Origin of the sequence: Stenotrophomonas maltophilia, assembly GCF_047497515.2 — a bacterium.
Taxonomy (GTDB): domain Bacteria; phylum Pseudomonadota; class Gammaproteobacteria; order Xanthomonadales; family Xanthomonadaceae; genus Stenotrophomonas.
The window spans coordinates 8,461-121,727 of the sequence record NZ_JAXAXL020000010.1 but is presented as its reverse complement, the minus strand read 5'-3'; the positions used below and the strand labels follow the sequence as shown (position 1 = coordinate 121,727).

Here is a 113,267-nt window from a genome sequence, read left to right as displayed (position 1 = left end):
TTCGATCGCATCGAACAGGGGATGCGCGCCGTGCTGGCGCAGCCACTGGTCCAGTTGATGGCCGAATCCACAGAAGTGGCCATAGCTCCGATCGCCCAACGCGAGCACGCCGTAGTGCAGGTGCTGCATCGGCGGTGGCGTGGTCATCACCCCGCGCAGGAACGGCAACGCGTGGTCGGGCGGATCGCCCTCACCGGTGGTGCTGGCGATGAACAGCGCGCGCTGGCTGGCCGTCAGCAGTGCGGCGTCCACCTCATGCAGCCCGCGCACACGCACCGGCACGCCGGCAACCCGCAGGGCCTCGGCACTGCGCTCGGCCAGTTCGCGGGCGAAACCGGTCTGGCTGGCCCAGACCAGCAGGATCGGCGCGGTATCGCCCGATGGGGTGTCGTCACGCGGGCGGCCACGCCACCACAACGCGGCACAGGCCAGCGCATACAGCGCCGTGGCGATCAGCGCGATCTGCGATTGCCGCGCCGGCGGCGCGCCTTGCCACCAGGCTTCGCCCAGGTGCAGGCGCAGCAGCGCCCAGGCGATCAGCGCCAGCACGATCAGTACAAGCGCGTTGCCGATCAGCGCGCGCGTCGGTCGTGCGCTCATGCGTGCTGTTCGCCGAGCAGGCGCTGGAAAGCGCTGCTGAGGAATTCGCGCGGGCCTTCTGCTGCGCGTTGCAGGTAGCGTGCGGCCAGTCCTTCGCGTTCGGCCAGTGCCATGCCGCGCTCGCGGCCGAGCACGGTCAGCGCGGTGGCCCAGGCATCGGCATGCATCGCGTCGTCGGCGACCACGGTCACCGCCGCTGCAACCTGGCGCACCGGCATGCCGGTACGCGGGTCGAGGCTGTGGCTGTAGGCCTCGCCATCGGCCTGGTACTGGTGCCAGCGATCACCTGAAGTGGCCACCGCAAGCCCGTCCAGCGCGAGTACCCGTGGCGGGGTCTCGGTGTGCGCGTCTTCTTCCGGCGCCGATTCCACCAGCACGCGCCACGGCTGGCCGTCGGGCTTGCGGCCGTAGCCTGCCAGCTCGCCGCCGACTTCGATCAGTGCCGCCGCGATGCCTTGTGCGCGCAGCCAGGCGGCGACGTGATCGACGCCGAAGCCCTTGGCGATCGCAGAGAGATCCAGTTCCAGCCCGCCCGGCTGCAGCAGCGCATCGTCCTGCCACTGCAGGCGCTGCCAGCCGCATCGGTCGCGGGTGGCCTGCAGGGTGTTGGCATCGGGTTGCCGGCGTTCACCGGCATGCGCACCGAAACCCCACAGTGCAACCAACGGGCCAAGGGTGGGGTCGAAGGCGCCCTCGCTCGCGGCGGCGATGGCCTGTGCGCAGGCCAGCACCTGGCGCGCCTCGGCCGGCAGCGTGCACCACTGGCCGGCTTCGGCACGGTTGTAGCGGCTGAGGTCCGAGCCGGATTCCCAGGTGCTCATCTGCGCGACCACCTCATCCAGGCGTGCCTGGATGCCGGCGTGCAGCGGGTGCAGGTCGCGCTGGCGCGACGCGACCAGCGACACACTCCAGGTGGTGCCCATGGTGGCGCCACCGAGGCGGGCGATATCGAGCGGGGTATCGGTCATGGTGGTGCGCAGGCGCGATGCCGGGGCTGGCCCGGCATCGCGATCTGCATCATTACTGCGGCAGCACTTCCAGCGTGGCGACGTAGCTCAGGCGGCGCTTGGCGGCCTGCTTTACCGAGGTCTTCTTGTCTTCGGTGCCGGTTTCCAGCCAGTACATGCCGGCTTCCGGCCAAGTCACCTTGATCTCGCCCTTGGCGTCGCTGGTCAGCTTCAGCTCGTCCTGCGCGTTGCGGTAGCGGGTGGCGCCACGCACGATCTCGAACTCCAGGCCGGCGGTCGGCTTGCCATCGACCAGCACGCGGAAGGTGGCTTCCTCACCGGCGAACAGGTCGTTCGGGTGGCCGACGGCCACCAGTTCGATGCCGCGGTTGGTCGGCTTCAGCGCGGTGGCGTTCGGCGCACCGTTGGTGACGAAGGTTTCCACGCGGCCGACCGACTGGCTCACTTCCAGATTCTTCGCATCCTTGGGCAGTTCGCCGAAGGTGGCGGCAGTACCGCGCCAGCGCTTGCGCTCGCCGTTCTGCTCGTAGGTGGCGAACAGGCCATCATTGACCGAGGCGATGCGGTACGTGCCCGGCTGCTTCAGTTCCAGGTCGAACACGCTGCGGTACTTGCCGGTGGACGCGTTCTGCGGCTGCACGCTGCTGCCATCCGGGGCGGTGATCACCAGCGATTCCAGGCGCAGCGGCACGTGGTTGAAGTAGAACAGGTCGTTGGAGACGGCACCGTCGACGGTGATCCACGGCGCGTTGCCGGCGATCACGGTCTGCGAGGGCAGCAGCCAGGCCTTGTGGGCCAGGGCGGAGAAGGGAAGGGCAGCGGCCAGGGCGGCGGCGAGGACGAGCGTGCGCTTCATGCGGAAGACTCCAGAGGTGGTGGTGGGGTCAGAGCCCTTCCTGCGGAAGGGGGCTGACCCCGAGGGTGCGGCGATAGGGTCGGATCCCTTTCCAATGGAAAGGGCTCTGACCCCCGGGGCATGCAGTTACGGCTTGACAGCGAGGGTGACCTGGCCCAGTTCGGTGGCGCCCTGCGCCTTGCCGTTCTGCGCGGCGGTGGCCGGCCAGGTGAAGGGGATCTTCAGCAGTTCGCGGCCACCGACTTCGCGCACCGCTTCCACCACCAGGGTGTAGTTGCCGGGGGCCAGCTGCTTCAGCGCCGGCTGCTTGTCGGTGAACGACAGCGCGTGCTTGCCGGCCGGGCGGGTCGGGCCGGTCACGCCGTCCACCGGCACCTGCAGGGTGCGGCCGCTCTTGCGCCACCACTGGCGCAGGTCGGGCAGCCACTTGGTGCCATGGCCTTCGCTGTTGCTGGTCTGCTGGTACCAGACCGACAGGTTGGCCGCGACCTTCTGGTCGGCGCCTTCCAGCCACACCGCCACATACGGGCGGTGGTACTCGGCCACGTTGAGCTTGGGCACTTCGACGTTGATGTCGAGGGTAGCGGCATAGGCCGGCGAGGTGGCCAGCAGGCCGCTGAGGGCGATGGTCAGGGTGACGCGCATGGAGCGGCTCCGGGAACGAGGAAAAAGTCAGTGGATCAGCAGCAGGGCGATCAGCAGCGGGATCATCAGGCCCAGGCCGACCAGCGGCCAGGTCATGCGCCGCTGCCGCGCATGCAGGTGCAGCAGGAACAGGCCGGTGATGCAGAACACCAGGCAGGCCACGGCGAACAGGTCCAGGAACCAGCCCCACGCCGGGCCCGCGTTGCGGCCCTTGTGCAGGTCGTTGAGGTAGGACACCACGCCGCGCGAGGTCGATTCGTATTCCACCGCGCCGGTTGCGCGATCGATGCTCAGCCAGGCGTCACCGCCGGGGCGTGGCAGCGACAGGTAGATCTCTTCGGCCGACCACTCGGCGGGGCGGCCGCCGATGGCGATGCCCAGCTGGGTGTCCAGCCATTGCCGGGCCGGGCGCGGAATCGGCGAGTTGCCGTCCTCGCGCGTGCCCAGCTGGCCCAGCAGCTCGGCCGGCAGTTCCAGGTGCTGGTTCTGCACCTGGGGCTTGGCCTCGATCTTCGCCGCGTGGTTGAGGGTCAGGCCGGTCACCGCGAACAGCAGCATGCCGATCAGGCAGACCGCCGAGCTGATCCAGTGCCACTGGTGCAGCGTACGCAGCCAGAAGCCACGGCTCTGTTGCTGCTGCACGGTGGAAGAAGCAGGACGGCTCACGGCACGGTTCGGGGTGGATGGGGACTGCTCATTACATCATTGATGAGAATAGCTCGCAATTGCGTGTCGTTCTGTATCCCTGGAGGGGTAGTGCCGGCCGTTGGCCGGCAATCCTGCAGTTCCTGGAAACACCGCGTGTTGCCGGCCAGCGGCCGGCACTACCGCAGATCGGTAGATCCACGCCATGCGTGGATGAAGCGGTGCCGACCAAGGTTGGCACCCACCAAGGCAGGGCGGTGCCGACCAAGGTTGGCGCCCACCAGGGCAGGGCGGTGCCGACCAAGGTTGGCACCCACCAGGGCAGGGCGGTGCCGACCAAGGTTGGCACCCACCAAGGAGGTGCGCGGCGGTCAGAACTTCGCGTTGAGCGAGATCCAGTAGCTGCGGCGCTGGTCCTTGGTCGCGTAGTCGTCCACGCAGTTGAACTCGCTCGGGCTGATCAGCAGGCACGACTGCGACACGAAGTTCTTGTCGAACAGGTTGTTGACCCGTGCGTTCACCGTCAGCCATGGCGTGGCCTTCCAGCTGCCACCGAGGTGGAAGATGGTGTAGTCCTCGTAGTAACGGGTCTGGCTGACGCCGTTGGCGTCGAGCAGCGTGTCGCGGTAGCGGTCGTAGCGGCCCTCGCCGATCAGCGACAGGCTGATGGCCTCGTTGAGCTGCCAGTTGAGGCTGGCGTTGGCCATGTGCTTGGCCGGGGTGGTGCCGGTGATCGGCAGTCCCTTCTGCGGGCCGCTGGTCTGCTCACTCCTGGTCCAGGTGTAGTTGCCGCGCAGCTGCAGGGTGTCGAGCAGGTCGACGTGGCCGGCCAGCTCGGCACCGCGGGTTTCAGCCTTTTCGATGTTCACGCTCTGGGTGAAGGTGCTGTAGCCCAGCGCGGCCCAGCCCGGGCCGATGTCCACGCAGTAGCCGCTGCCGGCTGGTGCCACTTCGCAGTTCGGGAAGGTACCGCCACTGGCGATCTTGTCTTCGAACTTGTTGATGAAGCCGGTGACATTGAAGCCCCAGCGCTGGCCTTCGTAGTACGCGGCCAGCTCGTAGTTGGTGCTGGTTTCCGGCTTCAGGTTGGGCGAGCCCACCAGCGGCAGCACGCCCTGGCCACCGAAGCCGGTGATGCCCGGGAACAGCTGGTCCGGACGCGGGGTCTTGTAGCCGGTGCTGACGCCCCCCTTGAAGGTCCACGCATCGCTGGCATTCCACACCAGGTAACCGCGCGGGCTGAGGTGGCTGCCGAAGATGTTGTGGTCGTCGTAGCGCAGGCCGAAGGTGGCGGTCAGGGTGTCGGTCAGTGCCCAGTTGTCCTCGGCGAACAGTGCCCACATGCGGTGCTTCTGCTTGGTGTTGCTGCGGTAGCCGGCGCCGTCCATGCCGAACACGCCGTCGATCATGTCGGTATCGTTGTACTGGCCGCCGACGGTCAGCTTGTGCGCGCCGAAGTCCAGGTCCAGCATCGTGTCGAGCACGTAGCCTTCCAGTTCCATGGTGCGCAGCGGGCGCGGCAGGAACGCCTGCAGGCGTGCCATTTCGCTCGGGTTGAGGGCGGTCAGCGCATTGCCACGGCCGGCCGCGCAGTTGTTGGCGGCGCCGGTGCGGCGGCAGACGTCATTCCACAGCGTCTGCAGGTTGGCGCGTTCGTCCAGGGTCAGTGGCAGCGAGCGGCCGAGGTTGCTGCTCTTGCTGCGGGTCAGCGAGGTCTGCCAGGTGCCGAAGCTGTAACGGCCCTGGTGGGTCAGCGACAGCTGGTCGCGCTCGTAGCGCTGGTAGGCGGTGTAGCCCACGCGCGGCTGTACCACGCGGCGGGTGATCGTGCCGCTGCCATTCGGGTTGGGAATGACCGCGTTACCGACGCGCCACAGGCTGGCCAGGCTGTCCAGGGTGCCGGTCTGGCCTTCGCTGTTGTCGTACTTCTGCCGCGAGACGTCGTAGTCCAGCCACAGCTCATGGTCATCGTTGACGCGGAAGTCCAGGCGAACGCCGGTGTTCCAGTTGGTGTTGGCCACCGACTTGCCACCGCCACCGAAGCCGATGCTGCGCTCCCAGAGCGTGCCGTCGGGCAGGGTCAGTGCATCCCATTCGGGGTTCGATGCCTTGGCATCGTAGTAGCTGCCGCGTACCGCCAGGCTGAGGCGATCCTTCAGCAGCGGGCCGCTGAGGTACAGGTCGGTGGTGCGTGCGTCGCCGAACTGGTCGTCCTGCTGCACGGTGAAACCCTGGGTGAGCGCACCGTGCCAGCTGTCCTGGTTGCGGCGGGTGATGATGTTGATGACGCCGCCCATCGCATCCGAGCCGTACAGCGTGGACATCGGGCCGCGCACCACTTCGATGCGTTCGATCGCATCCAGTGGCGGCAGGTAGGCGAACTGGCCGCCGCCGAAGTTGTTCGGGTAGAGCTGGCCGACATTGCTCTGGCGGCGGCCGTCGATCAGCACCAGGGTGTACTCCGAGGGCAGGCCGCGCATCGAGATGGTGGCGCGGCCGTTCTTGTCGGTCGCCTCCAGGCCGACGTCGATGCCCTCAACGTCGCGCAGTGCATCGACCAGGTTGGTATACGGGCGCTTGCTCAGTTCCTCGCGGCTGACCACGCTGATGCTGGCCGGTGCCTCGACCACCTTCTGCTCAAAGCCGGAGGCGGTGACCACCACCTTGTCCAGCGTCTGCGGGGCACCGGCGGCGTCACCGTGGGCCAAGGCAGGGGCGGACAGGGCCACCAGCACGGCGCTGGTCAGCAGGGGGCGGGACAGGGACGAACGGACACGATGGCGCTGGGCCATGGCAGTTACCTCGAAGGATGCAGAGAGGTGCGATGCCGGGCGCGTACGGCGCGGCATGCAGGGAAGCCCGGTCAGGGGCGGCAGGGATGAAGCAGACGGAGATGAAGCAGGCAGCGGCGCGCGCAGGCGACCGCGCAGGCGGTCACCCCGGGCCGTGGATCAGGCGAGCGGCGGCGCCTGGCCGCGTTGCTGGCGGCGCCCGGGCGCATCGGCCCAAGGCGTGTCCGGAGCGGCCAGCGGCCAGTCCGGGCGCACGCCGGGCACGGCCGGCGTGGCAGGTACGAGGTCGAGTTCAGTGCGCAGCCACTGGCTGGCCAGCAACAGCGGCGGCGGTGCCTTCTCGGCCGCTTTCACCGGGGCAGCGGCACAACGGCGCAGCTTGGCCGGTGCTTCTTCCTGCAGCGGGCCTTCGCCGCCGCGTTCTTCCAGTGGCACCTGCACGCTCATCGCTGTCGCCGGGTGCGGCAGCAGCGGCAGGGTGCCCAGCAGCAACGCCAGCATCGCCACCCACGCCAACAGGCTGGCCAGCGCGGGACGCTGGCCGCGCATGGCGGTACCCATCTTGCGATGGATCAGTGGGCGAGGGCGGAGCGGGCGCAGCAAGCAGGAATCCCCGGACGTCTGCCGGCGGTGGCCGGCATCAACGGGGCGTGATTGTAATGAGAGCCGTTAGCCGTTGCAAATGAGAATGATTGCCAAAATGTCGCGGGATGGCTGGAACCGGCTCAGACCTCGCTCCAGCGCCGCAGCAGGTTGTGGTACACGCCGGTCAGCTGCAGCACCGCCTCGGCGTCGCCGCCGGTCTGGCGCAGGCGTTCGATCGAGCCGTCCATTTCCCACAGCAGGCGGCGCTGCACGTCGTCGCGGACCATGCTCTGCACCCAGAAGAACGAGGCCACGCGCGCACCGTCGGTGACCGGTCGTACCTGGTGCAGGCTGCTGGACGGATACACGATCAGGTCGCCGGCCGGCAGCTTTACCTCGTGCTCGCCGTAGGTATCGCTGATGATCAGCTCGCCGCCCTCGTACTCCTCGGGCGCGGACAGGAACAGGGTGCAGGAGATGTCCGAGCGCAGCTGCTCGCCGTTGCCCAGGTTCATCACCGCGCCATCGACGTGGAAGCCGTAGGTGCCACCACCGCTGTAGCGGTTGAAGCGCGGCGGCAGGTACTTCAACGGCAGCGCCGCGCTGAAGAACAGTGGGTGCCGGGCCAGTGCGACAAGGATGATTTCACCCAGTTCGCGGCGCAGCGGCGAGGCTTCCGGCAGTTGCTGGTTGTGCTTGGCCTGTGCGCCCAGATGCCCAACCGTCTCGCGGCCATCGGTCCAGTCGGCGGCATCGAGGCGGCGGCGGGCATCGGCCACCTGCTCGGCGCTGAGTATGTCGGGGATGTGCAGCAGCATGCGGAACTCCTCAGGGGGACGGCGGTGCGACCAGGGCGCGCACCTGCGGATGCGGGGACGCGGCCAGCTCCGGCACGATGTGCGCCATGAACGCCGGGCTGCCGTGGGCCAGCGCCTGTCTCAACCAGTGCACGGCCTGATCGATCTGGCCAGCCTGCAGCAGGATCGAGGCGTAGTTGGCCTGGCCGCGGAAATCGCCGGTCTCGGCTGCACGCCGGTACCAGCCCAACGCGGCCTGCGGATCGCGCTCGATCTCCAGGCCGTCTTCGAGGTGGCGGGCCAGCAGGTTCATCGACTTGGCATGGCCCAGGTGCGCGGCGCGGGTGTACAGCGCCAGTGCCTGCGCGCGGTCCTGCGCAACGCCGCGGCCAGTGGCCAGCAGGTTGGCCAGGTTGTACAGGCCCCAGTCCAGGCCGGTGTCGGCCGCGCGCCGGTACCAGACCGCGGCCAGCGTCGGGTCGGCGGCGGTGCCCTGGCCCAGCTCATGGCAGCGGCCAAGCATGTTCATCGCCATCGGCGCGCCGTTGTTGGCGGCGGTTTCGTACCAGAGCAGGGCGGCCGAGGCGTCCTGCGCGGTGCCTTTGCCTTCCATGTGCATCTGCGCGAGCAGCAGCTGTGCGTCGACCTGACCGGCCTGCGCGGCATCGCGCACGCGCTGGAATGCCGCCTGCGGATCGTGCTGCAGCAGTCCGGCCAGGGCGTCGCTGTCGATGGGGGTGCGGGTAGGCATGGGGTGAGTATCGCCGGAAACAAAAACGGCGGCAGGAGAGCCTGCCGCCGTGGTGGAGCGAAGTTACATCAGAACTTGACGTTCAGCGCCAGGGTGGCCGAGCGACCCGGGGCGATGCTCGCGTAGTGCGAGGCATAGGCCTTGGTGAAGTAGGTCTTGTCGGTCAGGTTCTGCACGTTCAGCTGCAGGCTGATGTTGTCCTGGATCGCGTAGCTGGCCATCGCGTCGAAGCGGGTGTAGCTGGGGATCCACTTGGTGTTGGCAACGTCACCGTACTGCTTGTCCGAGTAGAACGCACCGGCGCCGACGGTCAGGCCGATCGGGAAGCGGTAGGTGGTCCACAGGTTGGCGCTGTGCTTGGCGGTGTTGGGGAACACGTTGCCGTTGTTCGGCGACGGCACGTACACGTTGGACGGGCAGGTGCGGCCCACCGGTGCACCACAGACGAAGCCGTTGTCCTTCAGTTCCGAGTCCAGGTAGGTGTAGCCGCCGTACAGGCTCCAGGCATCGGTCAGCTGGCCGTTGAAGCCCAGCTCGAAGCCGTTGATCTCCTTCTTGCCCGCGTTCTGGTTGTTGCCGTTGTCCACGGCCACGCGCGCGTTGTTCAGCACGGTGTGGAAGATCGCAGCGGTCAGGTTCAGGCGGTTGTTGAGCAGGTCCCACTTGGTGCCCAGTTCGAGGTTCTTCGTATCCTGCGGCTTGAGGTTGGCGATGCCTTCGTTGAGGCCGTCCGCGCCATCGCCGCCATCCATGCCCGGCGGGGTGGAGGAGGTGCCGTACGACAGGTAAATGCTGCCGTTGGCCATCGGCTTGAAGACGATGCCGGCCTGATAGTTCAGGAAGTCGTTGTCATTGCGCGCGCGGGTCGGGGCCTTGCCCTGCACCGGCGTGGTCAGCGTTGCGGAGTAGTCGTCGTAGCGCAGGCCGACGTTGAAGCTCCACTGTGCATTGAGCTCGATGGTGTCGAACAGATAAGCGGACTTGGTCTTGGTGCGCTGCTCGACGTCCAGCGCCTTGTCGCTGCGGTACACCGAGTGCGTGGCCGCCCACGGATCGCGCGGGTTCGGGTTGGCGAAGTCAGTGCAGTTGTAGCCGGTGGCCGCGCCCGTGGTCGGGCACTTGCTGTTGCCGGTCAGCGGGTTGCTGGTGCCCGGGGCGATCAGGTAGCTGCCGCGGGTCATCTTCTCGTCGCTGTATTCCACGCCAGCGCTGTAGCTGTGCTTGAGCGCGCCGGTCTGGAAGGCGCCGGTCAGGCCCAGCTGGTCGGCGAAGCTCTTGACGTCGACGGCGCGGGTGTTGGTACGGCGCCACAAGGTGCCGTAGTTGTTCGGGTTGCCCTGGCTGTCGTCCGGCTGGGTCCACAGGTAATCATTGCTGGTGTTGCCCAGGCGCGCGATGTTGCGCAGCTTGTGGCCGCCGAAGTCGTAGCTCGCATCCAGGGTGCTGATGTCGGCGCGGGTGCGCTGGAAGTCGCGGTCGACCAGGCCGTAGTAGTTGTTGCGGTCCGGCACCATCGGGCGGCCGTCGACCCACTTCGAGGCCGGTGCACCGTTCGGGTTGCCATACGGGAAGCCACCCGCATCCGGCAGGTCATCGCTCTGCATGTGGTAGTAGCTGGCGATCAGCTGCGCCGGGCCGTTCAGGCCGAACGCGATCGACGGCGCGATGCCCCAGCGGCTGACGTTGGCCGCATCACGACCGGCGATGTCCGACTCGTGCTTCATCAGGTTCAGGCGGGCGGCGATGCCATCACCCAGCACATAGTTGGCGTCGACGGTGCCGCGCGCATAGCTGTCGGTACCGATGCCCATGCTGGCGCTGGTCTCGTTCTTCAGCTTCGGGGTCTTGCTCACCAGGTTCAGGCTGCCACCGCCGGAGTCACGACCGCCGTAGGCCGAACTCGGGCCCTTGACCACTTCCACCTGCTCCAGGTCGAAGATCTCGCGGGTCTGCGAACCGACGTCGCGCAGGCCGTCGACGAAGATGTTGCTCTGCGAATCGAAGCCGCGGATGAAGGGGCGGTCGCCGGTCGGGTTGCCGCCTTCGCCGGCACCGAAGGTGATGCCCGGGACCATGCGCAGGGCGTCCTGCAGGTTGGTCGCACCGGTTTCGGCAATCAGCTTCTCCGACACGATCGACACCGACTTCGGGGTGTCCAGCAGCTCGGCGGTGAACTTCGGCGAGGACGGATTGAACCAGCTGCCGCGCACCTGCACCTTGTCCAGGTCGGTGGCCTTGTTGTTGCCGGAGGCGGCGCTGTCGGCGGCCTGCGCGGCCAACGGTGCGAAGCCGGCGGCCAGGGTGGCCGAGGCGAGCAGGGAAACGCGCGGGGCGTACTTGCGGGTCTTGATGTGGGTCATGGCTGTGGCTGGTTGGCTCGGATCGGGAAAGGGCGTGGACCGGCGCGCAGACCGCGCGACGATACGTAAAGGGGTTGATAGAGCCGAGTCATGCTCGGCTGGCTGAAAACGCGATCAGGCGCACGGCAACGGCCGCAGGGCGCCTCAGCTGGCGTGCGGAACGGGCGGAGCGTGGCCGGGGTTCAAGCGCAGTGCCGGATCGTGCAGCTGCCAGCGCAGGGCGTCGGAACGCCACAGCGGGATGTGGGCGACCAGCGCGGCGCGCGCAGGTGCCAGGCCGGCGCAGGGCGTGCCGCCCTCGCCATCAAGCGGCGGCTCCGGTGCCGGTACCGCCTGCTGCGGGCATTCGTCGGCCGGCGGGGTCGGCACCGGCATGGCCTGGTGCAGTTCTTCAGCGTGCGCCTGCCAACCATAGGTGGCCGGTCCATCGCGCCCTTCGTGCAAGGCCGACCAACCCAGCACCAGCGTCAGCAGCGCGGCCACGAGCAGCGGCCACCCTTGGCGGGCGAGCTGGCACAGCGTGGCGGCGGGCGCGGGCGAAGCCATGGCGCGGGGCGGAGTCGTTACGAAGATGTTACGTAGAATAACATCAACGATAATGATTCGCATGTACGTGATGTGGCGGGCCGCCGGGGTGGCCCCGAAACGCCCTGGGAAGGTCCTCACGGCGTTTCTGTAGATCCACCCCACGGGTGGATGCCCACGCCTACGGCCGCGGCCTCAATCCCGGTCGTCGCGGGTCCAGATGGCGTCGTGTTCGCGCTTCACCGGGAACTTGGGCACCGGGGTATAGGCCGGCGCGCACAGGGCGCGGCCATCGCGCACGTCGAAGCGCGCGCCGTGCAGCACGCACTCCACGCTGCCCTCGGTGGTGTTGAACTCGCCCGAGGACAGCTCGAACTCTTCATGCGTGCACTGGTCCTCCAGTGCATACAGCTCGCCGTCGAGGTTGAACACCACGATCGGGGTGCCGGTCACTTCGTCGAACACGCTCTTCATTTCACCCGGCAGCAGTTCGGCGCCGGCACAGACGAAGGTCCAGGCCTCGCTCACGCGGTGGCTCCGGCCAGCGGCTTCTCCAGGATCTCGAAGCGCAGGTCATCGCGCTTGGGGATGCCGAAGCGTTCGTCGCCATACGGGAACGGCTTCTTGATGCCGGTGCGCTGGTAGCCACGACGCTCGTAGAAGGCGATCAGCTCGTCGCGAACGTCGATCACCGTCATCTGCATCACCGGCACGTTCCATTCGCGCGCGGCGTGCGCTTCGGCCGCATCCATCAGCTGCTTGCCGACGCCGCCGCCCTGCTGGGCCGGGTCGACCGAGAACATGCCGAAGTAGCCCTTGCCGTCGACATCGGCGACGTGGGCGCAGGCCACCAGCCGGCCCTCGCGTTCGGCCAGCAGGATGGTGGAGCGGGGGCGGTCGAGGTCGGCCTGGATGCCTTCGGCGTCGATGCGGGCGCCGTCCAGCAGGTCGGCTTCGGTGGTCCAGCCGGCACGGCTGGCGTCACCCCGGTAGGCCGAGGTGACGAGGGCGATCAGGGCGGGGATGTCGGCCGGCGTGGCGGCGCGGAAGGTGAGGGTGCTCATGGGGACATTCTAGGTGGGGCGTGGGCGGGCGCAAATGGGGCCCCGGCAGTTCCGGCAACGGTATGCTCGCGCTTCATCAATTGTCATACGGGGCCGTGGCGTGGACGTGTCGAGGGGAATCACGCTGGCGTTGACCGCGGGGATGATGATTGCTCTGGTACGTCTGCCGGCGCATGTGGACGGCGGCGGCATTGCGCCCAACGGCCTGGGCTGCCCGGATTTCAGTCCGTCCCGTGCGTTGCCGGTCACGCTGGAGGCGTTGCGCGCCGATCCGATGCGCTATCACGGGCGATTGGTACGCGTGCGGGGTGTCTACGTTGATGGTTTTGAAATGTCTGCGCTGCACCCCGGGCCGCCGGTACAGGACCCATGGGCGGCTGCGGGCGTGTGGGTGAATGGAATTCCCATCCTGGTGCTTCCGCCGGAGCAGGCGGTTGAAGTCACCGGAATCGTAGCGGCGGGCCGGCCCGATTTCCCTTTCGGCAAGGGGCATCTTGGGCAATGGCCTGCGGAGCTCTGCGTGTCTTCGATCCTGCCATTGGCGCCGCCATGAAAAACGCCGCGGTTTCCAGCGGCGTTCTCGGCTCCCGGCTGGCCTGGGAATCTCACCCCAACAGCTTGCGTACCTTGGTCAGGGCGGTCATGAAGCGCTCGATCTCGGCGTGCGTGTTGTAGAACGCCAGCGAGGCACGGCAGGTGGCGGCGACGCCAAAGTACTGCAGCAGCGGATGCGCGCAGTGTTGGCCCGAGCGCACGGCCACGCCTTCCAGGTCGAGCAGGGTGGCCAGATCGTGGGCATGCGCGCCGTCGATCAGGAACGAGACCACCGCAGCCTTCTCCGGCGCTTCGCCGATGATGCGCAGGCCGTCAACGCGGCGAAGCTCTTCAGTGAAGTGCGCCAGCAGTTCGGCTTCGCGTGCTTCCACGTTGTCCTGGCCCAGCTGCTGCAGGTAGTCGGCAGCCACGCCCAGGCCGATGAAGCCGGCGATGTTCGGGGTGCCGGCTTCGAACTTGTGCGGGGCATCGTTGAAGACGGTGCCGTCGAAGCTGACTTCCTTGATCATCTCGCCGCCGCCGAGGAACGGCGGCATTGCATCCAGATGCTCGCGCCGCGCCCACAGCGCGCCGGTGCCGGTCGGGCCACACATCTTGTGGCCGGTGATGGCGTAGAAGTCGCAACCGATCGCGGCCACGTCCACCTTGCGGTGCGGCACCGCCTGCGAACCATCGACCACGGTGACGATGCCGCGCTTGCGCGCCTCACGGCAGATATCGCGCACCGGATTGACCGTGCCCAGCACGTTGGAGACGTGGGTAACCGCCAGCAGTTTGACCTCGGGGGTCATCGCTGCGCGCAGGGCGTCCAGGTCGAGCGCGCCGTCGGGGGTGATCTCGGCCACGCGGATCGTGGCGCCGGTACGCTGGGCGACCAGCTGCCACGGCACGATGTTGGCATGGTGCTCCATGCGCGACACCAGGATCACGTCACCGGCCTTCAGCCGCGGCAGCGCCCACGAATAGGCCACCAGGTTGATGGCGAAGGTGGTGCCGCTGCACAGCACCAGGTCGCTGGGGCGCACGTTGAGGAAGCGCGCCAGTTTGTTGCGCGCACCTTCGTAGGCGTCGGTGGCTTCGCTGCCCAGTGCATGCACGGCGCGGCTGACGTTGGCGTTGTAGCGGCGGTAGAACTCGTCCACCGCGCCGATCACCTGCACCGGCTTTTGGCCGGTGTTGGCATTGTCGAAATAGACCAGCGGCTTGCCGTGGACTTCGCGCATCAGCAGCGGGAAGTCGAGGCGGACGCGATCCCAGTCGGGAGCGCCGGTAGCGGTTTCGAGCGGGCGCGGCGTGGACAGGTTCATGCCACGCCCGCCTCGACCAGGGCCTTGTCCAGGCGGCGCGCCAGCTGCTCGCGCAGCGCATCGGGCAGGACCTTGAGCGGTTCGTGGCAGAACGCGGCGCTCAGCAGTGCCTGCGCCTGGGCCTGCGGCAGGCCGCGCGAGCGCAGGTAGAACAGCGCGTTGGCGTCGAGCTGGCCGACGGTCGCGCCATGCGCGGCCTTCACTTCATCGGCGTCGATCACCAGCGTCGGCTGGGTGTCGATCTCGGCGTCGGCCGACAGCAGCAGGTTCTTGTTGGACAGGTTCGCGTCGGTGCCATCGGCGCCTTCGCGGATCTGGATGCCACCGTGGAACACCACGCGGCTGCGGTTGGCCGCAACGCCGCGCCACAGCAGTTCGCAGCTTGTATCGCGTGCGATGTGGTCGATGCCCAGGCGGGTTTCGACATGGCGGCGGCCGTTGCCGAGCAGCACGCCGTTGGCGGTCAGCTGGGCGTTGTCGCCTTCCAGGCGCACGTTCAGTTCATGGCGGCTGAGTGCGGCACCCAGTTCCAGATCAACGCGGTGGTACTGCGCGTCGCGGGCCAGCACCGCATCGGTGCGCAGGAAGCTGGTCTGGCGCGCGCTGCCGGCCTGCACGCGGGCGTGCTTGAGCACGGCATCGCGGGCGACGTGGGCGTGCAGCACGGTGTTGTCGAGGTGGGCGGAGTCACCCACGCTGAAGCGGTGCTCGACCACGCCGAGGCTGGCACCGGTGCGCAGTTCGATCAGGTGGCGGTGGTGCCAGGCCAGGTCGGTATCGCCGGCCACGCTGGCGAACACCAGCTGCAACGGTACGTCGACCTGCACGCCTTCGTCCACGCGCAGCACCACGCCTTCATCGGCCAGCGCGGCGTTGAGGCGGGCGAAGATCTCTTCGCTGCGCTCGTAGCGGCGGCCGAGGAAACGCACGGCATCCTCACCGTCGGCCAGTGCGGCCGACAGCGGCTGCAGCTGCACGCCCGCCGGCAGCGCCTGCACGTCGCTCAGCGCGGCATCGAGGCGACCGTTGACGAACACCAGGCGCGGCGCCGGAATGTCGTCCAGCTGCGCGGCGTCCAGCGCCGGGCCCTGCAGCGGTGCCGCGGCGAACGCACGGCGCTCCAGCTGGCGCAGCGAGGTGTACTTCCAGGCTTCATTGCGCGCGGCGGGCAGGCCGTCGCGCAGGGCCGCATCCAGCACTTCGCGGCGCGCATCGCTGCCGCAGAAAGCCTGGGCCATCGAGTCGAGCAGCGCGCTCATCAGACGGCCGCCTCGCGCACCACGCGATCCTTCAGGAAGTCATAGCCGTGCGCTTCCAGTTCCAGCGCCAGTTCCGGGCCACCGCTCTTGACGATGCGGCCATCGGCCAGCACGTGCACCACGTCCGGCTTGATGTAGTCCAGCAGGCGCTGGTAGTGGGTGATGACCAGGAACGAACGATCAGCGGCGCGCAGCGCGTTGACGCCGTCGGCCACGCTCTTCAGCGCGTCGATGTCCAGGCCCGAGTCGGTTTCGTCCAGGATCGCCAGCTTCGGCTCCAGCACGGCCAGCTGGAAGATCTCGTTGCGCTTCTTCTCGCCACCGGAGAAACCTTCGTTGACGCCACGGTGCAGCAGCTCGTCCTTCAGGTGCAGCACGGCCAGCTTCTGGCGCACCAGCTTGAGGAACTGCATCGAATCGAGTTCTTCCTCGCCACGCGCCTTGCGCTGGGCGTTCAGGGCGGCGCGCAGGAAGTAGGTGTTGTTCACGCCCGGGATTTCCACCGGGTACTGGAAGGCCAGGAACAGGCCGGCGGCGGCGCGCGCTTCCGGGTCCTGATCCAGCAGGTCGGTGCCTTCAAACTGCACGCTGCCTTCAGTCACTTCGTAGCCGTCGCGGCCGGCCAGGACATTGCCCAGGGTGGACTTGCCGGCGCCGTTGGGGCCCATGATGGCGTGCACCTGGCCGGGCTTCACGTCCAGCGACAGGCCCTTGAGGATTTCCTTGTCGCCGATGCGCGCGTGGAGGTTTTCGATCTTCAGCATGGTGGGGTTTCCGTGGGGCGGGCCGCAGCCCGCCGGTAAAGAGAATGCGTTTGCGAGGAGCGGGGCGGGCGGTCAGCCCACCGAGCCTTCCAGCGAGACTTCCAGCAGCTTCTTGGCTTCCACTGCGAATTCCATCGGCAGTTCGCGGAACACCTGCTTGCAGAAGCCGTCGACGATCATCGACACCGCGTCTTCCTGGCTGATGCCACGGGCGCGGCAGTAGAACAGCTGGTCGTCGGAGATCTTGGAAGTAGTGGCTTCGTGCTCGACGGTGGCGCCCGGGTTCTTCACCTCGATGTAGGGGAAGGTGTGGGCACCGCACTGCTTGCCGATCAGCAGCGAATCGCACTGGGTGTAGTTGCGCGCGCCATCGGCGTTGCGGTCGACCTTGACCAGGCCACGGTAGGTGTTCTGGCCGCGGCCGGCGCTGATGCCCTTGCTGACGATCTTGCTCTTGGTGCGCTTGCCGACGTGGATCATCTTGGTGCCGGTGTCGGCCTGCTGGCGGTGGTGGGTCAGGGCCACCGAGTGGAACTCGCCCACCGAGTCGTCGCCCAGCAGCACGCAGGACGGGTACTTCCAGGTGATCGCCGAGCCGGTCTCGACCTGGGTCCAGGTGACCTTGCTGCGCGCGCCACGGCATTCGGCACGCTTGGTGACGAAGTTGTAGATGCCGCCGACGCCATTCTCGTCGCCCGGGTACCAGTTCTGCACCGTGGAGTACTTGATCTCCGCGTCTTCCAGCGCCACCAGCTCGACCACCGCGGCGTGCAGCTGGTTCTCATCGCGCATCGGTGCGGTGCAGCCTTCCAGGTAGGACACGTAGGCCTTGTCCTCGCACACGATCAGGGTGCGCTCGAACTGGCCGGTGTGGCCGGCGTTGATGCGGAAGTAGGTGCTCAGTTCCATCGGGCAGCGCACGCCCTTGGGAATGAACACGAAGCTGCCATCGGAGAACACCGCCGAGTTGAGCGCGGCGAAGTAGTTGTCGCCCACCGGCACCACGGTACCCAGGTACTGGCGCACCAGTTCCGGGTGCTCCTTGATGGCCTCGGACATCGAGCAGAAGATCACGCCCTTCTCGGCCAGTTCCTTGCGGAAGGTGGTACCGACGGACACCGAGTCGAACACCGCGTCCACCGCCACGCCGGCCAGCTTGGCGCGCTCGTGCAGCGGCACGCCGAGCTTGTCGTAGGTGTCGAGCAGTTCCTTGGGCACGTCATCCAGCGAGGCGTACTTCGGGCCCTTCGGCGCGGAGTAATAGCTGAGCGCCTGCAGGTCGATCGGGGCGATCTCCAGCTTGGCCCAGTCCGGCATCGGCATGGTCAGGAAATGGCGGTAGGCGTCCAGGCGCCACTGCGTCATCCACTCCGGCTCTTCCTTCTTGGCCGACAGGGCACGGATGGTGCCCTCGTCCAGGCCCGGCGGCAGCGAATCCGACTCGATCTCGGTGATGAAGCCGGCCGAATACTTGCGGCCGAGCTGCTCGTGGATCTCGCGGTTGGGGGTGTCGTCGTGGGCGACGTTTTCGATGGTTTCGGTGGCCATGGGGGGCTGCCTACGGATCAGGAGACGACGTCGACAGCGATGGTGCGGCGCTGTTCGTCATCGGCAAGGGGGAGAGGGGGCAGGATCTGCGCAAGGGTGACGTCGCGCAGGGCCTCGGAGACCACGTCGTTGATCAGCCGCCAGCTGCTGCGCGCACCGCACTTGGGCGCCATGCCGCACTGGTGGTGGTCGTGGCTGCATTCGGTCAGGGCCAGCGGCCCTTCCATTGCCTCGACCACTTCGAACAGCGAGATCTCGATGGCCGGGCGGGTCAGGCGGTAGCCACCGCGGACACCGCGCAGGCCCTCGACCAGGCCGGCCTGGGCCAGCGGCTTGAGCACCTTGCTGACGGTGGGCGGCTCCAGACCGGTGAATTCGGCCAGCTCGGTGGCACTGAGCACCTCGCCCGGGCGGGCGGCAAGCACGGTCAGCACGACGGTGGCGTAATCGGTGAGTTTGGTGACGCGCAACATGGGGATGCGAGTGGTTCTTAAAGCGGACTGAAATTGTACGCTTTTATTCGCCGCCATCCAACCCGGGCATTCAGCCGGCGCTGGGGCCAGGCCGGGAGGGACGCACCGGGGCCATTGCCAGGGCGCAATGCTGCGCCAATGGGGTGATTTTCGCAATCACCCGGAATGGGCGAGAATCCCCGTTCCATTCGCTGCAAACAGCCCGTGCCGATGCCGAAGAAGATCCAAGCCCGCAAGTCCGCCATCCATGGCAACGGCGTGTTCGCCGTGGCCCCGATCAAGCAGGGCGAGCGCGTGATCCAGTACAAGGGCCTGCTGCGCAGCCACGGCGACGTCGATGCCGATGACAGCGGCGACGTCGAAAGCGGCCATACCTTCCTGTTCACCCTCAACGATGACTGGGTGATCGATGCCAACTACAAGGGCAATGACGCGCGCTGGATCAATCACAGCTGCGACCCGAACTGCGAGGCGGTGATCGAGGAAGACGAGGACGGCGACAGCCGTGGCGACAAGGTGTTCATCGAGGCCCTGCGCGATATCAAGGCCGGCGAGGAACTGACCTACAACTACGGCATCACCCTGGCCGAGCGCCACACCGCGAAGCTGAAGAAGATCTGGGAGTGCCGCTGCGGTTCGCCCAAGTGCACCGGCACCATGCTGCAGCCCAAGCGCTGACCGCTGCGGGTAGTGCCGGCCGCTGGCCGGCACTGATGTGATGATTGTGCCGGCCAGCGGCCGGCACTACCGCATGCGTCTCCACCTGCCGTACACGGTTGGGTCACCACCGTTCAATGGCGCCCCGCGCACGCTGTCCGCTCCTTCCGATGGAGCATCCGACATGGCTCAGCGTCTCAGCGGCAAGCAGATTGCCATCCTTGCCACGCACGGCTTCGAACAGTCCGAACTGACCGAACCCAAGCGCCTGCTGGAGGCGGAGGGCGCACGGGTCAGCGTGGTGTCGCCTGCGAAGGAGGCGACCATCAAGGGCTGGAAAGACAAGGACTGGGGTGGCGTGGTGGCGGTAGACCTGCCACTGGACGAGGCTGATGCTGGTCGCTTTGATGCCCTGGTGCTGCCCGGTGGTGTCATCAACCCGGACACGCTGCGCACCGACGAGGCGGCGCTGCGTTTCATCCGCAGCGTCGCCGAGGCCGGCAAGCCCGTTGCCGCCATCTGCCACGGTCCGTGGCTGTTGATCAACAGCGGCCTGGCCGATGGACGCGAGCTGACGTCGTGGCCCTCCCTGCAGCAGGACCTCGCCAATGCCGGCGCCAAGTGGCGCAACGCCGAGGTCGTGGTGGATGGCAATGTCATCACCAGCCGCAAGCCGGATGACATTCCGGCGTTCAGCGAGGCAGTGGTGAAAGCACTGGTGGCGTGATGATTGACGAGGGTGCCGGCCAGCGGCCGGCACTACCCTTATTTGCTATTTGCCGAGGATGCCCGCCGGCACCAGGTTGCCCAGGTTCTGGTTGAAGGTGACCACCAGCTTGCCGTTCTTCACCTGCGCCGACTGCACCTGCAGCGCGCCGAGCACACCGGCCACGGCCGGGTCCAGCTTGTAGATCGGCTCGCGCTGGGCATAGTCGCTCAGCCAGGCATTGAGCAGGCCACGGGTGCGCGAATCGAGGCGCCCGCCCTGGTTGGCCGGGGTGAAGTCATCCACGCTCGGCTGCTGCAGGTGGAAGCCCTGGGTCTGCGCGTCATAGCGCAGGCCGCTGCTGAGCTTCACCGTGCCCAGTTTGGCCGGGTTGCCGCCGGCGGTGGCCAGCGCCACGTCCATACCCAGGTTCAAGCGTTCGCCGGCCGGCAGGCTCAGCTGCGGATGGCTCATGGTCAACGCGATCAGGCCACCCAAGGCACCCTGGGTGCGCGGGAAGCTGCCGTCGAGATACTGCTGCACATCGCTGGCGCCGACCGACAGTTCGCGGCCGGAGATGGAGGGGGCGGCCTGCGCACCGATCGCAGCAGCGATCAGCACGGTGGAGGCGGCGAGGCGGGTCATCAAGGAACGCAGGCGCATGGCGGTGACCGGTGGCGATGAAGTGGATGGTGGAAAGAGTAGCCGTGCCGGCTGAATCGTGCGTGCATGCCGCTGCAACGGTTCAGTCCAGCGTTGGCCGCAGTTGCGCCGACTGGATCTGCCAGGAGCGGCCATCGGCGCTGGGCTGCACGCGGTACCAGCCGCTGAAGCGGAAGGTGCCTTGCGTGGTGGCTGCGCGGATCCGCACCGGCACTTCCAGCAACCGGGGCGGCTGCTGGCCGTCGCGTGCCAGTGGAACTTCGCTCTCCAGGCGTAGCGTGCGCAGGTCCTGCAACTGGCGTATCGCTGCATCGTCCGCGTGGCGTGGATCGGCGGGTGGGAAGGTCCAGGCCGCATCGCTGGCGCTGCGGTCGCGGTTGAGCAGCGCGATCAGGTAGCGGTTGAGCATCATCGATGGCGGTTGGGCATCGGCCGTGACCGCTGCAAACAGCGGATCGATCGTCGGCGACGACAGGGCCACCGCACTGGTGCCGGTGTCCGCGAGGGGCCGTGCCGCCGCCTCCGTGCGGGCGGCCGCGGGCGCTGGGTCAGGCTGTGCAGCGGGCCTGGAACAGCCCAGCAGCATCACGGGGGCGATCAGAAAAAGAGTCCTGCGCATGCCTCCTCCCCGAGGCGACGTGGAGGAGGAAGTGTATCGGCTGCGATGCGATCAGCGGGAGGAGGGCAGTTGTTCCAGCGCGTCCAGTGCCGGCAGCACCTGTGCCGCGACGGCGGCCAGTGCGTGGCCGTCGGTCTCGGCGTGGCGCTGCACGATGTCACGCAGCAGCTGGGTGGCGATCACCAGGGTCGCGCGTTCGTCGCCGCTCAGGCCGGCGGTACGCGGCGCCGCTTCCAGCAGGCGCATCAGATCGCGGCTGGCGCGGTGTTCCAGTTCGATGGTGCAGCGGCCGGTGCACTGCACCCCGTCCTTTTCGATGGGGGTCACCGAGATCCGGTAGCGGGTGGAAGGGCTGGCCATGAGAGGGTGCTCGCCGTAGCTGTGGAGGATGTGCCCACCATAGGCAAGGCCACGGCCGGCGGCGACGGCCGGCGCTGCACGCAGTGTTCCACCCGGTACGTTCCGGGGCCGCTGCAGGCCGCGCCGGGCCAATGGCGGCGGGGCTGGGCGGGCATTGCCAGGGCGGCGGCAACGCTGTGTTGCGGATTGCCTTTGGCAAGGGGCGCACCCCACGCCCGGCCTGGATCCGTTGCCGGGTACCGCCGCCCCAAAAAAAACGGGACGGCCAGAGCCGTCCCGTCGCGATCCACTTTGGGGCGCGCGCTTACAGCGCAGCGTCCTTCAGCTTCTTCAGCGGACGCACCTTCAGCTTGGTGGTGGCCGGCTTGGCGGCGAACCACTGCTCTTCCTTGGTGAACGGGTTGATGCCCTTGCGCTTCGGCTTGGCCGGCACATTGACGGTGGAGATCTTCAGCAGGCCCGGCAGGGTGAAGGAGCCAGCGCCCTTCTTGTGCACCGACGAGGCAACTGCGCTTTCCAGCGAGGCCAGCACAGCGCGGACGTCCTTGGCGACGACGCCGGAGGCTTCAGCGATGTGTGCAACCAGGCCGGACTTGGTCAGCACTTCCTTGATCGGCTTCGGAGCGGCCGGCTTTGCGGCTGCCTTCGTCGCGACTTTCTTCACTGCCTTCTTCGGGGCAGCCTTCTTAGCGGTCTTTGCCATGGTTTCCTGTTCCGTGAACGGTTGGTTGTTTGGTCGGCGCCGAACCCCGTCGGCAAGCGCAATGTAGGGCAACTCTCGGGCGCCGCCAATAGCCCAAAGCGCGGAAAGTGCATGTTTTTTCATATCCAGGCCGATTCAGTACATGGCCGGCGACGGGGGACGGGGGCGTCGGGACCGGCTGGAGTGGCGTCGCCTGCTCATTTCTGGAATGCGCGAAACTACTGAAAACAAGGGGAAAATTCATCATTTCATGGCGAGGAAATGTCCACCGTAGCGGTTCGGGCGGGACGCACGGCGTGCGGCGGAGCGACGCAGGCCTAACGCGCGCCGTGCGAGGGTGACCGTTCATCACCGCCACGCAGGAGCACGAAATGGGAATCTCGCGACACGCCACCGCGCATTGGGAAGGCGATCTGAAGTCGGGCAAGGGCCAGTTGAGCACGCCGCAGAGTGGGCTGCTGGACAAGACCCGCTACGGCTTCAACAGCCGCTTCGGTGACGAGAAGGGCACCAATCCAGAAGAATTGATCGCCGCCGCGCACGCTGGCTGTTTCACCATGGCGCTGTCGGCCAAGCTCGGCGAAGCCGGCTTTACCCCGACTTCGCTGGACACCGAGGCCAAGGTCGATCTGTCGCTGGAAGGTGGGCCGCAGCTGTCGCAGATCCGGCTGAAAGTGAAGGCGGTGGTACCGGGCATCGACGCTGCACAGTTCCGTGCCATTGCCGATGACGCCAAGCAGAACTGCCCGGTGTCCAAGGCACTGAGCGCGGTACCGATCAGCCTGGAGGCCGAGCTGGGCTGATGGTCAGGTAGTGCCGGCCGCTGGCCGGCAATCGCGATATCCAGATCAGGTAGCAGCCGGCCAGCGGCCGGCTCTACCCATCATTGCGCCGGCATCACCGTCTGCACCTGGCCACATTCGGATCAGGTGGCAGCCGGCCAGCGGCCGGCTCTACCAATCAATCGTGCCGGTGATCACCGTCTGCACCTGGCCACCCGACCAGACTTCACCGTCTTCATCGACCCGCAGCGTCAGGCGCGCATCGTGGCCGACTTCGCGGCCCTGGCTGACTTCGAACGGTGCGCGGCCACGCGGCAGCGCATCGCGCAGGTCCAGCCATGCCGCCAGCACCGCGTTGGCAGCGCCCGAGGCCGCATCCTCGAAGCGACGGCCGTTGCCGACGAAGGCGCGCACCGCCAGATCGAATCCCTCGTTGCCATCGGCGAACGCATAGGTGAACACGCCCATGCTGTCGGTGGATTCGGCCAGCGCGGCCACCGCATCCCAATCCGGATGCAGGGCGCGCAGCGCGGCTTCATCGGCCACTTGCACCACCCACCAGCTGCGCCCGCCCTGCATGCGGGCCGGCGGCAGCGCGCCCTGCGGCCAGCCCTTCAGCGCGGCCTGCAGGCGCGGATCGCTGGCCTCGGTGGTCTCGGCCAGCTGTGCCCGCGGGGTACGGATGGCGATGCGCTGCTGCGCGCCTTCGCCGCTGACGCGCAGCGGCAGGGCGCCAGCGATGCCGTCCTGCACCAGCACGCCGTCGACCGGCACTGCCAGGCCTGCCTGCAGCACCGCATGCGCGGTGCCGACGCTGGGATGGCCGGCGAACGGCACTTCCTTCTGCGGGCTGAACATGCGCAGCCGGTAGCTGGTGCCTGCCGCCTGCGCCGGGAACACGAAGGTGGTCTCGGGCAGGCGCGTCCAGCGTGCGATGGCCTGCATGCTGGCATCGTCCAGGCCTTCGGCATCGAGCACCACGGCCAACGGATTGCCGGCGCCGGCACGCGGGGAGAACACATCCAGCTGCAGGAAACGTCGTGCGGACATCAGGCAGGAACTCCAGTAAACAGGCGGCATAGGGTAGCGCGGCGCACAAAAAAGGGGACGGAGGGAATCACGTCGCTTGTGCCACGAACGACGTGATTCCTTCCGTCCGCTTTTTTCGGCGTTACCAGCTGATCTGGCCGTCGATCACCGGCTGCACCTGGCCGCCGATCCACACCGTGCCGTCGGCATCCACGCGTACGTGGACGCGGCCGTCGCGGCCGACTTCGCGGCCCTGGCTGGCGACATAGCCGCCGCTGCCACCGGGCAGCACGCCGCGCTCGCGCAACCAGGCACCGATCAGCGCATTGGCGCTGCCGGTGACCGGGTCCTCGGGCACGTTCACCGCATCGCCGGGGCAGAACGCGCGCACGACGCGGGCATGGTCCGTGGCGGCTTCGTCGGCAAATACCGCTACGCCGGTTGCGCCGGTGGCATTGGTCCAGTCGCGCAGGGCGGCCATGTCCGGGGCCAGCCCGCGCACGGCGACAGCGTCGCGCAGCGGCAGCAGCCACCAGCGTGGGCCGTTGTCCCACAGTTCGGGCGCATGCCCGGCGGCGGCCAGCGCCAACAGCGCTCCGGGCACCTGGCCCGGTTCGGTCGGCAGGTGCTGTGCCGGCGGGCTGGCCAGTTCGATGGTTGGAGAAGCGGCGGCACCGCTCACCCGCACCGGCAGCAGGCCGGCGGCGCATTGCTGGACCAGCGCGCCGCCGTCGCGCGGGGTTGCCAGGCCGCAGGTGACTGCAGCCCAGGCCGCGCCCACGCTGGGGTGGCCGGCAAATGGCAGTTCGCTGTTCGGGGTGAAGATGCGGATGTGGTAGTCGGCGCCGGGGGCGCTGGGCGGCAGGAAGAACACCGTCTCGGACAGGTTCAGCCACGCGGCAAGGGCCTGCATGCGGGCACTGGAGAGCCCATCGGCGCCCAGCACCACGCCCAGCGGATTGCCGCTGCCGGGGTGGGGGGCGAAGACATCGAGCTGCAGGTAACGGAAGGCGGCCATCGGCGGGTCCATTGGGCTTAGAATCGAAGGTTCCGCCCCCTCGGGCGGCTCCCCCACCTTACACATAGCCTATCCATGTCAGCTTCCCCCCTTGTCGATCGTTGGATCGTACTGAAGTTCGGCGGCACCTCGGTGTCGCGTCGCCACCGCTGGGACACGATCGGGAAGCTGGCGAAAAAACGTGCGGAAGAGACCGGCTCGCGCGTGCTGGTGGTGGTCTCGGCGCTGTCCGGGGTCACCAACGAACTGACCGCGATCGCCGACGGTGCGCCGGACAGCCGCGATCGCGTGGCGGCGCTGGTTGAGCGCCACGAGGGTTTCCTGGTCGAGCTGGGCCTCGGGCGCGAGGTGCTGGCCGAGCGCCTGGCCGCGCTGCAGGGCCTGCTGGATGACGCGCGTGCGGCCACCCGCCCGCTGGACTGGCAGGCCGACGTGCTGGGCCAGGGCGAACTGCTGTCCTCGACGCTGGGTGCGGCCTACCTGCATGCCTCGGGCCTGGACATGGGCTGGATGGATGCCCGCCAGTGGCTGGACGCGATGCCGCCGCAGCCGAACCAGAGCGACTGGTCGCAGCGCCTGTCGGTGAACTGCCAGTGGCGCGCCGACGCGGAGTGGATGCAGCGTTTCCGCGCGCAGCCGACCCGCCTGCTGATCACCCAGGGCTTCATTTCCCGCCACGCCGATGGCGGTACCGCCATCCTCGGCCGCGGCGGTTCGGATACCTCGGCGGCGTACTTCGGTGCGCTGCTCGGCGCCAGCCGCGTGGAGATCTGGACCGACGTGCCGGGCATGTTCAGCGCCAATCCAAAGGACGTGCCGGACGCGCGCCTGCTGACCCGCCTGGACTACTACGAAGCACAGGAAATCGCCACGACTGGCGCCAAGGTGCTGCACCCGCGCTCGATCAAGCCGTGCCGCGATGCCGGCGTGCCGATGGCCATCCTCGATACCGAGCGCCCGGAACTGCCGGGCACCAGCATCGATGGCAGCGCTGCGCCTGTCCCGGGCGTGAAGGCGATCAGCCGCCGCAACGGCATCGTGCTGGTGTCGATGGAAGGCATCGGCATGTGGCAGCAGGTCGGCTTCCTGGCCGATGTGTTCAACCTGTTCAAGAAGCACGGGCTGTCGGTGGACCTGATCGGTTCGGCGGAGACCAACGTCACCGTGTCGCTGGACCCGTCCGAGAACCTGGTCAACACCGATGTGCTGGCCGCGCTGTCGGCCGACCTGTCGCAGATCTGCAAGGTGAAGGTGATCGTGCCGTGCGCGGCGATCACCCTGGTCGGCCGTGGCATGCGTTCGCTGCTGCACAAGCTGTCGGACGTATGGGCCACCTTCGGCCGCGAGCGCGTGCACATGATCTCGCAGTCGTCCAACGACCTGAACCTGACCTTCGTCATCGACGAAGCCGATGCCGATGGCCTGCTGCCGATCCTGCATGCCGAGCTGATCGACAGCGGCGCGATGCCGGTGGAAGAGACCGAAGTGTTCGGCCCGCGCTGGCGCGAGATCGCCGGCACCGTGCGCCCGCGTGGCACGCCGTGGTGGCGCGGCCAGCGTGCGCACCTGCTGCAGCTGGCCGATGCCGGTACGCCGCGCTACGTCTACCACCTGCCGACCGTGCGCGCCCGCGCCCGCGCGCTGGCCGCGATCAAGCCGATCGACCAGCGTTACTACGCAATCAAGGCCAACAGCCATCCGGCCATCCTGCAGCTGCTGGAAGCGGAGGGGTTCGGCCTGGAGTGCGTGTCGCATGGTGAGTTGAAGCATGTGTTTCAGCACCTGCCGGAGCTGTCGCCCAAGCGCGTGCTGTTCACCCCCAGCTTCTGCCCGCGCAGCGATTACGAAGCCGCGTTCGCGCTGGGCGTGACCGTCACCGTCGACAACGTTGAAGCGCTGCAGCGCTGGCCGGACCTGTTCCGCAACCGTGAGCTGTGGCTGCGCGTCGACCTTGGCCGTGGCGAGGGCCACCATGCCAAGGTGCGTACCGGCGGCAAGGACTCCAAGTTCGGCCTGCCGATCGCCCGCGTCGACGAATTCGTGCGCGCGGCCACCGACCTGGGCAGCCGCGTGGTCGGCCTGCACGCCCATCTGGGCAGTGGCGTGGAGACTGCGCAGCACTGGCGCCTGATGTGCGATGAGCTGGCCGGCTTTGCCCGCCGCATCGGCAGCGTGCACACCATCGACATCGGCGGCGGCCTGCCGATTCCGTATTCGGCCGAAGACGAACCGTTCGACCTGGACGCCTGGGCCGAAGGCCTGGCCGAAGTGAAAGCGTTGCACCCGGCGTTCCGCCTGGCGATCGAGCCGGGCCGCTATTTGGTGGCCGAATCGGGCGTGCTGCTGAGCCATGCCACCCAGGTCGTGGAAAAGGACGGCGTGCGCCGTGTCGGCCTGGATGCCGGCATGAACACCCTGATGCGCCCGGCGCTGTACGACGCCTGGCATGACATCGAGAACCTCAGCCGCCAGGGCGGCTATGCCGAGGCAGCCTTCGATGTGGTCGGCCCGATCTGCGAATCCAGCGATGTGTTCGGCAAGCGCCGCAAGCTGCCGGTATCGACCGCACCGGACGATGTGATGCTGATCGCCGATGCTGGTGCCTACGGCTATGTGATGTCCAACACCTACAACCAGCGGGCGATGCCGCGCGAAGACGTGATCGAATGATCGCCACCCGCGCACTGCACCCGCCCACCGACACGCCCCGCGCCATCGCGCGGGCACGTGCCTGACCGGATACACCATGACTGCTTTCGACAAACACCAGGTTTCCCGCTTCCGCTTCGTCCGCTGCGAATTCGCCGCGGATACCGGCGTGGCCAGGCTGGTCTACGCCTTCGATGACGGCCCGGAGATGGTGGAAACCATCACCGTGCCCGGCGCGCCCTTCGTGCTGGACCAGGCGCGTGCCGCTGCCGTGCAGCGTGCCCTGCAGCTGCTGCACCTGATTGCCGGTGTCAGCTACTACAAGGCGGGCGTGCCGGAGACGGTCAGCATCGACAGCTACGCCATCGATGCCGATACCGCGGCGCTGGTGGAAACGGTCTACCTGAACGGCCTGGGCGAATTCGCCTACCGCAACGGCCTGAACCTGCGCGGGCGCTTCCGCCTGCCGGTACAGGGCGAAGCGGTGCAGGCGCCGGCACTGGGCCTGCAGTCGCACGCGCTGGTGGCGATCGGTGGCGGCAAGGATTCGCTGGTCAGCATCGAAGCGCTGCGCCGTGCCGGCGTGGATGAGACGGTGACCTGGATCGGAGGCTCGCAGCTGATCCGTGCCTGCGCCGAGCGTACTGGCCTGCCGACCTTGAACCTGGGCCGCGCGCTGGCGCCGGAACTGTTCGAGCTCAACCGCCAGGGCGCCTGGAACGGCCATATCCCGGTCACCGCGGTGAACTCGGCGATCATGGTGCTGGCTGCGCTGCTGCAGGGGGTAGACCAAGTGGTGTTCTCCAACGAACGCTCGGCCAGCTACGGCAGCCAGATTCCGGGCACCGGCGAAGTGAACCACCAGTGGTCCAAGGGCTGGGCATTCGAGCAGGCATTCGGCAGCCACGTGCAGGCGCACGTCGCCGCGGACCTGCACTACTACTCGCTGCTGCGGCCGATGTCGGAGCTGGCGGTGGCCCGCCAGTTCGCCAAGACCGATTTCTACGACGCGCACTTTTCCAGCTGCAACCGCAACTTCCACATCCTCGGCGAGCGCCCGGTGAACCGCTGGTGCGGCGTCTGCCCGAAGTGCCACTTCGTGTTCCTGGCGCTGGCCCCGTTCATGCCCAAGACGCGCCTGGTGCGCATCTTCGGCCGCAACCTGCTGGACGATGCCGAGCAGGCCGGGGGCTTCGATGCGCTGCTGGAATTCCAGGACCACAAGCCGTTCGAATGCGTGGGCGAAGGCCGCGAATCGCGTGCGGCGATGGCGACGCTGGCGCAGCGCCCGGAATGGAAGGAAGACGTGCTGGTGAAGCGCTTCTGCAACGAGATCCAGCCGCAGCTGGACGCCGCTGAACTGGAACTGGCGCCGCTGCTGCAGCTGCAAGGCGAGCATCGTGTCCCGGCTGCGCTGTGGGAACGGGTGCGTGAAGATTTCGAAGCTTGAGGGAAAGCGCGTTGCGCTGTGGGGCTGGGGCCGTGAGGGCCGTGCGGCGTTCGCGGTGCTGCGTGAGCGGCTGCCGTCGCTGCCGCTGAGCCTGTTCTGCCCGGCTGCTGAAGCCGAGGCCGCGCGGACGGAAACGCAGGGCGCGCTGGACGTGCGTGGTGAGCCCTCGGCCGAAGCGCTGGCGGCGTTCGACGTGGTAATCAAGTCGCCCGGCATCAGCCCTTACCAGCCGATTGCGCTGGCGGCGGCGGAGCAGGGCACGTCTTTCATCGGCGGTACTGCGCTGTGGTTTGCCGAACACGCGGCCGACGACGGCATCGTGCACGACACGGTGTGCGTGACCGGCACCAAGGGCAAGAGCACCACCACCGCGCTGGTCGCGCACCTGTTGCGTGCGGCCGGGCACCGCACCGGCCTGGTCGGCAACATCGGCCTGCCGCTGCTGGAAGTGCTGGACCCGCAGCCGGCGCCCGAGTATTGGGCGGTCGAGCTGTCCAGCTACCAGACCGGCGAAGTGGCGCGCAGTGGCGCCCACCCGCAGGTGGCGGTGGTGCTGAATCTGTTCCCAGAACACCTGGACTGGCACGGCAGCGAGCAGCGCTACATCGAAGACAAGCTGCGGCTGGTCACCGAAGCCGCGCCGCGCATTGCCGTGCTCAATGCCGCCGATCCGCACCTGGCCGCGCTCTCTTTGCCGGACAGTGAAGTGGTCTGGTTCAACCAGCCGCAGGGCTGGCACATGCGGGATGACGTCGTGCATCGCGGCGAGCAGCCCGTGTTCGATACCCGCAACACGCCACTGCCGGGCCGCCACAACCGCGGCAACCTGTGCGCGGTGCTGGCCGCGCTGGAAGCGCTGGGCCTGGATGCCGTCGCGCTGGCACCGGCGGTGCAGGATTTCCGCCCGCTGCCGAACCGCCTGCAGCGCATCGGTGTGGCCGATGGCCTGACCTACGTCAACGATTCGATCAGCACCACGCCGCATGCCAGCCTGGCCGCGTTGGAGTGCTTCGCCGGCCAGCGCATCGCGCTGCTGGTGGGCGGCCATGACCGTGGCCTGGACTGGACCGATTTCATGCAGCACATGGCGCACGACGTACCGCCGGTGGAGATCGTGACCATGGGCAGCAACGGCCCGCGCATCCACGCGATGCTGCAGCCACTGGCCGATGCCGGTCGCTTCGGCCTGCATGCGGCCGGTGATCTGCCGCAGGCGATGGCCTTGGCGCGTACCGCGTTGGGTGCGCAGGGCGGGGTGGTGCTGCTGTCGCCAGGCGCGCCGAGCTTTGGTGCCTACCGCGATTACGTGGCGCGTGGCCGCCATTTCGCCGAACTGGCCGGCTTCGATCCGGACACCATCAGCGCGATTCCGGGGTTGGGCATCGCTTGAAGGTAGTGCCGGCCGCTGGCCGGCAACCTCCGCTGAAATTCATCCACGCATGGCGTGGATCTACTGTTCGTCTTCGATGAACGCGTAGTCGCGGTCGATAAGCTGCTGCAGATAGGCATCGAAGCTGGGCGCGATCACGGCGTAGCTGTCCGGGTCGTGCAGATAGCGCACCACCTGGCCCACGCTGCCGCCCGGCGCAGGATTAAAATCCAGGTACAGCATCGAGGTGCCGCCGTTGTTCATGCAGTGCGAGAAGCACAGGCGGCGACTCATCGGAAGGTCGGCATCGATGCCGTCGCCGAGGATTTCCGGCTCGTCGTCCAGCCATTCCTCGTAGATCGAGCGGATACTGTCGTCCCACTGCTGCTGGTCTTCGAAGATCTGTGCGACCGACCGCAGGTAGTACGGATAGCCACCGTCCTCCACGTCCGAGCCGAGCATAAGCAGGCATACCTCGCCACCGGGGTAGGCGCGGAAGTGAGTGCCATCCACGCGCGACAACAGCGCGACGAGGCTGTCCGGCACCTGCGGCCACTGCGAGCGCAGGCGCTGCAGGTCGTCGGCGTTGGCGCCATGGACATGGGCCCACTGGGGGGCGGCATCGGCGGGCAGGCGTGGGATCAGTCCGGACAGAAAGCGATCAACAAGGTTCATGCAAAAAGGGGACGGAGGGGGCTAAGTCGTATCCAACCACACCTGCGTCACGCCGCCAATGCAGAATGCCACGCGGGAGGGATGAGTACGACTTGATCCCCTCCGTCCCCTTTTTCTGGAGCAGGCGCATGAACAGGTGGCGATGCGGCGTGGCGATGGTGCTTGGGCTGGCGGCAATGCCAGCGTGGGCAGCGATGAAGACGCAGCCGGTGGAGTGGAAACACCAGGGCACGACCTTCAGTGGCGTGCTGGTCTATGACGACGGCGACAACGATAAGCGCCCCGGGCTGGTGATGGTGCCGAACTGGAAGGGTGTGAACGAATCGGCCATCGAGAAGGCCAAACAGTTGGCCGGCGATGACTATGTGGTGCTGGTGGCCGATGTCTACGGCAAGGGCGTGCGGCCGAAGACCGATGCCGAGGCAGGGCCGGTGGCGACCAAGCTGCGCAACGACCGGCCGTTGCTGCGTGCCCGCGCGCTGGAGGCAGTGAACGTGCTCAAGGCGCAGGCCGGCAAGGTGCCGCTGGATGCCAGCCGGATAGGCGCGGTCGGCTTCTGCTTCGGCGGCACCACGGTGCTGGAGCTGGCCCGTGCCGGGGCGCCGCTGGCCGGTGTGGTCAGCCTGCATGGCGGGCTGGGATCGCCGCTGCCGGCGCAGGCCGGTGGCAGCCATCCCTCGGTGCTGGTGCTCAACGGTGCCGACGACAAGAGCGTGACCGCCGAGGACATCGCCGGCTTCCAGAAGGAGATGAACGCGGCCAAGGTCGATTGGGAGTTCACCAACTACAGCGGTGCGGTGCACTGCTTCGCCGAGCGCGATGCCAACAGCCCGCCGGGCTGCCAATACAACGAGCGGGCGGCAAAGCGGGCCTGGAAGGCGCTGGATGAGTTCTTCGAGGAGCGTTTCATGTAGTGCCGACCAACGGTCGGCACCTACCCGCTCTGGTGGGTGCCGACCGTTGGTCGGCACGCCTTCACCGGTCAATGCGAGCGCTGCACCGCGTAGCGGGCCAGGCCGCGCAGGGCGGCAACCGCATCGTTGTCGGCCAGGCCATCGAGCGCGCGCTCGGCGGCGTCGGCGTATTCCTCGGCGCGGCGGCGGCTGTATTCCAGGCCGCCGGTGGCACGGATCGCGGCCAGTACTTCCGGCATCGCCGAGGCGTCGCCGTCCTGCACGATGGTGCGCAGGCGTTCGCGGGTGGCGTCGTCGGAGTGGGCCATGGCGTGGATCAGCGGCAACGTCGCCTTGCCTTCGGCCAGGTCATCACCGAGGTTCTTGCCCAGCTCGTCGGCGTTGGCCGAGTAGTCCAGCACGTCGTCGGCGATCTGGAACGCATAGCCCAGGTGCATGCCGTAGTCGAACAGGGCCTGCTGGGTGGCGTCGTCCACGCCGCTGGCCAGCGCGCCCAGGCGGGTGCCGGCGGCGAACAGCACGGCGGTCTTGCGCTCGATCACGCGCAGGTAGGCGGCTTCGTCGGTGTCCGGGTTATGCACGTGCAGCAGCTGCAGCACTTCACCCTCGGCGATGCGGTTGGTGGCATCGGCCAGGATCTGCATCACCGACATGCGCTCCAGCTCGACCATCAGCTGGAAGCTGCGCGAGTACAGGAAGTCGCCGACCAGCACGCTCGGCGCATTGCCCCACAGCGCATTGGCGGTGCTGCGGCCACGGCGCAGGCTGGATTCGTCCACCACGTCGTCGTGCAGCAGGGTGGAGGTATGGATGAACTCGATGATCGCGGCCAGCTGGTGGTGGTCCGGGCCGACGGTGCCGACCGCGCGGCCGGCCAGCATCACCAGCATCGGGCGCAGGCGTTTGCCACCGGCGGAAATGATGTGGTCGGCGATCTGGTTGATCAGCACGACGTCCGAGGACAGGCGGCGCCGGATCAGGGCGTCGACGGCGGCCATGTCGGCCGCGGCAAGCGACTGGATCTGGGGCAGGCCCAGGGCGGGACGGGTGTCTTCGGTGATGGTCATGCGATCAGGCTTTCAGGCTCACCGCCGATTATAGGCGCTGCCCGTGAATTCGGGCGCAAACCGCGACGGGCGGCACCTTCGCCCGGGTCCGGCCGGCTGCCTGCGTGAATACGTATGCAGGCTGCGCCATGCCCGCAAGGCCACCGCTAAGCTTGCCGGAACAGGATTTCGGCCCGCTTCCGGCGGGTCACGCATGCCCGGAGGGGGGCTGTCGATGTCGCACTATCCATGGTGGCGCGGAGCCGTCATCTACCAGATCTACCCGCGCAGCTACCTCGACGCCAACGGCGATGGGGTCGGCGACCTGCCGGGCATCATCGAGCGCCTGGACCACATCGCCACGCTGGGCGTGGACGCGATCTGGATCTCGCCGTTCTTCAAGTCGCCGATGGCCGATTTCGGCTATGACATCGCCGACTACCGCGACGTCGATCCGCTGTTCGGCCGCCTGGACGACTTCGATCGCCTGCTGGCCAAGGCCCATGGCCTGGGCTTGAAGGTGATGATCGACCAGGTGCTGAGCCACACCTCGATCGAGCACGCCTGGTTCCGCGAGAGCCGCCAGGACCGCAGCAACCCGAAGGCGGACTGGTACGTCTGGGCCGACCCGCGCGAGGACGGCACGCCGCCCAACAACTGGCTGTCGCTGTTCGGCGGCGGCGCCTGGCAGTGGGAGCCGCGCCGTGAGCAGTACTACCTGCACAACTTCCTGGTCGACCAGCCGGACCTGAACTTCCATCACCCGGAAGTGCAGCAGGCCACCCTGGACAACGTGCGCTTCTGGCTGGATCGCGGCGTGGATGGCTTCCGCCTGGATGCGATCAACTTCTGCTTCCACGATGCGCAGCTGCGCGACAACCCGCCCAAGCCCGCCGACAAGCGGGTGGGCCGCGGCTTCAGCCCGGACAACCCGTACGCCTACCAATACCACTACTACAACAATACCCAGCCGGAGAACCTGCCGTTCCTGGAGCGCCTGCGCGCGCTGCTGGATCAGTATCCGGGGGCGGTCAGCCTCGGCGAGATATCCTCGGAAGATTCGCTGGCGACCACTGCCGAGTACACCCGCGAGGGTCGCCTGCACATGGGCTACAGCTTCGAGCTGCTGGTGGACGACTACAGCGCGGCCTACATCCGCGACACGGTCTCGCGGCTGGAAGCGGTGATGACCGAAGGCTGGCCGTGCTGGGCGGTTTCGAATCACGACGTGGAACGGGCGGTCAGCCGCTGGGGCGGCCACCCGGCCGACCCACGCCTTGCGCGGATGCTGGTGGCGATGCTGTGCTCGCTGCGTGGCTCGGTCTGCCTGTACCAGGGCGAGGAGCTGGGCCTGGCCGAGGCCGAGGTCGCCTTCGAGGACCTGCAGGACCCCTACGGCATCACCTTCTGGCCCAACTTCAAGGGCCGTGATGGCTGCCGTACCCCGCTGCCGTGGACCGACGCCCCGCTGGCCGGCTTCACTTCCGGCAAGCCCTGGCTGCCGATCCCGGCCGAGCACCGGGCCGCGGCGGTAGCGGTGCAGGAGCGTGATCCGCACTCGGTGCTGGCGGCGTTCCGGGCCTTCCTGGCCTGGCGGCGTACCCAGCCGGCCCTTCTGCACGGCAGCATCCGATTCATCGAAAGCGCCGAGCCAGTGCTGCTGTTCGAGCGTATGCTTGCAGATGAAACCCTCCTGCTGGCCTTCAACCTGTCGGCCGAGGCGGTGAGCCATCCGCTGCCGCCGGGCCACTGGCAGCAGGTGGCGGTGCCGGGCCCGGATGCGGGCACGGTGCAGGGCAATGAACTCCAGCTGCCGCCGCGTGCGGTGTATTGCGCCCGACGCAGCTGACCGTTTTCTCCGGTGGCGGTACTTGCGGGGACGGGGCCGAAGCGCCCCGTCCCTTTTTTGTGGGTAGGCATTGGCGCCCACTTTCCCACTTATGGAATGGTGCCGGGCAGGGCGTGCGGAAACACTGATGGCCCTCCCAGCACTGCGGAACTCCGATGCGTATCTTCACTTCCCTGTTGCGCCTGTTGGCGCTGGCTGTGGCGCTGTCTGTCGCCCACCCTGTCTGCGCCACGCCCATCCTGACCGTGGGCCCTGCGCTGGAGGATGCCTTTGAGGGCTCTGATGTGGTGCCTGGCCTGAAGCAGTTGCTCGGACCGGAATACGGCGCGTTCCGGCGCAATTTCGATGAGTCGGCGGTACCGGTGCCGCTGAAAGAGGGAGGGTTGCTGCTTGATGGGTGGCGGTTGGGGTTCCCCGGGCATCATGCTGCGGCGGTCGTGGTCTACCCCGATGGCACCCTGCACGCGGCGTACTACAACGCTGAAGACCGAGCGGTGCGGTACTTCTCGACCTCCGGTGAACTTCAACAGCGCGTGCTGCTGATCTGGGCGAAGCGATTTGAGCTGCCTCCTGGTCATTCGCGTTCCAGCGACAGTCCGTTGGAAGAGCGCGCCCCTGCATCGGTCCTGGCATTGCCGGGCGTGGAAGAGCAGGCCGCCATGCGGTCGGTGGCAGCCGCGATCTGGTCTGCCCAACTGGCATCAGGTTGGAACATGAACACCGAGGTGGGGCACGTTCTCGGTGAGGCAGCCAAACACATCATGGACTGCTCTGCTGCTTTCAGCCTCGTGCCGAAGCCGCTGGGCTGGGTGCCTGGCTGGTCCTATGTCGCCCAGATGTCAGTCCAGATCGTTGCTTATGTCACGGGTGTCTCCGGGCATCGGGTCTATCGCTCCTGCGTCATCACCGCCGCCAGTCGCCAGCGTTCGTTCATCGAATTGGCATCGGGTGAGTTCTGAGCAGGGACCGGTTCTGCCATGTGGGAACTGCTGGGCCAGATCATTTCCGTTGTGCTCAATCACGTCGGTCATGCTCTTGGCCGATTCAGTGGGCGCATCCTGTTGTTGCTGATGATGGTCATCGCGATCAGCTGCGCGCTTCTGATCTCATCATCTCCCGGCAAGTGAATCCACGCATGGCGTGGATCTACCGACTCGATGATCCCGTACCGTGCGAAGGCCGAGACGCCTCTTCGGTAGATCCACGCCATGCGTGGATGGGCCTTGCAGACCCCTCGCTGGCATCGGCGCAAAAAGAGAACCCGCTGCCTGCGCAGCGGGTTTCCGGTCCTGCTCCCCTTGTGTTGCCGGCCAGCGGCCGGCACTACTTTGGCCAGGTCAGAACTTGTAGTTCACGCCCAGCATGTAGGTGCGGCCCCACTCGATGTACTCCAGCGGGCGGTCCTTGCTGCCGGCGTAGGTGCGGTACGGCTCGTTGGTCAGGTTGCTTCCTTGCAGCAGCAGGGTCAGGCCACGCAGGGCGCTGCTGTCGCTGAAGGTATAGCTCACCTGCGCATCGGTCACGTTCTCGCCCACCACGTAGCGCAGGGTGCGGTTGCCGTTGAAGTTGCCGATCTCACCGATGAAGTCCGAACGGCGGCGCTGGCTGACGCGTGCTTCAAAGCCGCTGCGCTCGTAGTAGGCGGTGAAGTTGTACACGCGCTTGGACAGGCCCGGCAGGCTGATCGGATCGGTGCCCACGCTGGACGCACTCTCCGGATCCAGAATGGTGATGTCGCTCTTGTTGAACGTCGCGCTGGCCTGCACGCCGAAACCGCGCAGGCTGTCGGTCAGCATGTCCAGCGGGAACGACGCGGTCAGTTCCAGGCCCTTCAACGTACCGCCCTTGCCGTTCTGCGGGGTCGAGAATGTACCGACGGTCTGTACCGGCGCGGTCATGCCCGGTGGCGGCACGTAGTTGCCCAGCAACCCACTGAAGTCGTAGTTATCCACCGACTGGGTGTAGACGTAGCTCTTCAGGTCCTTGTAGAAGATCGCCGCGGCCACGTAGGCCTTCTCGCCGAAATACTTCTCATAGGACAGGTCCAGCGCGGTAGCACGCCACGGGTCCAGCAGCGGATTACCGCCGCTGCCACCGGGTCGGCCGTTGTTGGTATCCACACCGAACTCCAGGCCGGCACGCATCTGGTCCACGCGCGGGCGCGCAACCTGCTTGGCGGCGGCGAAGCGCAGCGTCTGCTGGTGCGGGAACATGAACACCAGGTTCAAGCTCGGCAGCCAATCCTTGTAGGTCTTGCCGGCAGAGAAGGGCTGGATGTTGCTGCCCGCCCGCTGCGAGCTGTCCCAGTAGCGCGAATCCGAACTCTGGTCAGTGTGCTGCATCTGCACGCCAATGTTGCCACGCACGCCGACCACGCCGATGTCGGTGTTGATGTTCAGGCGTGCCCAGGCAGTGGTGATCTTCTCCTGCACCGTCCACGACTTGGGAATCAGGTAGTCCAGGTTGTCGACCGGGTTGAAGGTCATGTAGCGACCCACGGCTGCCGGCACGTTCCACGACGGGATATAGCCGAGGCCGGCGAAGCTCAGGTCCACCGGACGGTACTGCAGGTCCGGGGCGATGGTGGATTCGCCTTGAGCGCCAAGCAGGATGTTGCCTTCGGCCTGGGCCTTCTGCTTGCGACGGTCGGCATAGTTCACGCCCACGTCCACATCGGAGAACCAGCTGGACATGGCCTCGGGAACCGGTAGCGTCGCTGCCAGCTTGGCGCCCTTCAAGCGATCTTCCACCTCCGGCACCTTGCCGTAGCCGGAACCATAGATCGTGTTGGTCAGGAACAGGCTGTCCGGATTGGAGTAGTCGCGCCCCGGCGTGATCTGCGAGAAGCTGTTGTTGTTCACTACCAGGCCGATCGTGTCGAACTGCGGGCGCGGCACCAGCTGCAGGTTGTTTTCCAGGTTGATCTCACGGCGGGTCGCCTTGGAGTAGTTCAGGTCGGCGACGAGCTTCACGCCACCGACGTTGAACTCGTTGTTCCAGCCGAACGCATCGATCTTGTCCTTGCGCTTGTTGTACATGCCGCGCACCAGCGGGTACGCATTGCTGATCGTGCCGCCGGTGAAGCTGCCATCGGCATTGCGGCCGACATTGCTGAACACCGGGAGGATCGCGTTGGGATTGTTGCCGTCTTCGCCGTTGCCGCTGAGGCTCAGCTCGAACTGATTGGCAGTGTCGATCTGCTCGGCTTCGGTGTGGAACGCATCAAAGGTGCTGGTCCAGCTGTTGTTCGGGCGGAACTGGATCGTCGCCATCACACCGTCACGCTTGTTGTTGCCGGTACGGCGCAGCGCCTTGATGCCATCGGTGAAGTAGGTGCCTGGCGCGATTCCGCGACGCTCGCCCTTGTCGGTGTGCTCGGTGGTCCACGGCTCGTACAGGCCGACCTGGTTTTCCTGGATCGGCATGTCGCTGTGCGCGTAGCCGATGGCGATGCCGAGGGTCTTGTCCAGGAACTGATCGATATAGCTGGCGCTGAAGCGGTTGCCGTACGGATCGACATTGGCGGCGCGGCCCAGCGAGCTCTTCTGGTAGCGGCCGCTGACCGCGATCACGCGCTCGCCGAAGCTGAGCGGGCGCGCGGTCTGCATGTCGATGGTACCCGACAGCCCCTGGCCGACCAGTGCGGCATCCGGGGTCTTGTACACGGTCACGCCGTTGACCAGTTCGGACGGGTACTGGTCGAACTCGACGCCGCGGTTGTCGCCGGTGCTGACCACTTCACGGCCATTGAGCAGGGTGGTGGCGAAGTCCGGCGACAGGCCGCGCACGCTGATCACCTGCGCACGGCCGGCCACGCGCTGGGCGGCCAGGCCGGGCAGGCGTGAGATGGATTCGGCAATGCTGACGTCGGGAAGCTTGCCGATGTCTTCGGCGGAGATCGCTTCGACCACCGAGGTGGCGTCCTGCTTGACCGCGATCGCGTTCTCGATGCCGCGGCGGATGCCGGTGACCTGCACCGTGTCCAGGTTGGTGGCGGCGGTGCTGGCCGGCGTGGTGGTGCTCTGCGTGGACTGTGCCGACGCCAGCGTCGGCGCCAGCACAACGGCCAGCGCGAGACTCAGCGCACTGCGCTTGTGGTTCAACATTTTCCCCTCCCAGGCAATGTTGCAGATCGATTCGAGGACGTCCCGGCGTGACCGTGGACGTGCGACGCGGTGGCCGCTGTCGTCGCCGCTATGGTAGGCAGCGTGTTCTTCGCGGGAATCACCCTGCATACGTATTCAATGGTGTTTGCAGGGGTGTAATCGGTTTCAGATCCTGCTTGCGGTAGTGCTGGCCGCTGGCCGGCAATCATGTTCATCGGGTTGCCGGCCAGCGGCCGGCACTACCGGGGCATTCAAAGCGGCGTGAAGCGGATGGCCTGGCCACCGCCCGGTGCCAGTACCAGTGTCAGCGCATCGGCGCTGGTGACCGCGCGGGTTTCGCGCGCGAACGCGAACGGATTGCTGCGGAAGTCAGCGCCGTCGCCATCGCGGTAGATCTCGGCGCGATAGCGTACGCCCGGTTCCAGGAAGCCCAGCGACACCGGCAGCACGCGGCCGTGTTCATCGGTGATGCTACCGAGGAACCAGTCGCGGCTGTTGCGGTCGCGGCGCACGATCGTCACGTAGTCGCCCACTTCGCCATCGAGCACACGGCTCTGTTCCCAGTCCACCGCCACGTCCTCGATGAAACGGAACGCCTCGCGGTGCTGCAGGTAGTGCTCGGGCAGGTCGGCGGCCATCTGGATCGGGCTGTACAGCACCACGTACAGCGCCAGCTGGCGCGCCAGCGTGCTGGGAATGGCCTGGCCGTGGCGGCCCTTCAGGCTGAGGATGCCGGGGGTGTAGTCCATCGGCCCAGCCAGCATGCGGGTGAACACCAGGTTGACCTCGTGCTCGGGCGGGTTCGGCGGCTGGCCCCAGGCGTTGTACTCCATGCCACGCGCGCCTTCGCGCGAGATCCAGTTGGGGTAGGTGCGGCGCAGCCCGGTGTCCTTGATCGGCTCATGCGGGTTCACCGACAGCTGCCTGCGCGCCGCCTCCTGCACCACCTTCAGGTGATGGCGGGCCATGAACTGGCCGTCGTGCCACTCGCGCCAGAGTGGGCCGCCGGCCGGATTGCGGCGGTCGACCTGGCCGTCGTCGCAGACATAGCCGGTCTTGAACTGGTCCACGCCCAGTCGCGCATACAGGTCCAGTGCGGCGTCCAGCTGATCCTCGTAGTGTTCGATGGCGCAGCCGGTTTCATGGTGGCCGATCAGGTGCACGCCCTTCTTCAGGCCATATGCCGACAGGGCCTCGATATCGAAATCGGGCGTGGCACGGGTGAAATCGAAGTCGTAACCGTTGCCCACCCACATGCCGTCCCAGCCGGGATTCCAGCCTTCCACCAGTACGCCCCGGAAGCCATGCGCAGCGGCGAAGTCGATCACCTTCTTCGTCTTGGCGGTGATGGCCGCGTGCTTCGGGCCGGTCGCCCAGCTCTCGTTGTCCAGGTGCATCGACCACCACACGCCGAGGTACTTGGCCGGCTTCACCCAACTGACATCACCCAGCGCATTGGGTTCGTTGAGGTTGAGGATCAGGTCCGATTCGACCAGCCCGCCTGCACGGTCGGCGATCTGCAGCGTGCGCCACGGCGTGGCAAAGGGCAGGGCACGGCGTACCTTCCAGCCTTCGGCCGACGGCGAAAGCTGCGCGCGCAGGCGCCGGCCTTCGGTGCGACGCAGCCACATGCCGGCGTAGTCCACCAGCGCAGCCTCATGGATCGCCACGTGCAGGCCATCGCGGCTGCGCAGGGTCATCGGCGTATGCACCAGCGGCACCTGATTCAGTGGCGTGCGCTGGTACAGGTATTCGTAGTGGATCGGTTCGCCAGCGGGAATCCACCAGGCAGTCGATTCCGGCGCAATGGCGAACTCGGTCAGTTCATCATCGATGATCGCCTCGCGCAGGCTCGGCTGTTCGGGGAACACGTAGCGGAAGCCCAGGCCATCGTCGTAGACACGGAACACCACATCCAGCCGGCGCTTGCTGCCGGTGGTCTCGGCCAGCTGCACGGTCAGCTCGTTGAAGTGGTTGCGGGTGAGCCGGCGTTCGCCCCACGGCTGTTCCCAGCTGTCATCGACGCTGCGCCGCTGCTGGCCGAGCACGGTGAAATCACGGTCCAGGCGGCCGTCGCGCAGGGCGAAACCGAGTTTGGAATCCTCCACCACGGTCTCACCGAAACGTTCGACGCGGTAGCGGGCAGTTCCGCCGTCCAGCACCAGGCTGGCCTTGAGCACCTTGCCGGGCGATTCGACACTGACGACCTGCGGTGCGGCCTGCGCCAGCGCGGCCATTCCCAGCAACGCCAGGCCGAACACGAGCGCGAACACCGCGCGTACAGCAGTGGGTGACATCGGCATTTCCCCTCCCAAGGCGCCGTTGGCAGACCCGGACCATAAGCCAGTGCGACGGGTGCGCTATCGTGCAACGCCATGAATACGTATGCAGCTGGGCGCAGCCGACAGCCCCGCGTCTACCATGGGGCCAGGGCTCCTTGAGGGAGGGGCCGCGCCCGCCCGCCGGCAACTGCGGTGCGGACCTACAACGCGTGCAGAGAGGGAGGGAGGCCGACGGGCGCAAGCCGGTCCGCCGCTTCGATGCTGAAGATCATTTGCCTGACCGCTGCCCTGGGGGCAGCGCTGGGATCGACCGCGCAGGCGGCCGACCTGCAATTCGACGGCCGCCACGCGCGCGCCGAAGCCGCAGCCGACGGCCGCTTCGTGCTGCATGCGCCGACGGGGAAAGTACAGATCGCATCCCCGCCAATGCGCAGCCAGACCGGCAGCGTGATGTTCGATGCACTGTTCGCACTGGCCCAGCAGGAGATGGACCAGGATCGCGTGGATGCGATCCGCGATCCCGCATTCGACGAGGGCCGGCCGGTGCCGTGTGAGTGCTTCCAGACCGGTGCGCGCTGGCCGTACGTGTGGACCCGTGATGTCAGCTTCGCCGCCGACCTGGCGCTGGCGCGGCTGGACCCGCAGCGCACCCGGCAGTCGCTGCAGTTCAAGCTGTCGGCGGCGCGCGATGGGCATACGCCGGGGCTGTTCGTCGCCCAGGACACCGGTTCGGGTGGCAGCTGGCCGATCAGCAGCGACCGCGTGGTGTGGTTCCTGGCCGCGCGCCACCTGCTGGATGATCCGGCGTTCGCCGATCAGGTCTGGCAGGCGCTGCAGGGCACGCTGGCGCAGGACCGTGCGATGGTGTTCGACGCGCAGATGGGCCTGTACCGCGGCGAGACCTCGTTCCTCGATTGGCGCGAGCAGACCTATCCGGACTGGACGCGCGAGGACGTGCGCTTCATCGGTGATTCGTACGCACTGTCCACCAACGTGCTGCACTACCAGGCGCTGCGCCTGGCAGAGCAGTTGGCCGGCCAGCGCGGCGATGCGCGTGCGTCCGACTACAGGGCGTGGGCCGATGCGCTGGCAAAGCAGATCGATGCCCGCTTCTGGCGCGAGGATATCGGCCAGTACATGAGCTTCATCGGCGAAGCCGCGCACCCGGTGCCGTATGCCAAGGTAGACCTGCTCGGCCTGTCGCTCGGCATCCTCGCCGACGTACTGCCGGCCGAGCGCGCGCGCCGTGCGCTGGCGGCGTACCCGATGGGGCCGGCCGGCAGCCCGGTGGTGTGGCCGCAGGAAGCGCAGCAGCCGATCTACCACAACCGCGCGATCTGGCCGTTCGTCAGTGCCTACTCGCTGCGTGCCGCGCGCCAGCTGGACGATGCACCGCGCATCGCCGCCGAGATCCGTTCGCTGATGCAGGGCGCGGCGCTGGCCGGTTCCAACATGGAGAACTACGAGCTGGTCAGCCAGGCGGTGTATGTCGAGGAAGGTGCTCTCAGTGGGCCGGTGGTCAACTCCGAGCGCCAGCTGTGGTCGGTGGCGGGGTACCTGTCGATGGTGATCGAGGGCGTATTCGGCGTGCAGGACGATGGCCGCGTGCAGCCCAAGCTGCCGGCGGTGCTGGTGCCGGAGCTGTTCGGCACGCAGCGCAGCATCAGCCTGGAAGCCGCTGGCAGGCGTTATGTGCTGGAGCGTCCGCAGAGCGTCGGTGACGGCCTGCTGGTGGCCGGCAGAACCACCACGCGCGGCACTACCACGACGGTGCAGCTGATCGACGCACCGGCAGCGACCTGTTTTGAGACCACGACGGTGGACGCCAACGCGCGCGCGCCGGCCACACCGGTGGCGCCGCAGGCCCTGCGCAAGGGCGTGGGCTGGGACGTGCAGGTCGCCGCGCATCACGTGCTGTGGCAGGACGGCAAGCCGATCACCGCCAGCAACGGCGTGGCGCGCATCAGCGATGATGGCCTGCAGCATTGCCTCAGTCTGACCCGGCGCGAGGGCGCATTGGAATCACTGCACGGCCCGACGGTCTGCATCGGTCCGCAGCAGCTGTTGCAGGGCGAGCAGCGCTGGCAGTTCACCGCCGCCAACGCTGGGCAGGTACGTGTGCGCCTGCAGTACACCAATCCGAACGGGCCGATCAACACCGGCGTCACCGCCGCGGTGAAGCAGCTGGCGCTGCAGTGCCCGGGCATTCCCGAACAGCGGTATACGGTCGCGCTGCCGCACAGCGTGGCCGTACAGGATTCCACCGCGGCGACCTTCACGGTGCCCAAGGGCCGGTGCACGGTCACGCTTGAAGAGGGCTTCAACATGAGCGCGCTGCAGCACTTCGCGCACTACACCGGGGGCAAAGGGGGGCGCGAGGGCGTGCTCAACCAGGCCCAGGTGCAGGCGCTGAAGGTGGCCCAGGTCGCAACGGAAGAGGACGCCCGATGAATCGTCCTGCCAAGCCGCAGCTGTCGTTCTGGCAGATCTGGAACATGTGTTTCGGCTTCCTCGGCATCCAGTTCGGGTTTGCGCTGCAGAATGCCAATGCCAGCCGCATCTTCGAGACCCTGGGCGCGGACATGGACGCGGTACCGGGGCTGTGGATCGCCGCGCCGCTGACCGGCCTGCTGGTGCAGCCGGTGATCGGCTACCTGTCCGACCGTACCTGGACGCGCTGGGGTCGCCGCCGTCCGTTCTTCATGATCGGTGCGGTACTGACTACGCTGGCGCTGCTGGTGATGCCGAATTCTCCAACGCTGTGGATTGCCGCCGGCACGTTGTGGGTGCTGGATGCCTCGATCAATGTGTCGATGGAACCGTTCCGTGCCTTTGTCGGTGACCAGCTTGCGCCACGCCAGCGCCCCACCGGCTATGCGATGCAGAGCTTCTTCATCGGCGTGGGCGCGATCGTCGCCAGCTTCCTACCGTTCATCCTGGCCCACTTCGGCGTAGCCAACACTGCTGCCGCTGGCGAGGTGCCGGATACGGTGCGTTATGCGTTCTACTTCGGCGCGGTGGTGCTGCTGGCGGCGATCACCTGGACAGTGGTCAGCACCCGAGAATATTCGCCGGCGGAACTGGCCGGCTTCGAGGATGCCGAGCCACCGGCGCACCATGCCGGCACCACAGTCACCGGGCCCGCACCGTGGGGACAGGTGGCCTTTTGGCTGGGAACAGGCGTGCTGCTGGCGTTGCTGATCGGCTGGCGCCAGGGCGACAAGATGCTGTACGTGCTGGCTGGCCTGTGCGCCGGCTACGGCCTGCTGCTGGCACTGGCGCGCGCATTGCCGGGCACGCACATGCTGGCGGCCATCGTCGGCGACCTGCGCGCGATGCCGGTCACCATGCGTCGCCTGGCGTGGGTGCAGTTCTTCTCGTGGTTCGCGCTGTTTGCGATGTGGATCTATACCACCGCCGCAGTGGCCGGCACCCACTTCGGTTCGACCGATCCGCAGTCGGCGGCGTACAACGACGGTGCCAACTGGGTGGGCGTGCTGTTCGGTGCCTACAACGGCTTCGCCGCATTGGCTGCGGTACTGATCCCGCCGATGGTGCGGATGATCGGCCTGCGCTGGAGCCACCTGGTCAATCTGTGGCTGGGCGGTGCCGGGCTGGTCTCGCTGATGTTCATCCGCGATCCGCACTGGCTGCTGCTGTCGATGGTCGGCGTCGGCTTTGCTTGGGCATCGATCCTGTCGCTGCCGTATGCGCTGCTGTCCGACAGCGTGCCGGCCTCGAAGATGGGCGTGTACATGGGCATCTTCAATTTCTTCATCGTGATCCCGCAGCTGGTGGCGGCCAGCGCGCTCGGCTTTGCCCTGCGCGCCTGGCTGGGTGGCCAGCCGATGCACGTGCTGGTACTGGGCGGCTGCAGCCTGTTCGTCGCCGGCCTGTGCGTGCTGCGGGTTCCATCCCGTCCGGAGGTAGTGTGATGCGTGGTGCGCTGTCTGTTGCTGTTCCCCTGCTGTTGCTGGCCGGTCATGCGGCGGCCTCGCCGCGTCCGGATTACGTGGGTACCACCGAGCCGTTTGCCAGCGATGCGGTGTACTTCGTGGTCACCGACCGCTTCGTCAACGGCGACCCATCCAACGATCATCGCGACCAGGGCGGCACGCACCGCACCTTCGATATCCCGGTGCCATGCCCGGACAAGGTGGACGGCAACATCGGCTACCTCGGCGGTGATTTCCGCGGCGTGCTCGACAATGCGCAGTACATCCGCAATCTTGGTTTCGGCGCGGTGTGGATCACGCCGATCGTCGACAACCCGGATGAGGCGTTTACCGGCAGCAAGCCGATCAGCTGCACCAGTACGCTGACCGACCGCGGCAAGACCGGCTACCACGGCTACTGGGGCATCAACTTCTACAAGCTCGATGAGCACCTCCCCAGCAAGGACCTGGACTTCGCAGGGTTGACCAAAGGACTGCACGGCGCAGGCTTGAAGGTGGTGCTGGATATCGTCGGCAACCACGGCTCGCCGGCCTGGACCATGCCGACGCGGCAGCCGCAGTTCGGCCAGATCTTCGACAAGGATGGAAAGCTGATTGCCGACCACCAGAACCTGCCGCCGCAGAAGCTGGATCCGAAGCACAACCCGCTGCACGCGTTCTACAACAACATCGGTCCGGTCGACAGCAAGGATGGTTCGATCTTCGATGGCAACCTCGCCGAGCTGTCCGATTTCAACCAGGACAATCCGGCGGTAATGGACTACCTGGTCGGCGCCTACCTGCAGTGGACCGCGCAGGGCGTGGACGCGCTGCGCATCGACACCATCGGCTGGCTGCCGCATCCGTGGTGGCATGCGTTCGTCAAGCGCATCCGCGCCGAGCATCCTGGCATGTTCATGTTTGGCGAAGCCTTCGACTACAACGCGGGCAGCATCGCCGAGCACACCTGGCCAGCCAACGCGAACGTAAGCGTGCTCGATTTCCCGTTGCGTGGCGCGCTGGAGCAGACCTTCGGCACCGCCGGCAAGGGCTTTGAAACGTTGGCCGAACCGCTGCACCTGAGCGGCGGGCCCTACGCCAATCCGTATGAGCTGATGACCTTCTACGACAACCACGACATGCCGCGCCTGCAGGCCAGCGACAACGGCTTCATCGACGCGCACAACTGGCTGTTCACCGCGCGTGGCATTCCGGTGGTCTATTACGGCTCGGAAACCGGCTTCATGCGTGGCCGCGCCGAGCACGCCGGCAACCGCGCCTATTTCGGCCAGTCGCGCGTGGATGCTGCGCCACAGAGTCCGATCTTCGCGCCGCTGCAGCGCATCGCCAGGCTGCGTGAGGCCACCCCGGCACTGCAGCGCGGCCTGCAGGTGAACGAGCGGTTGCTGGGTGACGAGGCGGTGTTCTTCCGCGTGCTGCAGCACGGTGACGTGGCACAGACCGCGCTGGTGCTGCTGAACAAGGGTGACCGGGCCAAGGCCCTCAGCGTGACGCGCTTCGTTCAGGCCGGCCGCTGGCGCGATGCGCTGGATGGCGGCGAGCTGAAGGTAGATGGCGCGCTGACGGCGGAAGTGCCGGCGCACGGGGTGAAGGTCTATGTGCTGGAGGCCGCCGTGCAGCAGCCGGCGTTGCAGGCCGAGCTGGACAAGGCGATGGCCGACCAGAAGGCGCGGGACCAGCGACTGGGACGGTAGTGCCGGCCGCTGGCCGGCAACCCCGGATTCCTGGCGCCTGCCTACCGCTCTGGTGGGTGCCAACCTTGGTTGGCGCGCCTTTCGAGCAGTCGAGCAAGCTCGACTCTACAATAGCCACCCCTCACGCCCTGCCGTACCGCCATGACCGACCTCGCCCCGCAGACCCCGATTGAAACCCTGCTGAAGGCGGCCATGGACGGGGCCGTGCCGATCCGCGCCTTCATGGAAGCCTTCGTCGCCTCCGAGGTGGTGCTGCTGACCGGCAGCCTGGTCACCCCCGACGGCAGCGGCTTCGACCCGCTGCTGTTCGACAAGCAGGGCACCCTGCACGTGGCCGTGTTCACCGATCCGTCGCGGGTGGGCATCTACAGCCAGCAGGTTCCGCACCAGATCCGCTGGCTGATGCTGGACGTGCTGCGTCGCGTGCCGGGCGGCTACGGCGTGGTGATCAACCCGGGCACCGCGCTGGGCTTCGAGATCTCACCCAGCGGCGTCGGCGAGATCCTGAAGGACTTCGCGCAGGGCTGAGTGTCCTTTCGGACGAATGTGTCCGATGCATGCACTTGCGGGGGTCGGGGCGTTTGCTAGAGTCCGCGGACCGACAGGACGCAAGGAGCAGCGCCATGGCAGCAGCGCAGGATAAGCCCGTACGTGTCGTCGATCTGCACACCCATCTGTTCAATGCGCGGCATCTGCCGCTGGAAAGCATCATCGCCGGCGCGATGGGTGCGTGGTCAAGTCCCTTGGCCCGACCTCTGGCGAAGCTGTTGTACCTGCTGACGGAAACAACGGGCGAGCAGGCGGAGTTCTCTCGGCTACAGCAGTTGCACCTGCATAGTCTTCATGACCATGGCGGGCACGAACAGATCGACTACATTGCGTCGATCTGCAACGTCGCCAGCCATGAGTTCCAGGTGGGCATTGCGGCGGGGCTGCCGGATGCCGATGGTCTGGCCGCGCTGACCGCCGACTCACCGCAAGCAGACGCCATGCGGGGCTCCGACCTGATGGCGATTCTCCGTGAGCTGGAGCAGGCCATTTCTGCAACGGGTGGGCCCGACACCGCCGCCGCGCCGTCCACCGATTCTCTCGTGCAGGAATTGATGGCGCCGGCAGGTCTGGTCGACTGGGCGCGCAGCACCGTGAAGCGCGCGCTGGAACGTTTCATGGCACTGGTGGTGCGTGATCCGACGAGTACGATCGGCAACTACGCCGAGTTCTTCTTCACTCTGCTGGGTTCAGAGGAAACGATTTTCCAGCGCTTGCAGGTGGCGTACGGTGAGTCCTTGCCCTCCATGGAGTACGCCCATCTGATGATGGACATGGAGCTGGCGTACCCGGGCGGGCCAATGGCCAACTATCACCTGCCCAAGCGCACCGGGAACATGGTGAAACTGCAGAAGAAGTTCCCGGAGCTGCATGGGTTTTTTGCATTCGATCCGCGCCGCGATGATCCGAATCCGCGCGGCTGGAAAGGGTTGCTTGAATCCGCACTCAAGGATGGATTCATTGGTTTCAAGTTCTATCCGGCGATGGGTTACAAGCCCCATGGGGACGCGGTCCATGCCCGGCGGATCAACGAGTTCTACGACTTCTGCCTGGAGCATGACACGCCGATCTTCGCGCATTGCACCCCGGTGGGGTTTCAGACCCCGCGCAAGGAGGGAGCGTTCGCGAACCCGGAATACTGGGCCGATGTGCTGAGCAGCCGCAAAGAACTGCGATTGTGCCTGGGACACGCCGGCGGGCAGCGCGCTCCCAGGGAAAGGCCGGTTTCGGCTGGCTGGGATGCCGAAGAGGTCGAGTGGAAGAAGGGCAACTATGCATGGCAGGTGGTTGACCTGTGTGTCCGATACCCCAACGTGTACTGCGAGATAGGGCATCTGGAAGGCCTGCTTGGCGGGGACATGTCGGACTTCGAGCGGAACCTGAGACGCGCCCGGGATACGCAGATGGATTACGGGTTCATGAGCAAGGTCGCTTATGGTTCCGACTGGCACATGCAGGCAATGGTCAACTCGGCCCGTAGCTACCTTGATCTGTTCCTGAAGCTGTTTGAAAAGGAGGAGTGGCGGGAGCACCGAGAGCGCTTCTTCTGGCAGAACGCCCATGCGTACATGCGGCTGCCACGATGACGGTGGTTGGTGGGGCTGATCCGGGCATGGTCGTAACGCATGGGGATGGGACTGGCAGCGGAGTGGAACAGCGGGCAATGGTGGAATTCAGAGAGCTGACAGTGGACGCACCGGAACGCCTGCAACTGGCGCAGTGGTATCACGCGCAATGGGGCCAGGACGCGGGCCTGTCGCTGGAACAGGAGCTGCAACGGCTCAATCGGGCGCAGGACGCCGAGGGTTTTCCGCACCTGATCGCCGCGTTCGATGACGGTCAGGTGGTCGGCGCAGTCCAGCTCAAGCGCCGGGAAATGCAGGCGTTCCCACAGTACGAACATTGGCTGGGCAGCGTGTTCGTGGCCGATAGTCATCGCGGGCGTGGGCTGGCTGGCACGCTGGTGGAACAGGCGGCGGCGCAGGCGGCGCGAATGGAGGTTTCCGACCTGTACCTGCAGACCGAAGCGCTGGATGGTGGCCTTTACGCCCGGCTGGGCTGGAAGCCGCTGCAGGAAGCCGACAACCGCAGTCATCGCGTACTGGTGATGGTGCGCAGGATTTCCGCATGAACACGCTCGCACCCCGCCATTCCCGCTCCGCGCTGATCTTCCTGATCGCGGCCATCGTCGTCGCGCTGGTGTCCATGCCCGTGCTGCGTGCGGTAGGCATGGTGCTGTGGCCGGTGTTCGCCATTGCCTGGCTGATCAACCTGGGTGCGGCCTGGCATCTGGGCCAGTGGGCGCGCCAGCAGGGCCGTCCGGCGTGGGCATTCGGGTTGCCGGCGGTGCTTGGTACCGTCGCATCGATCGTGGTCTATGTGCTGCTGGCGTTGCTGGCGTTGCTGGCGTTGCTGGCGTTGCTGGGGCCGAAGGCCAGGCCTCAGCCGGAAATCACCGGCTGAGTGCTTCGTTCCACTCGTTCCACAGAACACCGTCCACGGTGGTGAGCAACGTCTGCTGGACCTCGATCAGCGTGTTCATCTCAGCCAGCGCCGCATCCAGGTCGCTGATTGAGATCTCGAATCTGGCCGTGCACTGGCTCATGGCATGTACGTGTTCGGTGCCATGCGCCAGCTCGATGGCTTCCTGGAGGACATGGGGCGCGCCGTTGAGAGAGAGCCCCAGACGAACGTCTTCATCGCCCGTAATGAGAATACTGTTCTCACCCAGCTCCAATTCGAGCTCAAGGCCACAGTCGGCCAATACCTGGGCTGCCCAGTTCAGTGATGCGGAAATTCCGTGTGCGTCGAAGTAGATATGGCTGGATGTCATCGCGGCTTCTCGAAGGTTCACGGAGAGTATCGCTTGCCTTCAAATGGATCCTTTTGGAGCCCCCGCATCTCTGGTCAATCAGGTCCTCAGATGACGCAATTGGTCGCGGCATGTCGTTTCTGTCTGCAGCAGTGATGCCAGCCATTTGACCGGCACCACCGCTCACCTCACATCGTCACCTTGCGCCGGTTGTCATCGCTCACCCGGTCGATCAGCTTGTTGTAGGGGTCGAAGCCCGCCTCATCCGGCTTCTCGTCCACGGTCACCGTGATTTTCGGCGTGGCGTCGGTGATGTGGTGGCGCTGCAGGTACAGCACTTTCTGGTCGCGTTCCTTGCCCGAAGGCCCGTTGGCGAACACGCCTATCTCGATCCAGTCATCCATCGCGCCGTCGCTCTCCTGGCCCTTGCCGTCGGCATAGTGCTTGGCGGCGTGCAGGTCCAGGGTCACGTCGTAGCGACCGTCATCGCGCTTGCGCGCGTTGGCGGCCATCACCCGGTTGTCATAGAAGCTGATCTTCTCGAACAGGTCGGTGACCAGCTGTTGGCGGTCGGACGGAGTCTCCGCGCGTATGTAGCCCAGCAACTCGCGTGAGGTGGTGTACGGAGGCTGCTGGAAACCCTTGTCCTGCAGGAATCGCTTCAGGGCACGGTTCAGGGCCTGCTCGCCGATTTCCTCGCGCAGCCGGTAGAACACCAGCGAGCCCTTCTGGTAGTGGATGTACTGCTGGTTTTCCACGCGTTCCAGCGGCTGTTCCTCGATGGCCTCGCCACCGCGGCCGGACAGGTAGCCGTCCAGCTCGCGCTTGAGGAACTGGCGCATGTGCTGACGGCCGTATTCTTGTTCCATCACCATCAGCGCCGAGTACTGCGACAACGATTCGGAGAGCACTGTTGCGCCCTGCACATTGGCGCCGATCACCTGGTGCGCCCACCACTGGTGCGCGATCTCGTGCGCGGTCACGTAGAACACGTAGTCCACCTTGTCCGGATCACGCAGGTCGGCGATGAAGCCGATGGCCTCGGAGTAGGGAATGGTGTTGGCGAACGACTGCGCGAAGCGCGCGTAGCCCGGGAACTCGATGATGCGTACCTGGCGGTGCTGGTAAGGCGTGAAATTGGCTTCGTAGTAGGCCAGCGATTTCTGCACCGCCTCGATCATCCGGTCCACGTTGTAGCCGTGCGCCGGGTCGAAGTAGACCTCGATCGGGATGTCCTTGTACGTCGCCCTGCGCACCTCCCAGCGTGCCGACAGGTAGGCGTAGAAGTTCAGCATTGGCCGGTCCATGGCGTAACTGAAGCAGCGCCGGCCATTCACCGTGGTCTCATGCTTCAGATAGCCCGGCGCCAGTGCGACCTGGTCCGGCGCGGTACAGACCGTGGTGCGGAAATCCAGCCAGTCGGCATCGTTGGAGATGTAGGTGTTGGCGCGCGCTGCTTCGTCTTCCAGCTTGGGCATGCGCCGCGGCTCGCCCAGATCGCGCTTGCGCCGCTCGTTGCGGTCGGTGATCTCCGCGCCTTCGTTGTAGCCGAATGACGGCAGCACGCGGCTGTTGAAGAACGTGCCGTTGTCGACGATGTTGCTCGGCGCCTGGCCGGCGGTGATGCCGTTGGGTTTCTGCTCCACCCGGAAATGGACGCTGCGGGTTTCGCCCGGTTGCAGCGGCTTGTCGAGCCGGTAGATGCGGTAACCGAGCTCCTTGTCGTGGAAGGTCAACTTCTGTCCGCCAAGATCGGCCGCCCGCAGCTGCTTGTCGTCGCCCATCGAGACATGCAGTTCCTGGATGGGGTGCGGGTGCAGGTTGCGGATCGTCCAGTTCGCGTCGATCACCATCGACTGCGATTCCGGGAACAGGTCCACGCGGTTGTCCACTGCCACGATGCGCGGCTGCGGCAGGCTGCGGTACTTCGACAGCTCACGCTCATAGCGGGCCTGAAGATCGAGCTGCTGGTCAGGCGAGATGAACTCGTTGCGGATGTTGGTGCTCCAGTACAGCCAGCCGCCCACGGCGACGAACGCCAGCGCCGCCAGCGCGGCGAAGGCGCCGGTGGGTCCACGCAGGCGTCGGCCGGCCAGGGCCAGGCGCTGGCGCAGCCCCTGGCTGACACCCCGCACCCAGAAGGCGGAGGCCACGCACATCAGCGCGAGCAGGAACAGCGCCCAGTAGCCCTGGAACGCCAACTGTCCGGCGAGGAAGTGGCCGTAGCCATTCATGTCCGAATAGGGGGCGATCGGCCAGCTGCCGAAGTTGTAGATGTTCTGCGTGTAGTCGAGCATGCCCAGCACGCCCTGGCCGATCATCACCACGATCAGCAGTGCATAGCCGACGAACTTGTTGTTGGTCAGCACCTGCAGCACCAGCGCCATGCCGCCCATCAGCACGTACACCACTGAATCCAGGGCCAGGCTGCGCAGGTACAGCAGCGGCTCCAGATGCGTGTAGCCCTTGGCCAGCTGCACGCCCATCGCAGCCAGCGCGCCCGCCGCCTGGAAGCAGATGATCACCGCCAGCAGCGCGGTGAACTTGGCCAGCAGCGGTACCCAGTTCGGCACCGGCATGGCGTCGGTCACTTCGTTGATGCGCGCGCCGCGTTCCTTCCAGACCAGCTCACCAGCGAAGAACAGCACGATGATCACCAGCAGCCAGCTGAAAGCACCCTGCAGGCCCATGATCATCTGCGAGGTTACGGGCCAGATCGACGTGCCGTACAGCGTCTGCCGGAACAGCGCGCTGGGCAGGAAGTTGGCCAGGCCCAGCACCAGCAGCACGATGAATGGCACGCTGCGCAGCACGCCGCGGGTATCGAAGCGGACCTGGCGCAGGAACTGGTGCCACGCCGTGGTCGCGTTGAACGCCGGTGCTACGCGCGGCAGTACCGCGTGAGCAGGGCGGACGCCGCCGGCATCGGCCGCTGGCTGCACCTGCTTGCGGCCCCATCGACGGCGGCTGCTGCCACTGCGTTCGGTGCGGAACAGGGCAAACGTGGCCGCGAACAGTGCCGCAGCCACGCCCAGCCACAGGGCGCGGTTGGCCAGCAGGTAGCCGGCCAGTTCGGGAATGCCGCTGTTGCGCTCAGCGGTGGACCAGTAGCGGATGGTGCGGCTCAGCGCACGCATGCCCAGCGGCTCGCTCAGCACCGCGATCCACGTATTGTCGATGTCGCGCAGCAGGGCGGCGCTGGCACCGTACAGCACCAGGTAGGCGACCAGGCCGATGTACACCCACAGGATCGAGCGGGTCAGCGCCGCCAGCAGTGACAACAGTGCCGTGGTGAACAGCAGGTTGGGAATGACGATGACCGCGAACGTCCAGGCATAGCCCTGCCAGCTGATCGGGCCCATGCGCTCGGGGTCGACCCAGGGCATGAACGGTGCCAGCCACAGGCCGAACGCGATCACCACATAGACCAGCAGCCCGGCCGCCAGTGCTGCGGCGATGCGCCCGGCCAGATAGTCGCGACGCTTCACCGGGCTGGCAAAGATCAGTTCGGCGGTGCCCAGTTCGAAGTCACGCAGCAACGCGTTGCTGACGAACAGCGCGGTGACCAGCATGCCGAGCAGGGTGAAGATGCCCAGCATCTGCGCGATCACCGTCGGCGCATTGCTGTGCACGTTGCCGGTGCCTCCGCCAATCTGCACCGCATCGCTGGACGCGGCGGCGAAGGCGAGCAGGGCGAACAACCCGGCCAGCAGCCACAGCAGCGGAGAACGCAGCTGCTCGCGCAGCTCGAATCGGAAGAAGTTGAAGATCATGGCGTGCTCCGCTCAGGCTGCCGCGCGGGCACGGGCCTGCAGGCGCAGGCGCTGGAAGTACACATCCTCGAGGTCGGGAGCCACGGCCGCGAAGCCGTCGCCGGGATCGTTGGCGCTGTGCACGTGGATCACCGGGCGGCCACCCACCAGCCGCGTGGACAGCACCACGTAGCGCGCCTCATGGTCGGCCAGCTCCGACGGCTCCACCTGCTTGCGCCAGACCTGGTGCTGCAGCGCGTCGATTGCCTCGGTCGGGCGCCCGGTCAGCAGCACCTGGCCCTTGTTCATGATCGCCATGGTCGGGCACAGGTCGGTGACGTCCTCGACGATGTGGGTGGACAGGATCACTGCCACGTTCTCGCCAATGGCCGCCAGCAGGTTGAGGAAGCGGTTGCGCTCCTCCGGGTCAAGGCCGGCGGTGGGTTCATCGACGATCACCAGCCGCGGGTCGCCCAGCAGTGCCTGGGCGATGCCGAAGCGCTGGCGCATGCCGCCGGAATAGGTGCCGAGCTTGCGCTTGCGTGCATCCCACAGGTTCACCTGTTGCAGCAGCCCATCGACCACTTCGCGGCGTTGCGCGCGCTGGGTCAGGCCCTTCAGTACGGCGAAATGTTCCAGCAGGTCCAGCGCGCTGACCTTGGGGTACACACCGAAATCCTGCGGCAGATAGCCCAGCCGGCGCCGCACTGCATCCTTGTCGTGCAGCACGTCGATCGGCGCTTCGCCGGGGATGCTGAGCGTGGCCGTGCCACTGTCGGCCTCCTGCAGGGTGGACAGCGTGCGCATCAGCGAGGACTTGCCGGCGCCGTTCGGGCCGAGCAGGCCGAACATGCCGCGCGGAATGTCCAGGCTGACGTTGTTGAGTGCGTGCACGCCGTTGGCGTACGTCTTGGACAGCGAATCGATCTTCAGCATGCGACGTACACCTTTCCTTGGACATGTCTGCGCGTTATCCGCGCATCTACGCCCGTCCGCATCAGCCGTTGGTCATGGGGGGAGAATCCGGCGATCGCGCGTTGGCAGGGGCGGTGGCCCTCCGCTGCCTACCCGCGTAGCGACGACTCCCGCACCACCAGCTTCACCGGGATGCTCTGGCTGTCCACTGGCTGCCGGCCGATCAGCGCCAGCAGGCGCTCCACCAGCAGCTGGCCGGCCTGTTTGGTGTCCTGCTGCACGGTGGTCAGCGCCGGCGACACCGAGGCCGCCAGCGGAATGTCGTCGAAGCCGGTGACCGCCACGTCCTGCGGCACCCGCAGCCCCGCCTCGCGCAGGGCGCGCATCGCACCGATGGCGATCAGGTCGCTGGCCGCGCAGATACCATCGATCGGTTCGCCGCGCGCCAGCAGCGCCTGGCAGGCCTGCTGGCCGGAGGCCTCGGTGGTGATGGCGTCGTGCTGCAGCGCCGGCTCGGCGGTCAGGCTACGCTCCTGCAGTGCCGCCACATGGCCGCGGTAGCGCTCCTGGAACTCGGGGTAATGGCTGGAGGCATGGCCGAGGAAGGCGATGCGGCGGCAACCCTGCTGCAGCAGGTGGGTGGTGATGTCATGCCCGCCCTGGAAGTTGTCGCTGCCGATCGACACGCCAGGCTGGCCGGGCAGCGCGGCGCCCCAGCGCACGAAGTGCGTGCCCTGTTCGACCAGCCGCTGCAGGCGGTCGCGCGACTCGTGGTAGTCGCCGTAGCCGAGCAGGATGATGCCGTCGGCCTTGTTGCTGTCCTCGTAGTCGGCCTGCCAGTCGGTGGACAGCTGCTGGAACGAGACCAGCAGGTCCTGCCCGTGCAGCGCGCAGGCGCGGGTGATCGAGCCCAGCATCGAGTGAAAGAACGGGTTGATCAGCGAATCGTCGTTGGTCGGGTCTTCGAAGAACAGCAGGGCCAGGGTGCCGGCGTTGCGCAGGCGCAGGCTGGAGGCGTTCTTGTCGACCTTGTAGTTCAGCTCGCGGGCGATGCGCAGGATGCGCTCGCGGGTCTCGGCGTTGACCATTGGGCTGCCACGCAGGGCACGCGACACCGTGGGCTGGGAAACCCCGGCCAGGTGGGCGATGTCCAGGGACGTGGCTTTGCCTTTGATGGTCATGGGCGGTGCGGAAGGGGATAGATAGAAGGTGTCCGGCCATGATGCCATGGGCCGGAGCTGCCCTGGCCGGCGCATAGCAAGGTGATCCCCTCAACAAGTCAGGGACTCCATCTCAGTTCCAATGCTGGCTAGTGGCGCCCAATTTGGTGGGCGCACGGCTCGACGCGCGGTTCCATTTCAGGATCTACTCATGAATTAGGAAAGCGCCCTGGCGTCACGCCTGGGATCTAACAGTCTTGTGTGTCGTAATTTCCCTGTTCAAAGGACGGTATGCCTAACTCCAACGTTGAGCGGGAAGGACTGGCGATTAATGGTGGGGTGGCAAGCGGTTGGTAACAAGATCAACAGATTACGGGCTCCTTAGCAGCTAGAAACTAGCCTGCAGCGTCTGATCCAAATTGCTCTCACCTTCCGTAGTCCGTCGTCTTCCTTGACGCGCTCCTGGTCCGAATTTACAAGTTTCCAAACGGACGGCTGTGGGGCTTGAGTGATGGATCGCGAAATCGTTGGAAGTCCGCAGGAGCTTCTCGCGGAGAGCTGGGGCAGGTGCTTTACATCGTTGCGCAACTGCCTCCGACCTGACTGTTGAAGAGTTCAAGCTCGCGGCTGGTGGTTCGATTTCCACGGGAAACGGAATGGATTGCGAGCCCGCCACAACGGAAAGCATGTGCCTCGGGGATGAACATGTCCCCTGCGGCGTCGACTGTCTTGTCTATGACTGAGCTGTCTTCCTGAAGAAGCTTTGGGGAGGTCGGATTTCCGACCTCCCAGTCGATTGGCTGCGCTCGTCATACAGGACGCACTACTGAATATGCGGGATGACTGGATGAATGCAAAATTTCTACTGCTCTTTGTCATGCTGCTTGCTTCCTTGCCGGCGGGAGCTTCAACGGACAAATCCAAGGATTCGCAGTGCACGTCGATTCGAGGGGCTGAGATGTTGACAGCGTCCAGGGTGGTGGTAGTCGGCGATCTGAATGGAACGAATGAATCTCCTGCTGTTTTTCACGACCTCGCCTGCGCCTTCGCCAGTGGCCAGGGAAAAGAAAGTCGATTCATCGGGCTTGAACTGCCAGAGACGTTCGACGCGTATTTCGAGAAGCCTTCGGAATCGCTCGAGGCGATGCTTGAAGATGAGTTCTGGAGCAAGATGGGGGATGGCCGGCACAGTGCGGCCATGAGGGCGATGGTCGCTCGGTTCATGAAGATGCGGCTGGTTCTTTCGGGGCAGGTGAAGTTAATTGCGCTGGAGCGCAGGCCCATCGATGCAGCGGGTGCACAGAAGCTTGTTGATCTTATGTCAGAAGCCGGCGATAGCCGTGCGCTGGTGCTCATCGGAAATGCGCACGCGCGTAAGACGCGGATGCGTCAGCAGCGCGTTGATCCGTTCGCGCTCGTGCTACAGAAAGCCGGTATGGAAGTGCTTACGCTGGACGCACTTGCCGGTAGCGGCTCATGGTGGACATGCTTGTCGGGTTGTGCGGCGCGACCGGTCTTTCCGCAGCCTCGAGGCACTGAGGTCAAGATTGTTGTTGATCGGTGTTCATCGCCTGACTGTGCGTATGACGGTTACTACTATGTCCCTCGCCTGACGGTTTCCAACGCATGGAAGGAAGATTGAACGTCCAGAATCGTAACGGTGAAGGCGTGATGCCTCTGTTTCGGCCAGAGGCAGCAGGCGACTCGAAACGGTGGTCGGGTGAACTGAACCTCGCGCACCCTGTGCCGGTGCTGCGCATTATGTAGCCTTGCACAGGGAGACGCGGGGGGCTCGAGCCTGCCGCGCAGGGCACGCGACACTGTGGGCTGGGAGACCCCGGCCAGGTGGGCGATGTCCAGGGACGTGACTTTGCCTTTGATGGTCATGTCGAAAGAATGCGGGCAGACCCGGCGATGATGCCATGGGCGTGCTGTAGCGTGCGGGGCGGGGGCGCTACCATCACCGTTGTCTTCTGCCGAGCCCACGCATGCAGCCTGCCTACCTGACCGCCGAACACCCCTCGGACCTGCTGGACTGGCATGAGGCCGTGGACGCGCTGCGCGAGGGCCACCGCCAGGGCCAGCCGCGCAGTGCCGACATCCACCTGCACGGCGAGCACGGCGATCTGTTCTCGTGTGCCAGCGGTATCGAAGGCGTGGGCTACGGTCTGAAGGCGGAGTCCTTGTTCGGCGGCAATCCTGCCCGTGGCCTGCCCACCTCGCAGGGCGTGATGCTGGTGTTCGCGCCGGACAACGGCCGCTTGCGGGCGATGGTCGACAGCCGGGTCATCACCGCGCTGAAGACCGCCTCCGATTCGGTGCTGGCCGCCGGCTATCTGGCCGCGCCGGGCAGCACCCACCTGCTGGTGGTGGGTGCCGGTGTGATGGCCGGCCATCTGGCGCGTGCCTACAGCGCCCTGTTCCCCGGCCTGCAGCGCATTTCGGTGTGGTCGCGGGGCCCACAGGCCGCGCAGGCGCTGACCGCCTCGCTGGCCGGGCTGCCGGCCGAGGTAGTGGCGGTGCAGGATCTGGAGGCGACGGCAGGGCAGGCCGACATCCTCTGCACGGCGACGATGTCGACCGCGCCGCTGGTCCACGGGGCGTGGCTGAAGGCGGGGGGCGCATGTCGATCTGGTTGGCGGTTTCACCCCGGCCATGCGCGAATCGGATGATGCCTGGTGGCCCGGGCGGCTGTCTACGTGGATTGCCGCGCATCAGCGCTGCAGGCCGGCGATCTGGCCCAGCCGCTGGCGGCCGGGCGCATCGGCCCGGACCACGTACGCGGTGACCTGTATGACCTGGTGGCGGCCCCGGGCAGACCCGATGCCAGCATCACCCTGTTCAAAAATGCCGGTAGCGCGCACCTGGACCTGATGGTCGCGGCCCGACTGCTGCAAAGGCACGGCCTGTAAGGGCTGCGGGCCCTTGGGAGGCGCGGGCGGAGGCAATCCCCGAGGTGTCTTGGGGGCAGTTTCCGACAGGGCTGGAGGAGCTGGGGATGGTAGACTGGACCGTTCTGGCATTCCCCAAATTCAACGGGGTGGCCCTGTCCTGCAGCCCGTCCACGGCTGTGATAGAACGGGGGCTGCCCTGTACAACGGACGAACACATCTATGGCGCGTGGCATCAACAAAGTCATCCTGGTCGGCAACCTCGGCAACGACCCGGACGTGAAGTACACCCAGGGCGGCATGGCGATCACCCGTATCAGCCTGGCCACCACCAGCGTCCGCAAGGACAAGGATGGCAACCAGCAGGAGCGCACCGAATGGCACCGCGTGGTGTTCTTCGGCAAGCTTGGCGAGATCGCTGGCGAGTACCTGCGCAAGGGCAGCTCGGTCTACGTCGAAGGCAGCCTGCGCTACGACAAGTACACCGGCCAGGACGGCGTGGAGAAGTACTCCACCGATATCATCGCCGATGAAATGCAGATGCTGGGCGGCCGCGGTGAAGGCGGTGGCGGTGGCGGTGGCGGTGGCAACTACGGCGGTGATCGCCCGCAGCGTCAGCAGGCGCCGCGCCAGGAGTACGGCGGCGGCGGTGGTGGCCAGCGTGGTGGCCAGGGCGGCGGCTATGGCAACCAGGGCGGCAACCAGGGCGGTGGCTATGGCAACCAGGGTGGCAACCAGCGCCCGCAGCCGCAGCAGTCGGCGCCGCCGATGGACGATTTCGCTGACGACGATATTCCGTTCTGATCGAAAGCCCGTCAGACGCAGAAAAGAAAGCCCCGCCATGCGGGGCTTTTCTTTTGCCGCGCGTTCTTCGGTGTTGTGCCGCGCAGCATCGATTTTCGTGCGCCGCAACTTGCAAACAGACAATTTCCTCCCCTATGGTGCAATCGATTGCATTGCAGTGAATCGTTGCGTTTGACACCGGTTGGGAGGCCGGAAGGTGGATGTCCATCCATTCGATCAGACCGGCCCCGGCGCGGGGGCTCACCCGGCGCGATGCGCTGCGTATTGCAGTTGCCGGAAGCGTGGCCTTGGCTACCACGGCGGGGGCATTGCCCGCATTCGCATCCACAGCGCCACTCAAAGGCCACCTGAAACACTCCGTCGCGCGCTGGACCTTCCCGCAGCTGTCGGTCGCCCAGCTCTGCGCGACGGTGAAGGACATCGGCTTCGCCGCCATCGATCTGGTCGGGCCGGAGGACTGGCCCACGTTGAAGGCCCATGACGTATACAGCTCGATGTGCAACGGCGCGGAGCTGGGCCTGACCAAGGGCTTCGCCGGCCGTGAGTTCCACGATGAACTGGTGGCACGCTACACGCGGCAGATCGACCTGGTCGCCGACGCCGGCTACCGCAATCTCATCTGCTTCTCCGGCAACCGCAACGGCATGGACCCGCAGCAAGGCATGGCCAACGCCGAAGCCGGGCTCAAGCGCATCCTCGGCCATGCCGAGAAGCGTGGCGTGGTGCTGGTGATGGAGCTGCTGAACTCCAGGGTGGACCATCGCGACTACCTGTGCGACCACTCTGCGTGGGGCGTGGAGCTGTGCCAGCGGCTGGGCTCGGATAACTTCGGCCTGCTGTACGACATCTACCACATGCAGATCATGGAGGGCGACATCATCGCCACCATTGGAAAACACCACGCCTGCTTCAAGCATTACCACACCGCAGGCGTGCCCGGCCGGAACGAGATCGGAGACCAGCAGGAGCTGCACTATCCGGCCATCTGTCGCGCGATCCGCGATACCGGCTTCAAGGGCTATCTGGCACAGGAATTCACACCTGTGGCGCCGGATCCCATCAACTCTCTGCGCGAGGCGATCCGCCTCTGCGACGTCTGAAACGATATCCACCCAGGTGAGAAACCCATGGCAGATAATCACTACGACGCCATCGTTGTTGGCTCGGGAATCAGTGGCGGTTGGGCGGCAAAGGAACTGACCGAAAAGGGCCTGAAGGTCCTGATGCTGGAACGTGGCCGCAACATCGAGCACGTCAAGGACTACGTCAACGCGATGAAGGAGGCGTGGGATTTTCCGCACCGCAACCGGCCAACGCAGGCGATGAAGGCCGATTTCCCGGTGCTGATGCGCGACTACGGCCTGGCCGAGAACCTGGAAGGAATGTGGGCCAACGAACAGGAGTCGCCCTACATCGAGACCAAGCGCTTCGACTGGTTCCGCGGCTACCACGTCGGCGGTCGCTCGCTGATGTGGGGGCGGCAGAGCTATCGCTTCTCCGACCTGGACTTCGAGGCGAACCTGAAGGACGGGATCGCCACCGACTGGCCGATCCGCTATGCCGACATCGCGCCGTGGTACGACCATGTGGAGAAGTTCGCCGGCATCGCCGGCACGCGCGAAGGCCTGGACGTGTTGCCGGATGGCGAGTTCCTGCCGCCGATTCCGTTGAACATCGTCGAGAAGGATGTGGCCGCGCGGATCAAGAAAGCCTTCGGCGGTACCCGCCACATGATCCATTCGCGCACCGCCAACATCACCCAGCCGATGCCTGAGCAGGGGCGCGTCAACTGCCAATACCGCAACAAATGCATCCTCGGCTGTCCGTTCGGCGCCTATTTCTCCACCCAGGCGGCGACGCTGCCGGCGGCGATGAAGACCGGCAACCTGACGTTGCGGCCGTTCTCGATCGTCAAGGAAGTGCTCTACGACAAGGACCGCAAGCGTGCGCGCGGTGTGGAGGTCATTGATGCCGAGACCGGCCAGACCTACCAGTACACGGCCAGAGTGATTTTCCTCAACGCGTCGTCGTTCAACTCGACGTGGCTGCTGATGAACTCGGCCACCGATGTATGGGACGGCGGGCTGGGCTCGTCTTCGGGCGAGCTGGGGCATAACGTGATGGACCACCACTTCGGCGCGGGTGCTTCCGGCCGCGTCGAGGGCTACGAAGACAAGTACTACTTCGGCCGTCGCCCCTGCGGTTTCTACATCCCGCGGTTCCGTAACGTTGCCGCCGACAAGCGCGGCTACCTGCGCGGATTCGGCTACCAGGGCGGTGCCAGCCGCACGGGCTGGTCGCGCGAGATCGCCGAGCTGAACATTGGTGCCGATCTGAAGGAGGCGCTGACCGTGCCGGGGGACTGGCGCATCGGCATGACCGGGTTCGGTGAGATGCTGCCGCACCACGACAATACGATCCGCCTGGACCGCGACCGCAAGGACAAGTGGGGGCTGCCGGTGCTGGCGATGGATGTCGCGATGCGCGACAACGAACTGGCGATGCGCAAGGACATGGCCGCCGATGCGGCCGAGATGCTGGAGGCGGCCGGGGTCAAGGACGTGAAGATGCATGACAACGACTACGCGCCGGGCAAGGGCATCCACGAAATGGGAACCGCACGCATGGGCCGTGATCGGAAAAGCTCGGTATTGAACCAGCACAACCAGGTGTGGGATGCACCCAACGTCTATGTCACCGACGGTGCCTGCATGACCTCCAGCGCCTGCGTGAATCCGTCGCTGACCTACATGGCGCTGACCGCCCGCGCCGCCGACCATGCGGTGCGCGAACTGAAAGCGGGGAACCTGTGATGGATCGCCGCGAACTGTTGAAGATGATCGTCGCTGCAACGGGTGCGGCCATGGTCGGCCTGCCGGCGTTGGTGCAGGGCAAGGCGCCGGCTGCCGGGGCGATGCCGGCGTTCTCCGACGCCGACATCGCCTTGCTGGACGAGATCGCCGAGACCATCCTGCCACGGACGAAAACACCGGGGGCGAAGGATGCCGCCACCGGAGCATTCATGGCGACCTTCGTGACCGACTGCTACACCGCCCGGCAGCAGGCGGCGTTCCGCACCGGCCTGGTGGCTGTCGAGAAGCGTGCCGGTGGTCGCTTCGCATCGCTCACGCCGCAGGCCCGCACCGAACTGCTGCGCGCGCTGGATGCGGAGGCAAAGGCTCACACGGTCGATGTGACCGAGACCGGTACTGCCGAGGAAGCCGAAGCGATGCCGCACTATTTCACGATGCTCAAGCAGTTGGCCATCTTCGGATTCTTCACCTCGAAGGTGGGCGCGACCGAAGTGCTGCACTACGTTGCCGTGCCAGGGCGCTACGACGGCGACCTGGCCTACACGCCCGGCACACCTGCGTGGGGGACCAGCTGATGGAGCGCTGCATGATGATCAAGCCGCTGCTGATTGCGGCCGGTGTGCTGGCCGCCGGTTCCGCGTGCGCACAGGAGGGCGCCGATCCTGCGCGCGATCCGAAGAAGACCGAAGTGTGGACGCCGGTACCTGCAACCGTGGCCACGCCGCCGGGCAAGGCACCGTCTGATGCGATCGTGCTGTTCGACGGCAAGGATGTCTCCGCCTGGGAGTCGGAGCAGGGTGGGCGCGTGCCCTGGACTGTCGCCGATGGCGCCATGACTGTCGTGCCGGGCAGCAAGGGCATTCGCACAAAGCAGCGCTTCTGCGATGTCCAGCTGCACGTGGAATGGCGCACCCCTGTCGAAACCAAGGGCTTCGACGGCCAGAACCGCGGCAACAGCGGTATCTTCCTGCAGGAGCTGTATGAGCTGCAGGTGCTGGACAGCTACAACAATCCGACCTATGCCAACGGCCAGGCCGGCTCGATCTACAAGCAGGCCATGCCGCTGGTGAATGCCTCGCGCGCGCCGGGCGAGTGGCAGGCCTACGACATCCTCTGGAAGGCGCCGCGCTTCTCGGCAGGCGGTGGGCTGGTGTCGCCCGCGCGCATCACGGTGCTGCACAACGGCGTGCTGGTGCAGGACGACACCTTGCTGGCAGGAAAGACCGAGTACATCGGCGCACCGTCGTACGCGCCGCATGCGTGTGCGCCGATCTACTTGCAGGAACACGATTCGAAGGTCAGCTACCGCAACATCTGGGTGCGCGAGCTGTAGTGGCATGCGGCCGGCGTAGTCGCCGGCCGCTTACTTCGCCAGGTAACTGGCGATGTCATCGATCTCCTGCTGCGACAGCTGGGAGAAGGGCGGCATCAATCCGCCGCCCTTGCTGATCTTTTCCTTGATCTGCGCCGGTGCCATGCGCTTGCCGATGTCGGTGAGTGCCGGGAAAGCGCCCGGCATGCCCGCACGATCGGCGCCGTGGCAGGCCACGCAGTTGGCGGTGTAGAGCTTTGCACCCGCAGCCGGGTCGTCCTTGCACCATGCGGTCGTCGCAAGCGTTGCGCCGCACGCCATCACCGCCAGTTTCAGCATCGTCTTCAAGCAGGGCTCCTTCGCCGGCTAGCGCTGTGCGCTGGCGGGCAGGTTGACGGTCAGGTGTTCACGCAGATAGTCCGCACCGGTCTGGATGACCTTGGCCGGATCGCGCGGTTGGTCGTGTTCGACGATGTACCAGTGCACGCCAGCGGCCGCTGCGGCCGGCAGGATCGCGTTCCAGTCCAGCACGCCCTGGCCGACCGCGGCGAATCCGCCCTCGTCTTCGGCCTGGCCCTTGGGGGCATTGTCCTTGGCGTGAACCGCGAAGACATGGCCGCGGAACTTGCCCAGCATCACCGCCGGGTCCAGGCCTGCACGTGCCACCCAGGCCAGGTCCAGCTCGGTCTGCAGGTCGGGACCGGCGGCGGCGAACATCAGTTCCAGTCCCGTCCTGCCGTTGAAGTCGACCAGCTCGAAGTCATGGTTGTGGTAGGCCAGGCGCATGCCCTTGGCCCGCACCTGTTTGGCGATGCGGCCCAGCTCCTTGCCCAGTGCAGTCCAGCCTGCGGCATCGGCCGGCCGATCCTTCTGGTCCAGGTAGGGCACCACCAGCGTGCTATTGCCGATCGCGCGGTTGAAGGTCACCACGCCATCCAGGTTGCTGCGCAGCTCGGCCAATGGCACGTGCGACGAAATCGCCCTGATCGAATAGCGGTCCAGCAGCTGCTTGAGTTCGGCCGCGCTGCTGTTCTGCGTGCCGACCGTTTCCACCGCATGCGCGCCCGCATCGTGGACGATCTTCAACTGCTGCTCGAGCGAGCCGGCGTTGCGCAGGGTGTACATCTGCACCGCAATCGGCTTCTGCGTGCCTGCGGCTTCGCCTGCGAAGGCGGGCAGGGCAGCGAGCAGCAGCAGGACGAGGCTTGCGGTTCTACGGACAGGGGTTTTCATCAAGAGATCCTCCCGGGTTTCAACCGATGGCGGTCCAGGCGCGCGTCCTGGCCGATGTAATGACGCTCTCGACGATCCGTGCCGAGCGCACGCCATCGTCGAAGGCAGGCAGCCCCTCGGGCCGTTCGCCGTCGATGGCGCGATAGGTGTCGGCGACAAAGGCCTCGAAGCACTGGGCGTAACCCTGTGCGTGCCCGGCCGGCAACACCGACAACCGGCGCTGTTCGGCACTGCCGGCGCCCGGCCCACGCACGAAGGTTTCTTCGCGCTGGTCGGGCCTCCCGATCCACAGCCGCTCGGCATCTTCCTGGTTGAACGCCACGCTGGCGCGGGCGCCATCGATCTCGAACCAGAGGCGATTGCGGCGTCCGGCAGAGACCTGGCTGACCGTCAGTGATGCCAGCGTGCCGTTGCCGGTGCGGAACATCGCCGCCGCCACGTCCTCGCTGCTGACCGCCTGCATCGCGCCACCGGCTTCCGGGGTGCTGAAACTCTGCGCGCCGGAGGCGCTGCGCTCGGCGATCACCGTGTCAAACGCCGCGCTGACCTCGGCGAAGCGTTCGCCACTGACCCATTCCACCAGGTCGCACCAGTGCGAGCCGATGTCGGCGAACACGCGCGAGGTGCCGCCCAGCGCCGGGTCCACGCGCCAGTTGTTGCTGGCCGGGTCCAGCAGCCAGTCCTGCAGGTAACTGCCATGGATGAGGTGCAGGGGCCCGATGTCGCCTGCGGCGATACGCGCGCGCGCCTCGCGCACCACCGGGTGGTAGCGGTAGACGAAGGGAACCGTGGCGACCAGCCCGCTCGAGCGGGCCAATGCGGCCAGTGCCTGCGCGTCGTCCAGCGTGGTTGCCAGCGGCTTCTCGCAGACCACATGCTTGCCGGCCCGCAGCACAGCTTCGGCCATGGGCCGGTGCAGGTGGTTGGGCGTGCAGACGTGCACGACCTGCACCTGCGGGTCGGCCACCACCTCCTCGATATCGCGATAGCCGCGCGGGACACCCCACGCCTGCGCTACATCGGCGGCGCGCTGCGCGGAAGACGCAGCCACGCCACGGATTTCGGCGCCGGCCAGCAGGGCGGCGCGACGGTGCACGGCCGCGATCATGCCGCTACCGATGATGGCGATTCCAGGTCTGGGCATCGGCTGCAGTCCTCAGGGCGTGGAAGGTGCGGCCGCAACCACCGGCCGGTCGCGGAACAGCAGCAGGAAGGCGATCAGCACGATGAGCGCGACGCCGGCCGGGAACAGCCAGATCTGCTGCCAGTCCGGCCCTGCGGCGGTGGTGTAGTGCTCCACCACCGCGCCGGACAGGAAGGTGCCGATCAGCATGCCCACGCCATAGGTGGCCAGGGTAATGAAGCCCTGCGCACTGCTGCGCGCGTCGGGGCCGGCATGGGCATCGGTATAGATCTGGCCGGTGACAAAGAAGAAGTCGTAGCAGATGCCATGCAGCACGATGCCGATCACCAGCAGCGAGAAGCCACTGCCGGCATCGCCAAAGGCGAACATGCCATAGCGCACCACCCAGGCCGCCATGCCCACCGCCAGCATCGTCTTGACCCCCAGCCGCACGAACAGGAACGGCATGGCCAGCATCAGCAGCACTTCCGAAACCTGGCCCAGCGACTGCAGGCCCGCAGCGCCGCGCACGCCCAGATCGTTGAGATAGGGGTTGGTGAAGTTGTAGTAGAACGAGAGCGGGATGCAGATGGCGATCGAGGCCAGGAAGAACACCAGGTAGGAGCGCGACTTCAGCAGCCGCAGCGAATCCAGCCCGAGGATCTGCCCCAGCCCGGCATCGCGCTGCCGGGCCAGCGGTGGCGTGTGCGGCAGGGTGAAGGCATACAGGCCGAGCAGCAGCGATGCCAGCGCGGCCATCTGGAAGGTCAGTTCGAGCCGGTGCGCCTGTTCCCAGCCCAGCCAGCCGATCAGCACGCCGGCCACGATCCAGCCAACGCTGCCGGCCACGCGAACCAAAGGAAACTGCTTTTCAGGCGACTGCATGTGCCGCATCGCCACGCTGTTGGCCAGCGCCAGCGTCGGCATGAACAGCAGCATGTAGCCCATCACGCAGGCGGAGAATGTGGTGAAGTCCGTCGCGGTGGACGCCAGCCACAGCAGCACTGCGCCGGCCAGGTGCAGGACCGCGAGGATGCGCTGCGCCGCGAAGTAGCGGTCGGCGATCAGGCCGACCAGGAAGGGCGCGACGATGGCACCGATCGACTGGCTGAGGAAAGCCGTCGCGACCTGGCTCGCGCTGGCCTGCAACGGACCCTGTACCAAGTACGTGCCCAGGGTGACGAACCACGCTCCCCAGATGAAGAACTGCAGAAACATCATCGCGCCCAAGCGCGACATGGCGTGCGTCATGGCTTGCCCTCCCGGGGCGGTAATGGCTCAGATTCCCAGCATGCGGTGCAGTGAAGTGGCGTCGGTGCCGCTGTCGGCGAAATCATCGAAGGCGCGTTCGGTCACGCGGATGATGTGATCGCGGATGAAGGCCGCGCCTTCGCGTGCGCCATCCTCGGGGTGTTTCAGGCAGCACTCCCACTCCAGCACCGCCCAGCCCGGGAAATCGTACTGGGCGAACTTCGAGAAGATCGACTTGAAGTCGATCTGGCCGTCGCCGAGCGAACGGAACCGCCCCGGACGATCGATCCAGTCCTGGTAGCCGCCATACACGCCACTGCGGGCGCTGGCGCGGTACTCGGCATCCTTGACGTGGAAGATGCCGATACGGTCGTGATAGCGGTCGATGAAGCCCAGGTAGTCCATCTGCTGCAGCAGCAGGTGGCTGGGGTCGTACAGGATCTTCGCGCGCCGGTGGTGGTCGACCACATCGAGGAAGCGCTCGAAAGTGGCGCCGTCGTGCAGGTCCTCGCCGGGGTGGATCTCGAAGCACAGGTCCACGCCGCAGGCGTCGAATGCATCCAGGATCGGGCGCCAGCGACGGCCGAGTTCGGCGAAGGCTTCTTCCACCAGGCCGGGCGGGCGCTGCGGCCAGGGATAGAAGTACGGCCAGGCCAGCGCGCCGGAGAAGGTGGCATGTGCGGTCAGCCCGAGGTGCTGGCTGGCCTTGGCGGCCAGCATCAGCTGATCGACGGCCCAGGCCTGGCGGGCGGCGGGGTTGCCGCGCACAGCAGGCGGTGCAAAACCGTCAAAGAGGCTGTCATAGGCAGGGTGGACGGCGACCAGCTGCCCCTGCAGATGCGTGGACAGTTCGGTGATCTGCACGCCATGCCCGGCCAGCATGCCGGCGATGTCATCGCAGTACGCCTGGCTGCGTGCGGCCTGGGCCAGGTCGAACAGGTAGGGCGCGGTGGTGGGTACTTGTACGCCAGAATAGCCCAGACCCGCGGCCCATCCGGCCAGCGTGTCCAGCCGATCAAAAGGAGCTGTGTCGCCGATGAACTGCGCCAGGAACAGCGCCGGACCCTTGAGCGTCTTCAACGTGATTCGCCCTCGATGCAATCGATTGCATTATCCTAGCAGGGGCTCACGCAGGACCTGTTGTGCACTGCACAGCGGACAGGAGAACTAACGCCATGGCCACCATCTACGACATTGCAAAGCATGTGGGCGTTTCCGCCGGCACGGTGTCGCGCGCGCTTTCGCGGCCAGACAAGGTGCTGCCGGCCACCCGTACGCGCATCGAACAGGCCGCCGCCGCGCTGGGCTACGTCCCCAATACGGTCGCGCGGACGTTGAAGACCCAGCGCAGCGGCAAGATCCTGGTGACCGTGCCGGATATCGCCAACCCGTTCTTCGCGCAGATCCTGCAGGGCGCCGAGGATGCCGCGCAGGCGGTCGGCTATGCGGTGCTGCTGGGTGATACCCAGGACCAACCCGATCGCGAGGAGCGCTACGCGCAGATGCTCCGGCGCAACGAGGCCGACGGCATGATCGTGCTTGGCCATCGCCTGCCACCGACCGCGCGCGACATTGTCCAGCAGAGGGGCGCGGCCGCGCCGGTGGTCAACGGATGCGAATTCGACCCCGCGCTGGGCCTGCCCAGCGTGCACATCGACAATGCCGCCGCTGCGCGCGCGGTCATGGAGCACCTGTACGCCCTGGGCCATGAACGGATCGCGGTAGTCGGCGGGCCACCCGACAATCCCCTGCACCAGCAGCGTCTGGAAGGGGTGCGGGCCGCCGGCAAGGCGCGCGGCCGCCTGCGCCAGCTGAGCGTGGTGCCGGGTGATTTTTCCGTTGAATCCGGGCATGCGGCGGCGGCAGCGCTGCTGGCCGCCGAGCCGGCACCGACTGCGATCTTCTGTTTCAGTGACCAGATGGCGCTGGGCACCCTGGCCGCCTGCAGGGAGCTGGGCGTCAGCGTGCCGGACCAACTGTCCGTCGTCGGCTTCGACGATCTGGCGTCCTCCCGTTACCTCACGCCGCCGTTGACGACCATCCGCCAGCCGATGCGGGAGATTGGTGAGCGTGCAGTCAACCTGCTGCTCGCCATTATCGAGCAGGTCGATGTGCCGCGTCAGCAGACGCTGGAGTTCAGCTTGATGGTGCGGGGGTCGACCGCTGCACCCCGGTGCGGATGAACGCAGGACAGGGCAGTGGGACCGGGGCAGCCGGCCCGCACGATGTGCCGCAGCCTTGATCCCGAATTGACGCAAAGCTGTCAGACTCATCGCAGACAGCGCGGCAAGGGCCGAGGTGGAGTGCCGAGGTGGAGTGCTGAAGTGGAACGTGCGATCGCGCAAGGGGGTCGGCAATGCCGTTCTTGACTGACTCGACCGAGGTCGCGGTCGAAGGCATCGGCGCGGCACGGCGCATCGGCTGGATGCGCTTCGTGGGCAATGGCCTGGGTGCGGTGCCGATCGCCTCGATCATTCTCGAGCGCCAGGACGGTGCGCTGGCCTGGACCCTGTTGCTGCTCAATGCGCTGGCCTGGCCCACGCTCGCGCTGCTGCTGACCCATCGCTCCCGGCAGCCTGCGGTCGTCCAGTTCCGCTGCATGGTGGTCGATTCGTTCTTCGGCGGTGGCTGGATCGCCTTCATGGCGCTGAGCGCCGTGCCCAGTGCACTGTTCGCGGCGTTGCTGGTGGCCGACAAGATCGCTGCCGGTGGCGTGCGCCTGGCGATGCGCGCCTCGCTGGCGCTGCTGCTGGGCTTCGCGCTCAGCTGGTGGGCGCTCGGTTTCCCTTACCAGCCGGTGAGTTCGCAGCGCACGATCGTGCTGAGTGTCCCGTTCCTGTTCGTCTACGGTATCGGTCTGAGCATCCTCAGCTGGCAGCTGGCGCGCCGGGTCAAGTCGCAGAACCGCCAACTGCAGCGGTTGAGCCGGATGGATCCACTGGTCGAGCTCGCCAACCGCGGCTTCCTGATCCTGCGTGCGCAGCAGGCGCTGGACAAGGCGCAGGGGCAGGGCGGTTTTGCCTGCTTGCTGATGCTGGACGTAGATGATTTCAAGCACATCAATGACTCGCATGGCCATCGCGCCGGCGACGAAGTCCTGCGGCACATCGCCTCGACCCTGCGCGCGTTTGCCCGGCCCGGTGATACCCCGGCCCGCCTCGGCGGCGACGAGTTCGTGGTGCTGCTGCACGACTGCGCGCCGGTGGATGCGATGCATGTGGCCGAGCGGGTGCGCCTGCACCTGCTCGAGGCTGCCCGCCAGGCCACCCCGGGCGTGGAGTTCAGCGTCAGCATCGGCATTGCCGCGACGCCGCGCGGCGGCAGCGTGGAAGACTGGCTGGCGCAGGCCGACCGGGCGCTGTACCACGCCAAGCGGCAGGGCAAGAACAACGCCAGTTACGGCGAACACGACGCTGACCAATGACGGCGTAACGGCCGTTCATCCGGCACGCGGAATCGTCGCCACCAATCCTCTACCATGGGCCACCCCGCCCGGACGTGCCCCCATGCAAGACGCCCTTGTTGTCCAGTCCAAACCCCCCGTTCCGAGGATCGCGGCCTGGTTGATGATGCTGCTGGGCATGTGGCTGGCGCTCAAGCTGGGCCTGGTGGTGACCCTGCTGTCGGGCCTGCTGGTGTTCCAGCTGACCCACGTGCTGGCCTCCACCGTGGAAGGCAGGCTGCCGCCCGGACGGGCACGGGCCATCGCGGTGATCCTGCTGTCGGCGGTGATCATCAGTGCGCTGGTGATGGCTGGCATCGGCGTGGCCTCGTTCTTCCGCACCGAGACCGGTGGGCCGGATGCACTGCTGGGGCACCTGATGGACATCCTCAACAGCTCACGCCATCAGGTGCCGGCACTGTTGCAGCCGTATATCCCCGAGGACATGCCGGCGTTGCGCACGGCGCTGAACGACTGGGTTGCCGAGCACCAGCGACAGCTGGGCGTGGCCGGTACCTCGGCGGTGCAGGTGGGGGTACGGGTGCTGATCGGCATGGTGCTGGGCGCGATGATCGCGCTGTATGACGAATTGCCGCTGCCGAAGATGGGGCCGCTGGCGCAGGAGCTGATCGGCCGCACCAGCCGACTCGCCACTGCGTTCCGCCAGGTAGTGTTCGCGCAGGTGAAGATCTCGCTGCTCAACACCGTGTTCACCGCGATCTTCCTGCTCGGCGTGCTGCCGCTGTTCGGTGTGCACCTGCCACTGTCGAAGACGCTGGTGCTGATCACCTTCATCGCCGGCCTGCTGCCGGTGGTGGGCAACATCATTTCCAACACCATCATCACCATCGTCGCGCTGTCGGTCTCGTTCTACGTGGCGGTGGCGGCGCTGCTGTACCTGATCGTCATCCACAAGCTGGAATACTTCCTCAACGCGCGCATCGTCGGCGGCGAGATCCAGGCCCGTGCCTGGGAGCTGCTGCTGGCCATGCTGGTGATGGAGGCGGCGTTCGGCCTGCCCGGCCTGGTGGCAGCGCCGGTTTTCTATGCCTACGTGAAGCGCGAACTGGTGGACCAGCGCTGGATCTGATCGGCATGCAGGGACGGGCATGGCGATCTTGTCGGCGCGTTCGCGGCCGCTCCGCTATACCCGCGGTAACGGTGGGTGCCGTGCGGGCGTGGCGCGGCGGGAGCCTGCTTTTACTGTGATCCGCACGTCAGGGGAAATGTGCATGGCCGGCAACGTTTCGCCCATCGGGTTGCGGACCTGGGTCTGGATCCTGACCGGGCTGTTCGTGGTCTGCACCTTGCCCTTGATGGCCATCGCCCTGGTGCAGGGCACGCAGCGCTACACCGCTGCCGAGGCCAACCTGTCCAGCCTGCGCCAGATGCGGCAGTCCTTCGAGCTGGCCAACCTGGTCTCGGCCGAGCGCGGCCCCGCCAACAGCCTGCTGGGCGCAGACCCGCGCGATGACGCCGAACATGCACGGCTGACCGCGCAGCTGGCGGTGGCACGCACGCGGGTGGATACCGCGATGCTGAAGCTGGAGACGACGTTCAGGACCGATCCTGGCATGTCAGCCGAGCAGGGTCTGCTGGCCGATGCGCAGCGCCGCCTGCAGTCGGCGCGTGCTGCGGTCGACCGGGTCGCGGCGCAGCCACGCGGCACGCGCCAGGTGCAGGAGGTCGAGCGCGCGATCAACAGCATGTTCGCCGTGGTCGATCGGCTGCACCTGCTGACCTCGGCGCAGATCAATAGGCTGGTCAGTGCCGACCGAGAAGCGGCCATCCCGGCCATGCAGGGCCAGGTGCTGATCGACCTGCGCGAGCATGGGGGCCGCCTGGCCTCGAACGTGATGGGGCCGGTGGCGGTTCCCGGCGCGTGGCGCGATGAGCAGGTGCGTGCGGCGCTGCAGACCGAAGGCCGCCTGCTGGAATTGTGGCGATTGGCTGGCAGCCATGAATCGGTGTTCCGCAGCGACCCAGCACTCTCCTGGCATTGGGACATGGCGCGACGGCAGTTCTTCGGTGAATCGTTGCCGATGATCGAGCAGCTGATCGACGGCGGGCGGCGCGGCACACCGCCGCCCTGGACCGCCGCGGAGTTCACCGAGCGCTACGTGCCGACACTGCAGTCGCTGGAGGCGTTGCGCGATGGTTACCTGAGCGTGTCCATCGCCCGTTTTGAAGGCACCCGCAACCGCGAGGCGACGCGGCTGGTGGTGCTGGTGGCGACGGCGCTGGGCACGCTGCTGGTGCTGGGCGTGGTGCTGCGCATCGCCCACCTGCAGATCCTGCGGCCGTTGATGCAGGCGCAGAAGCAGGTGATCCAGATCGCTTCGGAGGCGCCCGGGCCGGAGCAGCACGTCTCCCATCCGCTGGCCGAGATGCAGCGCCTGTTCGATGCGATCGAAGTGCTGCGCGAGAAGTCGCGCGAGCGCTCGGCGTTGACCAGCGAGCTGCGCCAGCTGGCCGGCACGGATGAACTGACCGGGCTGTTGAACCGCCGCGCACTGGAAGAAAGGGTGCAGCAGCGGCATGCCGAAGGGGGCGACGGTGCCGTGGTGATCCTGCTGGACGTGGACCGCTTCAAGGCGATCAATGATGGTCATGGCCACGATGCCGGTGACGCGGTGCTGGTGCAGGTGGCGCGCCTGCTGCAGCGCCACCTGCGGCGCAGTGACAGCATCGCCCGTTACGGTGGCGAGGAATTCCTGGTGCTGTTGGCCGACGGCGATCTGGCCGGTGGCCGCCAGCTGGCCGAGTCACTGCGGCTGGCGCTGCAGCAGCTGGATATCGTGGTGGCCGGTGGTACCGTGCTGCGGGTGACTGCAAGCTTCGGCGTGGCCGCAGGCGGCACCGACGCACTGGGCTGGCGCACGCTGCTGCGTGCCGCCGATGCGGCGATGTACCAGGCCAAGGCGCAGGGCCGCGACCGTGTGCGGGTGGCCGGTGCGGGGCGAACCACGCGTTGACCGGCATCGTTCATCGCCGGCGCACGTGGCGCGCCCTACACTGGCGGCCCGATCGCTGCTGGAGCCCGACATGACCGTGCGTCCCCTCGCCATCGCCGCGTTGCTGGCGGGCCTGCTGGCCGGCTGTACCACTCCCGCATCGAAGACCACGGCCGATGAATCGCGCCCTCCCGCGATCGCGGCCGGCATGAGCCCGGTGCCGGCGTTCACTGGGGGCGGGGCAGGCTGGCGCATCGAGATCGCTTCGACCGGCAAGGGCAACCACGATGCCAGCCTCAGCGCCGACGGCCGTACCCACACCGGCACGCTGCGCTACCTTGGGCAGCCGGCCGATGCACCCAGTACGCTGATCGTGCTCAATGGTGAACTGGGCAAACAGCCGGCTGTTGTCGAGATCAAGCGCGAGTCCTGCCGCAATGCCGAAGGCGTCGATACCCTGGCCAGCGTGCAGGTGACGATGGAAGGGCAGCCGCAGCGACGCGGCTGCGGCCACCTGGCAGTGTATTGAGCCGACCCGCAGCATGCTCGATATCCCCACCCTGCATACCGCGCGCCTGCGCCTGCGCCCGCAACGGCTGGATGATTTCGCTGTCTATGCCGAATTCCTGGCGTCGCCGCGTGCGCGCGGGATGGGCGGCCCGTTCGGCGAGGTGGCCGCGTGGGGCCAGTTCTGCCACGACCTCGCCAGCTGGCACCTGTTCGGCCACGGTGCGCTGATGATCGAGCGCAGCGATACCGGCATGTGCATCGGCCAGGTCGGCATCAACCATGGCCCATTGTTCCCGGAAAAGGAGCTGGGCTGGCTGCTGTATGACGGGCATGAAGGGCAGGGCTTCGCCAGCGAAGCGGCCGGGGCACTGCGTGACTGGGCCTTCGTGGTGGCACAGCTGTCGACCCTGGTCAGCTACATGGCACCGGACAACCTGGCCTCGCAGGCGGTTGCGCAGCGCCTTGGCGGCGTGCTGGATGAGCACGCCGTGCGCAGCGATGCGGAGGATCTGGTGTACCGCTACACCCGCTGACCATCGCTGTTGCCGCGCCGACGATGGCGCCTCTTCCGCTTGCCGCGATGCTCCCGATCCCTGCGTCCGTTCCTTGACAGCAAGGCATACCCCGCGCCCGCAGCGTTGATCCCGCCTGCGATTCATCCTTTCACACCGGATGTGATATATCGTTTATCGATAAATTCACCCCGGGGCGGCGAAGCCACCCCAATGCCGGAGGCCGCTTGACCGCTCGTCCCGCCCGCGCCACTCCTGCGCGAGGCCTGTTTACCCTGGCCCTGGCTGCCGTACAGGCCGTCCGGGCGATGTGCTGGCTGGGCATCCTGGCCGCACTGCTGGCCGTTCCCCTGGTTGCCCACGACCGCCGCTGGCTGTTGGACAGCGTCCACGATGCCGCTGCGGCCGCCGCGCATGGCAACGATCTGTTCCTGCATTTCTGCCTGGGGCTGGGCGCCATTGTCGTGCTGCTGGTGCTGTGCCTGGTGTTCCTGCGCCATCTGCTGCGGCTGCTGCAATCGGCGGCGCGCGAGCGGCCGTTCACCCACGCCAACGCACAGCGCCTGCAGCGCATGGCGTGGCTGATGCTGGCGATGGAGCTGCTGTCGATCCTGATCGGTGCCTATGCGGCCTGGATGGGCCCGGACTTCACCTGGATGGAAGTTGGCGGTGGCATGTCGATCACCGGCCTGGTCGCGGTGCTGATGCTGTTCGTGCTGGCGCGCGTGTTTGCGGTGGGCGCGGCGATGCGCGATGACCTGGACGGTGTGATCTGATGGGCGTGCACTGATGGCGATCGTCATCACCCTCGACCGCATCCTGCAGGAGCGCGGCATGACTCTGTCCGAGCTGGCCGGGCGCATCGACATCACCCTGGCCAACCTGTCGATCCTGAAGACCGGCAAGGCACGCGCCATCCGCTTTTCCACCCTCGATGCGATCTGCCGCGAGCTGCAGTGCACGCCCGGTGACCTGCTCGGGCATGACCCGGCGCAAGCGCAGGACGCGGATTGAGTGGCTGCTTTCTTCCCTTACCTACTGACGAGACGGAACTGAAATGGAATGGTTGGCTGACCCCTCGATATGGATGGGCCTTGCAACCCTGGTCGTGCTGGAGATCGTGCTCGGCATCGACAACCTGGTGTTCATCGCGATCCTGGCCGACAAACTGCCGCCACACCAGCGCGACCGCGCGCGGGTGATTGGCCTGGCACTGGCCCTGCTGATGCGGCTGGTGCTGCTGGCGGCGCTGGCCTGGATCATGAAACTGACCGAGCCGCTGGTCACCTTGTTCGACCACAGCTTCTCCGGCCGTGACCTGATCCTGCTGGGCGGCGGCCTGTTCCTGCTGTTCAAGGGCACGATGGAGCTGCACGAGCGGCTGGAGGGCCGTGAACATCACGAGGACGGCAAGAAGGTCTATGCCAGCTTCGCGATGGTGGTGGCGCAGATCGTGGTGCTCGACGCGGTGTTCTCGCTGGACTCGGTGATCACCGCGGTCGGCATGGTGGACAACCTGGGCGTGATGTATGCCGCGGTGACCATCGCGATGGCGCTGATGCTGGTGGCCAGCAAGCCGCTGACCCGTTTCGTCAACAAGCATCCCACGGTGGTGGTGCTGTGCCTGGGCTTCCTGCTGATGATCGGTTTCAGCCTCGTGGCTGAGGGCCTGGGCTACAAGATCCCGAAGGGCTATCTGTACGCTGCCATTGCGTTCTCGATCCTGGTCGAAGCGTTCAACCAGTGGGTGCGCTTCAACCGCGAGCGCAACGAGCGACGCCAGCCGTTCCGCCAGCGCACCGCCGACGCCGTGCTGCGCATGCTGGGGGCGCGTCCGGCCAACGGACACGACGACGAAAGCGAGGACGCACACGCCGATGCCGAAGAACGGCTGCAGCCGGCCGAGCACGAAATGATCCGCAGCGTGCTGGGGCTGGCCGATCGCCCGGTGTCGAGCGTGATGACCGTGCGTGCCGACGTGCAGTGGATCGACCTGGCTCGCGGGCAGGATGATGTCGTGGCGCGCCTGGTGGCATCGCCGCACACACGCCTGCTGGTCGGCGACGGCGATCTGGACAGCCTGCGCGGCGTGGTGCAGAGCCGCGACCTGCTGGCCGACCTGCTGCAGGGCAAGCCGCTGCAGCTGGAAGGCAACCTGCGCGAGCCGCAGTACGTGCTGTCCAGTGCCAGTGCGTTGCAGGCGCTGGAACTGATCCGCCAGCACCCGGTGCCGCTGGCGGTGGCGGTGGACGAGTACGGCAGCGTGGAAGGCCTGGTGACGGCCAACGACCTGCTGGCGGCGATCGCCGGCGACCTGGTCGATACCCAGGACGAACGCTATGGCGTGATCGCCCAGGGCGAAGACCAGTGGGAAGCCGATGGCGCGCTCACCCTGGATGACCTGCAGCGCCTGGCCGGTGTATCGCTGCCGCGCAGTGCCGACTACATGACCATCTCCGGCCTGGTGCTGGAGCAGCTGGGGCGCCTGCCGGACGTCGGTGACGCAGTGGAGATTGCCGGCGTGCGTGTCACCGTGCTGGCAATGGAGAAGCGCCGTATCGCCCGCTTGCGGGTGGAGCGCCTGCCCGGGGCGTGATGCTGCCTCTACCCAATGGCACGCGGGCCGGTCACCATGGCGGGCCCGCTTTTCTTCCTGGATGGTTGCAGTGCTGAGTACGATCGGTTTGTTGATGGGCCTGTACGTGGCCTGGCGCCTGTTCTGGCCGCTGCGCCTGCCCACCGCATTGAAGGTCGTGCTGTCGCTGCTGCTGGTGGCTGTGGCGGTGCAGCTGCGCATCGTCGCCACGTTCTGGGGCACGATGGCCTCGCCGGAAATCCCGAAGCTGGCCATCGCCACGCTGGCCACCGGCTCCACGGCGGTGCTGCTGCTTGCGCTGGTGATGCTGGTGCTGGATGCAGGACTGCTGCTGTCGCGCCTGCTCCGCCGGCCGCGCGCGGTATCTGCATTGCGCGCCCCCAGGCTGCGTCCTGTGGCCGCTCTGCTGGCCGTGCTGGTCAGCGGCTATGGCGTCAGCCAGGGCATGGCGGTGCCCAAGCCCCGGCAGATCGACGTGGCGATCAAGGATCTGCCGGCCGCCTTCGACGGCTATCGCGTACTGCAGCTGACCGACATCCACGCCAGCCGCCTGCTGACCGGCGACTGGGTGCGCAGGGTGGTGGCCGAGAGCAATGCACTGAAGCCGGACCTGATCGTGATCACCGGCGACCTGATCGATGGCAGCGTCGAGGCCCGCCGCGACGACGCGCGCCCGCTGGCCGACCTGCGTGCGCCGGACGGTGTCATTGCGATCACCGGCAACCACGAGTACTACGCGCAGTACCAGGACTGGATGCAGGCGTTCCGCGCGCTGCACATGCAGGTGCTGGAGAACAGCCACCTGCAGGTGCGTCGTGGTGAGGCGGCGTTGACCATCGCCGGTGTCACCGATCCGGTGGCGGCACGCTATGGACTGCCGCTGCCGGATCTGGACGCGGCGCTGGCCGGTGCCGACCCGTCCGCGCCGGTGATCCTGCTCGATCATCGTCCGCACAATGCGCGCCAGGCCGCCGCACGCGGCGTCACGCTGCAGCTGTCCGGGCATACCCACGGCGGCCAGATCATCGGCATGGACCAACTGGTGAAACGCGCCAATGGCGGCTATGTCTCCGGCCGCTACGAGGTGGAGGGCATGACCCTGTACGTGAGCAACGGGGCCGGCCTGTGGTCCGGGTTCCCGGCGCGCATCGGCGTGCCGTCCGAGATCACCCTGGTGACATTGCGCCGCGCGCGGTGATGCTGCGCACGCCTTCATGGAGGAAGGAGCCATGGCGCATCCCCGCGCCCCGATGGAACGCCTGATCCGCGCCAATGCCGATGAGATCAACCGGCTTCGCCAGGTGATTCGCGATACCGCAGGTACGCGTTGGCGCGGGCCGGAGCAGCGGGCGTTGCACGCTGCGGCCTGTGCCGAGTATCAACTGCGCTACGATCAGCTTGCCTTTCCGGGCGGCTTTGACCAGGCGTTGAAACTGCTGGCCGGGCATGATCCCAGCACGCTGGATGTAGCGCTTACCTTCCTCGAAGTGCGGCCTTACTTCTTCCGGTCCGGCTACATGTGGAAAACATTGTTGAAGCGTGCGCAGCGGGTGCCGATGGGCGTGAAGCAGCAGGCGCGGATGCAGGGAATCCTCGATGCCTATGGCGCTTACCGGGCAGGACGCCTGCACTCCCGGTAGCTCCACGCCATCCAGGGATATCGCCCCGCATCCAGCATCCCAACTGGCCCCGGATCGGCGATCATCTGCACGGAATGTCGAAGACGGGAAACACATCATGCAGGGAACGCATCGTTCAATCCGGCGCCCGCGCCACGGTGCACTGCTGATCGGTGCACTGCTGCTGGCCGGTTGCCAGCGCACGCCGGGGGTGCCCGGCGAAGCACCCGCGGCAGGCGCACCGGTTGCCGCGCCAGTGGCCAGCACCGATCTCTCCCCGCTGCTCGATGCCCTGCCGACGTGCGCGCTGGAGGGCTGGTACATCGATCAACAAACCGATCGCTCGGCCCACCCCTGGTTGGCCGCGAATGCACCAATGCCCTGCCGGGAGGACGCGGAGAACGAGATCGCCACGTTCTGCGTGCAGGGGCAGTGGCAGGGGCTGCCGGTGGACGAGGTGATCCTGCCGACAATGACGTTCGTGTCGTTCCGTGGTGCGAAGATCGGCCTGCCGCTGGAGAAGGCGCGCCCGATCATCCGCCAGCGCTTCGGGCGGGATTTCCCGGGTGGTGCCGCCTACGAGGAGGGCCGCGAGCCAAAGCTGATGGCCGATCCCGAGGATGCGCAGCGCTCATGGCTGCTGTGCAGCACGCCGGAGCTGGGGCATGACGTGGACAGCGAGGGGAGCCTCCGCTATGCCGGCATGAACCTGCCCTACGACCACGACGGTTGCAGCTACCGCTACAGCCCGGTCGACTTCTGCGATGCGCGGCATCGTGCGCGCATCGAGGATGCGCTGCAGAACCAGAAGCCCAATTTCAACCAGCATTATCTGCTGGTGCAGATCGATGATCGCCCCGAATACTTCCAGCGCACCGTGGTGCTGGTCGATACCCGCACTGGTGAGGCGACACCGCTGCCGATCGACGCCTTCACTGGAGTAGCGGGGAAGGGCGGTGATGCTACCGGCTACGGGACTCTGGAGACGGGCGTGGACCAGCAGCAGTTCTGCCTTGATGGTGCGTTGCTGGTCTATCGTGCGTTCGAAGAGGGGCGATTCTGCTTCGGCTTTGACGGTGAACGCTTCACCGGCCATGAAACCCAGTACATGCAGGCAGCCGCAGCTCCCTAGCCGGTAGTGCAGAGCGTAGCCAAACCAGCGGTCGCCGCCTGGCGTCACTGGTCGGCACCGGCCGTCACTGATCGCGGTCAGCGCCTCCATGCCCGTGGTTGCGGCCAACAATGGCGCACTCCCTGAAGGAAGCCCCGCCATGTCCTTGCCTGCTGTTGCCATCACCGCCGGGCGCGAAGCGCGCGACGAACGGGTGCCCGCATCGCGCCGCCAGCGCCTGCTGCGCATCGGAGCCCTGGCCTGGCTGGGCAGTGCCGCACTCGGCCAGTTGCTGTTCGCCGTCTACATCGTGGGCTTCTACGGGCGCAGCACGCTGGCGGGCCAGCCGTTGCGCTGGAACGAGGTGATGCCGCATGGCTACGTCACCGGGGCGACCACCTTCAACGCCGTGCTGGCGCTGCACCTGCTGCTGGCCGCGGGCATCGTGCTGGGTGGCTGGCTGCAGCTGTGGCCAACGCTGCGGCGCTGGGCACCGGCCGTGCACCGCTGGAACGGCCGGCTCTATGTGTTGGCGGCGGTACTGCTGGCACTGGGCGGCCTGGCGATGGTGTGGGTCCGCGGCGGCGCCGCCGGTGATGTTTCGCAGCACCTGGGCACCTCGCTCAACGCCGTCTTGATCCTGTGGTTCGCGACGGCGGCGTGGTGGCATGCGCGCCAGCGACGCCTGGGCGAACACCGCGCATGGGCGCTGCGCCTGTTCCTGGCGGTGGGGGGCGTGTGGTTCTTCCGCATTGGGCTGATGCTGTGGCTGCTCCTCAACCAGGGGCCGGCGGGCTTCGATCCGGATACCTTCACCGGCCCCGCGTTGACCGTGCTGGCGTTTGCACAGACCCTTCTGCCCCTGGCCGTGCTGGAACTGTATCTGCGCGCCCAACGCCCTGCAGGAGCGGCGCATGCCTGGCTGGTCGGCGTGGTCCTGCTGGTTGCGGCCGTGGCCACCCTGGCCGGCAGCCTCGCTGCGGCGGCGCTGATGTGGTGGCCACCGCTTGCAGCCGGCTGACGTGGGCGCACGGCAAGGCGCTATGCTGCCGCCCATGCCCGATGTGCTGTCGCCACCGCCGGTTTCGCTGCTTCGCCGAACGCTGTGGTGCGCAGGCATCTCGCTGGCACTTGGCGCGCTGCTGGTCATCGACTGGCATCCGTGGTGGACGGTGCTGCCGCGTGCGCTGGCATTGGGCCTGGCCGCGATGCTGGTGTTCACCGTGCTGGAGCGCTGGCCCGGATCGCTGCCGCGGTGGCTGTCACGCTGGGTCGTGCAGATCCTCGCGGTGGCGATGGTGATTCCGCTGGGAACCCTGGTGATCTATCTGGCGGGCACTGACACGGGCGCACCGCCATTCTGGCAGGATGCCGATCGCTGGACCGGGTTCCTGACCCTCAACGTGGTTGGCCTGCTGGTCGCACCGTGGGTGGCGCTGGCGGCACTGGTGAGGCACAAGGACGCACTGGCGCGGCACCAGGCCCTGGCCTTCGCGCTGGAACGCAGCGAGCTGGAGCGGCAGGCGCTGGAAGCGCGCGTGCAGCTGCTGCAGCGCCAGGTAGCACCGCATTTCCTGTTCAACACCCTGGCCAACCTGCAGGCGCTGGTGGACAGCGGTTCACCGCAGGCATCGGGGGTGATGCGCCATCTGGTGGCTTACCTGCGCGGCAGCGTGCCACGCCTGCAGCAGCCGCTGGTACGGATGGAGGATGAAATCGCACTGGTAAGTGCCTATCTGGAACTGATGCATATGCGGATGCCGGATCGGCTGCGCTTCCGCCTGGATGTTGCCGAGCAGGCGCGCGCGCTGGGTTGCCCGGGCCTGTCCGTGCTGACCCTGGTGGAGAACGCGATCCGCCATGGCATCGACCCCTGCGAAGACGGTGGCGAAGTGGTGGTGCAGGTGCGCTGCGACGCGGCGAGTTGTGAGGTCTGCGTGGTGGACGACGGCCGGGGCCTGTCTGCTACCGCGCCAGGCCTGGGCACCGGCCTGCAGGCACTGCGCCAGCGGCTGCAGCTGCTGTATAGCGATGCTGCGTCCCTGCAGTTGCAGGCGGGTCCACAGCGCGGTGTGATCGCGCGCCTGCGGTTGCCGGCACGGGAGCTGCCCGCGTGATCACCACCGCCCTGATTGCCGATGACGAGCCGCTGCTGCGAGAAGCGCTGGCGGCACAGCTGGCGCAGGCATGGCCCGATCTGCGGGTGGTGGCACAGGCGCGCAATGGGCGCGAGGCACTGCAGGCATTTGAAACCCTGCAGCCGCAGGTCTGCTTCCTCGACATCCACATGCCCGGCCTGTCCGGCATCGACGTTGCCGCACGCATCGCGCGGCGCGCGCAGGTGGTGTTCGTCACCGCCTACGACGCCTATGCGGTGCAGGCCTTCGCGCAGGGCGCGCTGGATTACTTGGTCAAGCCGGTGGATGCACAGCGCCTGCACGATACGGTGCAACGGCTGCAGCAGCGGCTGCTGCAGCCGCCGCCCCTGCAGGACCTGCAGAAGCAGCTGCAGCAGCTGGCCGAACGCCTGTCGCTGCCGGCGCCGACGCCATTGCGCTGGCTGCACGCGCAGATCGGCAACGTGCTGCGGGTGATTCCCTGCAGCGCGGTGGATTTCCTGCGCGCCGACAGCAAGTACACGCAGGTCGGCTGGCGCGATGATGATGGCCGGCCCAGCGCGGCGGTGATCGCGATGCCGCTGAAGGAGCTGGTGCCACAACTCGACCCGGACAGCTTCGTGCAGGTGCATCGTTCGGCGGTGGTCAACCGGCACGCGGTGAAGCTGCTGGTGCGCGGTGACAACGAGACCGCCCAGCTGTACCTGCGGGGTCGTGACGACGTGCTGCCGGTCAGCCGCCGCTACCTGGGTGCGTTCCGTGCGATGTAGGCCGGTCCTGACCCGCGTTTCACCCGGCGCGTGACACCCTCCGCCCATGAATGAAATGACCGTGGCGCGGCAGCGCTCGATGTGGGTGGCCGGCCTGTCCACGGTGGTGGAGTGGTACGACTTCACCCTGTACCTGTACTTCGCCACGGTGCTGTCGCGGGTGTTCTTCGGCGGCGGCGAGCAGGCGATGCTGGTCACCCTGGCCGGCTTCGCGGTGTCCTACCTGATGCGCCCGCTCGGCGCGCTGTGCTTTGGCCACCTGGGCGACCGGCTGGGACGGCGCTGGATGCTGTTGGCTTCGATGGCGCTGATGGCGGCAGCGATGCTGGCCACCGCCCTGCTGCCGACCGCCGCAACGGCGGGCACCACCGCTGGGGTGCTGCTGCTGGTACTGCGCTGCGTGATGGCGTTCTCGGTGGGCGGTGAGTACACCGGTGTGGTCGCCTATCTGCTGGAAAGCGCGCCGGAACGGCGACGCGGCCTGGTGACCTCGCTGGCGTCGGCAGCCAGTGAAGTCGGTGCGTTGTTGGCGGTGGCGATCTCGGCGGCGACGGTGGCGCTGCTGGCACCTGTGCAGCTGGACAGCTGGGGCTGGCGCATTCCGTTCTTCGTCGGTGCGGCGCTGGCACTGGTGATCCTGGTCGCGCGCTCGGGCATGCACGAGTCGCCGGAATTCGAACGCCAGCGCCGCGAGGGCAGCATCCCGGCCACGCCGCTTCGCCACGTACTGCGCAACCATCCGCTGGCGGTGGCGCGTACCTTCGCGATCTCCGCACTGGGCTCGATCACCTACTACGTGGGCATCACCTATGTGCCGGCATTCCTGCATGCACAGGGACACGACGAAGGCGACGCGCTGTGGCTGTCGACGATCGCGGCGGTGGCGGTGATCGCGATCACGCCGCTGTGCGGCGCGTTGTCCGATCGCATTGGACGGCGGCCGATGCTGCTGGGCCTGACCGTGCTGGCGGCGCTGCTGCCGCTGTCGCTGTTCGCGTGGATGGCGCAGGCAACGGCGTGGGGCATCGCGCTGGCGGCGGTACTGCTGGCCTGCGTGGCCGGTGGCGTCAGTGCGGTGGCGGCACCGGCCACGGCCGAGCAGTTCCCCGGCGAAGGCCGGGTCAGCGGGCTGGCACTGGGGGTGACCATGGCCACGGCGGTATTCGGTGGCGCAACGCCATGGCTGGCGCAATGGTGGGTGCAACACAGCGGCTGGGCGGCGGCGCCGGGCGCGATGATCGCGCTGGTGGCGGTGCTGGTGCTGCCGGTGCTGTGGACCCTGCCCGAGACGGTCCCGGGCAGGTCCAGGCGCTAGCCGATCAGACCTTCAGGGTCTGCTCGATGTCGGCCAGTACGGCGGCTGCATCCACGCCGATGGCGACAGACTGCAGCACGTGCCCATCCCACACGCTGGGGCCGAAGCCCATGCCTTCCGGCTTGGGAATGGTCATGCCGCGGGCGACGCCGTCGGTGGCCACGCGCACGCTGGCGCGTTCGAACTGGAACAATTCCGGGCGCGTCAGCGCGATGCAGGCGCAGCAGTCGTGCACGACCATGCCCTTGTGCCCGGCCTGCAGGTAAAAGTCCACGTAGTCCTGCGACAGCGCACGCACCAGTTCGGCGTCGGCACCGCCGATCGCAGCCAGCGTGTCCAGGCCATCACGGTCCATTTCCACGCGGGTGGTCACGTCCAGGCCGATCGCGGTGACCGGCCAATGGGTGGTGAACACCACGTCGGCCGCTTCGGCATCGCCCCAGATGTTCGCCTCGGCGGCCGGGGTGATGTTGCCGTTGACGTGGAAGGCGCCGCCCATGATCACCACGCCGCGCACCAGGCCAGCGATGTCCGGCGCCTGCTGCAGGGCCAGCGCCAGGTTGGTCATGCGGCCCACCGCAACCAGGGTCACTTCGCCCGGATGGGCACGGACCAGGTCGATGATCAGCTGCGCGGCCGGGCGCGCGTCGGCGGCCACGTCCAGCTGCGCCGGCACCGGGTGGTTGCCCAGGCCGTTGTGGCCGTGGATGTGCACCGGCCACGCTTCCGGGGTGGCTTCCGGCTGCAGCGGGCCTGCCGCGCCGCGCGCGACCGGGGCGGCAAAGCCCCAGGTCTGCTTCAGGTACAGCGCATTGTGCGTGGTCGATTCAACCGAGGCGTTGCCGAAGGTGGTGGTGACGCCGATCAGGTCGATCTGCGGGTGCTTGTGCAGGTACAGCAGGGCCAGGGCGTCGTCGACGCCCGGGTCGGTATCGAAAATGACTTTCAGCATGTTGTTGTTCTTCTTCTTCCGTGTGGTGCGGGGGGCGCCGGCGGCCACGAGGCAGGCCGGCGCGCCCTACATTGTCCCATCTTCATGACAGGCAGGGCCAATGCCGGGGCGGAGCGGCATAATGCGGCCAGTCCTGGCACGGAGCCGCCGCATGCTGATCGTCGCCCTTCTGCTGATCCTGCTGGTGCTGGGCCTGAACCTGGTCGCCACGGTGGTCATTGTCCGGCGCGACGGCCTGTCGGCAGGCGGCCGTGCGGTGCAGCTGCTGCTGGTCTGGCTGCTGCCGCTGGTCGGCGCGATCCTGTGCATGGCGGTGGCCACCGCCGATGGCTCGGGCAGCCGGGGCGAAAACGGCCTCGGCGGCGCCTACGACCACTCAGGTGGCTATTCCAGTGACAGCCACAGCCATCACGGCCACAGCAGCTCCGACTGCAGCAGTGAGGGTGGTGGCAGTGACGGCGGCAGCTGCGGTGGCGGCGATTGATGAGACGTCCCGGTAGTGCCGGCCAGCGGCCGGCAACATCAGCAGCTCAGCCGCCGCCTGCGGTCGGCAACGGCGCCGGCACGTTCAGCAGCCCACCCGCTGCCACATAGGCGGCCAATGCCTGGCCCTGGCTCAGCAGATGGCGCTCCATGGTGCGTTCGGCGGCCTGCGCGTCGCGGCGGCGGAAGCACTCCATCAGTTCGCGGTGTTCGGCCAGCGACTGCGCGGTGCGGCCCGGGGTCAGCAGCTGGCGGCCGCGATGCATCTTCAGGATGCGGTGCAGGTCATGGGTGATGCGGATCAGCCACGGGTTGCCGGCGTAGTGCTGCACGGTTTCGTGGATCAGGTAGTTGTTGCGGTAGTACTCGGCGATGTTGCCCTCGGCTGCCGCCGCTTCCATCGCCGCGTGCAGCGCTTCCAGCTGCTGCACGCCGGCATCGTCGATATGCCTGACCGCCTCATGCGCGCAGCGGCCTTCCAGCATCGCCATCACCGGGAACAGCTGGTTGAGGTCTTCCAGCGTGAGCCGGGTGACCCGCGCGCCACGCCCGGCATCGATCTGCACCAGGCCTTCGGCGGCCAGCAGCTTCAGCGCTTCGCGCAGCGGCGTGCGGCTGATGCCCAGTTCCTCGCACAGCGCGGGCTCGTCGATCCACTCACCCGGCGGCAGCCGGTAATCGTAGATGCGCTCGCGCACATGCTCGGCCACCTCTTCATACAGAGGGGCACGCTTCTTCGGCGACCGTGGAGCAGGGGCAATGGCCATGGTGGAAGTGTACCGCCAGGTAGTGCCGGCCGCTGGCCGGCAACCCATGATTCCTGGATGGCTTCATGAGATTGCCGGCCAGCGGCCGGCACTACCGTTGGGTGGTTACATCCAGCCCGGCACCACGAACACCAGCCAGGCCAGCAGCGGCCCCAGTGCCACCACCAGGCCGCTGTAGACCAGGAACCGGCGGAACAGGGTCTCGCGTTCTTCCTTGGCGGCCGACGCCACCACCAGTGCGCCGTTGGTCGAGAACGGGCTGACATCGACGATGGTGGATGACACCGCCAGCGCACAGATCACGCCGGCCGCGCTGAGGTGGCCCTGCATCAGGAACGGCACCGCCAGCGGAATGGTGGCGCCCAGCACGGCGGCCGACGAGGCGAATGCGGAGACGATGCCACCGACGTAGCAGACCAGCAGTGCACCGAGCAGCGGGATGCCGATATCGGATACACCATTGCCGATGAAGTCCACCGCACCGGCATGTTCCAGTACGCCGATATAGGTCACCACGCCGCAGATCAGCAGCACGGTGGACCAGCTGATGCCATCGACCGCCCCTTTCTGGCTCTGCGGCGACAGCAGCGCCAACGCCACCGCCACGGTGATCGAGACCAGGCCGACGTTGAGGTTGTAGATCAGCGCGGCCACGCCCAGGCCCAGCAGGCCGATCAGGGTGAACAGCCGCTCGCGGGTCAGGTTCACCGCATCCAGTGCCACCGGATCATTGGACAGGGTGCCACCGCCGGCGGCAACCAGCGCGCCATGGCCTTCGATCGCGAACTGGCGCGACGATGCCTGCGGGCCGCCGGCCATCGCCAGCTCGGCATTGCCGATCGTTCCCGCTGCGGTGATCGAGCCGCGACGCAGCAGGGCGATGCCACCGAAGGCGAAGAAGCAGATCGTCGCCATCATCAGGTTGAAGCCCAGGCTGGTCAGGAACACCGCCATCTCAGTTACTTCCAGCCCGGCCTTCTGCACCACGCCATTGGTGATGCTGCCGTACACGCTGATCGGCGAGAAACCGCCCGCCTGCGCACCATGGATGACCAGCAGGCCCATCATCAGCGGATTGATGTTGTACTGCTTGGCAAAGCGCAGGGCGACCGGGCCGATGATGGCGACCGCGGCCGGGCCCAGCGCACCGAACGCGGTGAGCACCGCGGTGATCACGAACATCACCCACGGAATGGCCACGATATGGCCGCGCACCGCTTTCACTGCCCAGTGCACCAGCAGGTCGATGGTGCCGTTCTTCTGCGCGATGGCGAACAGATAGGTGATGCCGACCAGGGTCAGGAACAGATCGCCTGGAAAGCCGGCCAGGACCTCCTTGCCTCCCATGTCGACCCACAGCCCGCCGATGATGAAGGCCAGCGCGAAAGCGACGGCGCCCATGTTGATCGGCATTGCCGTGGCGACGATGAACATGATCACCAGACCGATGATCGTTGCGATTTGTGGACTCATGCGCCCTCCCAGACACGTGACTCACGTACAGCGCGGATGGAGACCCGCCATCCCGGGGTAAGGCGACGTACGGCGTGTTGCGTGATACGTACTGCTCGAACCCGTTACTGCTGCCGATCCAGCGCACTGCGGACCCACGCCGCGGCACCCTCAAGGCTCTGGAACTCTTCCACCGCGCGCATCTCGCAGCACGGATAGGACGGCGCGACCATGCGCGCCAGCGCATTGCCCGGGCCCAGCTGCAGGAACACCCGTGCGCCGCGCTCGAAGGCCTGGCGCATCACCTGCGCCCACTCGATGGTCTGTGCCAGCTGGGCCGACAGCGTGTGCACCACGGCGGCGCCATCACGCACCGGGCGGGCATCGACGCCGGCCAACAGGGGCAGCCGCGGCGCATGCACCTGCGCGGCCCGCAGCGCTGCGGCAAACGGTGCCTGCGCACTGGCCAACAGCGGCGTGTGTGCGGGCACATGGACCGGCAGCGGACGGATCTCCGCGCCGTGTGCCTGCGCGTCTGCCGCCAGCGCGTGCAGCGACGGCTGTGCACCGCCCACGATGAAGTGGTCATGGCCATTGGCGATGGCAATGAAGGCGCCATGCATGTCGCACAACCGCTGCGTGGCATCGCGGTCCAGCCCCAGCACTGCCTGGAGCCCGGCATCGCGAGGGCTGGCGGCGTCCATCAGGCGCGCGCGCTGCGCAGACAGTGCCAGGCAGGTGGTGATGTCGAAGCTGCCGGCGATGGCATGCACGGCGAGCTCGCCGATGCTGTAGCCGGCAATCACCGTCGGCGTCGGCAATACCTCGCGCAGGCCCTGCCAGTGCGCCAGGCTGGCTGCGCACAGCAGGGGCTGCGCCTGCACATTGTCGAAACGGTCGTCGGCCGCCGCAGCGGCGAATACATCGCGGCCCAGCAGTTCGCCGGTGGCATCCAGCAGCGGTTGTGCGGCGGCCAGGCCGCGCACGCGATCGAACATCGCCGGATGCTGTGCGCCTTGTCCGGGACAGAGCAGGGCCAGGCTCATGCGCCCTCCTGCTGCAACAGGAACACGCTGCAGGCGAGCAGGTCGGCGCTGCCGCCGGGGCTCAAGCGACGCACGACGAAGGCATCGGCGATCTGTTGCAGGCGCGGCCGCCAATCGTGCGCGAAGGCCCCGCCGTCGGCCAGGAAACGGTGGGCCTGCTGCCGTGCCCAGCGCAGGCCTTCCGCACCACCGCGATGCAGCAGGTTGAGGTCTTCGGTGCGTGCGACCAGCTGCATCAGCGTGTGGCACATCGCGGCCTCGCGTGACAGGCCATTGGCCAGCGCATGGCGCAGGCTGGGCAACGCCACCTCGCGCAGCAGCGGATAACCTGCAGCGGCGTGTTCGCGCACACCGGGCACATTGTGCCGGGCGCGCGCACGTTGGCCTGGGCTGCCTGCATCCAGCGGGGCATGTGCGAAGTGCCCCGCCCAGCGACGTACCTCCAGGCAGACCCGCTCACCGCTGGTGGCATGGCCCAGGCGGGAACGGCAGGCAGCGGCGGCCGCGACCAGCAGGCCGAGGCTGAAGATCGCGCCACGATGGGTATTGATGCCTGCGGTCGCGCGCAGCATCGCCGCTTCGGCGGCGATGCCACACCGGCGCAGGGCATCGAAGTCCGCCCCGGCTGCACCGAGGCAGGCCACGGCAGCGAAATAGTGGCGCAGCGCGAACAGGCTGCGCAGGAATGTGCCGGCGTGCATGTCGTGATGGCTGCCGGTGTCGAAGGGAGTGACCAGCCCGGGCTTGGGCGCCAGCGCCAGTTCCGCGTGCAGGCTGGCGACGGCCAGACGCCCCAGGCGCGCGCTGTCCGCGGCAGCTGCCGGTCGGACAGTCGGCTGCGCGACGGCGCTCATGCGGTCACCCCGGCGGGGGCGAACACGGACTCGCGCAGTTCTAGGGCGGCGCCGTCGTGGCGCTTGACCAGCACTTCGCGGCTGCGTCCCGCGTACTCCCGCCAGTTCACGGCGGCATCGCCGGCCAGGCACAGTTCGCCATCGACCCGGCGGCCGTGTTCGGTTTCCCAGGCCTGCAGCCTTGCAACCAGGGCGTCTGCCTGTGCGCTGCTGTCGATCCTCCACAGCAGATCGATGTCCGAACGCGCGTGCACATAGTGCAGGCCGGTCAGGTGCTGCCACGCGAAGGCACCGAATACATGCGCCGCAGCGATGCCGTGCAGTGCCTGCAGGGGGCGTTGCCAGTCCTGCGCAACGTTGCCTTCCAGCACCGTATGAAGTGATGGTGGCGGTGCGCTGCGCAGCACATCGCGTGCCGGCACGCGCAGGGCCAGGCGCAGTTTGCCCTCGGCCGGCGGCAGCGGTACGCCCAGGCGCAGCCGGGGATCGGCATCGTCGGCGGCACGCCGGGCGACGATGGCCGGCAGGCCCTGCGCGAACCAGTTGGCCAAGCGCGCTTCATGCGCGGCGATGTCCGCCTGCCAGGCCGCGTGTGCCGACAGCCAGACCAGCGTATGCCGGGGCAAGCGCTCAGGCATCGCCCTGGCTCACTGCAGCGGCCACCGTTGCGGCCAGGCGACGCCCGCCACGTTCGGCACCCCGCGCGGCGCGGCGGTCGCCATCGGTGGGCGTGCGCAGCGCCTGCAGCAGATGTGCGGCCAGGTCGCCGCCCCAGATCGAATCCACCGCGCCCATCGCCACGTAGTTCTGCACGCCCGGTGCGAATACCGGCGAGCTCTGGCTGAGTGCCTGCAGTTTCTCCAGCGGCTGCTTGGTCACCCGCGCCATCGCGCGCAGGTCCATCACCCGCACCTGCGCATCGGGCAGGGCATGGATGTGGTCGGCCATCAGGCCGAAGGACAGGAACCCACCGCTCACCGATTCACCGTAGACCAGGGTGACCAGGCGGGCGCCACGGCGGCGGGCCAGATCCAGCGTCTGCGCCAGGTGCGCGAAACAGCCGTTGATGCCGAGCAGTTCGTCGCGGCGTGCCAGGCGCTGGCCGGCGGTGTCGACCAGCATCACGATCGGTCGATGGGGATGCGCGGCGGTGCTGGCCAGCACGGTTTCGGCCAGTGCCAGTGCGTGGTCCACGCCCACTTCGAGCTTGTCGGCGGTGCCGATCACAGTCACGTCGCCGTCGTCGGTGCTGGCGGTTCCGGTCAGCACCGAGTCCTCCACGGCAACGGCGTGGCCACGCGGAAACAGGGCATCGAGCAACGCGTGCAGGGGCAGGCTCATGGCAGGCTCCGGTCAGCGGTGGCGGCGAGGAAGTCGTCGGTGTCCAGCAGCGGCAGCCGCTCGGGTTCGGTGATGCCCAGCAGCGACCAGATCTCAAGACCATCGCGGCATCCGCCCCAGGCCTGCACGCGTGCCTTCAATGCGGCATGACGTGCCTGCAGGGCCTTCAGTGCGGCATCTGCATCGGTGCTGGCGGTGTCCGCCAGCAGCGCATCGAATGCCGCCTGCGCGAACGCCCCGATGGCATCGGGCACCAGCACCTGGGCCTGGTCGATCAGGTAGCGGTGCTTGCCGCCAGTGACCCGCCAGACCAGCGCGCGGTCGCGGGAATCGAACTCTTCCACGCCGCGAACGGTTTCGATCACCTCCGGCCCGGACAGCGACAGCCGGCCTTCCTCGGACATGATCACCGTGCTGCAGCAACGGGCAACGATGCCCATGCCACCGAACGCGCCGTTGCCACTGCCGATCAGCGCTACCACCGGGACGCCCGCAGCGCGTGCATCCAGGGTGGCGCGCATGATCTCGGAGATGGCAATCAGGCCGGCATTGGCTTCGTGCAGGCGTACGCCGCCGGTATCAAGCAGCAGCAACACCCCATCGGGGCGGGTCGCTGCTGCGCGGCGCAACAGGCCGGTCAGCTTGGCGCCATGCACTTCGCCCACGCCGCCCCCCATGAATTCACCCTGCTGCGCGGCCAGCAGCACGCGCTTGCCGCGAAGCGTGGCTTCGCCGACGACGATGCCATCGTCGAATGCGGCTGGCTGGTCGAGTTGGGCCAAGTGCGGGCTCATCATCCGTCGCGCAGGGCCGAGGAACTCGCGGAACGAACCCGCATCGACCAGCCCGGCAATGCGTTCGCGCGCATCGGCTTCGTAGTAGCTGTGGCGCTGGACGTGGCTCATGGCGTGCCTCCGGCCAGCAGGGTTTCCACCGCCTGGTCCAGGCGCAGGCTGACCACCGCCGGGGTGGCGCCGGAGTCGTTGATCGAGATGCGCACATCGCGCAGCGGATGGCGATGCGCGAAATCGCCGATCACCGCCTCCCATACACGGCCGAAGCCCTGCGCGGCGGTGATGATGCGGACCGTCATCGCGCCCTCCAGCTCTGCCGGCTCCAGCAGGATTTCCAGGTTGCCCGAGGCCAGCACGCCCACCAGCACCGCATCACGCGGGAACTGCACCGGGGTGCGTCCTTCGAATCGATAGTCGAGGGTTTCCATGCTCAGCCCCTTACCAGTTTCGGAAGCGCTTGGGCGGGTCGTACAGACCGCCGGACCAGCGCACCAGATCCTTCACCGAGCGTGCCGCCAGCAGGTCGCGGCTGGCATCACGCACGGAGATGCCCAGGTCTTCGGGGCGGCGGATGACACCACGGTCGCGCAGGTTCTCCACCATCGCGCGATCGCGGCCCAGGCCGACCGCCGTATAGCCGGACACGCCGCGGATCGCCTGTTCGCGTTCTTCCGGCGTGCGGCACAGCAGCAGGTTGGCGATGCCTTCCTCGGTCAGCACATGGCTGACATCGTCGCCGTAGATCATCACCGGCGGCAGCGGCATGCCGGCGCGCTCGGCCAGTTCCCAGGCATCAAGGCGATCGACGAAGGCCGGTGCCATGTGTTCGCGGAAGGTTTCCACCATCTGCACCACCAGCTTGCGCCCGCGTGGCATCTCGCCGGGACGGGCGGCCTGCTGGCCAGCCTTGATCCAGGCGTCACTGGCGTGGCGGCGGCCACGCGCATCCGACCCCATGTTCGGTGCGCCGCCGAAGCCGGCGATGCGGTCTCGCGTGGCCGTGGAGCTGTTGCCCTGCAGGTCGATCTGCAGGGTCGAGCCGATGAACATGTCGCAGGCATACAGGCCGGCGGTCTGCGAGAACGCGCGGTTGGAGCGCATGGAGCCATCAGCGCCGGTGAAGAACACATCGCTTCGTGCGGCGATGTACTTCTCCATGCCCAGTTCGGAGCCGAACGAATGCACCGATTTTACGAAGCCCGATTCGATCGCCGGAATCAACGCCGGGTGCGGATTGAGGGCCCAGTGCTGGCAGATCTTTCCCTTCAGCCCGAGCGATTCGGCATAGGTCGGCAGCAGCAGCTCGATGGCGGCCGTGTCGAAGCCGATGCCATGATTGAGCCGGTTGACGCCGTACTCGGCGTAGATGCCCTTGATCGCCATCATCGCCATCAGCACCTGGATCTCGGAAATCTGTGCCGGGTCGCGGGTGAACAGCGGTTCGATGTGATTCGGTCGCGGCGCCTGCACCACGAAGTTGACCCAGTCAGCGGGGATGTCGACGCGGGGGAGGGTGTCGACGATTTCGTTGACCTGGGCGATCACGATGCCGCCACCGAAGGCGGTGGCCTCGACGATCACCGGCGTGTCTTCGGTGTTCGGGCCGGTGTAGAGATTGCCGTGCCGGTCGGCGGCCTGCGCGGCGACCAGCGCCACGCGCGGGGTAAGGTCGATGAAGTAGCGGCCGAACAGTTCCAGGTAGGTGTGGATGGCGCCGATCTGGATGCGCCCCTCGGCCACCAGGTTGGCCAGCCGCACCGACTGTGGGCCGGAGAAGGAGAAGTCCAGCCTGGAGGCGATGCCGCGTTCGAACACATCCAGGTGCGAAGGCAGTGACAGCACCGACTGCACCATGTGCAGGTCGTGAATCCGTGCCGGGTCGAGGTCGGCAAGTGCCTGGGCGAGGAAGTCGGCCTGCTTCTGGTTGTTGCCCTCCAGGCAGACCTTGTCGCCCGGCTCCAGCAGCGCGTGCAGCAGCTCGCCGATATCGGCGGCCGCCACCTCATGGCCGCGGGCCCAGCGCGAAGCGCGCTCCAGGCGTGCCTGGCGGCTGCGTTGCAACGTATCCCAGCTCGGGTTCATCGACCGGCTTCCGATTGTCGTTGAGATAATTACGACATAATTATGGAGGGGTGTGCAACCCGCAGCGCAGCAAAAAGAAGGGCCCGCGCGCAGGCGGGCCCATTCAGGTAGGCCACGACCGTGGGTCGTGGTGGAGGGCGTGCCGACCGACGGTCGGCATCCACCAGGCACCCGCCGGTTCGCGGGTCGCTTAGAACTTCCAGCGCAGGCTGGCTGCCACGAAGCGCGGCTCGCCGAAGTTGTTGTAGTCCAGGTTGGCCCAGTAGGTCTTGTCCAGCGCGTTGCGCACGCTCAGCGTCGCGGTCCAGTTGTCGCTGATGCGGTAGTTGGCGTTGAACTGCACCAGCGAGTACGCCGGCTGGTTTACCGTCACTGTGCCACCCAGCGGGTAGGCGATGTTGTAGCCCTGCACCCGGCTCTGCCACTGCAGGCCGCCGCCGATGCTCAGGCGTTCCAGCGCGCCGCGCAGCTGCACCTGGGTATTGAGCTGCAGCAGGTTCTCGGGCGGGTTGGCGTACAGCAGGTCGGTGGCGGCACGGGTCACCTTGACGTGGGTGTAGCCGGCGTTGACCGTCCAGCCCGGCAGGATTTCGCCGTTGACGTCCATTTCCCAGCCGCGCGCCTTGGTGCCGTTGATGCCGATGTAGGCCGAGCTGCCATCGCTCAGCGTGCCTTCCGGCACGCTCATGTCACGCACCGCGTAGTTGTCCTGCTTGGCCTCGAACACCGCGGCATTGGCGGTCAGGCGGCCATCGAACCACTGGGTCTTGATGCCCGCTTCCAGGTTCGAGCCCTGCACCGGCGCCAGCAGGTTCTCGTTGCGGTCCTTGTAGTTCTGCGGGTTGAAGATCTCGGTGTAGCTGGCATACGCCGAGACGTTCGGGGTGATCTCGTAGACCAGGCCCACGTACGGGGTGACCTCATCGCTCACCTTGTAGGCGCCGCTGGTGCCGGTATAGGCGCCGGCCGCGTTGTAGGAGCGGCTGAGGGTCTGCCAGCGGCTCAGGCGCGCACCGGCAATCAGCGACAGCGGATCGGCCAGGCGCAGGCGGGTGGCCAGGTAGACGCCACTCTGCGTGGTCTTGGCTACGCGGCGCGCGCCGGTGCGGGTGTAGGTCACCTCGGAAATGTCGCCATCCCAGTTGTACACGTTGGGGATGTAGTAGCAGCGCTCACGCCCGCAGGTCGCCCAGTCGCCCGGGAAGTTCAGCGCCACGGTATTGGTGGTGCCTTCCAGGTCCGACCACTGTGCCCCCACGGTCAGGTCGTGGTCGCGGCCGAACAGCGGGAAGGTGCCGGTCAGGTAGGCGTCGACGTTGCGGCGCGTATCCTTGGAATCGCCAGCGGCAGCGCGCAGGTAGATGCCCGCGCCGGAGTTCGGGTCCGGGTAGCCGGTGCCGTACAGGCGCACGTTCTGTACGTTGCCACGGGTGTAGGCGGTGTTGATCTTCAGCAGCCAGTCCTCGCCGAAGCGCTGTTCCAGATTGGCAAAGGCGGTATTGCTCTCGCGCTTCCAGTAGCTCCACTTCGGCGACAGGTTGGTCGAGCGCGCGAGATGGGCGAAGTTGCCCTGGTTGTCGAAGAACGCGACGGTACCCCAGGTCGAGCCGGTCGGGTTGTTGTCCTGGCTCTGGTAACCCAGGGTGAGGGTGGTGCTGTCGGTGACATCGCCTTCCAGCACCGCCATGCCAGCCATCTTGGTCTCGTCGTAGCGGTCGTAGTACAGCCCGCGATCGGTGTAGGCGGCCACCACCCGGCTGCGGAAGCGGCCATCATCGGTGAGCGGCGCGGTCACGTCCGCCTGCATGCGGCGGTAGTCCCAGCTGCCGGCACTGACCGAGAACGATGCGTCGAATTCCTTGCCCGGGCGCTTGCGCAGCAGGTTGACCGTGGCCGACGGCACGCCCGCACCGCTGAGCAGGCCGTTGGCGCCGCGGATCACTTCGATGCGGTCGTAGAAGGCGGTGTCGTATTCCTGGTTGGTGGAACCGCTGTAGGTGGGAATGCCGTCGACCTGGAAATCGGTGATGGCAAAGCCGCGCGCGTAGTAGAGCGGGCGCTGGGTGTCATAGAAGGACACGCTGACGCCGGGCACGGTACGCATCACGTCGTTGATGCTGAACAGCGATTCGTCCTGCAGGCGCTGCAGGCTGATCGCGGTGGCCGACTGCGGGGTTTCCTGCAGGGTGATCGGCAGGCGGGTGGAGCTGGACGGCGGTGCGGACTGTTCGGCGCGGACGCTGACCCGGTCCAGGGTCTTGGCGTCGGACGCATCGGCAACGGTCGCGGCGAGCACGGGGGAGGCCAGCAGGGTGAGGGATGACAGCAGGGCAGCCGGCAGCAGCGCGCGGCGCGGAAGGGGGATACGGATCTGGGACATGGTGGGCTCGAAGCGTGGAGGCGGGGAAGGGCGGCAACAGTCGTCCAGCACCCGGGGCGGCGGCTTCGGGCACGGCAGGTCCATCTGGGAGAGGCGCGGTCACTGCGCAGGGCGCAAATGTAAATAATTCTTAACAACATTACAATTCGCATCGGCGTGCACAGGTTTTCCGGCGCATGGCAGCGGGCGGCGGATGTCGATCCGCGCAAACGCGAACGGCCACCCGAAGGTGGCCGTCCGTGTCCTGCGACAGGTGCGTGCAGGCTTACAGCGCCTGCAATTCCTCGTTGGCGTTGCGCTTTTCCTTGGCCGGTGCCGGGGTCGGAACCGCGGCCGGTGCAGGCGCTGCCGCTGTGGCGTCCACCGGCACTTCCAGGTACGGCAGGTGCAGGGCCTGGCTGGTCAGCGTTCGGATCTCGTTGGTCAGCGCGGCGCTGTCGTTGAGCTTGCGCCCGTACGACGGCACGATCTCGCGCAGGCGCGCTTCCCAACCGGCCTTCATCTGGTCCGGGAAGGCCTTGGCCATCAGGTCCAGCATGATCGGCGGCGAGGTCGAGGCACCCGGCGAAGCACCAAGAAGGGCGGCGAGGGTGTGGTCCTTGTCGGTCACGATCTCGGTACCGAACTGCAGCACCGGGCCCTTCAGCGGGTCGCGCTTGATGATCTGCACGCGCTGGCCGGCGGTAACCAGCTTCCAGTCGCCCGGCTTGGCGTTGGGGAAATACTTGACCAGTTCGGCCTGGCGGTCGGCATCGTTCAGGCGCGCCTGGCCCATCAGGTACTGCACCAGGTCCAGGTTGTCCTTGCCCACTTCCAGCATCGGGCCGACGTTGTTATGGGTGACCGAGGAATACAGGTCCCACCACGAGCCGTGCTTGAGGAACTTGGTGCTGTACAGCGCGAACGGCCCGAACAGCACCACCGGCTTGCCGTCCAGCTTGCGCGCATCCAGGTGCGGCACCGACATCGGCGGCGAACCGGTTTCGGCCATGCCGTAGGCCTTCACGCCATGGCGCGAGGTCACGTCCTGGCCCTGGAAAGCGAGGAACTGGCCACCGACCGGGAAGCCGGCGTAGTCCTTCGACTCCGGGATGCCCGACATCTGCAGCAGCTTCAGCGCGGCACCGCCGGCACCGATGAACACGAAGCGGGCGTGGGTGGTGGTCTCGGTGCCGGCCTTGAGGTCCTTCACCGTCACGTTCCAGCTCTTGTCGGCGTTCTGCCGCAGCGCGCTCACTTCGTGGTTCAGGTGCAGGCTGAAGTTCGGGCTGCGCTGCAGGCCGGTGGTCAGCTGGCGGGTGATCACGCCGAAGTTGACGTCGGTGCCGAGCGGCATCCAGGTCGCGGCCACCTTCTGCTTCGGATCACGGCCTTCCATCAGCAACGGTGCCCACTGCTGGATCTGCTTGGGATCTTCGGAGTACTGCATGCCGTAGAACAGCGGGTTCTTCACCAGGGCCTGCTGGCGCTTGTGCAGGTAAGCGATGTTGTCATCGCCCCAGACGAAGCTCATGTGCGGGGTCGGGTTGATGAAGTCGCTGGGCTGGCTCAGCCGGCCTTCCTTCACCTGGTGCGACCAGAACTGGCGCGAGACCTCGAACGACTCGGCGATGCCGACCGCACGCTTGGTCTCGATGCTGCCGTCGGGCAGTTCCGGGGTGTAGTTCAGTTCGGCGAAGGCCGAGTGGCCGGTGCCGGCATTGTTCCAGCCATCGGAGCTTTCACCGGCAACGCCGTCGAGGCGTTCGTAGACCTGGATGTTCCAGTCCGGCTGCAGTTCCTGCAGGTAGGTGGCCAGAGTGATGCTCATGATGCCGGCGCCGACCAGCACAACGTCGACGGGCTTGTCGTTGCTGGCGGCGGGCACCGAACGCTGGGTCAGCGGCCAGTACAGGAACAGCGCGGCGGCCAGCAACAGCAGCACGAGCAGGGCGAGCAGGGCCTTGCCAAATTTCTTCATGGGGGGCGGGATCGTTGGCGGAGGGGAGGAGTTCAGGATGCGCATCGAGCAGGGAAAGGGCGTGAAGAAACAACGCCTTGCAGCATCCTGGAGATGATTCTAACCGGAACCGGTCCTGTTTTTGTGCAATGCATCATCCTGCCGCTGGAGCTGTCCGGGTACACTTGGCGGCTCGTTCCACGCACGCCACGGCCATGGAGGGGCCGAATGACGATGTCACGGATGCTGATCGTGGTAGGTGACGCCCTGCAGACGGGCGGTTCGGTACTGACAGGTTCCCCGCACACCGATATCGAAGGCCGCGCCGTGGCACGCGTCGGCGATCGGGTGATCTGTGCCCGGCACGGGCCCGGCTCCATCGTGACCGGTGACAGCACCCTGGTCATCGACGGCCAGCCGGTCGCCCGCGACGGCGACAAGGCCAGCTGTGGTTGCGCGCTGATGGCCGGCAAGCAACAGCGGGCCCACTTGGCGGGCGGAGGCGGAGGTGGCGGTGGCGGTGGCAGCAGCAGCGCGGCGGTGGCGGCAGTGGCGGCGGTGGCCTCGGCGTTGCTGAAGAAGCCGCAGCTGCAGACACCGGGCTTCGCGCCGCCGGGCACCGAAGCACCGCAGTGCTGGGTGAAGGATCATTCCACCCACGTGTCGCAGTCGCCGGATGGACGCTACTTCGAGGCCTATGCGCCCGATGGAACGCAGTACGAGTACGAACTGCACGCCAGCTTCCGCGTCGACGTGCCACTCAAGAGCGGGGGCGACATCGTGGTGACCAGCCGCTTCCGGGTGACTACCCGTGGGCGCGTCAGTGCCGCCCAGGTGGCTGAGGCAAAGCAGCGCCTGCGCGACGGAATCAACCGGCACTGGAACAACCAGTTCACGATCACCGTGGCCGATCCCCAGTGCGGCACGCGGGCCTTCCCCGTCCGGTATGACATCGATTTCGTCGACAGCGGGCAGGACTACTCGGTACTGCTGCACGACGTCTACGAACGTGAGATGGTCAGTGGCAGCGTCATCCATGCATCGGTGGACACCACGCCGTGGACCTACGCGCATGAGTACGGGCACTGCCTGGGCCTGCCGGACGAATACGATGATGCAGCCGTGGAAAACGATGCCATCGTGAAGTTCTTCCTGCCCAGCGGTACGCTGGATACCGAAGAGGTGCAGGCGCCGGAATTCCGCGAGGACAGCGACCCGCTGGCAACCATCATGTCCAGCGTGGACTGCAGCGTGACCCGGCCGCGCCACTGTTACAACATTGGACGCGAGGTACAGGAACTGCTGACCCGCGAGATCGCCCGGGAGATCACATGCACCGTCTCATGATGTCGCTTGCCGTTGTGCTTGCCGCCATGCCTTTCACCGCATTCAGCCAGGAAACGCCCGCCATGATCGAACTCCACGTGCGCTGCATCGACAATGCCCGCTGCCACTTCCTCGGCGAGGACATCCGCGTAGAACTGGAACTGCGCAATGCCGGCAGCGAAGACGTGCAGGTGCCGGCCGAGTTCTACCGCCGGCGCGGGCCCAGCGTGAAGCTGGTGGATCGCCATTCCGGCAAGGAAACATCGCTGGCCATCAATCCGCCCGATGCGCGCCTGCTGAAGTCACCGCAGACGCTGCGGCCGGGTCAGTCCTTCCGCTTCCCGTGGCGCATCCTGCCCTCGGAGATCAGCCGTTTCGCCCTGCGCCCGATCGACGTGTCGGCGGTGTTCAGCGTCAACCTGACACCCGGTGTGCGCGGCGGGCAGGCCCGCGTCGTCAGCAGCGAACTGCATATCACCGACCCGGCCGGCAGTACGCCACGCTGAGCAATGGCCGTTGCGCCGACAACCGGGCCAGCGGGCATCAAGCCAGTTCCAGGATTTCATCCCCGGCGTCATCGAGCTCGCCGGTAGGGCGCCAGCCCAGTCGACGGTAGAAGCCGTGCGAGCGCGAGCGCGGATCGGCAGAGCAGGCCAGGAACAGGCGCTGGTGCCCGGCATCGCGGGTCAGGCTGACCACCTCCTGCAGCAGCTGGCGGCCGATCCCGCGGCCTTCGAAGTCCGGCAACAGGGCGAGCACCAGCACTTCACCGCTGTCGCGGTCGGCGAAGCAGTAACCGGCCATGCGCTCGCCGTCCCAGGCGACGCGCCCGATGAAATCGCCACCGGCGATGCCGGCGGCCCAGCTCTCCGCGGTGATGCCCAACGCCTCCAGTTGCACGGCATTGAAGGCGTTCTCGCGGGTACGCCCGCGCAGGTCGATGCAGGCGGCGGCATCGTCGGGTCGGGCATCGCGCACGGAAACAGGCATGCAGGGCGTCCTTGCAGTCAACGGCCCGCCAGTATCCGCATCGCGCATGGAGCCGGTGTGGAGGCTGCGTGGAGATCGGATGGAGCGTCGCTCAGCGCTTGCGCCGGATCAGCGCCGAGGAGGCGTCCAGCACCGCGCGGGTCAGCAGGGCCATGGTCTGCACGTCGCCCTTCCAGTGCTGCCAGTACAGCGGCACGTCCTCCCACGCGCGCTGCCGCACGTAGACCAGGCGGCCCGCATCCAGGTGCCGCTTGACCAGCGGCAACGGGTTCATCGTCCAGCCCATGCCGCCCAGGTTGGCCTGCACGAAGGCACGGGTGGAGGGAATCCACCAGGTCGGGGCGGTGCTGGGCAGGTCGTCGCCGGCCATGCGCCGGGCAAAGCGCGACTGCATGTCGTCCTTGCGGTTGAACACCAGTACCGGGGCCTGCGCCAGCGCCTGCGCGGTCACGCCCTTGGCGAAGTGGCGCTCGCGGAACTCGGGGGTGCAGGTCGCCGCGTAGCGGATGCTGCCCAGCGCGTGGATCTGACAGCCCTGCACCGGTTCGTCCAGCGTGGTCACCGCGCCCAGCACGGTGCCCTGGCGCAACAGCTCCACGGTGTGGTCCTGGTCCTCCACGCGCAGGTCCAGGGTGGTGCCGGTGCTCTGCGCGAACTGCGAGGCAGCCTGCGGAAACCAGGTTTCCAGGCTGTCATGGTTCACCGCCACCGGGATGCTGGCCTGGGGCAGGTCCTCGTCGGCCAGGCCCATCCGGTGCAGCGCATCGTGTTCGAGCAGGGCGGTCTGCTCGGCCAGCTGCACCAGCACCTGGCCTTCGGTGGTAGCGGTGGCCGGGGTGCCGCGCTTGACCAGCAGGCGCCCGACCCGGTCTTCCAGCGCCTTGACCCGTTGCGAGATGGCCGAGGGAGTGACATTGAGCGACTGCGCGGCGCGGTCGAAGCTGCCTTCGCGGATCACCGCAGCCAAGGCGCGCAGCTGGGCATGGTCGATACGCATCGAATTAAGCTCCGCTAATGTTGGTTTAGGAAGTTTAGCTCGTCTTTTTCATGTTGCGGCGCGACAATGGCGCCCGTTCCGGTGCTGTCCGCCTTCGCGAGGCACCGCCCCCCCCAAGTAATACAAGGCAGTCACTCCCATGTTCTCGGTCATCTCCGCCAGCACCGGCCTCGGTGCCTGGTTCTCTGGTGCAGCTACCGGCATCGGCCTGTTCGCCGTGGTCGGGGCCCAGAGTGCCTTCATCCTGCGCCAGGGCATCCTGCGCAAGCACATCGTGCCGGTGGTCGCCACCTGCGCGGCCATCGATGCCATCTTCATCTTCGCCAGCGTCGCCGGCCTGCGCACGCTCACCTCGGCGTTGCCGTGGCTGACCACTGCCGTGTTGTGGACCGGCGTAGCGTTCCTGGCCTGGTATGCGATGAAGTCGGCGCGCCGCGCGATCGCCGGTGGCGGTGGCATGGGCGAGGCCGACAGCGATGACGGCAGCCGCCGTGCGGTGCTGATGGCCGCGGTCGGTTTCTCGCTGATCAACCCGCATTTCTGGCTGGACATGATGGTGATCGGTTCGATCGCCGAAAACTTCGGCAATGCCCGCATGGCCTTCGCGGCCGGCGTGGTCACCGCCAGCTGCCTGTGGCTGACCGCGCAGGGACTCGGTGCGCGCCTGCTGGCGCCGTTGTTCACCAAGCCCAGCACCTGGCGCGTACTGGACGGCACCATCGCGGTGATCCTCAGCATCCTGGCCCTCACGTTGGCGGTGCGCGGGGTCCACTGACCCGGCGCACGCTCCCCGAACCCACGTCCTGACTCTCTCTCCAAGGTAGTGGTAACGACGGCACCGGCAACGGTGCCGTCGTTTTTTGTGGGCCACTGGCGGATCGTGCGCCGGCCTGCCTAGAATCGGCCAGCCGGGACAAGGGGTCCAGGCAGGGGAGAGAAGGATGCACAAGCGCTGGCTGGCCGCCCTCATCGTGGCGGGACTATGGTGTGGAACTGCTGCTGCGATCGATCTGGGCGCCTACGTGCGGGCGGACAAGTTCGGCGATGTCCTGCTGTCTCCCGGGGGCGATTACCTGGCGGCAACCGTGCCCGGCGACGGCTTCACCGCCGTGATCATCCTGCGTACGGATGACAATACGCCGGTGGGCAACCTGCGGCCGCCACTCAATTCGCATGTCTTCGACATGCACTGGGTCAACAACGATCAGGTGATGTTCGGATTGGCGCAGAAGTTCGGCACCCGTGATGCGCCCTGGGCCACCGGCGAGCTGCTGACTCTGGATGCGCGCACCGGACGCCCGGAGCTGCTGGTGGGCTACCGCGATCTCGGCCTGCGCGTGCGGCCCAAGTACCGGACGTCGGCTGCAGCGTTCCTCAGTGACGCCATGCCGGGCGACGATGCCCACGTGGTCATCGCAGTGGGTGGATCGCGGCTGGATGCCAATGGCTATGCGGCCCAGCTTGAACTGGCAAGCGGCAAGCAGCGATTGCTGGCCCGTGCGCCGATGCCCGGTGCGTCCTATGTGGTGGATGCCCGAGGCGACGTACGTTTCGTACAAGGCGCTGGTACCGACAATTTCCGTCGGCTCTACCATCGCAACGGTGGCGACTGGGTGCTGATCAATGATGAGAAACGCAGTGGTCGCAGCGAAGCGGCACTGGGTTTTTCCGCCGACGGCCAGCTGGCCTACCTGCTCAGCGAGCAGGCCAGTGGCCCCGATGCCATCGTCAGCTGGAACCCGGCGACGCAGGAGCGCAAGGTCGTGCTGCGCGACGATGTCGTCGATCCGGCGCGACTGATCCACCGTCCGGGCAGCACCGTGCCGGTCGGCGCGCTGTTCCTGGGAAACACACCGCGTACCCGGTTCTTCGACGAGAGCTCCGAGGAGGCGCGGTTGTACCGCAGTCTGGAAGCGGCCTTCCCTGGCCGTGCAGTGTTCATTACCTCCAGCACCCGCGACGGCCGCCGCCTGCTGGTGGAAACCGGATCCGGTTCCAATCCGGGCGAGTTCTACCTTTACGACCACGACCGCAACCAGGCGCGCTTCCTGATGGCACGCAGCGAGTGGTTCGACCCGGATACCACCGCTTCGGTGCGGCCGGTCCTGCTGAAGGCGCGCGACGGGTTGGACCTCCATGGATTCCTGACGTTGCCGCATGGCAGTACCGGCCGTGACCTGCCGATGGTGGTGGTGCCGCATGGTGGGCCGATCGGAATATTCGACAATGGTAGTTTCGATCACGAGAACCAGCTGTTGGCCGCTGCCGGCTACGCGGTGCTGCAGATCAATTTTCGTGGCTCGGGAAACTACGGCCGTGCCCACAGCCGGGCCGCACTGAAACAATGGGGTGGCACGATGCAGGACGACGTGACCGACGCCACGCGCTGGGCGATCAGCGAAGGCATCGCCGATGCCCGGCGCATCTGCATCTATGGCGCCAGCTACGGTGCCTACTCGGCGATGATGGGCGCTGCCCGCGAGCCGGGGTTGTACCAGTGTGCGGCCGGCTATGTGGGTGTCTACGACCTGCCGCTGATGTTTACCGGAGGCGACATCCAGGGCCGCGATTCAGGGATGAGCTACCTGCGTGAGTGGCTGGGTGATCCGGCCAAGCTGGGCGAGTTCTCGCCAGTGAACCTGGCCGAGCGGATCAAGGTTCCGGTGTTCCTGGCGGCTGGTGGCGAAGACCGGCGCGCGCCTGCCGAGCACACCGAGCGCATGGAAGCGGCACTCAAGCGCGCCGGTACGCCGGTGGAAAGCCTGTACTACAGGACCGAGGGCCACGGTTTCTACACCGAGGCCCATCGCCGCGAGTATTACGGCAGGCTGCTGGCGTTCCTGTCGCGCAGCCTGGGTGGCAAGACCGCGACGGGCGCAGTTGCAGCCGGAAAGGACAAGGCGCCGTGAACTGGCAGGGCGACGGATGATCGGTCCGCCGCCCCCGTTTTCCACATGCGCGCGGCCTCACTTCACCCCGTGCATCATCCGCTTCAGCAGCGGCGCGGCGATGAAGGCCGCCAACGCGCAGCCCAGGCCGATCCACATCAGCAGCCAGAACAGGTGCGCGTAGGCACCGGCCGCGGCCACCATGTCCAGCGATTCGCCTTCCGGCACCTCGATCGCGGCCAGTTTGCCGAACAGCGCGGCCAGTGTTTCCGAGAATGCAGTGGCCAGGAACCAGGTGCCCATCATCAGGCTCATCACCCGCGGCACGGCCAGTTGGGTCACCGCGGACAGGCCGACCGGCGACAGGCACATCTCGCCGCTGGCCAGCAGGAAGTACGCCAACACCAGCCACCACACGCTGGCCATCTCGCCCGTGGCGCCCACCTGCTGCGCCGCCAGCGCCAACGGCACGAACGACAGCGCACCGATCACCAGGCCCCATGCCGACTTCACCGGCTTGCCCGGCTCCCAGCCGCGGCGGTCCATCCAGGTCCACAGTGCGGCGAAGGCAGGCGCCAGCAGCACCAGGAACAGGCCGCCAAGATAGGTGAGCGAACCGGCGGTCTGCGGGATCACCAGGCAGTCACGCACCAGCAGCACCAGCATCAGCACCACGATGGCGGCGAAGAAGGTGCGTGGCGCGGACGACCCCGGACGACGCTCGGACAGTCGCGCGCTGACCACGAAGCCCAGCGGCGCCAGCAGCAGCGAAATGATCGACCAGGGCAGCGGGGTACCGCCGGTGATCACCAGCGACGGCACGATGTCCTTGGTCAGCAGGCGGTCGGTGAAGGTCACCCACGAGCCATACGACTGCTCGTACATCGTGAAGAACACCAGCGCCATGAAGATCAGCACCATCAGCGCGATCATCTGCTGGCGCTGCACTGGCGTGCATTTCGTGCCGGTGAACCAGGCGAACCAGACCAGTACGCCGCCCAGCACCACCAGCATCAGCATCAGTGCCAGGCTGATTTCACCGCCCAGCGCGAACGCGCCGTTGCCGGCGGCCCACATCAACCACGCCACCGGCAGCACGCCGAGCACCGCGCACAGATAGATGAGCCATTCGCGCGGCAGGCCCAGCACCTTCTGCTTCAGCGCAGCCGGCTGCGGTGGTTCGGCATGGCCCTGCAGGTATCTCTGGCCCCACAGGAACATCGCCAGGCCGGCCAGCATGCCGATGCCGGCGGCGCCGAAGCCGTACTTCCAGCCGTACGCCTCACCGAGGAAGCCGCACACCAGCGAGGAGAACAGCGCGCCCAGATTGATGCCGGCGTAGAACAGCGAGAAGCCCGAATCGCGGCGCGGATCGTCCTGCGGGTAGAGCTTGCCGACGATGGTGGAGATGTTCGGCTTCAGGAAGCCCACGCCCATGATGATCAGCGCCAGCGACAGATACGTCACCGCCAGCGCCGAGGTGTCACGCACCACTTCGCCGTTCACCCGGTACGCCGCGTGGCCTTCGAAGGCCATGCCCAGGTGGCCGAGCACCAGCAGGATGCCGCCGAACAGCACCGCCCGGCGCATGCCCAGCCAGCGGTCGGCCAGCATGCCGCCGAACACCGGGATGCAGTACACCAGCCCGCCGTAGGCGCCGAGCAGGTCCAGCCCGGCCTTGTCGCCGAACAGGTGGTACTTGGTCAGGTACAGCAGCAGCAGCGCCTTCATGCCGTAGAAGGAGAAGCGCTCCCACATCTCGGTGAAGAAGCAGACGTAGACGCCCTTGGGATGGCCCAGGAAGTCGTCGGAGGCGGTAGCGGCAACGGTCATCGACGGCGGGAACAGCGGAAAGGGCGCGATTATAGGCCTGCAGCCGCGCCCGCGCCCGGTAGCGCCCCGCCAGCCTTCAGTAGATCCACACCATGCGTGGATGGCCGCCCGATTGACGGGCTACAGGTAGCGCAGCCAAGCCAGGTCGCGGCGGCGGGCCTTGAACCGGCCGAACAGCAGCGTCGGCGGATACATCGCCACCGCCAGCGCGCAGGCCACCAGCAGCAGGCCGGCCACCGAATCCAGCGCGTACAGGCTGCCGTGGGTGGGCCCCCACGTGGCCAGCGCAGCCACGTACAGCAGCTTCAGCACATACAGGTGCAGGAGGTAGAAGAACATCGGCGCAGCACCGATGTCGGCCAGCGGGCGCAGGGCGCGGGCCACCGGCGGCCATTCGTACAGGCGCAGCAGCAACAGGCCCACGCCCAGGGTGAGCAGCAGGAACTGCAATGACGGCGGATACTTGGTGATGTTGAACACGCTCATCCACGTACGCAGCGTGCTGGTCTGGTACTGCCACGGGGCATCCCCATACTGGTTGGCGAACCGCAGCAGCGCGAACAGGGCCAGCATGCCGAAGCCTGCCCACAGCAGCCAGCGCTGGCGCTGCGTCGGATCGCGGTCGCGGGCGAACCATGGCCCCATCAGGTAGCCCAGTGCGATCACCCCGATCCACGGCAGCACAGGGTACGACGTGCGCAGGCGCAACGCGCCGGCCTCGATCCAGTCACGCTGGTGAAGCACTTTCCACAACACCGCCAGCAGGCCGTCGCCTTCCACGCGCACGCCATCGAACAGGTTGTGGCCGGCCACCAGCAGCACGCCCAGCACCAGCAGCGCCGGGCGCGGCAGCCACAGCAGGCCGGCCAGCGCGATCATGCTCAGGCCGATGGCCCAGATCACCTGCAGGTACAGCGTGTCCGGCGGGAACTGGAAGGTCCAGGCGAAGTTGACCAGGGTCAGTTCCAGCACCACCAGGAACAGGCCGCGCTTGAGCAGGAAGGCGGCGATGGCGCGGCGGGGGTCGGCCTGGCGTTGGCCGTACAGCCACGCCGACAGGCCGGTGAGCAGCACGAACACCGGGGCGCACAGATGCGCAAGCAGGCGGCAGGCAAACAGGGCAGGGGACACGCTGGCCGCATCCATCGGGTCGCTGACCTGGTGCTGCAGGAAGAAGGTCTCGCGCACGTGGTCGAGCAGCATCAGCAGCATCACGGTGCCGCGCAGCTGGTCGATGGAGGCCAGGCGGGGAGAGGGGGAGGGAGCCACGTGCGATGCTCGGCCGGCGTGGCAGGATATAACATAACAATATCGGGCTTCCAGTATGCGCCGAGAGGTGCCGACGAGCACGTCCATCAGCTCAGGGCAGGCAGACCGCGGGACTCCAGCCCAGAGCGTCGTCGTAGCGGACCTGGATCGCCCGCAGGCTCCCGTCGGCGTTTGCCTTCACGCAGAATCGGGCGTTGTAGAACCGGGTGGCGCCGGCCCTGGTGGCCGACATCGAGACGTCGTACAGGCGTCCTGGCTCCAGCGGCATTGCCGTTTGAATTGCAACGGCATTCGCTGGCACTTCTCCATAGAGCACGCAGGCTCCGGGGGGAAGCGGGAGTGACGCGGGATAGGGGAAGTCGAAAGACCATAGCCGCCGCAGCGGTGGAGTAATCGCGTCATGCACCTCCACACCAAACACCTGTGGAGTCTCACCGATACGCTTGCGCTCTTTCTTGGGAAGCCCGAAACAGGGCTTCCCGGCGTGGTCGGTGACCTCGACGGCGCCTATGCGACTCCAGGCAGATGCGTGATCACAGAGTGGCATCAGGCAGAAGCAGGCCACGATGGCTATCACCAGCGATTTGATCGGGACAATCCGCAGCGCGTTGTTCATAGGCCAAGCCAGCGTCATTCATGTGGGCCGTGGTGACGATGCACGCGGCGTTGGGATGTTTCAAACTGCACTGCCTGGAACACTGCAGCGATGGCTGGCCTCGGTCCATGCAGGGCAAGGGAGCCGTTGGTCCCTGAAGCTCCCGTGGGATATGCCCGATGCGCCCGATACGTTGACCGAGTTTGGCCAAAAACGACTATCTCACTCACGGCCCGCCCGCAACCTCCCGAACCGCACTGGACGTGACGCCCCCCGAACGCTAGCGTGCAAGGGATTTTTTGCCAGCAGGGGCTTCCATGAACCACGACGCTGCGCCCAAGCAGCTCACCTTCCGCGCAGTGGCCCTGGCCATCGTGCTGGCGGTGGTGCTGTCGGCCGCAAACGCCTACCTCGGTCTGTTCGCAGGCCTGACCATCGCCACCGCCATTCCCGCCGCGGTGATTTCCATGGGCGTGCTGCGCCTGCTGGGCGGTGGCTCCATCCTCGAGAACAACATCGTGCAGACCGGTGCTTCGGCCGGTTCGTCGATCGCCGCCGGTGTGATCTTCACCATCCCCGCGCTGGTGATCATGGGCTACTGGCCCGACTTCAAGTACTGGTGGGTGCTGGGCATCGCCGGCCTGGGCGGCCTGCTGGGCGTGCTGTTCTCGGTGCCGCTGCGCCGTTCGATGATCGTCGAAGACCCGCTGCCGTTCCCGGAAGGCAAGGCCGCCGCCGAAGTGCTCAAGGCCGGTGAAAACCCCGGCCCGGGCCTGAAGATCCTCGGCTTGTCGGCGGTGATTGGTGCCTTCGTCAAGCTGGCCGCCGAAAGCGGCCTGCGCCTGATTCCCGATGCCTGGGCCACCTCGGCCTACGTCGGCAGCTCCAAGGTCACTGCCTTCATCGGCACCAACCTGTCGCCGGCGCTGCTGGGCGTGGGCTACATCGTCGGCCTCAACGTCGGTATCGTGGTGGTGTCCGGTTCGATCCTGACCTGGCACATCGCCATTCCGATCTACCAGGCGTTCTTCATGAACACCGATCCGGCGCTGGCCGCGTCGGTTGCTGCAGCTTCGTCCACCGAGGCGGCGTTCGCCATCTGGGGCGCGAAGATGCGCTACCTGGGCGTCGGCGCGATGCTGATCGGTGGCATCTGGACCCTGATCTCGCTGCGCAAGTCGCTGCTCAATGGCGTCAAGAGCGGTTTTGCCGCCGCGCGCAAGAGCGGTGGCCCGGTGCTGGCGCACACCGAGCGCGACCTGCCGATGAAGTGGATGCTGGTGGCCCTGGTGGCCTTCGTGCTGCCGCTGCTGGCCCTGTACCAGGCCATCGTCGGCCAGTGGCATGTGTCGATCCCGATGACCCTCATCATGATCGTCGCCGGCTTCCTGTTCGTCTCCGTCTCGGCCTATCTGGCCGGCCTGATCGGTTCGTCCAACAACCCGGTCTCGGGCATCACCATCTCCACCATCCTGTTCGCTTCGGCGGTGCTGGTGGTGCTGCTGGGCGCCGACGGCCTCAAGCCGGTCGGTGCCGGTGGCGCGCCGCTGGGTGCGGTGGCCGCGATCATGATCGGCGCGGTGGTGTGCTGTGCCGCCGCAGTGGGCGGTGACAACCTGCAGGACCTCAAGGCCGGCTACATCGTCGGTGCCACCCCGTGGAAGCAGCAGCTGATGCTGGGCATCGGTGCGTTCTCGTGCGCGCTGATCATGGCCCCGGTGCTGAACCTGCTGGCCACCGCCTACGGCATCGGCGTGAAGTCCGAACTGCACCCGAACGCGTTGGCCGCGCCGCAGGCCAACCTGATGGCCTCGGTGGCCAAGGGCCTGTTTGGTGGCGAGCTGCCGTGGACCTTCATCGGCATCGGTGCCGTGGTCGGCGCCGCGATCATCGCCTTCGACAGCTGGCTGAAGTCGCGCAACGCCCGTTTCCGCGTGCCGGTGCTGGCCGCCGCCATCGGTATCTACCTGCCGCTGGAGCTGATGGTGCCGATCTTCCTCGGTGGCCTGATTGCCTACCTGGTCGAGCGTTTCCACAAGGTGCGCGCCGATGGCGAAGAAGGCCGCGACCGCGTGCACAAGCCGGGCGTGCTGTTCGCTGCGGGCCTGATCACCGGCGAAGCGCTGATGGGCATCGCCATCGCGGTGCCGATCGTGGTCAGCAGCCGCGCTGACGTGCTGGCCGTGCCGTTCCACCTGCCGGGCGCACAGTGGATCGGCCTGGCCGTGCTGTTCCTGGTCGGCTGGCTGATCTACCGCACCGGCAAGCGCGCCGTGGCGTAATGCACGGGGTCGGATCCCTTCCCAACGGGAAGGGCTCTGACCCCAGGTTTGATGGGTAGTGCCGGCCGCTGGCCGGCAACGCCGGAACGTTGTGAGATCCCATGGTTGCCGGCCAGCGGCCGGCACTACCGCAGACCGCGCTACGGCGCGGTTTGCTTTTTCTGGCGGCGGGGCCGTCCCCCGTCGCGGCCATGACCGATGGCCTTGGCAGCCCCGGCCGCACGGGCCTACCATCGGTTTTTTGCCGTCCTGCGGAGACCCCGATGAAACTGCGTCATGCCCTGCTGCCACTGAGCCTGCTGGCCGCCCTGCCCAGCGTTGCCGCTGCCCGTGGCCTGGAAGTCCGCGACATGGTGGCGATGGACCGCGTTTCCGCGCCGGTACTGACCGCTGACGGCGGCACCGTGGTGTTCGCCAAGCGCAGCGTCGATGCCAACCTGAAGGCCTCCACCGCGCTGTTCGCGCGTAACCTGCGCACCCGCGATGCGGCCCCGCCGCAGCAGATCACCCCGGCCGGCTGGAGCGTCAATTCGGCCTCGCTGTCGGCTGACGGCCAGACCGTGTACTTCCTCAGTGCCAAGAACGGCAGCCAGCAGCTGTACGCGCAGCCGCTCAGCGGCGGCGCGCCGCGCCAGCTGACCGACTTCGCGGTCGACGTGGACAGCTACCACGTGTCGCCGCAGGACGACCGCGTGCTGTTCAGCGCGGGCGTGTTCCAGGCGTGCGCCTCGGACCTGGCCTGCACCGAGAAGAAGCTCAAGGACAACAAGGACGCCAAGGCCAGCGGCAAGGTCTTCGATTCGCTGTTCGTGCGCCATTGGGATACCTGGAACGACGGCCGCCGCAACACCCTGTTCGTGGCGCCGCTGCCGGCCGCAAAGGCCGGCCCGGTCAAGGGCGCTTCGGCGCTGAGCGCCACCATCGATGGTGATGCGCCGTCCAAGCCGTTCGGCGGCAACGATGATTTCGTGTGGTCGCCGGATGGCGCCAGCGTGGTGGCCAGCATCCGCGTGGCCGGCAAGCAGGAGCCGTGGTCGACCAACTTCGACCTGTACCGCTTCGATGCCGCCGGCAAGCAGGCGCCGGTCAACCTGACCGCCGCCAACCCGGCCTGGGATGCCGGCCCGGTGTTCAGCGCCGACGGCAAGACCCTGTTCTACCGCGCGATGAAGCGCCCGGGCTTCGAGGCCGACCGCTTCGGCCTGATGGCGATGGACCTGGCCAGCGGCAAGACCCGCGAGATCGCCCCGCAGTGGGATCGCTCGGCCGGTGGCATCACCCTGTCCGCCGACGGCGCCAGCATCTACACCACCGCCGATGACCTGGGCGAGCATCCGCTGTTCCAGATCGACGTGGCCAGCGGCAAGGCCACCAAGCTGATCGGCGACGGCAGCGTGACCGCGGTCGACGTGGCCGGCAACAGCGTGGCGATCACCCGCAACAGCCTGAAGAGCAACGACCAGGTGCTGGTCGGCCTGCTGCCGGCCGCGGGCCAGCCGATCGGCGAGCTGCGCGCGCTGACCCCGGCCGCTGGCGACGTGCTGAAGGACGTGTCCTTCGGCGACTACGAGCAGTTCGAGTTCAAGGGCTGGAACAACGACACCGTGCACGGCTACGTGGTCAAGCCGCACAACTACCAGGAAGGCAAGTCCTATCCGGTCGCGTTCCTCATCCACGGTGGCCCGCAGGGCAGCTTCGGCAACGGCTGGAGCTACCGCTGGAATCCGCAGACCTATGCGGGCCAGGGCTACGCCGTGGTGATGATCGACTTCCACGGCTCCACCGGCTACGGCCAGGCCTTCACCGACGCGATCAGCCAGCACTGGGGCGACCGCCCGCTGGAAGACCTGCAGAAGGGCTGGGACGCAGCGCTGAAGAAGTATTCCTTCCTCAACGGCGACAAGGCCTGCGCGCTGGGCGCGAGCTACGGCGGCTTCATGGTCAACTGGATCGCCGGCAACTGGAACAGCCCGTTCAAGTGCCTGGTCAACCATGACGGCGTGTTCGACCAGCGCATGATGGGCTACGCCACCGAAGAACTGTGGTTCACCGAGTGGGAGCAGGGCGGCACCCCGTACCAGAAGGCGGCGAACTACGAGAAGTTCAACCCGGTCAATCATGTGGCGGACTGGAAGAAGCCGATCCTGGTCATCCACGGCCAGCAGGACTTCCGCATTCCGGTCGAGCAGGGCCTGGCCGCGTTCACCGCTGCCCAGCGCCAGGGCATCGAATCGAAGTTCCTGTACTTCCCGGATGAGAACCACTGGGTGCTGAAGCCGAACAACAGCATCCTGTGGCATGACACCGTCAATGCCTGGCTGAAGCAGCACATCGGCGAATAAGCGCCTCCGGCGCCGCCCTCCGTGGCGGCGCTCTGCTTTCTGGTAGTGCCGGCCCTGCTGCTGTGCTATCTGC

General features: G+C 66.9%; 103 protein-coding genes and 1 pseudogene (1 of these 104 running past the window's edge). 49 read left to right on the top strand and 55 right to left on the bottom strand.

Going from position 1 to position 113,267, the window contains the following annotated elements:
* The 13 genes from ACMZPQ_RS14580 to ACMZPQ_RS14520 all read right to left on the bottom strand — a co-directional run.
* A protein-coding gene (locus ACMZPQ_RS14580) for a sulfite reductase subunit alpha (protein WP_197580819.1) crosses the window boundary here: on the bottom strand, positions 1-600 show its beginning. Its footprint begins 1,005 nt before the window's first position; the window shows 600 of its 1,605 coding nt (coding positions 1-600); its start codon is at positions 598-600; its stop codon lies beyond the left edge, outside the window.
* Complete coding sequence (locus ACMZPQ_RS14575) at positions 597-1,568, bottom strand: FAD:protein FMN transferase (protein ID WP_197580818.1); 972 nt, start codon at positions 1,566-1,568, stop codon at positions 597-599. Before ACMZPQ_RS14575 ends, ACMZPQ_RS14580 begins: the two co-directional genes overlap by 4 nt.
* A 52-nt stretch (positions 1,569-1,620) precedes the next feature.
* Positions 1,621-2,424, bottom strand: coding sequence for a DUF4198 domain-containing protein (locus ACMZPQ_RS14570; RefSeq protein ID WP_197580817.1), 804 nt, complete (start codon positions 2,422-2,424; stop codon positions 1,621-1,623).
* Positions 2,425-2,550: 126 nt separating this feature from the next.
* Entirely contained in the window at positions 2,551-3,069 is a 519-nt protein-coding gene (locus ACMZPQ_RS14565; RefSeq protein WP_006423068.1) for a DUF2271 domain-containing protein, read from the bottom strand.
* A gap of 27 nt (positions 3,070-3,096) precedes the next feature.
* On the bottom strand, positions 3,097-3,735 hold the full coding sequence (locus ACMZPQ_RS14560; RefSeq protein ID WP_197580816.1) for a PepSY-associated TM helix domain-containing protein: 639 nt from the start codon (positions 3,733-3,735) through the stop codon (positions 3,097-3,099).
* Between the two features lie 350 nt (positions 3,736-4,085).
* Positions 4,086-6,506, bottom strand: a complete 2,421-nt coding sequence (locus ACMZPQ_RS14555; RefSeq protein WP_197580815.1) for a TonB-dependent receptor domain-containing protein — start codon at positions 6,504-6,506, stop codon at positions 4,086-4,088.
* A 159-nt stretch (positions 6,507-6,665) separates the two neighbouring features.
* Positions 6,666-7,067, bottom strand: a complete 402-nt coding sequence (locus tag ACMZPQ_RS14550; protein WP_197580814.1) for a hypothetical protein — start codon at positions 7,065-7,067, stop codon at positions 6,666-6,668.
* A gap of 164 nt (positions 7,068-7,231) precedes the next feature.
* On the bottom strand, positions 7,232-7,909 hold the full coding sequence (locus ACMZPQ_RS14545) for a Fe2+-dependent dioxygenase (protein WP_197580813.1): 678 nt from the start codon (positions 7,907-7,909) through the stop codon (positions 7,232-7,234).
* Between the two features lie 10 nt (positions 7,910-7,919).
* Positions 7,920-8,639 (bottom strand): tetratricopeptide repeat protein, encoded by a 720-nt coding sequence (locus ACMZPQ_RS14540; RefSeq protein WP_197580812.1) that lies wholly within the window; start codon positions 8,637-8,639, stop codon positions 7,920-7,922.
* 68 nt (positions 8,640-8,707) lie between these two features.
* A complete protein-coding gene (locus tag ACMZPQ_RS14535; protein ID WP_197580811.1) occupies positions 8,708-10,999 on the bottom strand; it encodes a TonB-dependent receptor domain-containing protein in 2,292 nt (763 codons plus the stop codon).
* 144 nt (positions 11,000-11,143) lie between these two features.
* The gene (locus ACMZPQ_RS14530; RefSeq protein WP_197580810.1) at positions 11,144-11,545 is read right to left on the bottom strand and encodes a hypothetical protein; all 402 of its coding nucleotides are present in this window, start codon (positions 11,543-11,545) and stop codon (positions 11,144-11,146) included.
* A gap of 174 nt (positions 11,546-11,719) precedes the next feature.
* Positions 11,720-12,052 (bottom strand): non-heme iron oxygenase ferredoxin subunit, encoded by a 333-nt coding sequence (locus ACMZPQ_RS14525; RefSeq protein ID WP_053449036.1) that lies wholly within the window; start codon positions 12,050-12,052, stop codon positions 11,720-11,722.
* A complete protein-coding gene (locus ACMZPQ_RS14520; RefSeq protein ID WP_197580809.1) occupies positions 12,049-12,588 on the bottom strand; it encodes a GNAT family N-acetyltransferase in 540 nt (179 codons plus the stop codon). The genes ACMZPQ_RS14525 and ACMZPQ_RS14520 overlap by 4 nt, the downstream gene beginning before the upstream one ends.
* A 100-nt stretch (positions 12,589-12,688) precedes the next feature.
* Between ACMZPQ_RS14520 and ACMZPQ_RS14515 the strand changes: the two genes are divergently transcribed.
* Complete coding sequence (locus ACMZPQ_RS14515) at positions 12,689-13,141, top strand: hypothetical protein (RefSeq protein ID WP_197580808.1); 453 nt, start codon at positions 12,689-12,691, stop codon at positions 13,139-13,141.
* Positions 13,142-13,193: 52 nt separating this feature from the next.
* Here the strand turns inward: ACMZPQ_RS14515 and ACMZPQ_RS14510 are convergent, their stop codons facing one another.
* The 5 genes from ACMZPQ_RS14510 to ACMZPQ_RS14490 all read right to left on the bottom strand — a co-directional run bounded on the left by ACMZPQ_RS14510 (position 13,194) and on the right by ACMZPQ_RS14490 (position 18,494).
* Entirely contained in the window at positions 13,194-14,450 is a 1,257-nt protein-coding gene (locus ACMZPQ_RS14510; protein WP_197580807.1) for a cysteine desulfurase, read from the bottom strand.
* A complete protein-coding gene (sufD, locus tag ACMZPQ_RS14505) occupies positions 14,447-15,709 on the bottom strand; it encodes a Fe-S cluster assembly protein SufD (RefSeq protein ID WP_197580806.1) in 1,263 nt (420 codons plus the stop codon). Before sufD ends, ACMZPQ_RS14510 begins: the two co-directional genes overlap by 4 nt.
* A complete protein-coding gene (gene sufC / locus ACMZPQ_RS14500; protein ID WP_197580805.1) occupies positions 15,709-16,473 on the bottom strand; it encodes a Fe-S cluster assembly ATPase SufC in 765 nt (254 codons plus the stop codon). Before sufC ends, sufD begins: the two co-directional genes overlap by 1 nt.
* A gap of 72 nt (positions 16,474-16,545) precedes the next feature.
* The gene (gene sufB / locus ACMZPQ_RS14495; RefSeq protein ID WP_197580804.1) at positions 16,546-18,021 is read right to left on the bottom strand and encodes a Fe-S cluster assembly protein SufB; all 1,476 of its coding nucleotides are present in this window, start codon (positions 18,019-18,021) and stop codon (positions 16,546-16,548) included.
* A gap of 17 nt (positions 18,022-18,038) precedes the next feature.
* The gene (locus ACMZPQ_RS14490; protein WP_005408436.1) at positions 18,039-18,494 is read right to left on the bottom strand and encodes an SUF system Fe-S cluster assembly regulator; all 456 of its coding nucleotides are present in this window, start codon (positions 18,492-18,494) and stop codon (positions 18,039-18,041) included.
* 210 nt (positions 18,495-18,704) lie between these two features.
* On the opposite strand from ACMZPQ_RS14490, the gene ACMZPQ_RS14485 reads away from it, so the two are divergent.
* Together ACMZPQ_RS14485 and ACMZPQ_RS14480 are read left to right on the top strand one after the other, a co-directional pair.
* Positions 18,705-19,172 carry an SET domain-containing protein gene (locus ACMZPQ_RS14485; protein ID WP_012479369.1) on the top strand — a complete coding sequence of 156 codons (468 nt, stop codon included), beginning with the start codon at positions 18,705-18,707 and terminating at the stop codon, positions 19,170-19,172.
* Positions 19,173-19,335: 163 nt separating this feature from the next.
* A complete protein-coding gene (locus tag ACMZPQ_RS14480; protein WP_197583029.1) occupies positions 19,336-19,878 on the top strand; it encodes a type 1 glutamine amidotransferase domain-containing protein in 543 nt (180 codons plus the stop codon).
* Between the two features lie 45 nt (positions 19,879-19,923).
* On the opposite strand, the gene ACMZPQ_RS14475 is transcribed toward ACMZPQ_RS14480, so the two are convergent.
* The 4 genes from ACMZPQ_RS14475 to ACMZPQ_RS14460 form a co-directional block, all read right to left on the bottom strand.
* Positions 19,924-20,520: a YceB family lipoprotein gene (locus ACMZPQ_RS14475; RefSeq protein ID WP_197583028.1), complete on the bottom strand. Its 597-nt coding sequence runs from the start codon at positions 20,518-20,520 to the stop codon at positions 19,924-19,926.
* Between the two features lie 82 nt (positions 20,521-20,602).
* Entirely contained in the window at positions 20,603-21,139 is a 537-nt protein-coding gene (locus ACMZPQ_RS14470; protein WP_197583027.1) for a hypothetical protein, read from the bottom strand.
* Between the two features lie 51 nt (positions 21,140-21,190).
* Positions 21,191-21,499 (bottom strand): DUF3861 family protein, encoded by a 309-nt coding sequence (locus ACMZPQ_RS14465; protein ID WP_197583026.1) that lies wholly within the window; start codon positions 21,497-21,499, stop codon positions 21,191-21,193.
* Positions 21,500-21,803: 304 nt separating this feature from the next.
* Entirely contained in the window at positions 21,804-22,202 is a 399-nt protein-coding gene (locus ACMZPQ_RS14460) for an HU family DNA-binding protein (RefSeq protein ID WP_108748848.1), read from the bottom strand.
* 371 nt (positions 22,203-22,573) lie between these two features.
* Between ACMZPQ_RS14460 and ACMZPQ_RS14455 the strand changes: the two genes are divergently transcribed.
* Positions 22,574-23,005 (top strand): OsmC family protein, encoded by a 432-nt coding sequence (locus ACMZPQ_RS14455; RefSeq protein ID WP_014646276.1) that lies wholly within the window; start codon positions 22,574-22,576, stop codon positions 23,003-23,005.
* 150 nt (positions 23,006-23,155) lie between these two features.
* On the opposite strand, the gene ACMZPQ_RS14450 is transcribed toward ACMZPQ_RS14455, so the two are convergent.
* Together ACMZPQ_RS14450 and ACMZPQ_RS14445 are read right to left on the bottom strand one after the other, a co-directional pair.
* The gene (locus tag ACMZPQ_RS14450; protein ID WP_197583025.1) at positions 23,156-24,034 is read right to left on the bottom strand and encodes a PhzF family phenazine biosynthesis protein; all 879 of its coding nucleotides are present in this window, start codon (positions 24,032-24,034) and stop codon (positions 23,156-23,158) included.
* 121 nt (positions 24,035-24,155) lie between these two features.
* Complete coding sequence (locus tag ACMZPQ_RS14445) at positions 24,156-25,031, bottom strand: PhzF family phenazine biosynthesis protein (RefSeq protein WP_197583024.1); 876 nt, start codon at positions 25,029-25,031, stop codon at positions 24,156-24,158.
* Positions 25,032-25,106: 75 nt separating this feature from the next.
* Between ACMZPQ_RS14445 and ACMZPQ_RS14440 the strand changes: the two genes are divergently transcribed.
* From ACMZPQ_RS14440 to murD, 3 genes are all read left to right on the top strand, one after another.
* The gene (locus tag ACMZPQ_RS14440; protein ID WP_197583023.1) at positions 25,107-27,701 is read left to right on the top strand and encodes a bifunctional aspartate kinase/diaminopimelate decarboxylase; all 2,595 of its coding nucleotides are present in this window, start codon (positions 25,107-25,109) and stop codon (positions 27,699-27,701) included.
* Between the two features lie 76 nt (positions 27,702-27,777).
* Positions 27,778-29,130, top strand: coding sequence for a UDP-N-acetyl-alpha-D-muramoyl-L-alanyl-L-glutamate epimerase (murL, locus tag ACMZPQ_RS14435; protein WP_197583022.1), 1,353 nt, complete (start codon positions 27,778-27,780; stop codon positions 29,128-29,130).
* Positions 29,111-30,520, top strand: a complete 1,410-nt coding sequence (murD, locus tag ACMZPQ_RS14430) for a UDP-N-acetylmuramoyl-L-alanine--D-glutamate ligase (RefSeq protein WP_197583021.1) — start codon at positions 29,111-29,113, stop codon at positions 30,518-30,520. Before murL ends, murD begins: the two co-directional genes overlap by 20 nt.
* A 60-nt stretch (positions 30,521-30,580) precedes the next feature.
* On the opposite strand, the gene ACMZPQ_RS14425 is transcribed toward murD, so the two are convergent.
* Positions 30,581-31,174 (bottom strand): SMI1/KNR4 family protein, encoded by a 594-nt coding sequence (locus tag ACMZPQ_RS14425; RefSeq protein WP_197583020.1) that lies wholly within the window; start codon positions 31,172-31,174, stop codon positions 30,581-30,583.
* A 128-nt stretch (positions 31,175-31,302) separates the two neighbouring features.
* Between ACMZPQ_RS14425 and ACMZPQ_RS14420 the strand changes: the two genes are divergently transcribed.
* Positions 31,303-32,088 (top strand): dienelactone hydrolase family protein, encoded by a 786-nt coding sequence (locus tag ACMZPQ_RS14420; RefSeq protein ID WP_197583019.1) that lies wholly within the window; start codon positions 31,303-31,305, stop codon positions 32,086-32,088.
* Positions 32,089-32,156: 68 nt separating this feature from the next.
* Here ACMZPQ_RS14420 and ACMZPQ_RS14415 read toward each other — a convergent pair whose 3' ends face one another.
* The gene (locus ACMZPQ_RS14415; RefSeq protein ID WP_197584351.1) at positions 32,157-33,155 is read right to left on the bottom strand and encodes a polyprenyl synthetase family protein; all 999 of its coding nucleotides are present in this window, start codon (positions 33,153-33,155) and stop codon (positions 32,157-32,159) included.
* 214 nt (positions 33,156-33,369) lie between these two features.
* Between ACMZPQ_RS14415 and ACMZPQ_RS14410 the strand changes: the two genes are divergently transcribed.
* The 3 genes from ACMZPQ_RS14410 (at position 33,370) to ACMZPQ_RS14400 (ending at position 36,110) form a co-directional block, all read left to right on the top strand.
* Entirely contained in the window at positions 33,370-34,983 is a 1,614-nt protein-coding gene (locus ACMZPQ_RS14410) for an alpha-amylase family glycosyl hydrolase (RefSeq protein ID WP_197584353.1), read from the top strand.
* Positions 34,984-35,138: 155 nt separating this feature from the next.
* Positions 35,139-35,942: a hypothetical protein gene (locus ACMZPQ_RS14405; protein WP_312644902.1), complete on the top strand. Its 804-nt coding sequence runs from the start codon at positions 35,139-35,141 to the stop codon at positions 35,940-35,942.
* 18 nt (positions 35,943-35,960) lie between these two features.
* On the top strand, positions 35,961-36,110 hold the full coding sequence (locus ACMZPQ_RS14400) for a hypothetical protein (protein WP_197584356.1): 150 nt from the start codon (positions 35,961-35,963) through the stop codon (positions 36,108-36,110).
* 210 nt (positions 36,111-36,320) lie between these two features.
* On the opposite strand, the gene ACMZPQ_RS14395 is transcribed toward ACMZPQ_RS14400, so the two are convergent.
* Positions 36,321-39,089: a TonB-dependent receptor gene (locus ACMZPQ_RS14395; protein WP_197584446.1), complete on the bottom strand. Its 2,769-nt coding sequence runs from the start codon at positions 39,087-39,089 to the stop codon at positions 36,321-36,323.
* 251 nt (positions 39,090-39,340) lie between these two features.
* The gene (locus ACMZPQ_RS14390) at positions 39,341-41,392 is read right to left on the bottom strand and encodes a glycoside hydrolase family 97 N-terminal domain-containing protein (protein ID WP_197581200.1); all 2,052 of its coding nucleotides are present in this window, start codon (positions 41,390-41,392) and stop codon (positions 39,341-39,343) included.
* A gap of 237 nt (positions 41,393-41,629) precedes the next feature.
* On the opposite strand from ACMZPQ_RS14390, the gene ACMZPQ_RS14385 reads away from it, so the two are divergent.
* From ACMZPQ_RS14385 to ACMZPQ_RS14355, 7 genes are all read left to right on the top strand, one after another.
* Positions 41,630-43,822: a glucosidase family protein gene (locus tag ACMZPQ_RS14385; protein ID WP_197581197.1), complete on the top strand. Its 2,193-nt coding sequence runs from the start codon at positions 41,630-41,632 to the stop codon at positions 43,820-43,822.
* Positions 43,819-45,306 (top strand): MFS transporter, encoded by a 1,488-nt coding sequence (locus tag ACMZPQ_RS14380; protein WP_197581194.1) that lies wholly within the window; start codon positions 43,819-43,821, stop codon positions 45,304-45,306. Before ACMZPQ_RS14385 ends, ACMZPQ_RS14380 begins: the two co-directional genes overlap by 4 nt.
* Complete coding sequence (locus tag ACMZPQ_RS14375) at positions 45,306-47,021, top strand: alpha-amylase family glycosyl hydrolase (RefSeq protein ID WP_197581192.1); 1,716 nt, start codon at positions 45,306-45,308, stop codon at positions 47,019-47,021. The genes ACMZPQ_RS14380 and ACMZPQ_RS14375 overlap by 1 nt, the downstream gene beginning before the upstream one ends.
* A 141-nt stretch (positions 47,022-47,162) precedes the next feature.
* Positions 47,163-47,549, top strand: coding sequence for an SseB family protein (locus ACMZPQ_RS14370; RefSeq protein ID WP_197581189.1), 387 nt, complete (start codon positions 47,163-47,165; stop codon positions 47,547-47,549).
* A 95-nt stretch (positions 47,550-47,644) separates the two neighbouring features.
* Positions 47,645-49,156 carry an amidohydrolase family protein gene (locus ACMZPQ_RS14365; RefSeq protein WP_188488239.1) on the top strand — a complete coding sequence of 504 codons (1,512 nt, stop codon included), beginning with the start codon at positions 47,645-47,647 and terminating at the stop codon, positions 49,154-49,156.
* Positions 49,157-49,236: 80 nt separating this feature from the next.
* Entirely contained in the window at positions 49,237-49,701 is a 465-nt protein-coding gene (locus ACMZPQ_RS14360) for a GNAT family N-acetyltransferase (RefSeq protein ID WP_197581212.1), read from the top strand.
* The gene (locus ACMZPQ_RS14355; RefSeq protein WP_414486092.1) at positions 49,698-50,033 is read left to right on the top strand and encodes a hypothetical protein; all 336 of its coding nucleotides are present in this window, start codon (positions 49,698-49,700) and stop codon (positions 50,031-50,033) included. Before ACMZPQ_RS14360 ends, ACMZPQ_RS14355 begins: the two co-directional genes overlap by 4 nt.
* Here the strand turns inward: ACMZPQ_RS14355 and ACMZPQ_RS14350 are convergent.
* From ACMZPQ_RS14350 to ACMZPQ_RS14335, 4 genes are all read right to left on the bottom strand, one after another.
* The gene (locus ACMZPQ_RS14350) at positions 50,023-50,424 is read right to left on the bottom strand and encodes a hypothetical protein (protein ID WP_312644933.1); all 402 of its coding nucleotides are present in this window, start codon (positions 50,422-50,424) and stop codon (positions 50,023-50,025) included. The two genes, ACMZPQ_RS14355 and ACMZPQ_RS14350, sit on opposite strands and share 11 nt — an antisense overlap.
* 146 nt (positions 50,425-50,570) lie before the next feature.
* The gene (locus tag ACMZPQ_RS14345) at positions 50,571-54,155 is read right to left on the bottom strand and encodes a M1 family aminopeptidase (RefSeq protein ID WP_197581183.1); all 3,585 of its coding nucleotides are present in this window, start codon (positions 54,153-54,155) and stop codon (positions 50,571-50,573) included.
* A gap of 12 nt (positions 54,156-54,167) precedes the next feature.
* Complete coding sequence (locus tag ACMZPQ_RS14340; protein WP_197581180.1) at positions 54,168-55,070, bottom strand: ABC transporter ATP-binding protein; 903 nt, start codon at positions 55,068-55,070, stop codon at positions 54,168-54,170.
* Positions 55,071-55,198: 128 nt separating this feature from the next.
* Entirely contained in the window at positions 55,199-56,230 is a 1,032-nt protein-coding gene (locus tag ACMZPQ_RS14335) for a substrate-binding domain-containing protein (protein WP_197581178.1), read from the bottom strand.
* Between the two features lie 826 nt (positions 56,231-57,056).
* Between ACMZPQ_RS14335 and ACMZPQ_RS14330 the strand changes: the two genes are divergently transcribed.
* On the top strand, positions 57,057-57,851 hold the full coding sequence (locus tag ACMZPQ_RS14330) for a TraB/GumN family protein (protein ID WP_197581175.1): 795 nt from the start codon (positions 57,057-57,059) through the stop codon (positions 57,849-57,851).
* Positions 57,852-58,009: 158 nt separating this feature from the next.
* Here the strand turns inward: ACMZPQ_RS14330 and ACMZPQ_RS14325 are convergent.
* Positions 58,010-58,096, bottom strand: a pseudogene (locus ACMZPQ_RS14325) (LacI family DNA-binding transcriptional regulator); the annotation flags it as partial.
* Positions 58,097-58,197: 101 nt separating this feature from the next.
* Here ACMZPQ_RS14325 and ACMZPQ_RS14320 point away from each other — a divergent pair.
* The 7 genes from ACMZPQ_RS14320 to ACMZPQ_RS14290 all read left to right on the top strand — a co-directional run bounded on the left by ACMZPQ_RS14320 (position 58,198) and on the right by ACMZPQ_RS14290 (position 64,050).
* Entirely contained in the window at positions 58,198-58,881 is a 684-nt protein-coding gene (locus ACMZPQ_RS14320) for an ornithine cyclodeaminase family protein (protein ID WP_197581172.1), read from the top strand.
* Between the two features lie 6 nt (positions 58,882-58,887).
* On the top strand, positions 58,888-59,121 hold the full coding sequence (locus ACMZPQ_RS14315) for a hypothetical protein (RefSeq protein ID WP_197581170.1): 234 nt from the start codon (positions 58,888-58,890) through the stop codon (positions 59,119-59,121).
* Between the two features lie 201 nt (positions 59,122-59,322).
* Positions 59,323-59,904, top strand: a complete 582-nt coding sequence (locus ACMZPQ_RS14310; protein WP_197581167.1) for a single-stranded DNA-binding protein — start codon at positions 59,323-59,325, stop codon at positions 59,902-59,904.
* 200 nt (positions 59,905-60,104) lie between these two features.
* Positions 60,105-61,004 carry a TIM barrel protein gene (locus tag ACMZPQ_RS14305; protein ID WP_197581164.1) on the top strand — a complete coding sequence of 300 codons (900 nt, stop codon included), beginning with the start codon at positions 60,105-60,107 and terminating at the stop codon, positions 61,002-61,004.
* 27 nt (positions 61,005-61,031) lie between these two features.
* Complete coding sequence (locus tag ACMZPQ_RS14300; protein ID WP_197581162.1) at positions 61,032-62,717, top strand: GMC oxidoreductase; 1,686 nt, start codon at positions 61,032-61,034, stop codon at positions 62,715-62,717.
* Positions 62,717-63,292 (top strand): gluconate 2-dehydrogenase subunit 3 family protein, encoded by a 576-nt coding sequence (locus ACMZPQ_RS14295; protein ID WP_197581159.1) that lies wholly within the window; start codon positions 62,717-62,719, stop codon positions 63,290-63,292. The genes ACMZPQ_RS14300 and ACMZPQ_RS14295 overlap by 1 nt, the downstream gene beginning before the upstream one ends.
* Before the next feature lie 14 nt (positions 63,293-63,306).
* Complete coding sequence (locus ACMZPQ_RS14290) at positions 63,307-64,050, top strand: 3-keto-disaccharide hydrolase (protein ID WP_414486093.1); 744 nt, start codon at positions 63,307-63,309, stop codon at positions 64,048-64,050.
* 30 nt (positions 64,051-64,080) lie between these two features.
* On the opposite strand, the gene ACMZPQ_RS14285 is transcribed toward ACMZPQ_RS14290, so the two are convergent.
* From ACMZPQ_RS14285 to ACMZPQ_RS14265, 5 genes are read right to left on the bottom strand one after another with little or no spacing between them, the layout of a single operon-like run.
* Complete coding sequence (locus ACMZPQ_RS14285; RefSeq protein ID WP_414486094.1) at positions 64,081-64,368, bottom strand: c-type cytochrome; 288 nt, start codon at positions 64,366-64,368, stop codon at positions 64,081-64,083.
* Between the two features lie 27 nt (positions 64,369-64,395).
* Positions 64,396-65,262, bottom strand: a complete 867-nt coding sequence (locus ACMZPQ_RS14280; protein ID WP_197581153.1) for a TIM barrel protein — start codon at positions 65,260-65,262, stop codon at positions 64,396-64,398.
* 19 nt (positions 65,263-65,281) lie between these two features.
* Positions 65,282-66,406: a Gfo/Idh/MocA family oxidoreductase gene (locus ACMZPQ_RS14275; RefSeq protein ID WP_197581152.1), complete on the bottom strand. Its 1,125-nt coding sequence runs from the start codon at positions 66,404-66,406 to the stop codon at positions 65,282-65,284.
* A gap of 12 nt (positions 66,407-66,418) precedes the next feature.
* Entirely contained in the window at positions 66,419-67,636 is a 1,218-nt protein-coding gene (locus tag ACMZPQ_RS14270) for a nucleoside permease (protein ID WP_197581149.1), read from the bottom strand.
* Positions 67,637-67,663: 27 nt separating this feature from the next.
* Entirely contained in the window at positions 67,664-68,716 is a 1,053-nt protein-coding gene (locus ACMZPQ_RS14265; protein WP_197581146.1) for a TIM barrel protein, read from the bottom strand.
* Positions 68,717-68,811: 95 nt separating this feature from the next.
* Between ACMZPQ_RS14265 and ACMZPQ_RS14260 the strand changes: the two genes are divergently transcribed.
* The 16 genes from ACMZPQ_RS14260 to ACMZPQ_RS14185 all read left to right on the top strand — a co-directional run bounded on the left by ACMZPQ_RS14260 (position 68,812) and on the right by ACMZPQ_RS14185 (position 84,582).
* The gene (locus ACMZPQ_RS14260) at positions 68,812-69,819 is read left to right on the top strand and encodes a substrate-binding domain-containing protein (protein ID WP_197581143.1); all 1,008 of its coding nucleotides are present in this window, start codon (positions 68,812-68,814) and stop codon (positions 69,817-69,819) included.
* Positions 69,820-69,992: 173 nt separating this feature from the next.
* Entirely contained in the window at positions 69,993-71,060 is a 1,068-nt protein-coding gene (locus ACMZPQ_RS14255; protein ID WP_197581141.1) for a sensor domain-containing diguanylate cyclase, read from the top strand.
* An 82-nt stretch (positions 71,061-71,142) separates the two neighbouring features.
* On the top strand, positions 71,143-72,168 hold the full coding sequence (locus ACMZPQ_RS14250; RefSeq protein WP_197581138.1) for an AI-2E family transporter: 1,026 nt from the start codon (positions 71,143-71,145) through the stop codon (positions 72,166-72,168).
* Positions 72,169-72,310: 142 nt separating this feature from the next.
* A complete protein-coding gene (locus ACMZPQ_RS14245; RefSeq protein ID WP_197581136.1) occupies positions 72,311-74,053 on the top strand; it encodes a GGDEF domain-containing protein in 1,743 nt (580 codons plus the stop codon).
* A 70-nt stretch (positions 74,054-74,123) separates the two neighbouring features.
* On the top strand, positions 74,124-74,561 hold the full coding sequence (locus ACMZPQ_RS14240) for a hypothetical protein (protein ID WP_197581133.1): 438 nt from the start codon (positions 74,124-74,126) through the stop codon (positions 74,559-74,561).
* Positions 74,562-74,574: 13 nt separating this feature from the next.
* Positions 74,575-75,075, top strand: coding sequence for a GNAT family N-acetyltransferase (locus ACMZPQ_RS14235; RefSeq protein WP_197581130.1), 501 nt, complete (start codon positions 74,575-74,577; stop codon positions 75,073-75,075).
* Between the two features lie 287 nt (positions 75,076-75,362).
* Positions 75,363-75,830, top strand: coding sequence for a DUF2975 domain-containing protein (locus ACMZPQ_RS14230; RefSeq protein ID WP_197581205.1), 468 nt, complete (start codon positions 75,363-75,365; stop codon positions 75,828-75,830).
* Positions 75,831-75,843: 13 nt separating this feature from the next.
* Positions 75,844-76,068, top strand: coding sequence for a helix-turn-helix domain-containing protein (locus tag ACMZPQ_RS14225; RefSeq protein ID WP_133934070.1), 225 nt, complete (start codon positions 75,844-75,846; stop codon positions 76,066-76,068).
* A 43-nt stretch (positions 76,069-76,111) separates the two neighbouring features.
* The gene (locus tag ACMZPQ_RS14220; RefSeq protein WP_197581127.1) at positions 76,112-77,650 is read left to right on the top strand and encodes a TerC family protein; all 1,539 of its coding nucleotides are present in this window, start codon (positions 76,112-76,114) and stop codon (positions 77,648-77,650) included.
* Positions 77,651-77,711: 61 nt separating this feature from the next.
* Positions 77,712-78,848, top strand: coding sequence for a metallophosphoesterase (locus tag ACMZPQ_RS14215; protein ID WP_197581124.1), 1,137 nt, complete (start codon positions 77,712-77,714; stop codon positions 78,846-78,848).
* A 31-nt stretch (positions 78,849-78,879) separates the two neighbouring features.
* Positions 78,880-79,290, top strand: coding sequence for a hypothetical protein (locus ACMZPQ_RS14210; protein WP_197581121.1), 411 nt, complete (start codon positions 78,880-78,882; stop codon positions 79,288-79,290).
* A gap of 97 nt (positions 79,291-79,387) precedes the next feature.
* The gene (locus ACMZPQ_RS14205; RefSeq protein ID WP_197581118.1) at positions 79,388-80,401 is read left to right on the top strand and encodes a hypothetical protein; all 1,014 of its coding nucleotides are present in this window, start codon (positions 79,388-79,390) and stop codon (positions 80,399-80,401) included.
* Positions 80,402-80,540: 139 nt separating this feature from the next.
* Positions 80,541-81,401 carry a DUF2306 domain-containing protein gene (locus tag ACMZPQ_RS14200; RefSeq protein ID WP_197581115.1) on the top strand — a complete coding sequence of 287 codons (861 nt, stop codon included), beginning with the start codon at positions 80,541-80,543 and terminating at the stop codon, positions 81,399-81,401.
* A gap of 34 nt (positions 81,402-81,435) precedes the next feature.
* Entirely contained in the window at positions 81,436-82,497 is a 1,062-nt protein-coding gene (locus ACMZPQ_RS14195) for a sensor histidine kinase (protein ID WP_312644991.1), read from the top strand.
* A complete protein-coding gene (locus tag ACMZPQ_RS14190; protein ID WP_197581109.1) occupies positions 82,494-83,267 on the top strand; it encodes a LytR/AlgR family response regulator transcription factor in 774 nt (257 codons plus the stop codon). The genes ACMZPQ_RS14195 and ACMZPQ_RS14190 overlap by 4 nt, the downstream gene beginning before the upstream one ends.
* A gap of 55 nt (positions 83,268-83,322) precedes the next feature.
* Positions 83,323-84,582 carry an MFS transporter gene (locus tag ACMZPQ_RS14185; protein ID WP_197581202.1) on the top strand — a complete coding sequence of 420 codons (1,260 nt, stop codon included), beginning with the start codon at positions 83,323-83,325 and terminating at the stop codon, positions 84,580-84,582.
* A gap of 4 nt (positions 84,583-84,586) precedes the next feature.
* Here the strand turns inward: ACMZPQ_RS14185 and ACMZPQ_RS14180 are convergent, their stop codons facing one another.
* Complete coding sequence (locus ACMZPQ_RS14180; RefSeq protein WP_197581106.1) at positions 84,587-85,534, bottom strand: nucleoside hydrolase; 948 nt, start codon at positions 85,532-85,534, stop codon at positions 84,587-84,589.
* A 151-nt stretch (positions 85,535-85,685) separates the two neighbouring features.
* Between ACMZPQ_RS14180 and ACMZPQ_RS14175 the strand changes: the two genes are divergently transcribed.
* Positions 85,686-86,018 (top strand): hypothetical protein, encoded by a 333-nt coding sequence (locus ACMZPQ_RS14175; protein WP_197581103.1) that lies wholly within the window; start codon positions 85,686-85,688, stop codon positions 86,016-86,018.
* A gap of 46 nt (positions 86,019-86,064) precedes the next feature.
* Here the strand turns inward: ACMZPQ_RS14175 and ACMZPQ_RS14170 are convergent, their stop codons facing one another.
* From ACMZPQ_RS14170 to mqo, 11 genes are all read right to left on the bottom strand, one after another.
* On the bottom strand, positions 86,065-86,784 hold the full coding sequence (locus ACMZPQ_RS14170; RefSeq protein ID WP_008266401.1) for a GntR family transcriptional regulator: 720 nt from the start codon (positions 86,782-86,784) through the stop codon (positions 86,065-86,067).
* A 105-nt stretch (positions 86,785-86,889) separates the two neighbouring features.
* Positions 86,890-88,257, bottom strand: a complete 1,368-nt coding sequence (locus ACMZPQ_RS14165; RefSeq protein ID WP_049458929.1) for an SLC13 family permease — start codon at positions 88,255-88,257, stop codon at positions 86,890-86,892.
* Between the two features lie 104 nt (positions 88,258-88,361).
* Positions 88,362-89,282 (bottom strand): malonate decarboxylase subunit epsilon, encoded by a 921-nt coding sequence (gene mdcH, locus ACMZPQ_RS14160; RefSeq protein WP_197582765.1) that lies wholly within the window; start codon positions 89,280-89,282, stop codon positions 88,362-88,364.
* Positions 89,279-90,136: a triphosphoribosyl-dephospho-CoA synthase MdcB gene (gene mdcB, locus ACMZPQ_RS14155; protein ID WP_197582764.1), complete on the bottom strand. Its 858-nt coding sequence runs from the start codon at positions 90,134-90,136 to the stop codon at positions 89,279-89,281. Before mdcB ends, mdcH begins: the two co-directional genes overlap by 4 nt.
* The gene (gene mdcG / locus ACMZPQ_RS14150; protein WP_197582762.1) at positions 90,133-90,774 is read right to left on the bottom strand and encodes a malonate decarboxylase holo-[acyl-carrier-protein] synthase; all 642 of its coding nucleotides are present in this window, start codon (positions 90,772-90,774) and stop codon (positions 90,133-90,135) included. Before mdcG ends, mdcB begins: the two co-directional genes overlap by 4 nt.
* Positions 90,767-91,471: a biotin-independent malonate decarboxylase subunit gamma gene (gene mdcE / locus ACMZPQ_RS14145; RefSeq protein ID WP_197582769.1), complete on the bottom strand. Its 705-nt coding sequence runs from the start codon at positions 91,469-91,471 to the stop codon at positions 90,767-90,769. Before mdcE ends, mdcG begins: the two co-directional genes overlap by 8 nt.
* Before the next feature lie 2 nt (positions 91,472-91,473).
* Positions 91,474-92,382 (bottom strand): biotin-independent malonate decarboxylase subunit beta, encoded by a 909-nt coding sequence (locus tag ACMZPQ_RS14140; RefSeq protein ID WP_197582761.1) that lies wholly within the window; start codon positions 92,380-92,382, stop codon positions 91,474-91,476.
* Positions 92,379-92,699, bottom strand: coding sequence for a malonate decarboxylase acyl carrier protein (gene mdcC, locus ACMZPQ_RS14135; protein WP_197582760.1), 321 nt, complete (start codon positions 92,697-92,699; stop codon positions 92,379-92,381). Before mdcC ends, ACMZPQ_RS14140 begins: the two co-directional genes overlap by 4 nt.
* Positions 92,700-92,709: 10 nt before the next feature.
* Positions 92,710-94,353 carry a malonate decarboxylase subunit alpha gene (mdcA, locus tag ACMZPQ_RS14130; protein ID WP_133934087.1) on the bottom strand — a complete coding sequence of 548 codons (1,644 nt, stop codon included), beginning with the start codon at positions 94,351-94,353 and terminating at the stop codon, positions 92,710-92,712.
* A 190-nt stretch (positions 94,354-94,543) separates the two neighbouring features.
* Entirely contained in the window at positions 94,544-96,733 is a 2,190-nt protein-coding gene (locus ACMZPQ_RS14125) for a TonB-dependent siderophore receptor (protein ID WP_197582759.1), read from the bottom strand.
* A 265-nt stretch (positions 96,734-96,998) separates the two neighbouring features.
* Positions 96,999-98,693: a malate dehydrogenase (quinone) gene (gene mqo / locus ACMZPQ_RS14120; RefSeq protein WP_197582758.1), complete on the bottom strand. Its 1,695-nt coding sequence runs from the start codon at positions 98,691-98,693 to the stop codon at positions 96,999-97,001.
* Positions 98,694-98,900: 207 nt separating this feature from the next.
* Here mqo and ACMZPQ_RS14115 point away from each other — a divergent pair, with 207 nt between their 5' ends.
* Positions 98,901-100,019, top strand: coding sequence for a PAAR domain-containing protein (locus ACMZPQ_RS14115; protein ID WP_414486178.1), 1,119 nt, complete (start codon positions 98,901-98,903; stop codon positions 100,017-100,019).
* 62 nt (positions 100,020-100,081) lie between these two features.
* Positions 100,082-100,504 carry a hypothetical protein gene (locus ACMZPQ_RS14110; RefSeq protein ID WP_197582756.1) on the top strand — a complete coding sequence of 141 codons (423 nt, stop codon included), beginning with the start codon at positions 100,082-100,084 and terminating at the stop codon, positions 100,502-100,504.
* A gap of 37 nt (positions 100,505-100,541) precedes the next feature.
* Here ACMZPQ_RS14110 and ACMZPQ_RS14105 read toward each other — a convergent pair whose 3' ends face one another.
* On the bottom strand, positions 100,542-100,988 hold the full coding sequence (locus tag ACMZPQ_RS14105) for a GNAT family N-acetyltransferase (RefSeq protein ID WP_197582755.1): 447 nt from the start codon (positions 100,986-100,988) through the stop codon (positions 100,542-100,544).
* Between the two features lie 91 nt (positions 100,989-101,079).
* Positions 101,080-101,985 carry a LysR family transcriptional regulator ArgP gene (locus tag ACMZPQ_RS14100; RefSeq protein WP_049457744.1) on the bottom strand — a complete coding sequence of 302 codons (906 nt, stop codon included), beginning with the start codon at positions 101,983-101,985 and terminating at the stop codon, positions 101,080-101,082.
* Between the two features lie 139 nt (positions 101,986-102,124).
* On the opposite strand from ACMZPQ_RS14100, the gene ACMZPQ_RS14095 reads away from it, so the two are divergent.
* A complete protein-coding gene (locus ACMZPQ_RS14095; protein ID WP_005408523.1) occupies positions 102,125-102,760 on the top strand; it encodes a LysE/ArgO family amino acid transporter in 636 nt (211 codons plus the stop codon).
* A 166-nt stretch (positions 102,761-102,926) separates the two neighbouring features.
* Entirely contained in the window at positions 102,927-104,894 is a 1,968-nt protein-coding gene (locus tag ACMZPQ_RS14090) for a prolyl oligopeptidase family serine peptidase (protein ID WP_197582754.1), read from the top strand.
* A gap of 57 nt (positions 104,895-104,951) precedes the next feature.
* On the opposite strand, the gene ACMZPQ_RS14085 is transcribed toward ACMZPQ_RS14090, so the two are convergent.
* The 3 genes from ACMZPQ_RS14085 to ACMZPQ_RS14075 form a co-directional block, all read right to left on the bottom strand.
* On the bottom strand, positions 104,952-106,706 hold the full coding sequence (locus tag ACMZPQ_RS14085) for a peptide MFS transporter (protein WP_197582753.1): 1,755 nt from the start codon (positions 106,704-106,706) through the stop codon (positions 104,952-104,954).
* A gap of 120 nt (positions 106,707-106,826) precedes the next feature.
* The gene (locus tag ACMZPQ_RS14080) at positions 106,827-107,975 is read right to left on the bottom strand and encodes an acetyltransferase domain-containing protein (protein WP_197582752.1); all 1,149 of its coding nucleotides are present in this window, start codon (positions 107,973-107,975) and stop codon (positions 106,827-106,829) included.
* A 91-nt stretch (positions 107,976-108,066) separates the two neighbouring features.
* Positions 108,067-108,591 carry a hypothetical protein gene (locus ACMZPQ_RS14075; protein ID WP_312646420.1) on the bottom strand — a complete coding sequence of 175 codons (525 nt, stop codon included), beginning with the start codon at positions 108,589-108,591 and terminating at the stop codon, positions 108,067-108,069.
* A 296-nt stretch (positions 108,592-108,887) separates the two neighbouring features.
* Here ACMZPQ_RS14075 and ACMZPQ_RS14070 point away from each other — a divergent pair, with 296 nt between their 5' ends.
* Both ACMZPQ_RS14070 and ACMZPQ_RS14065 read left to right on the top strand, forming a co-directional pair.
* Positions 108,888-110,852 (top strand): OPT family oligopeptide transporter, encoded by a 1,965-nt coding sequence (locus tag ACMZPQ_RS14070; RefSeq protein ID WP_414486179.1) that lies wholly within the window; start codon positions 108,888-108,890, stop codon positions 110,850-110,852.
* Between the two features lie 263 nt (positions 110,853-111,115).
* Complete coding sequence (locus ACMZPQ_RS14065; RefSeq protein ID WP_312646417.1) at positions 111,116-113,194, top strand: prolyl oligopeptidase family serine peptidase; 2,079 nt, start codon at positions 111,116-111,118, stop codon at positions 113,192-113,194.
* Positions 113,195-113,267: the final 73 nt, after the last annotated feature.

Coding starts and splice junctions, on each gene's coding strand:
- ACMZPQ_RS14575 (WP_197580818.1), bottom strand. CDS start 1,568: ATGACCGATACCCCGCTCGATATCGCCCGCCTCGGTGGCGCCACCATG.
- ACMZPQ_RS14570 (WP_197580817.1), bottom strand. CDS start 2,424: ATGAAGCGCACGCTCGTCCTCGCCGCCGCCCTGGCCGCTGCCCTTCCC.
- ACMZPQ_RS14565 (WP_006423068.1), bottom strand. CDS start 3,069: ATGCGCGTCACCCTGACCATCGCCCTCAGCGGCCTGCTGGCCACCTCG.
- ACMZPQ_RS14555 (WP_197580815.1), bottom strand. CDS start 6,506: ATGGCCCAGCGCCATCGTGTCCGTTCGTCCCTGTCCCGCCCCCTGCTG.
- ACMZPQ_RS14550 (WP_197580814.1), bottom strand. CDS start 7,067: ATGGGTACCGCCATGCGCGGCCAGCGTCCCGCGCTGGCCAGCCTGTTG.
- ACMZPQ_RS14545 (WP_197580813.1), bottom strand. CDS start 7,909: ATGCTGCTGCACATCCCCGACATACTCAGCGCCGAGCAGGTGGCCGAT.
- ACMZPQ_RS14540 (WP_197580812.1), bottom strand. CDS start 8,639: ATGCCTACCCGCACCCCCATCGACAGCGACGCCCTGGCCGGACTGCTG.
- ACMZPQ_RS14535 (WP_197580811.1), bottom strand. CDS start 10,999: ATGACCCACATCAAGACCCGCAAGTACGCCCCGCGCGTTTCCCTGCTC.
- ACMZPQ_RS14530 (WP_197580810.1), bottom strand. CDS start 11,545: ATGGCTTCGCCCGCGCCCGCCGCCACGCTGTGCCAGCTCGCCCGCCAA.
- ACMZPQ_RS14520 (WP_197580809.1), bottom strand. CDS start 12,588: ATGAGCACCCTCACCTTCCGCGCCGCCACGCCGGCCGACATCCCCGCC.
- ACMZPQ_RS14510 (WP_197580807.1), bottom strand. CDS start 14,450: ATGAACCTGTCCACGCCGCGCCCGCTCGAAACCGCTACCGGCGCTCCC.
- sufD (WP_197580806.1), bottom strand. CDS start 15,709: ATGAGCGCGCTGCTCGACTCGATGGCCCAGGCTTTCTGCGGCAGCGAT.
- sufC (WP_197580805.1), bottom strand. CDS start 16,473: ATGCTGAAGATCGAAAACCTCCACGCGCGCATCGGCGACAAGGAAATC.
- sufB (WP_197580804.1), bottom strand. CDS start 18,021: ATGGCCACCGAAACCATCGAAAACGTCGCCCACGACGACACCCCCAAC.
- ACMZPQ_RS14490 (WP_005408436.1), bottom strand. CDS start 18,494: ATGTTGCGCGTCACCAAACTCACCGATTACGCCACCGTCGTGCTGACC.
- ACMZPQ_RS14485 (WP_012479369.1), top strand. CDS start 18,705: ATGCCGAAGAAGATCCAAGCCCGCAAGTCCGCCATCCATGGCAACGGC.
- ACMZPQ_RS14480 (WP_197583029.1), top strand. CDS start 19,336: ATGGCTCAGCGTCTCAGCGGCAAGCAGATTGCCATCCTTGCCACGCAC.
- ACMZPQ_RS14475 (WP_197583028.1), bottom strand. CDS start 20,520: ATGCGCCTGCGTTCCTTGATGACCCGCCTCGCCGCCTCCACCGTGCTG.
- ACMZPQ_RS14470 (WP_197583027.1), bottom strand. CDS start 21,139: ATGCGCAGGACTCTTTTTCTGATCGCCCCCGTGATGCTGCTGGGCTGT.
- ACMZPQ_RS14465 (WP_197583026.1), bottom strand. CDS start 21,499: ATGGCCAGCCCTTCCACCCGCTACCGGATCTCGGTGACCCCCATCGAA.
- ACMZPQ_RS14460 (WP_108748848.1), bottom strand. CDS start 22,202: ATGGCAAAGACCGCTAAGAAGGCTGCCCCGAAGAAGGCAGTGAAGAAA.
- ACMZPQ_RS14455 (WP_014646276.1), top strand. CDS start 22,574: ATGGGAATCTCGCGACACGCCACCGCGCATTGGGAAGGCGATCTGAAG.
- ACMZPQ_RS14450 (WP_197583025.1), bottom strand. CDS start 24,034: ATGTCCGCACGACGTTTCCTGCAGCTGGATGTGTTCTCCCCGCGTGCC.
- ACMZPQ_RS14445 (WP_197583024.1), bottom strand. CDS start 25,031: ATGGCCGCCTTCCGTTACCTGCAGCTCGATGTCTTCGCCCCCCACCCC.
- ACMZPQ_RS14440 (WP_197583023.1), top strand. CDS start 25,107: ATGTCAGCTTCCCCCCTTGTCGATCGTTGGATCGTACTGAAGTTCGGC.
- murL (WP_197583022.1), top strand. CDS start 27,778: ATGACTGCTTTCGACAAACACCAGGTTTCCCGCTTCCGCTTCGTCCGC.
- ACMZPQ_RS14425 (WP_197583020.1), bottom strand. CDS start 31,174: ATGAACCTTGTTGATCGCTTTCTGTCCGGACTGATCCCACGCCTGCCC.
- ACMZPQ_RS14420 (WP_197583019.1), top strand. CDS start 31,303: ATGAACAGGTGGCGATGCGGCGTGGCGATGGTGCTTGGGCTGGCGGCA.
- ACMZPQ_RS14415 (WP_197584351.1), bottom strand. CDS start 33,155: ATGACCATCACCGAAGACACCCGTCCCGCCCTGGGCCTGCCCCAGATC.
- ACMZPQ_RS14410 (WP_197584353.1), top strand. CDS start 33,370: ATGTCGCACTATCCATGGTGGCGCGGAGCCGTCATCTACCAGATCTAC.
- ACMZPQ_RS14405 (WP_312644902.1), top strand. CDS start 35,139: ATGCGTATCTTCACTTCCCTGTTGCGCCTGTTGGCGCTGGCTGTGGCG.
- ACMZPQ_RS14400 (WP_197584356.1), top strand. CDS start 35,961: ATGTGGGAACTGCTGGGCCAGATCATTTCCGTTGTGCTCAATCACGTC.
- ACMZPQ_RS14395 (WP_197584446.1), bottom strand. CDS start 39,089: ATGTTGAACCACAAGCGCAGTGCGCTGAGTCTCGCGCTGGCCGTTGTG.
- ACMZPQ_RS14390 (WP_197581200.1), bottom strand. CDS start 41,392: ATGCCGATGTCACCCACTGCTGTACGCGCGGTGTTCGCGCTCGTGTTC.
- ACMZPQ_RS14385 (WP_197581197.1), top strand. CDS start 41,630: ATGCTGAAGATCATTTGCCTGACCGCTGCCCTGGGGGCAGCGCTGGGA.
- ACMZPQ_RS14380 (WP_197581194.1), top strand. CDS start 43,819: ATGAATCGTCCTGCCAAGCCGCAGCTGTCGTTCTGGCAGATCTGGAAC.
- ACMZPQ_RS14375 (WP_197581192.1), top strand. CDS start 45,306: ATGCGTGGTGCGCTGTCTGTTGCTGTTCCCCTGCTGTTGCTGGCCGGT.
- ACMZPQ_RS14370 (WP_197581189.1), top strand. CDS start 47,163: ATGACCGACCTCGCCCCGCAGACCCCGATTGAAACCCTGCTGAAGGCG.
- ACMZPQ_RS14365 (WP_188488239.1), top strand. CDS start 47,645: ATGGCAGCAGCGCAGGATAAGCCCGTACGTGTCGTCGATCTGCACACC.
- ACMZPQ_RS14355 (WP_414486092.1), top strand. CDS start 49,698: ATGAACACGCTCGCACCCCGCCATTCCCGCTCCGCGCTGATCTTCCTG.
- ACMZPQ_RS14345 (WP_197581183.1), bottom strand. CDS start 54,155: ATGATCTTCAACTTCTTCCGATTCGAGCTGCGCGAGCAGCTGCGTTCT.
- ACMZPQ_RS14340 (WP_197581180.1), bottom strand. CDS start 55,070: ATGCTGAAGATCGATTCGCTGTCCAAGACGTACGCCAACGGCGTGCAC.
- ACMZPQ_RS14335 (WP_197581178.1), bottom strand. CDS start 56,230: ATGACCATCAAAGGCAAAGCCACGTCCCTGGACATCGCCCACCTGGCC.
- ACMZPQ_RS14330 (WP_197581175.1), top strand. CDS start 57,057: ATGAATGCAAAATTTCTACTGCTCTTTGTCATGCTGCTTGCTTCCTTG.
- ACMZPQ_RS14320 (WP_197581172.1), top strand. CDS start 58,198: ATGCAGCCTGCCTACCTGACCGCCGAACACCCCTCGGACCTGCTGGAC.
- ACMZPQ_RS14310 (WP_197581167.1), top strand. CDS start 59,323: ATGGCGCGTGGCATCAACAAAGTCATCCTGGTCGGCAACCTCGGCAAC.
- ACMZPQ_RS14305 (WP_197581164.1), top strand. CDS start 60,105: ATGTCCATCCATTCGATCAGACCGGCCCCGGCGCGGGGGCTCACCCGG.
- ACMZPQ_RS14300 (WP_197581162.1), top strand. CDS start 61,032: ATGGCAGATAATCACTACGACGCCATCGTTGTTGGCTCGGGAATCAGT.
- ACMZPQ_RS14295 (WP_197581159.1), top strand. CDS start 62,717: ATGGATCGCCGCGAACTGTTGAAGATGATCGTCGCTGCAACGGGTGCG.
- ACMZPQ_RS14290 (WP_414486093.1), top strand. CDS start 63,307: ATGATCAAGCCGCTGCTGATTGCGGCCGGTGTGCTGGCCGCCGGTTCC.
- ACMZPQ_RS14285 (WP_414486094.1), bottom strand. CDS start 64,368: ATGCTGAAACTGGCGGTGATGGCGTGCGGCGCAACGCTTGCGACGACC.
- ACMZPQ_RS14280 (WP_197581153.1), bottom strand. CDS start 65,262: ATGAAAACCCCTGTCCGTAGAACCGCAAGCCTCGTCCTGCTGCTGCTC.
- ACMZPQ_RS14275 (WP_197581152.1), bottom strand. CDS start 66,406: ATGCCCAGACCTGGAATCGCCATCATCGGTAGCGGCATGATCGCGGCC.
- ACMZPQ_RS14270 (WP_197581149.1), bottom strand. CDS start 67,636: ATGACGCACGCCATGTCGCGCTTGGGCGCGATGATGTTTCTGCAGTTC.
- ACMZPQ_RS14260 (WP_197581143.1), top strand. CDS start 68,812: ATGGCCACCATCTACGACATTGCAAAGCATGTGGGCGTTTCCGCCGGC.
- ACMZPQ_RS14255 (WP_197581141.1), top strand. CDS start 69,993: ATGCCGTTCTTGACTGACTCGACCGAGGTCGCGGTCGAAGGCATCGGC.
- ACMZPQ_RS14250 (WP_197581138.1), top strand. CDS start 71,143: ATGCAAGACGCCCTTGTTGTCCAGTCCAAACCCCCCGTTCCGAGGATC.
- ACMZPQ_RS14245 (WP_197581136.1), top strand. CDS start 72,311: ATGGCCGGCAACGTTTCGCCCATCGGGTTGCGGACCTGGGTCTGGATC.
- ACMZPQ_RS14240 (WP_197581133.1), top strand. CDS start 74,124: ATGACCGTGCGTCCCCTCGCCATCGCCGCGTTGCTGGCGGGCCTGCTG.
- ACMZPQ_RS14235 (WP_197581130.1), top strand. CDS start 74,575: ATGCTCGATATCCCCACCCTGCATACCGCGCGCCTGCGCCTGCGCCCG.
- ACMZPQ_RS14230 (WP_197581205.1), top strand. CDS start 75,363: ATGTGCTGGCTGGGCATCCTGGCCGCACTGCTGGCCGTTCCCCTGGTT.
- ACMZPQ_RS14225 (WP_133934070.1), top strand. CDS start 75,844: ATGGCGATCGTCATCACCCTCGACCGCATCCTGCAGGAGCGCGGCATG.
- ACMZPQ_RS14220 (WP_197581127.1), top strand. CDS start 76,112: ATGGAATGGTTGGCTGACCCCTCGATATGGATGGGCCTTGCAACCCTG.
- ACMZPQ_RS14215 (WP_197581124.1), top strand. CDS start 77,712: ATGGTTGCAGTGCTGAGTACGATCGGTTTGTTGATGGGCCTGTACGTG.
- ACMZPQ_RS14210 (WP_197581121.1), top strand. CDS start 78,880: ATGGCGCATCCCCGCGCCCCGATGGAACGCCTGATCCGCGCCAATGCC.
- ACMZPQ_RS14205 (WP_197581118.1), top strand. CDS start 79,388: ATGCAGGGAACGCATCGTTCAATCCGGCGCCCGCGCCACGGTGCACTG.
- ACMZPQ_RS14200 (WP_197581115.1), top strand. CDS start 80,541: ATGTCCTTGCCTGCTGTTGCCATCACCGCCGGGCGCGAAGCGCGCGAC.
- ACMZPQ_RS14195 (WP_312644991.1), top strand. CDS start 81,436: ATGCCCGATGTGCTGTCGCCACCGCCGGTTTCGCTGCTTCGCCGAACG.
- ACMZPQ_RS14185 (WP_197581202.1), top strand. CDS start 83,323: ATGACCGTGGCGCGGCAGCGCTCGATGTGGGTGGCCGGCCTGTCCACG.
- ACMZPQ_RS14180 (WP_197581106.1), bottom strand. CDS start 85,534: ATGCTGAAAGTCATTTTCGATACCGACCCGGGCGTCGACGACGCCCTG.
- ACMZPQ_RS14175 (WP_197581103.1), top strand. CDS start 85,686: ATGCTGATCGTCGCCCTTCTGCTGATCCTGCTGGTGCTGGGCCTGAAC.
- ACMZPQ_RS14170 (WP_008266401.1), bottom strand. CDS start 86,784: ATGGCCATTGCCCCTGCTCCACGGTCGCCGAAGAAGCGTGCCCCTCTG.
- ACMZPQ_RS14165 (WP_049458929.1), bottom strand. CDS start 88,257: ATGAGTCCACAAATCGCAACGATCATCGGTCTGGTGATCATGTTCATC.
- mdcH (WP_197582765.1), bottom strand. CDS start 89,282: ATGAGCCTGGCCCTGCTCTGTCCCGGACAAGGCGCACAGCATCCGGCG.
- mdcB (WP_197582764.1), bottom strand. CDS start 90,136: ATGAGCGCCGTCGCGCAGCCGACTGTCCGACCGGCAGCTGCCGCGGAC.
- mdcG (WP_197582762.1), bottom strand. CDS start 90,774: ATGCCTGAGCGCTTGCCCCGGCATACGCTGGTCTGGCTGTCGGCACAC.
- ACMZPQ_RS14140 (WP_197582761.1), bottom strand. CDS start 92,382: ATGAGCCACGTCCAGCGCCACAGCTACTACGAAGCCGATGCGCGCGAA.
- mdcC (WP_197582760.1), bottom strand. CDS start 92,699: ATGGAAACCCTCGACTATCGATTCGAAGGACGCACCCCGGTGCAGTTC.
- mdcA (WP_133934087.1), bottom strand. CDS start 94,353: ATGAACCCGAGCTGGGATACGTTGCAACGCAGCCGCCAGGCACGCCTG.
- ACMZPQ_RS14125 (WP_197582759.1), bottom strand. CDS start 96,733: ATGTCCCAGATCCGTATCCCCCTTCCGCGCCGCGCGCTGCTGCCGGCT.
- mqo (WP_197582758.1), bottom strand. CDS start 98,693: ATGAAGAAATTTGGCAAGGCCCTGCTCGCCCTGCTCGTGCTGCTGTTG.
- ACMZPQ_RS14115 (WP_414486178.1), top strand. CDS start 98,901: ATGACGATGTCACGGATGCTGATCGTGGTAGGTGACGCCCTGCAGACG.
- ACMZPQ_RS14110 (WP_197582756.1), top strand. CDS start 100,082: ATGATCGAACTCCACGTGCGCTGCATCGACAATGCCCGCTGCCACTTC.
- ACMZPQ_RS14105 (WP_197582755.1), bottom strand. CDS start 100,988: ATGCCTGTTTCCGTGCGCGATGCCCGACCCGACGATGCCGCCGCCTGC.
- ACMZPQ_RS14100 (WP_049457744.1), bottom strand. CDS start 101,985: ATGCGTATCGACCATGCCCAGCTGCGCGCCTTGGCTGCGGTGATCCGC.
- ACMZPQ_RS14095 (WP_005408523.1), top strand. CDS start 102,125: ATGTTCTCGGTCATCTCCGCCAGCACCGGCCTCGGTGCCTGGTTCTCT.
- ACMZPQ_RS14090 (WP_197582754.1), top strand. CDS start 102,927: ATGCACAAGCGCTGGCTGGCCGCCCTCATCGTGGCGGGACTATGGTGT.
- ACMZPQ_RS14085 (WP_197582753.1), bottom strand. CDS start 106,706: ATGACCGTTGCCGCTACCGCCTCCGACGACTTCCTGGGCCATCCCAAG.
- ACMZPQ_RS14075 (WP_312646420.1), bottom strand. CDS start 108,591: ATGAACAACGCGCTGCGGATTGTCCCGATCAAATCGCTGGTGATAGCC.
- ACMZPQ_RS14070 (WP_414486179.1), top strand. CDS start 108,888: ATGAACCACGACGCTGCGCCCAAGCAGCTCACCTTCCGCGCAGTGGCC.
- ACMZPQ_RS14065 (WP_312646417.1), top strand. CDS start 111,116: ATGAAACTGCGTCATGCCCTGCTGCCACTGAGCCTGCTGGCCGCCCTG.